The organism is Kitasatospora gansuensis (genome assembly GCF_014203705.1).
Lineage (GTDB): Bacteria > Actinomycetota > Actinomycetes > Streptomycetales > Streptomycetaceae > Kitasatospora > Kitasatospora gansuensis.
The window spans coordinates 1,994,416-2,108,453 of sequence record NZ_JACHJR010000001.1; the positions used below are offsets into that span (position 1 = coordinate 1,994,416).

The 114,038-nt window shown below is 72.3% G+C and carries 97 protein-coding genes and 1 riboswitch (2 of these 98 only partly in view); of the genes, 48 read left to right on the top strand and 49 right to left on the bottom strand.

Going from position 1 to position 114,038, the window contains the following annotated elements; all coding sequences use genetic code 11:
• The 8 genes from F4556_RS08805 to F4556_RS08840 all read right to left on the bottom strand — a co-directional run.
• Positions 1–240, bottom strand: partial view of a GNAT family N-acetyltransferase gene (locus tag F4556_RS08805; RefSeq protein ID WP_184913142.1) — the start only. Its footprint begins 918 nt before the window's first position; only the first 240 of its 1,158 coding nucleotides appear in the window; its start codon is at positions 238–240; the stop codon falls past the left edge of the window.
• Complete coding sequence (locus F4556_RS08810) at positions 237–920, bottom strand: YveK family protein (RefSeq protein ID WP_184913144.1); 684 nt, start codon at positions 918–920, stop codon at positions 237–239. The genes F4556_RS08805 and F4556_RS08810 overlap by 4 nt, the downstream gene beginning before the upstream one ends.
• A 44-nt stretch (positions 921–964) precedes the next feature.
• Positions 965–2,146 carry a glycosyltransferase gene (locus tag F4556_RS08815; RefSeq protein ID WP_184913145.1) on the bottom strand — a complete coding sequence of 394 codons (1,182 nt, stop codon included), beginning with the start codon at positions 2,144–2,146 and terminating at the stop codon, positions 965–967.
• Positions 2,143–4,713, bottom strand: a complete 2,571-nt coding sequence (locus F4556_RS08820; RefSeq protein ID WP_184913148.1) for a lipid II flippase MurJ — start codon at positions 4,711–4,713, stop codon at positions 2,143–2,145. Before F4556_RS08820 ends, F4556_RS08815 begins: the two co-directional genes overlap by 4 nt.
• Positions 4,710–6,083: an O-antigen ligase family protein gene (locus F4556_RS08825; RefSeq protein ID WP_313068215.1), complete on the bottom strand. Its 1,374-nt coding sequence runs from the start codon at positions 6,081–6,083 to the stop codon at positions 4,710–4,712. Before F4556_RS08825 ends, F4556_RS08820 begins: the two co-directional genes overlap by 4 nt.
• A 4-nt stretch (positions 6,084–6,087) precedes the next feature.
• Entirely contained in the window at positions 6,088–7,593 is a 1,506-nt protein-coding gene (locus tag F4556_RS08830) for a sugar transferase (RefSeq protein ID WP_184913150.1), read from the bottom strand.
• A gap of 334 nt (positions 7,594–7,927) precedes the next feature.
• Positions 7,928–9,103, bottom strand: a complete 1,176-nt coding sequence (locus F4556_RS08835) for a glycosyltransferase (RefSeq protein WP_184913151.1) — start codon at positions 9,101–9,103, stop codon at positions 7,928–7,930.
• 104 nt (positions 9,104–9,207) lie between these two features.
• Positions 9,208–9,645: an SRPBCC family protein gene (locus F4556_RS08840; RefSeq protein WP_184913153.1), complete on the bottom strand. Its 438-nt coding sequence runs from the start codon at positions 9,643–9,645 to the stop codon at positions 9,208–9,210.
• Positions 9,646–9,741: 96 nt separating this feature from the next.
• Here F4556_RS08840 and F4556_RS08845 point away from each other — a divergent pair, with 96 nt between their 5' ends.
• A complete protein-coding gene (locus F4556_RS08845; protein WP_184913155.1) occupies positions 9,742–10,611 on the top strand; it encodes a HipA family kinase in 870 nt (289 codons plus the stop codon).
• 66 nt (positions 10,612–10,677) lie between these two features.
• On the opposite strand, the gene F4556_RS08850 is transcribed toward F4556_RS08845, so the two are convergent.
• Positions 10,678–12,150, bottom strand: coding sequence for a S8 family peptidase (locus tag F4556_RS08850; RefSeq protein WP_246510987.1), 1,473 nt, complete (start codon positions 12,148–12,150; stop codon positions 10,678–10,680).
• A 218-nt stretch (positions 12,151–12,368) separates the two neighbouring features.
• Positions 12,369–15,284 (bottom strand): glycoside hydrolase family 48 protein, encoded by a 2,916-nt coding sequence (locus tag F4556_RS08855; RefSeq protein ID WP_184913159.1) that lies wholly within the window; start codon positions 15,282–15,284, stop codon positions 12,369–12,371.
• 236 nt (positions 15,285–15,520) lie between these two features.
• Between F4556_RS08855 and F4556_RS08860 the strand changes: the two genes are divergently transcribed.
• The gene (locus F4556_RS08860; protein WP_184913161.1) at positions 15,521–17,035 is read left to right on the top strand and encodes a cellulose binding domain-containing protein; all 1,515 of its coding nucleotides are present in this window, start codon (positions 15,521–15,523) and stop codon (positions 17,033–17,035) included.
• Positions 17,036–17,109: 74 nt separating this feature from the next.
• On the opposite strand, the gene F4556_RS08865 is transcribed toward F4556_RS08860, so the two are convergent.
• The gene (locus F4556_RS08865) at positions 17,110–17,553 is read right to left on the bottom strand and encodes an SCO4402 family protein (RefSeq protein WP_184913163.1); all 444 of its coding nucleotides are present in this window, start codon (positions 17,551–17,553) and stop codon (positions 17,110–17,112) included.
• Positions 17,554–17,615: 62 nt separating this feature from the next.
• Complete coding sequence (locus F4556_RS08870) at positions 17,616–18,470, bottom strand: putative type II toxin-antitoxin system PemK/MazF family toxin (protein WP_313068216.1); 855 nt, start codon at positions 18,468–18,470, stop codon at positions 17,616–17,618.
• Between the two features lie 211 nt (positions 18,471–18,681).
• Here F4556_RS08870 and F4556_RS08875 point away from each other — a divergent pair, with 211 nt between their 5' ends.
• Complete coding sequence (locus tag F4556_RS08875; RefSeq protein WP_184913165.1) at positions 18,682–19,083, top strand: hypothetical protein; 402 nt, start codon at positions 18,682–18,684, stop codon at positions 19,081–19,083.
• Between the two features lie 48 nt (positions 19,084–19,131).
• On the opposite strand, the gene F4556_RS08880 is transcribed toward F4556_RS08875, so the two are convergent.
• From F4556_RS08880 to F4556_RS08890, 3 genes are all read right to left on the bottom strand, one after another.
• The gene (locus tag F4556_RS08880; RefSeq protein WP_184913167.1) at positions 19,132–20,208 is read right to left on the bottom strand and encodes an amidohydrolase family protein; all 1,077 of its coding nucleotides are present in this window, start codon (positions 20,206–20,208) and stop codon (positions 19,132–19,134) included.
• 4 nt (positions 20,209–20,212) lie between these two features.
• The gene (locus tag F4556_RS08885) at positions 20,213–21,553 is read right to left on the bottom strand and encodes a type I glutamate--ammonia ligase (protein WP_184913169.1); all 1,341 of its coding nucleotides are present in this window, start codon (positions 21,551–21,553) and stop codon (positions 20,213–20,215) included.
• A 143-nt stretch (positions 21,554–21,696) separates the two neighbouring features.
• Positions 21,697–24,285: an MXAN_6230/SCO0854 family RING domain-containing protein gene (locus tag F4556_RS08890; protein WP_184913170.1), complete on the bottom strand. Its 2,589-nt coding sequence runs from the start codon at positions 24,283–24,285 to the stop codon at positions 21,697–21,699.
• Between the two features lie 304 nt (positions 24,286–24,589).
• On the opposite strand from F4556_RS08890, the gene F4556_RS08895 reads away from it, so the two are divergent.
• From F4556_RS08895 to F4556_RS08945, 11 genes are all read left to right on the top strand, one after another.
• On the top strand, positions 24,590–25,237 hold the full coding sequence (locus F4556_RS08895) for a TetR/AcrR family transcriptional regulator (RefSeq protein WP_184913172.1): 648 nt from the start codon (positions 24,590–24,592) through the stop codon (positions 25,235–25,237).
• Positions 25,238–25,394: 157 nt separating this feature from the next.
• A complete protein-coding gene (locus tag F4556_RS08900; protein WP_184913174.1) occupies positions 25,395–26,891 on the top strand; it encodes an MFS transporter in 1,497 nt (498 codons plus the stop codon).
• A gap of 415 nt (positions 26,892–27,306) precedes the next feature.
• A complete protein-coding gene (locus F4556_RS08905; protein WP_184913176.1) occupies positions 27,307–29,082 on the top strand; it encodes a 3-hydroxyacyl-CoA dehydrogenase family protein in 1,776 nt (591 codons plus the stop codon).
• Positions 29,083–29,273: 191 nt separating this feature from the next.
• Complete coding sequence (locus tag F4556_RS08910) at positions 29,274–30,176, top strand: TetR family transcriptional regulator (protein WP_184913178.1); 903 nt, start codon at positions 29,274–29,276, stop codon at positions 30,174–30,176.
• 340 nt (positions 30,177–30,516) lie between these two features.
• Positions 30,517–31,854, top strand: coding sequence for a crotonyl-CoA carboxylase/reductase (ccrA, locus tag F4556_RS08915; RefSeq protein WP_184913180.1), 1,338 nt, complete (start codon positions 30,517–30,519; stop codon positions 31,852–31,854).
• Complete coding sequence (locus F4556_RS08920) at positions 31,854–33,878, top strand: ethylmalonyl-CoA mutase (RefSeq protein ID WP_184913182.1); 2,025 nt, start codon at positions 31,854–31,856, stop codon at positions 33,876–33,878. Before ccrA ends, F4556_RS08920 begins: the two co-directional genes overlap by 1 nt.
• A gap of 23 nt (positions 33,879–33,901) precedes the next feature.
• Complete coding sequence (locus F4556_RS08925; RefSeq protein WP_184913184.1) at positions 33,902–34,861, top strand: HpcH/HpaI aldolase/citrate lyase family protein; 960 nt, start codon at positions 33,902–33,904, stop codon at positions 34,859–34,861.
• A 3-nt stretch (positions 34,862–34,864) separates the two neighbouring features.
• On the top strand, positions 34,865–35,362 hold the full coding sequence (locus F4556_RS08930; protein WP_184913186.1) for a MaoC family dehydratase: 498 nt from the start codon (positions 34,865–34,867) through the stop codon (positions 35,360–35,362).
• A 117-nt stretch (positions 35,363–35,479) separates the two neighbouring features.
• Positions 35,480–36,682 (top strand): acyl-CoA dehydrogenase family protein, encoded by a 1,203-nt coding sequence (locus F4556_RS08935; RefSeq protein ID WP_184913188.1) that lies wholly within the window; start codon positions 35,480–35,482, stop codon positions 36,680–36,682.
• A 427-nt stretch (positions 36,683–37,109) separates the two neighbouring features.
• Complete coding sequence (locus F4556_RS08940) at positions 37,110–37,799, top strand: phosphatidylserine decarboxylase (RefSeq protein WP_221503563.1); 690 nt, start codon at positions 37,110–37,112, stop codon at positions 37,797–37,799.
• Positions 37,786–38,670 carry a CDP-alcohol phosphatidyltransferase family protein gene (locus tag F4556_RS08945; protein WP_057240193.1) on the top strand — a complete coding sequence of 295 codons (885 nt, stop codon included), beginning with the start codon at positions 37,786–37,788 and terminating at the stop codon, positions 38,668–38,670. Before F4556_RS08940 ends, F4556_RS08945 begins: the two co-directional genes overlap by 14 nt.
• Positions 38,671–38,881: 211 nt before the next feature.
• On the opposite strand, the gene F4556_RS08950 is transcribed toward F4556_RS08945, so the two are convergent.
• The 4 genes from F4556_RS08950 to F4556_RS08965 all read right to left on the bottom strand — a co-directional run bounded on the left by F4556_RS08950 (position 38,882) and on the right by F4556_RS08965 (position 43,132).
• Positions 38,882–40,315 carry an amino acid adenylation domain-containing protein gene (locus tag F4556_RS08950; RefSeq protein ID WP_313068217.1) on the bottom strand — a complete coding sequence of 478 codons (1,434 nt, stop codon included), beginning with the start codon at positions 40,313–40,315 and terminating at the stop codon, positions 38,882–38,884.
• A 183-nt stretch (positions 40,316–40,498) separates the two neighbouring features.
• Positions 40,499–41,617: an alpha/beta hydrolase family protein gene (locus F4556_RS08955; protein ID WP_184913190.1), complete on the bottom strand. Its 1,119-nt coding sequence runs from the start codon at positions 41,615–41,617 to the stop codon at positions 40,499–40,501.
• Between the two features lie 127 nt (positions 41,618–41,744).
• Positions 41,745–42,434 carry a helix-turn-helix domain-containing protein gene (locus F4556_RS08960; RefSeq protein WP_184913191.1) on the bottom strand — a complete coding sequence of 230 codons (690 nt, stop codon included), beginning with the start codon at positions 42,432–42,434 and terminating at the stop codon, positions 41,745–41,747.
• A 284-nt stretch (positions 42,435–42,718) separates the two neighbouring features.
• Positions 42,719–43,132 carry a YidB family protein gene (locus tag F4556_RS08965; RefSeq protein WP_184913193.1) on the bottom strand — a complete coding sequence of 138 codons (414 nt, stop codon included), beginning with the start codon at positions 43,130–43,132 and terminating at the stop codon, positions 42,719–42,721.
• A 171-nt stretch (positions 43,133–43,303) separates the two neighbouring features.
• A riboswitch (cobalamin riboswitch) is annotated at positions 43,304–43,437 on the top strand.
• A gap of 101 nt (positions 43,438–43,538) precedes the next feature.
• Between F4556_RS08965 and F4556_RS08970 the strand changes: the two genes are divergently transcribed.
• Genes F4556_RS08970 through F4556_RS08990 form a run of 5 tightly spaced genes read left to right on the top strand, consistent with a single transcriptional unit; the run spans position 43,539 to position 50,001 of the window.
• The gene (locus F4556_RS08970) at positions 43,539–44,489 is read left to right on the top strand and encodes a cobalamin biosynthesis protein (protein ID WP_184924433.1); all 951 of its coding nucleotides are present in this window, start codon (positions 43,539–43,541) and stop codon (positions 44,487–44,489) included.
• Positions 44,486–46,003: a cobyric acid synthase gene (locus F4556_RS08975; RefSeq protein ID WP_184913195.1), complete on the top strand. Its 1,518-nt coding sequence runs from the start codon at positions 44,486–44,488 to the stop codon at positions 46,001–46,003. The genes F4556_RS08970 and F4556_RS08975 overlap by 4 nt, the downstream gene beginning before the upstream one ends.
• Positions 46,000–48,012 (top strand): putative cobaltochelatase, encoded by a 2,013-nt coding sequence (locus F4556_RS08980; protein WP_184913197.1) that lies wholly within the window; start codon positions 46,000–46,002, stop codon positions 48,010–48,012. Before F4556_RS08975 ends, F4556_RS08980 begins: the two co-directional genes overlap by 4 nt.
• 2 nt (positions 48,013–48,014) lie before the next feature.
• On the top strand, positions 48,015–48,620 hold the full coding sequence (cobO, locus tag F4556_RS08985) for a cob(I)yrinic acid a,c-diamide adenosyltransferase (RefSeq protein WP_184913199.1): 606 nt from the start codon (positions 48,015–48,017) through the stop codon (positions 48,618–48,620).
• Positions 48,621–48,624: 4 nt separating this feature from the next.
• A complete protein-coding gene (locus tag F4556_RS08990) occupies positions 48,625–50,001 on the top strand; it encodes a cobyrinic acid a,c-diamide synthase CobB (RefSeq protein ID WP_184913201.1) in 1,377 nt (458 codons plus the stop codon).
• Here F4556_RS08990 and F4556_RS08995 read toward each other — a convergent pair.
• Positions 49,974–50,525 carry a GNAT family N-acetyltransferase gene (locus tag F4556_RS08995; protein ID WP_313068218.1) on the bottom strand — a complete coding sequence of 184 codons (552 nt, stop codon included), beginning with the start codon at positions 50,523–50,525 and terminating at the stop codon, positions 49,974–49,976. The two genes, F4556_RS08990 and F4556_RS08995, sit on opposite strands and share 28 nt — an antisense overlap.
• 136 nt (positions 50,526–50,661) lie before the next feature.
• On the opposite strand from F4556_RS08995, the gene cobC reads away from it, so the two are divergent.
• Positions 50,662–52,065, top strand: coding sequence for an Rv2231c family histidinol phosphate aminotransferase CobC (gene cobC, locus F4556_RS09000; RefSeq protein ID WP_184913203.1), 1,404 nt, complete (start codon positions 50,662–50,664; stop codon positions 52,063–52,065).
• An 88-nt stretch (positions 52,066–52,153) separates the two neighbouring features.
• The gene (locus tag F4556_RS09005) at positions 52,154–53,050 is read left to right on the top strand and encodes an intradiol ring-cleavage dioxygenase (RefSeq protein ID WP_184913205.1); all 897 of its coding nucleotides are present in this window, start codon (positions 52,154–52,156) and stop codon (positions 53,048–53,050) included.
• Positions 53,051–53,068: 18 nt separating this feature from the next.
• On the opposite strand, the gene F4556_RS09010 is transcribed toward F4556_RS09005, so the two are convergent.
• Positions 53,069–53,557, bottom strand: a complete 489-nt coding sequence (locus F4556_RS09010) for a YcxB family protein (protein ID WP_184913207.1) — start codon at positions 53,555–53,557, stop codon at positions 53,069–53,071.
• A gap of 84 nt (positions 53,558–53,641) precedes the next feature.
• Positions 53,642–54,196, bottom strand: a complete 555-nt coding sequence (locus F4556_RS09015) for a hypothetical protein (RefSeq protein ID WP_184913209.1) — start codon at positions 54,194–54,196, stop codon at positions 53,642–53,644.
• A gap of 147 nt (positions 54,197–54,343) precedes the next feature.
• Here F4556_RS09015 and F4556_RS09020 point away from each other — a divergent pair, with 147 nt between their 5' ends.
• The gene (locus F4556_RS09020) at positions 54,344–55,273 is read left to right on the top strand and encodes a phosphatidylinositol-specific phospholipase C (protein WP_184913211.1); all 930 of its coding nucleotides are present in this window, start codon (positions 54,344–54,346) and stop codon (positions 55,271–55,273) included.
• A 31-nt stretch (positions 55,274–55,304) separates the two neighbouring features.
• Here the strand turns inward: F4556_RS09020 and F4556_RS09025 are convergent, their stop codons facing one another.
• Entirely contained in the window at positions 55,305–56,651 is a 1,347-nt protein-coding gene (locus tag F4556_RS09025; protein ID WP_313068219.1) for an RNA-guided endonuclease InsQ/TnpB family protein, read from the bottom strand.
• Between the two features lie 149 nt (positions 56,652–56,800).
• Here F4556_RS09025 and F4556_RS09030 point away from each other — a divergent pair, with 149 nt between their 5' ends.
• Entirely contained in the window at positions 56,801–57,103 is a 303-nt protein-coding gene (locus F4556_RS09030) for a hypothetical protein (protein ID WP_184913213.1), read from the top strand.
• 34 nt (positions 57,104–57,137) lie between these two features.
• Here F4556_RS09030 and F4556_RS09035 read toward each other — a convergent pair whose 3' ends face one another.
• The 6 genes from F4556_RS09035 to F4556_RS09060 form a co-directional block, all read right to left on the bottom strand.
• Positions 57,138–57,512, bottom strand: a complete 375-nt coding sequence (locus tag F4556_RS09035) for a glyoxalase superfamily protein (protein ID WP_184913215.1) — start codon at positions 57,510–57,512, stop codon at positions 57,138–57,140.
• 34 nt (positions 57,513–57,546) lie between these two features.
• Entirely contained in the window at positions 57,547–58,698 is a 1,152-nt protein-coding gene (locus tag F4556_RS09040; protein WP_184913217.1) for a M48 family metalloprotease, read from the bottom strand.
• An 87-nt stretch (positions 58,699–58,785) separates the two neighbouring features.
• A complete protein-coding gene (gene glnII / locus F4556_RS09045) occupies positions 58,786–59,808 on the bottom strand; it encodes a glutamine synthetase (protein WP_184913219.1) in 1,023 nt (340 codons plus the stop codon).
• A 191-nt stretch (positions 59,809–59,999) separates the two neighbouring features.
• Entirely contained in the window at positions 60,000–60,911 is a 912-nt protein-coding gene (locus tag F4556_RS09050) for an SCO1860 family LAETG-anchored protein (RefSeq protein WP_184913221.1), read from the bottom strand.
• Positions 60,912–61,097: 186 nt separating this feature from the next.
• Positions 61,098–61,775 carry a uracil-DNA glycosylase gene (locus F4556_RS09055; protein ID WP_184913223.1) on the bottom strand — a complete coding sequence of 226 codons (678 nt, stop codon included), beginning with the start codon at positions 61,773–61,775 and terminating at the stop codon, positions 61,098–61,100.
• A 72-nt stretch (positions 61,776–61,847) separates the two neighbouring features.
• The gene (locus F4556_RS09060; RefSeq protein ID WP_184913225.1) at positions 61,848–62,930 is read right to left on the bottom strand and encodes an amidohydrolase family protein; all 1,083 of its coding nucleotides are present in this window, start codon (positions 62,928–62,930) and stop codon (positions 61,848–61,850) included.
• A gap of 89 nt (positions 62,931–63,019) precedes the next feature.
• On the opposite strand from F4556_RS09060, the gene F4556_RS09065 reads away from it, so the two are divergent.
• Positions 63,020–64,102 (top strand): pyridoxal-phosphate-dependent aminotransferase family protein, encoded by a 1,083-nt coding sequence (locus tag F4556_RS09065; protein ID WP_184913227.1) that lies wholly within the window; start codon positions 63,020–63,022, stop codon positions 64,100–64,102.
• Here F4556_RS09065 and F4556_RS09070 read toward each other — a convergent pair.
• From F4556_RS09070 to F4556_RS09080, 3 genes are all read right to left on the bottom strand, one after another.
• Positions 64,039–65,298, bottom strand: a complete 1,260-nt coding sequence (locus tag F4556_RS09070) for an MFS transporter (RefSeq protein WP_184913229.1) — start codon at positions 65,296–65,298, stop codon at positions 64,039–64,041. The two genes, F4556_RS09065 and F4556_RS09070, sit on opposite strands and share 64 nt — an antisense overlap.
• Positions 65,299–65,371: 73 nt before the next feature.
• Complete coding sequence (locus F4556_RS09075; RefSeq protein WP_184913231.1) at positions 65,372–66,946, bottom strand: glycoside hydrolase family 53 protein; 1,575 nt, start codon at positions 66,944–66,946, stop codon at positions 65,372–65,374.
• Between the two features lie 175 nt (positions 66,947–67,121).
• Positions 67,122–69,137 (bottom strand): beta-galactosidase, encoded by a 2,016-nt coding sequence (locus F4556_RS09080; RefSeq protein ID WP_184913233.1) that lies wholly within the window; start codon positions 69,135–69,137, stop codon positions 67,122–67,124.
• 205 nt (positions 69,138–69,342) lie between these two features.
• On the opposite strand from F4556_RS09080, the gene F4556_RS09085 reads away from it, so the two are divergent.
• From F4556_RS09085 to tmpA, 6 genes are all read left to right on the top strand, one after another.
• Positions 69,343–70,656, top strand: coding sequence for an ABC transporter substrate-binding protein (locus F4556_RS09085; protein ID WP_184913235.1), 1,314 nt, complete (start codon positions 69,343–69,345; stop codon positions 70,654–70,656).
• Positions 70,657–70,727: 71 nt separating this feature from the next.
• Positions 70,728–71,642: a carbohydrate ABC transporter permease gene (locus F4556_RS09090; protein WP_184913237.1), complete on the top strand. Its 915-nt coding sequence runs from the start codon at positions 70,728–70,730 to the stop codon at positions 71,640–71,642.
• Complete coding sequence (locus tag F4556_RS09095) at positions 71,642–72,478, top strand: carbohydrate ABC transporter permease (protein ID WP_184913238.1); 837 nt, start codon at positions 71,642–71,644, stop codon at positions 72,476–72,478. The genes F4556_RS09090 and F4556_RS09095 overlap by 1 nt, the downstream gene beginning before the upstream one ends.
• A 34-nt stretch (positions 72,479–72,512) precedes the next feature.
• The gene (locus F4556_RS09100) at positions 72,513–73,556 is read left to right on the top strand and encodes a LacI family DNA-binding transcriptional regulator (protein ID WP_184913240.1); all 1,044 of its coding nucleotides are present in this window, start codon (positions 72,513–72,515) and stop codon (positions 73,554–73,556) included.
• 230 nt (positions 73,557–73,786) lie between these two features.
• Complete coding sequence (locus F4556_RS09105; RefSeq protein ID WP_184913242.1) at positions 73,787–74,785, top strand: zinc metalloprotease; 999 nt, start codon at positions 73,787–73,789, stop codon at positions 74,783–74,785.
• A 134-nt stretch (positions 74,786–74,919) separates the two neighbouring features.
• Positions 74,920–76,488, top strand: a complete 1,569-nt coding sequence (gene tmpA, locus F4556_RS09110; protein WP_184913244.1) for a 2-trimethylaminoethylphosphonate dioxygenase — start codon at positions 74,920–74,922, stop codon at positions 76,486–76,488.
• A 155-nt stretch (positions 76,489–76,643) separates the two neighbouring features.
• Here the strand turns inward: tmpA and F4556_RS09115 are convergent, their stop codons facing one another.
• On the bottom strand, positions 76,644–77,411 hold the full coding sequence (locus F4556_RS09115; protein WP_184913246.1) for a GntR family transcriptional regulator: 768 nt from the start codon (positions 77,409–77,411) through the stop codon (positions 76,644–76,646).
• A gap of 259 nt (positions 77,412–77,670) precedes the next feature.
• Between F4556_RS09115 and F4556_RS09120 the strand changes: the two genes are divergently transcribed.
• The 10 genes from F4556_RS09120 to F4556_RS09165 all read left to right on the top strand — a co-directional run bounded on the left by F4556_RS09120 (position 77,671) and on the right by F4556_RS09165 (position 87,321).
• Positions 77,671–78,843: an ABC transporter substrate-binding protein gene (locus F4556_RS09120; RefSeq protein WP_184913248.1), complete on the top strand. Its 1,173-nt coding sequence runs from the start codon at positions 77,671–77,673 to the stop codon at positions 78,841–78,843.
• Positions 78,844–78,851: 8 nt separating this feature from the next.
• The gene (locus tag F4556_RS09125) at positions 78,852–79,805 is read left to right on the top strand and encodes an ABC transporter permease (protein WP_184913250.1); all 954 of its coding nucleotides are present in this window, start codon (positions 78,852–78,854) and stop codon (positions 79,803–79,805) included.
• Positions 79,793–80,617 carry an ABC transporter permease subunit gene (locus F4556_RS09130; RefSeq protein ID WP_184913251.1) on the top strand — a complete coding sequence of 275 codons (825 nt, stop codon included), beginning with the start codon at positions 79,793–79,795 and terminating at the stop codon, positions 80,615–80,617. Before F4556_RS09125 ends, F4556_RS09130 begins: the two co-directional genes overlap by 13 nt.
• 20 nt (positions 80,618–80,637) lie before the next feature.
• A complete protein-coding gene (locus F4556_RS09135) occupies positions 80,638–81,711 on the top strand; it encodes an ABC transporter ATP-binding protein (protein ID WP_184913253.1) in 1,074 nt (357 codons plus the stop codon).
• Between the two features lie 21 nt (positions 81,712–81,732).
• Positions 81,733–82,425 (top strand): HAD family hydrolase, encoded by a 693-nt coding sequence (locus F4556_RS09140; RefSeq protein ID WP_184913255.1) that lies wholly within the window; start codon positions 81,733–81,735, stop codon positions 82,423–82,425.
• Entirely contained in the window at positions 82,425–82,745 is a 321-nt protein-coding gene (locus F4556_RS09145; protein WP_184913257.1) for a DMT family transporter, read from the top strand. The genes F4556_RS09140 and F4556_RS09145 overlap by 1 nt, the downstream gene beginning before the upstream one ends.
• 130 nt (positions 82,746–82,875) lie before the next feature.
• Positions 82,876–84,276 carry an endonuclease/exonuclease/phosphatase family protein gene (locus F4556_RS09150; protein WP_184913259.1) on the top strand — a complete coding sequence of 467 codons (1,401 nt, stop codon included), beginning with the start codon at positions 82,876–82,878 and terminating at the stop codon, positions 84,274–84,276.
• A gap of 13 nt (positions 84,277–84,289) precedes the next feature.
• Entirely contained in the window at positions 84,290–86,254 is a 1,965-nt protein-coding gene (locus tag F4556_RS09155; RefSeq protein WP_184913260.1) for a phosphocholine-specific phospholipase C, read from the top strand.
• A gap of 46 nt (positions 86,255–86,300) precedes the next feature.
• On the top strand, positions 86,301–86,876 hold the full coding sequence (locus tag F4556_RS09160; RefSeq protein ID WP_184913262.1) for a 3'-5' exonuclease: 576 nt from the start codon (positions 86,301–86,303) through the stop codon (positions 86,874–86,876).
• A 40-nt stretch (positions 86,877–86,916) separates the two neighbouring features.
• Complete coding sequence (locus tag F4556_RS09165) at positions 86,917–87,321, top strand: DUF3224 domain-containing protein (RefSeq protein WP_184913264.1); 405 nt, start codon at positions 86,917–86,919, stop codon at positions 87,319–87,321.
• Here the strand turns inward: F4556_RS09165 and F4556_RS09170 are convergent.
• Complete coding sequence (locus F4556_RS09170; RefSeq protein ID WP_184913266.1) at positions 87,309–87,722, bottom strand: RidA family protein; 414 nt, start codon at positions 87,720–87,722, stop codon at positions 87,309–87,311. The two genes, F4556_RS09165 and F4556_RS09170, sit on opposite strands and share 13 nt — an antisense overlap.
• Before the next feature lie 275 nt (positions 87,723–87,997).
• Here F4556_RS09170 and F4556_RS39020 point away from each other — a divergent pair, with 275 nt between their 5' ends.
• On the top strand, positions 87,998–90,448 hold the full coding sequence (locus F4556_RS39020; RefSeq protein ID WP_184913268.1) for a DUF1565 domain-containing protein: 2,451 nt from the start codon (positions 87,998–88,000) through the stop codon (positions 90,446–90,448).
• 88 nt (positions 90,449–90,536) lie between these two features.
• Here the strand turns inward: F4556_RS39020 and F4556_RS09180 are convergent, their stop codons facing one another.
• The 6 genes from F4556_RS09180 to F4556_RS09205 form a co-directional block, all read right to left on the bottom strand.
• Positions 90,537–90,680, bottom strand: coding sequence for a hypothetical protein (locus tag F4556_RS09180; protein ID WP_184913269.1), 144 nt, complete (start codon positions 90,678–90,680; stop codon positions 90,537–90,539).
• Positions 90,681–90,733: 53 nt separating this feature from the next.
• Positions 90,734–91,087 carry a DUF6247 family protein gene (locus F4556_RS09185; protein WP_184913270.1) on the bottom strand — a complete coding sequence of 118 codons (354 nt, stop codon included), beginning with the start codon at positions 91,085–91,087 and terminating at the stop codon, positions 90,734–90,736.
• Between the two features lie 99 nt (positions 91,088–91,186).
• Positions 91,187–92,251, bottom strand: a complete 1,065-nt coding sequence (locus F4556_RS09190) for a caspase family protein (RefSeq protein ID WP_184913272.1) — start codon at positions 92,249–92,251, stop codon at positions 91,187–91,189.
• Positions 92,248–92,601, bottom strand: coding sequence for an effector-associated constant component EACC1 (locus F4556_RS09195; protein ID WP_184913274.1), 354 nt, complete (start codon positions 92,599–92,601; stop codon positions 92,248–92,250). Before F4556_RS09195 ends, F4556_RS09190 begins: the two co-directional genes overlap by 4 nt.
• A gap of 13 nt (positions 92,602–92,614) precedes the next feature.
• Entirely contained in the window at positions 92,615–93,745 is a 1,131-nt protein-coding gene (locus F4556_RS09200; protein ID WP_184913275.1) for a hypothetical protein, read from the bottom strand.
• Between the two features lie 2 nt (positions 93,746–93,747).
• On the bottom strand, positions 93,748–94,773 hold the full coding sequence (locus tag F4556_RS09205; protein WP_184913277.1) for a hypothetical protein: 1,026 nt from the start codon (positions 94,771–94,773) through the stop codon (positions 93,748–93,750).
• 215 nt (positions 94,774–94,988) lie between these two features.
• Here F4556_RS09205 and F4556_RS09210 point away from each other — a divergent pair, with 215 nt between their 5' ends.
• Together F4556_RS09210 and F4556_RS09215 are read left to right on the top strand one after the other, a co-directional pair.
• Positions 94,989–95,789: a cupin domain-containing protein gene (locus F4556_RS09210; RefSeq protein WP_184913279.1), complete on the top strand. Its 801-nt coding sequence runs from the start codon at positions 94,989–94,991 to the stop codon at positions 95,787–95,789.
• Entirely contained in the window at positions 95,786–96,169 is a 384-nt protein-coding gene (locus F4556_RS09215) for a cupin domain-containing protein (protein ID WP_184913280.1), read from the top strand. The genes F4556_RS09210 and F4556_RS09215 overlap by 4 nt, the downstream gene beginning before the upstream one ends.
• A 77-nt stretch (positions 96,170–96,246) precedes the next feature.
• On the opposite strand, the gene F4556_RS09220 is transcribed toward F4556_RS09215, so the two are convergent.
• The 3 genes from F4556_RS09220 to F4556_RS09230 all read right to left on the bottom strand — a co-directional run bounded on the left by F4556_RS09220 (position 96,247) and on the right by F4556_RS09230 (position 98,794).
• Positions 96,247–96,924 (bottom strand): phosphonatase-like hydrolase, encoded by a 678-nt coding sequence (locus F4556_RS09220; protein ID WP_184913282.1) that lies wholly within the window; start codon positions 96,922–96,924, stop codon positions 96,247–96,249.
• A gap of 13 nt (positions 96,925–96,937) precedes the next feature.
• Positions 96,938–98,059, bottom strand: a complete 1,122-nt coding sequence (locus F4556_RS09225; RefSeq protein WP_184913284.1) for a TIGR03364 family FAD-dependent oxidoreductase — start codon at positions 98,057–98,059, stop codon at positions 96,938–96,940.
• A 105-nt stretch (positions 98,060–98,164) separates the two neighbouring features.
• Positions 98,165–98,794 (bottom strand): phosphatase PAP2 family protein, encoded by a 630-nt coding sequence (locus tag F4556_RS09230; protein WP_313068220.1) that lies wholly within the window; start codon positions 98,792–98,794, stop codon positions 98,165–98,167.
• A 194-nt stretch (positions 98,795–98,988) separates the two neighbouring features.
• On the opposite strand from F4556_RS09230, the gene F4556_RS09235 reads away from it, so the two are divergent.
• Positions 98,989–100,356 (top strand): helix-turn-helix domain-containing protein, encoded by a 1,368-nt coding sequence (locus F4556_RS09235; protein ID WP_246510988.1) that lies wholly within the window; start codon positions 98,989–98,991, stop codon positions 100,354–100,356.
• Positions 100,357–100,363: 7 nt separating this feature from the next.
• Here F4556_RS09235 and F4556_RS09240 read toward each other — a convergent pair whose 3' ends face one another.
• Positions 100,364–100,864 (bottom strand): SsgA family sporulation/cell division regulator, encoded by a 501-nt coding sequence (locus F4556_RS09240; protein WP_184913290.1) that lies wholly within the window; start codon positions 100,862–100,864, stop codon positions 100,364–100,366.
• A 170-nt stretch (positions 100,865–101,034) separates the two neighbouring features.
• Between F4556_RS09240 and F4556_RS09245 the strand changes: the two genes are divergently transcribed.
• On the top strand, positions 101,035–102,078 hold the full coding sequence (locus F4556_RS09245) for a hypothetical protein (protein ID WP_184913292.1): 1,044 nt from the start codon (positions 101,035–101,037) through the stop codon (positions 102,076–102,078).
• Between the two features lie 51 nt (positions 102,079–102,129).
• Here F4556_RS09245 and pepN read toward each other — a convergent pair whose 3' ends face one another.
• On the bottom strand, positions 102,130–104,619 hold the full coding sequence (gene pepN, locus F4556_RS09250) for an aminopeptidase N (RefSeq protein WP_184913294.1): 2,490 nt from the start codon (positions 104,617–104,619) through the stop codon (positions 102,130–102,132).
• 163 nt (positions 104,620–104,782) lie between these two features.
• Here pepN and F4556_RS09255 point away from each other — a divergent pair, with 163 nt between their 5' ends.
• Complete coding sequence (locus F4556_RS09255) at positions 104,783–105,970, top strand: TerD family protein (RefSeq protein WP_184924437.1); 1,188 nt, start codon at positions 104,783–104,785, stop codon at positions 105,968–105,970.
• 58 nt (positions 105,971–106,028) lie between these two features.
• Here F4556_RS09255 and F4556_RS09260 read toward each other — a convergent pair whose 3' ends face one another.
• Both F4556_RS09260 and pruA read right to left on the bottom strand, forming a co-directional pair.
• Complete coding sequence (locus F4556_RS09260; protein WP_184913296.1) at positions 106,029–106,958, bottom strand: proline dehydrogenase family protein; 930 nt, start codon at positions 106,956–106,958, stop codon at positions 106,029–106,031.
• Positions 106,959–107,047: 89 nt separating this feature from the next.
• Positions 107,048–108,676 (bottom strand): L-glutamate gamma-semialdehyde dehydrogenase, encoded by a 1,629-nt coding sequence (pruA, locus tag F4556_RS09265; RefSeq protein ID WP_184913298.1) that lies wholly within the window; start codon positions 108,674–108,676, stop codon positions 107,048–107,050.
• A gap of 209 nt (positions 108,677–108,885) precedes the next feature.
• On the opposite strand from pruA, the gene F4556_RS09270 reads away from it, so the two are divergent.
• Positions 108,886–110,496, top strand: a complete 1,611-nt coding sequence (locus tag F4556_RS09270; protein WP_313068221.1) for a PucR family transcriptional regulator — start codon at positions 108,886–108,888, stop codon at positions 110,494–110,496.
• Between the two features lie 57 nt (positions 110,497–110,553).
• Here F4556_RS09270 and F4556_RS09275 read toward each other — a convergent pair whose 3' ends face one another.
• Both F4556_RS09275 and F4556_RS09280 read right to left on the bottom strand, forming a co-directional pair.
• Positions 110,554–112,035 (bottom strand): alkaline phosphatase PhoX, encoded by a 1,482-nt coding sequence (locus tag F4556_RS09275; protein WP_184913300.1) that lies wholly within the window; start codon positions 112,033–112,035, stop codon positions 110,554–110,556.
• 208 nt (positions 112,036–112,243) lie between these two features.
• Positions 112,244–113,437: a hypothetical protein gene (locus F4556_RS09280; RefSeq protein WP_184913301.1), complete on the bottom strand. Its 1,194-nt coding sequence runs from the start codon at positions 113,435–113,437 to the stop codon at positions 112,244–112,246.
• Between the two features lie 202 nt (positions 113,438–113,639).
• Between F4556_RS09280 and F4556_RS09285 the strand changes: the two genes are divergently transcribed.
• Positions 113,640–114,038, top strand: partial view of a VOC family protein gene (locus tag F4556_RS09285; RefSeq protein ID WP_184913303.1) — the 5' portion only. The gene runs 48 nt beyond the window's last position; the window shows 399 of its 447 coding nt (coding positions 1–399); its start codon is at positions 113,640–113,642; its stop codon lies beyond the right edge, outside the window.

Below are 114,038 nucleotides of genomic sequence, written 5' to 3' on the forward strand. Positions count from 1 at the left end.
CAGCCGGTCGTCCCGGTAGACCAGCACCAGCACCAGGGCGCCGGGGCGGCCGTAGTGGCGCCACCAGGAGGCCAGCCAGGCGGCCGACTGGAAGGAGGTGGCGGCACCGCAGCGGGCCGCGAGCTCGTCCCACTCGGCGGCGATCCGGTCGAGGGCGTCGTCCTCCCGGCGGACCTCGGCGCGCCAGCGCGGGGCGCCGGTCTGGGTGGGCAGCGAGCTGACGGAGAGTTCGGTGGTCATCCTCGACTCCCGGTCTGCTGCGGCTCCTTGGCGGCCTCGGCGCGGCGCTTGGGGACCTCCAGCGAGAGGGTGACGGTCTGTTCGGACGGGGTCTCGACCGGGGCACCGGGGTCGGCTTCGGCCTTCTTCGGGCGGCGGGTCATCAGCACCAGCGCGCCGAGCAGCAGCCCGCCGGCCGCGCCGACCGCGACGTCCAGCTGGGCGGACGGGGTGGCCGGGCGGTCCGGTACGGCGGCGCCGGCCAGCGGGACCAGCTTGACGCCGGTCTCCTTGGTGCTGGTGTTGGCGAAGGCGATCAGCGACTTGGCCACCGCGTCGGCGGCCCGCGCGGCGTCCGTGCCCTTGCCGCCGGAGCCGGTGATCTCGATCACCGGGGCGTCCGGCGAGGTGGTGCCCCGGACCAGCTCGGCCAGCTCGTTGATGGTCCGGCCGGTCTCGGCCGCCGCGCCCGCGAGCACCTGCGGCTGGCCGGCCAGCCGGCCGTACGCCTGGGCGAAGTTGACCGCGGTGGCGCCCTCCCCCGGGCCCTGCGGGACCACCACCACATAGGAGTTGGCGGCGTAGCTGGGGTGCGAGACGACGGCGTATCCGGCGCCGGCCATGGCACCCAGCGGCACGGCGAGCGCGACCGGCCACCAACGGCGGGTCAGGGTGCGCGCGCGGCTGCGCAGTTCGGACATGGGAAGCTCCTTGGCTAGAACGTTCGATTCAGGACTGGGCCGGGTCAGCGGGACCCGGCGGCCACCGGTGCGCGCTCGCCCGGGCCCCGGCCGGGCGCTCCGCCGAGGCGGTCGTAGAGCAGCGCCAGCCGGTCCGCGATCCGGGCGATGTCGTAGTGGGCGACCGCGGGGGGCTGCGGCAGCACGGCGCTGCGGCTGCTCCAGAGTTCGCACAGCGAGGCGGTGTAGGCGGCGGCCGTGCCGGGCAGCCGGACCGCCCCGGGGGCGGCCTCGGGGGGCAGCTCGTCGAGGGCCGGGCAGGCGCTGTGCCGGACCGGCAGACCGGCGGCCAGGCCCTCCAGCACGGTCAGACCGAAGGTCTCCTCGGCCGAGGGTGCGGCCAACACGTCCATCGCGGTGAGCAGTTCGGGCACGTCGGAGCGCTCACCGGTGAGCAGCAGCCGGTGCAGCACCCCGAGCTCGCCGGCCTGCCGGAGCAGCGCCGCCCGCTCGGGCCCGGCGCCGACCACCAGCAGCCAGGGCTCCCGCAGCGCCGGGTGCTGGGCTGCCAGCCTGGTCAGCTCGGCCAGCACCGGGACCAGCAGCCCGAACTGCTTGCCGGGGACCAGCCGGCCGACCGCGCCGATCACCCAGGCGGACTGCGGCAGGCCGAGCTCGGCCCGGACGCCCTGCCGCAGCGCCGCCCGGGAGGCGGTCGGCAGGCAGTACCTGGCGGTCTCGATCCCGTTCGGCAGCAGCTCCACCCGCTGGGCCGGCACCCCCCAGTCGTCCAGGGTGGCGGCGACCTGCCGGGAGACCGCGACGGTGGTCGAGCCGAGCCGTTCGGCGGCCAGGTAGAGCGCCTTGACGCCGGGGGTGACCGGACGGCCCTCGATCACCGTGGCGTGCAGCGAGTGCTCGGTGGCCAGCACCGGGCGCACCCCGGCCAGCCGGGCGGCCAGCCGGCCGTACAGCCCGGCCCGGTAGAGGTGGGTGTGCACCAGGTCGTACCGGCCCTGCCGGATCAGGCCGGTGAGCCGGGGCAGCACCCCGAGGTCGCGGTTGCCGCGCATCGCGAGGTCGTGCACCGGGACGCCGGCGGCGGTCAGCGCGGCGGCCACCGTGCCGGGGTTGGTCAGGGTGGCCACCTCGCACCGGTGCCGCCCCGGCAGGTGACGGAGGATCAGCTCGAGCTGGCGCTCGGCTCCGCCGGAGGCCAGCCCGGTGATCACGTGCAGGACCTTCACCGGCCGGCCCTCCGCGGGCGGCGGGCGCGCAGCGCGGTGAGCACGTCGCGGACCCGGTGCCGACCGCGCTTGGCCCGCAGCCGCAAGGCGCCGTCCCGGTCGCCGACATAGCTCCGGGGCAGGGCGTAACGGCCGGTGAGCCCGCCGTGCGCGATCGCGCAGGCGTAGTCGTACCCGGCGTCCCGGACCGCGTGGGTGGCGGCCAGGTCGACCGCGCCGTACGGGTAGCAGAAACCGGTGACCGGTCCGCCGATCAGCTCCTCCAGGGCCCGGCGGCTCTCCCTGGTCTGCACCGCGAGGTCGGCGGCGGGCAGCCCGGGCAGGGCCTGGTGGCCGAGGCCGTGCGAGCCGATCTCCCAGCCCGCGCGGGCCAGTTCGGTCACCTGATCGAGGGTCAGCAGCTGCTTGCGCGGGCCCTTGACGTCCCAGCCGTTCTCGGTGCCGAGCAGGTCGGGCACCACGTACGCGGTCGCGGTGAAGCCGTACTCGTGCAGCACCGGGACGGCGTACCGGGCGAAGTCGGCGTAGCCGTCGTCGAAGGTCAGGCCGACCAGGTGGCCGGCGGTGCCCTCGGCTCTCGCCCGGAGCAGTTCGCGGACGCTGACGCCGCGTCGGCCGGTGCGGTGCAGCCAGGCCATCTGGGCGGCGAAGCGTTCGGGGCTGACGGTGAGCAGGTACGGGTCCTCCTCCTCGTCGGCCACCGAGTGGTACATCAGGATCCACGGGGCGCTCCGGCCGGACCCGGCCTGACGTTTGGCGCGACCGGCGGTTGCCTGCGCCGGGAGGCGCAACTGCTGGGCGGAGTCGACGTCCATGGGGCAGCTTCCCTTCAGCGGCCGAAGGTGGTGGGTGGGCCCGGGGGCGGGCGGGGTGGTGGCGACCGTCCCGCCCGGCTCGGCCCGGGGGCGCGGGCCGGGGCCGAACCTGGCCAGGCCCCCCAGCAGCGGTTCGCGGACCTCGGCCGCGCCGAAGGCGGTGCCGAGACCGGCGAAGACGAGCAGCACGGTCACCCCGCCGACCAGGGTGGCCAGCAGCGGCGAGGGAGTCAGGCCGTCGGCCAGGTACCCGACGGCCGCGGCGCCCACCGCGGCCGCCAGCAGGCGGGACTGGCCGGTGAGCACCTTCGGCACCCGGAGCGCGATGCCGCGCAGCAGCAGCCCGCGGAGCAGCAGCCCGGCGGTGGTGGTGATCCCGGCGGCGTTCCCGGCGGCCAGGCCCAGGCCGCCGTAGTGCGGGGTGGCGGCCAGGCCGACCGCGACGGTGACCAGCAGGCCGACCGCCATCGCGGCGACCGGGTACCAGTCCAGCCGGGTCACCCGGAAGCTGCTCGGGTCCTCGTCGGCCCGGCGGACCACCGGGCGGACCGAGAAGTACGGCCGGACCATCACGCCGATCAGCGCCTGGGCCGGCAGCCCGAAGCTGTAGACCCGGATCACGGCGGCGGTGGCGGCGGTGTCGTGGGCGGTGAAGGCGCCGCGCTCGAACAGCAGGGCCACCACCGAGGGCGCGCAGGCCATCAGGAACGCGGTGCCGACCAGCACCAGCGCGGTGGCCTGGCCGATGTCCTTCTCCACCCGGTCCCGGGCGGTCCGCAGGTCGCCCGCGGCGAGTGCGCGGGCGACCAGCGGGAAGGTGACGGTGCAGATCAGGATGGCGGCGGTCATCGCCAGCTGGGAGACCTTGGCCGCGTAGTTCAGGTGCGAGATGGTGCCCGGCGGCAGGCCCGAGCCGAGGTGGCGCTCGATGAAGACCTGGGACTGCCGGGTCAGCGTGAAGCCCGCGACCGGCAGTATCGCCAGCGGGATCAGCACCAGCCCGGCCGGGCCGCCCCGGCGGGACTTCCGGGGCCTGCGCCGGCTCACCTTCAGCCGGCGCAGGAACGGGCCGATCAGCACCCCGGTCATCAGCAGGCTGCCGAACGCGACACCGATCGCGGCCGACCTGACCCCCCAGGCGGTGTGGCCGACCAGCAGGAAGCCGAGGATCGCCAGGTTGTACGCGACGTAGATGCCGGCCGGTGCGGTGAAGCTGTGGTGGGCCCGGAGCGCGCTGCCCAGGTAGCCCGCGACGCCGAACGGCAGGATGGTGAGCGCGGTGATCCGGGTGCAGGTGACGGCCAGCCCCGGGTCGACCAGGCCGGGGGCCAGGAACCGGACCAGCTGCGGGGCGCCGACGGCGGTCAGCAGCGAGAGGCCGCACAGCGTCAGCAGCAGCCAGGGCAGGGTGGCCCGGACCAGCTGCCGGACCGGATCCGGGCCCTTGGGGCGCTCCTCGCGCAGCACCAGGGCCAGGCTGAACGCCGGGACCATCAGGAACGCCATCGCGTCCTCGATCAGCAGCGGTGCGGCGGTCTCCGGGACCGTCCAGGCCACCAGGAAGGCGTCGGTGCCCTGGTTGGCCCCGAAGTACCTGGCCAGCAGCAGGTCGCGGAGCAGGCCGAAGGCGGAGCCGGCGGCGGTGAGCAGCGCGGTGACCCCGAAGGCCTTGGCGAGGAAGTCGCGCCGGGGCGCCGGGGGGCCCGGCGGGGCAGCTGCCCCGACCACGGCGACGTGCTGATCCGTACTCATGTCTGCTTTGCCTCACCGGCGTTCGGGCCAGGCAGCGCCGTACGGGCGGCAAGGCCGAGGATCACCGAGGTGAGCACCGTGGTGGTCCCCCCGATATCGGCGTACAGGAAGTCCACCAGCACCCAGACCAGCAGCCCGAGGGCCGCCAGCCGGGGGCCGTCGACCGTCGGGCTCCGGGCGGTGCCGCCGACCGGCGACAGCCCCTTGGTGGCCGAATCACCCACCCTGAGAAGGCAGTTGACCAGCAGGGTGAGGAACAGGGCCAGGTAGGCCAGCACCCCGATCAGGCCCTGCTCGCTCAGCACCAGGAAGTACATGTTGTGCGGCGAGAGCAGCGGCTCGCGGGTGAAGCCGATCTGCGAGTCGGCCGCGTCGCTGCCCGAGGAGAGCCGCAACGGGGCGTGGCTGTCCCGGAGTTGCTGGAAGGCCTTGGGGCCGGCGCCGGTCACCGGGTGGTCCTGCCAGATCCGGCCCGCGGTGCCCCAGAGGTCGTAGCGGTCGGTCACCGACTGGTCGGGGGTGTCGGAGACCGCGCCGATGCTGGAGAGCCGGTTGGTCACCCCCGAGCCGCCGAGGCCGAGCCCCCCGACCAGCACCAGCCCGAGGGCGGCGGCCAGCACCGCGCCGCGGAGCGCCAGCCGGGCGTCGGCCCGCAGCAGCACCACGGCGGCGGCGGCCGCGCAGGCGATCCAGCTGCCCCGGCTGAAGGAGACCGCGAGTGGGAAGACCAGGAAGCCCGCGGCGGCCCAACAGCCGATCCGCAGACGGCGGTTGCCGCCGGGGCCGCGCTCCCCCAGGGCCAGCGCGAGGGCGGCCAGCAACCCGAAGCAGACCACCGTGGACATCGCCATGATGTCGAGCGCCCCGAAGGTGCCGATCGCCCGGATCGGCTGCCCGGTGTACGAGGCGCCCGTCCCGGTCAGGAACTGCTTGGCCCCGACCACGCCCTGCACCAGGGCGGCCAGTACCAGGGAGCCGAGCACCAGTTGCTGGTCCCGCCGGTCGCGCAGCGAGCAGAGCACGGCGGCCGGCACCAGCACGAAGACCTGCACCAGCCGAACGAAGCCGGTGACACTGGCCATCGGGTCGATCGAGTGCACGGTGGCCACGCCCGCCGAGCAGACCACCGCGCCGAACAGCACGCAGACGGTCCGGTTGAGGGCCGGCAGCCGACCGCGCAGCAGGCCCAGCGCCATGGTGCCGACCAGCGCCAGCGAGGCCAGATCGGCCGCGGTGACGTGCACGGCGGCGGTGACGTCCTTGTCACCGGTCGGCACGCAGACCAGCAGGACGGTGGCGGCGGCCAGCAGACTCGGGCGAGCGGTCAGCCGGCCGGGTAAGGCGATGTTCTGAGGCAGGGTCAGCGCCACCGGCTCAGCTCCCGTCCGGGTGCAGCATCAGGGCGGCGGTGCGGAACAGCAGCTTGACGTCGAGCCAGAGGTTCCAGCTCTCGATGTAGCGGTTGTCGAACCGGGCCCTGGCCTCGATCGAGGTGTCCCCGCGCAGGCCGTTGGCCTGGGCGAGTCCGGTCAGGCCGACCGGGACGCGGTGCCGGTCGGCGTACTCGGGGTACGCCTGGCTGAACCGCATGACGAAGTACGGGCGTTCGGGCCGAGGGCCGACCAGGCTCATGTCGCCGCGCAGCACGTTCCACAGCTGCGGCAGCTCGTCCAGCGAGCTGTGCCGGAGGAAGTGGCCGACCCGGCTCATCCGGTGGTCCTGGGCGATGTTCCAGTGGGTGGCCGACTCGTGCTCGTTGGCCGGGCGCAGGGTGCGGAACTTCAGCAGGGTGAAGACCTTGCCGTCCAGACCGGTGCGCTGCTGGCGGAACAGCACGCCGGGGCCGGTGTCCACCCGGACCGCGAGGGCGCAGACGGCCAGCACCGGGGAGACCAGCAGCAGGCCGAACAGGGCGGCGGTGATGTCCAGCGCCCGCTTGGCGGCCCAGCCGTGCCGGCGCATCGCGGGGCGGTCGAGCTGCAGACAGGGGAAGCCCCAGAGGTGGTCCCCCCGGCTCCGGTCGGCCACCGCGCCGTACTCGCGCAGGGCGGGCACCAGCCAGACCCGGCAGCCGAGCCGGGCGGCCTCGCGCAGCGCGGCGGCGGTCTCGGCCTCGTCGGCGGCACCCTCGGTGGCCACCACGTGGTGCACCCGGTGGCGGCGGATCTCCCGCTCCAGCACCTCGCGGCCGCCGAGCACCGGGAGCGTCGCGTCCTCGGCGAGCAGCACCGGGTCGGGGTCGAGGAAGCCGACCGGGCGCAGCCCGTACTCCCGACGCTCCGTCAGAGCGGCGGCCACCTGCTGGCCGAGCTGCCCGGCGCCGAGCACCAGGACGGGGCTGGGACGGCGGCGGCGGGCCTTGCGGATCAGGTGGTAGACGAAGGCCCGGCCGACCGAGGCGAGCAGCAGGAAGGCGGCCACCAGGGAGAGCAGGCGGAGCGGGGTGGCCGGGCCGCTGTCCGGCCAGCCGTCCAGGCAGGCGGAGAGCGTGACGGCGAAGGCCGTCGCGACCGTGGCCCTGGCGGCCAGGGCGGGGAGCTCGTCCAGTGCGGAGAGGGTGAGCCGGTTCCGGTACAGCCCGCCGGTCAGGTTGAGCGGCAGCAGCAGCGGCAGCACGGCGGCGGCGCCGAGCAGTGGCCGCTGCGGGTCGGTGGCGGTCAGCACGGTGGCGGCGCAGACCGCGAGTCCGTCGGCGGTCAGTAGCCCGAGCGGGTGGGCCAGTCGGGAGCGGAACGGGCGGCGGTGCCGCCCGACCGGTGGAGCGGATCTGGCCTGCACCGGGCGCCGGGGCGGGCGCCGGTCGAGGAGCTCGGTGGTGACCCGGCGGGAGGGCGGCAGGGGTCGGCCCGGCCGTGGCACACTCTCGTGGTCAATGGTCATCAGCGCACGAACTCCCCTGCTGTGTACCCGCCTTGACGGGACACCCGGACCCGGAGTCGGACCGACGAGTTAATCCCGGCCGACGGATGCGGTCCAGGTAGCACCTGCTGCCAAGGGCGGCATTCGGGTCACTCCGAGAACCGCGCTCAGAAATGACAACGAAGCAGGCAAAATCAGACAATACCGAACGCTGGCTTGATTGCAGGAAGTTGACTTGCCATTTCATTCCACCCGCCCATTAATCAGACTTTCGGACTTTGAATCCTCGGGTCACCCGGTCGAGATGCGAACACGGCAGCACCTTCGCGGCGAGCATTCACGGTCTGAGAAACGATCAGGACCGCTCTGGGACACGGGTGTCACGGCGCCCCGCCGCGCGAGGGCCGGGAACGCCGTCTCGAAGAAGGTTTCGATAGAGCAGCTCCACCTGGCGCACCACCCCTCGGACATCGTGATAATCGGACATTCGTTCACGGGCCAGCAGGCCGAGCCGTTCGCACTCGATCGGATCTTTCAGCGCCTGTGCGATCAAGTGTGCGAGTGCGGCCGGATTCTCCGGCTCGACCAGGCCGGTACGGAGCAGCTCCGGGGGCAGGCATTCCCGGGCACCCGGCACGTCCGAGAGCAGCACCGGACGGGCGGTGGCCATCGCCTCCAGCGGCGCCAGCGCCATCCCCTCCCAGCGCGAGGGCAGCACCACCAGGTCGGCGGCGGCCAGCCAGGGCCTGGGGTCGGTGACGTCGCCCGCCATCCTGACCCGGGCCGGGTCGGGGAGTTCACGCACCCGGTCGGCCAGCGCGGTGGCCTCGGGCCCGCCGCCGACCAGCGCCAGCCTGGCTCCCGGCAGCTGTTCGGTGACGGTCGGCCAGGCGTCCAGCAGGATGTCCTGGCCCTTCTGCCGGCAGAGCCGCCCGACACAGACCGCGAGTGGGTCCTCCAGGTCCAGGCCCAGCGACATCCGGGCGGCCCGGCGGGCCGCCGAGTCGGCGGGCGCGTGGTGCCGCAGGTCCACGCCGTTCGGGATCACCTGCCAACGGGCCGTCAGCCCGGCCTGCTCGCCGTCCCGCCGCTCCTGCGCGCTGACGCAGAGCACCGCGCGGGCCCACCGGGTGGCGAACCGCTCCCAGCGCAGACTGGCCGCCGCCACCGGACCCTGCACGGCGGCGAACGACCAGGCGTGCGGCTGGAACACGGTGGGGACGGCCCCCCGGACGGCCAGCCGGCCCGCCAGGCCCGCCTTGGCGCTGTGCAGGTGCAGCACGTCGGGGTTGGCCCCCCGGACGATCCGGCGCAGCCGCCACGCCTCCGCCAGCGTCCCGGGCCCGGGCGAGCGGCCCGCCTGCCAGTCCAGTACCAGGGCGCCGGCCGCGGCCGCCTCGGCCGCCAGCCGACCGTCGGCCGGGCAGGCCACCAGCACCCGGCAGCCCGCCTCGCGCTGACCCCGGACCAGATCGACCACCACCCGGGCGACGCCGCCGTCCACGGGCTGGGAAACATGAAGGATCGTCATATGCACGGCCGTGAGCCTAGGTTGGCGCGTACGCTACGTGACCCCGCTGTCACCCGGACCGGGGATCAGAACCACTCGTTCGAGAAATTCAGGGCCGATCGGTCTCAGGCGACCTCGGTCGCCAGCGCGACCAGGATCTGGTCGTGGATCCGGTTCAGACCCTTGGGGGCGAAGGTCCGCTCGAAGAACCCGCCGATCCCGGTGGCGCCGGTCCAGCTCGCCTGCACGGTGACCTTGCTGCCCGACCCGTGCCCGGCCACCTTCCAGGTGATCACCATCGAGGAGTTGGCGTCGGTCTCCATCAGCGTGCGGGTGCCCGGCTCGGTCACGCTGAACAGGCAGTCCCTGACCCGCTTCTCGGTCGCCTGCAGCCGCCAGTGCACCTCGGTGCCCGCGCCCGTACCGCCGGCCCGCACCTCGTACTCGCTGTACTGCGCGGGCAGCAGCTTCGGCCGCGTCACCGCGTAGTCGGCCAGCGCCTCGAACACCCGCTCGGGGCTCGCCGGGTAGCTGCGCTCGGTGGTGGCGTACACCTGTCCCATGATCCGTACTCTCCTCTGACTGCTGCCGACTGCTGCTCCGGCACTGCTGCGTTTATCCAAGCCAACCACAGCGGAACCCGGGTTACGCTGGCCGGTGTGCTGACCGAGGTGACCGCTCTCCGTTATCTGGACCCGCTGCGTGCCGGGGGGTCCGTGCCCGGCATCGTGGAGACCGACGACCTGGGCACCTATGTGGTGAAGTTCAGCGGCGCCGCCCAGGGGCACAAGGCGCTGATCGCCGAGGTGGTGGTCGGCGAACTGGCCCGGCGGCTCGGTCTGCGGGTGCCCGAGCTGGTCCTGGTGGACTTCGACCCCGAAGTGGCGGCGCACGAGCCGGACCCGGAGATCCAGGACATCCTGCGCGGCAGCGCCGGGCGCAACCTCGGGATGGACTACCTGCCGGGTGCGCGGGACTTTGAGCCCGGCATGATCGAGGTCGACCCGGTCGAGGCGGGCCGGGTGGTCTGGCTGGACGCGCTGACCGGCAACGTGGACCGCAGCTGCCGCAACCCCAATCTGATGGTCTGGCACGGCCGGCTCTGGCTGATCGACAACGGCGCCGGGCTGATCTTCCACCACCGCTGGTCCGGCGCGGCCGGTTCGGTGCTCAAGCGGTACGACCTCAGCGACCACGCGCTCGGCGCCCACCACCCCGACGTCGCGGCCGCCGACGCCGCACTGGCCCACCTGGTGACCCCGGAGCTGCTGCGCGAGGTGGTCGCCCTGGTGCCCGAGGAGTGGCTGACGGACGAGCCGGGCTTCGACTCGGTCGAGCACCTCAGGGACGCGTACGTGACCCAACTCGCCACCCGCGCCGCCCAGTCGGCCGCCTGGCTGCCCGACGGCTTCGCCACCGCAGAGCAGCTCAGGCAGACCGCCGCCGAGCGGGCCGCCGCCACCCGGGCGGGCCGCCCGAGCTGGCTCCAGGAGGTCCCCGACCTCTCCGGCCGGCCCCGGACGCGCTGAGCGCACCGGCCCGCCCGGGTACGCGGGCGGGCCGGTGCGCTCATGGTGCGCTCACGCCGTGTCAGCTCAGCCGCGCCACCACTGCACCGCGGTGGCCGCGTTGACGATGCCCGCGCCGTAGAAGCCGTTCTGCGCGGTGCCGCCCTCGCAGGTCGCCGCCCAGGCGCCGTCGCCGCTCGGGTCGAAGACCGCCGGGCAGGCGTGCTCGGTGGCCTGGCCGGTCAGCATCCGCCGGAGCTGCTCGGGGCCGGCCCACGGGTGGCTGGAGGCGAGCAGCGCGGCGACGCCCGCCGCGTGCGGGGAAGCCATCGAAGTGCCCTGCATGTAGCCGTACTTGTTGCCCCGGACGGTCGAGAGGATCCGGCCGTTCTTCGCCGGGGTGTTCGGGATCTGGTAGCGGGAGTCGCCACCGGGGGCCGCGACCGTGATCTTGCCCTGGCCGTAGCTGGAGAAGAAGGACTTGTTGCCGTTCACCCCGACCGAGGCCACGTTCACCACGCCGGGGAGCTCGGCCGGCAGGCTCAGGCAGCCGGTGTCGACCGGACGGGGCACCGGCACGGTGTCGTCCGGGCTGGTGTCGTCGGTGGTCTTGTGCGCCAGGTCGATGTTCTCGTTGCCCGCCGCCGCGACGCTCAGCACACCGTTGCGCTCGGCGAAGGCGGTGGCCCGCCGGACCGAGGTCAGGATGGCCGCCTGATCCGGGTCATTGGAGCAGTTGAACATCCAAGGGTCCACGTAGTAGCTGTTGTTGGTGACCTGGAAGTGGTGCTCACCGGCCCAGACGAAACCGCAGACCGCGTACTCCGGGAAGATGTAGCCGCCGTCGTCCACCACCTTCACCGCCGCCAGCCGGACGTTCGGGGCCACCCCGAGCACGCCCTTGCCGTTCTTGGCGGCGGCGATGGTGCCCGCGACGTGGGTTCCGTGGTCGCTGGTGGTGGGCTGCCAGGCCTGGAAGTCGGTGTTCGGCCTGCCGTTGTCGATGCAGGACACCGACTGCGCGGCGTCCACGTTGGCGGCCAGGTCCTCGTGGGTGGCGTCGATGCCGGAGTCGAGCACGCCGACCGTCACCCGGCGGCTGCCGAGGCTGGTCCGGTGCGCCTCGGGGACGCCGATGGTGCCCAGCGACCACTGGTCGGCCTGCAACGGCTCGTCGGCTCCCGCCCCCGCGGCCAGCAACGCGGCCGGTGGGGTGGCGAGTTCGACGGTGTCGTCGCCGATGCCCGCGGTGACGGCCTTCGTCCGGCTGGCGCCGACCGAGTCGACCACGTGGGAGGCGCGCAGCCCGGCCGCGAAGCCGGTGGAGTCCGAGCGGGCGATGATCACGCCGATCTGCTCGTAGGACTGCACCACCGTGCCGCCGAGCCGGATGATCGCCCGTTCGGCCAGCTTGACCTGACCGTGGTTGGCTTTGGTGTTCACCAGATAGTTGAACAGCGGGCCGGTCTCCGCCGCGCCACTGCCCGCCGCGTCGGCCGCGACCGCGGTGCCGGTCGGCAGGGTCAGCGTCCCCGCGGCCACCAGGGCCAGCCCGGCCATCCCGCGTCCGAACCGGCCTGTCCGAGGAACTCTCATAGGGGTTGGCCCTCCCGAGTTGTCCGCCCGCGCCCGCGGATGGCGGGTGCGTGAGCTGCCCGGGACGCTAGTGACCCCGGGCCGCCCTCCGCAAGAGGTACGCACGACGGCCACCTGGAACGCACACGACCGGGCGTACGGCCTTCCGGCCGTACGCCCGGCGGTAACTGACGGAGGGTCAGTTACCCGAACAGCTCACCGTAGGTGGCCATCGCGGTCGCGATGTCCGCCTGGGCCCAGAACCGGTGGTAGGTGAAGACCGGTGCGGGACCGCCGTCCAGGTAGGCCTGGACCTTGGCGAAGGCGGGGTCGTTCTTGTAGAAGGAACGCATCGAGAGGAAGGTGGAGCTGGAGTTGACCGGGTCGCCGTTCGGCATCGTCCCGGTCCAGCCCGAGGGCACCGAGACCGAGTCCTTGAACCGGATGTAGTCCGTCCGGGTCTCCGGCACCGCGATGCCCAGCGCGTCCTGGTGGTTGCCCCACATCCCGTCCAGCAGCTTCTGCGCCGCCGTCTTGGCGGCCGCGTTGCCGGACTTCGCCGCGTAGTACGAGAGCAGCTTGGCGTACGAGCCGGCCACCCCGACGTCCTTGGTGTAGTCGACCACGCTCACGTGCAGACCGGTGTTGGCGCCGGGTGCGGTGGCGTTCCAGCTGTCCGGCTTGCCGCTCCAGGCCAGCGTGGACGGGATCTGGTAGGTGCCGTCGGCGTTGAAGGTGGTCTTGCTCAGCGCCCAGGTGACCCACTTGTCGAGGACGGCCTTGGCCTTGGCGTCACCGCTGGCGTAGTAGTACTCGGCGACCCGCTCCAGACCCCAGGTCTGGAAGCCGAACCACTGGTTGCTCGGCGGGTCGTGGTAGACCGGCGCCTCGTCGTAGTACATCCCGTAGAAGGTCGGGGTGTTGGCGGGCGGGGTGGCGTAGCTGCCCTCCCAGCTGTTGGTCGCCCCACCGGAGATGGCGCCCTCGCTGGACTGCAGCCACTGGATGAACTCGACCTGGCGGGTCAGGCTGGTGGCCCAGTCCGCCTTGCCGGTGGCCGACTTGGGGGCCAGCGCCGGGTCGTTCACCAGCGCGTACGCGGCCATCGGGTTCTGGTAGCCGCCGTGCGCGGCCCCGTCGCCGATCCGCCAGGCCCAGCCGGAGTTGGTGTCGGTCGCGCCGCCCCAGGCGTAGTACCAGGAGAGCAGGTAGTGCGAGGAGTCCTTGCCGCTGCCCGCCGGGCAGGTGGAGGCGCCGACGCAGTTGCCGATCTTCTTGAAGTACTTGTCGAAGAACGAGTACCGCAGGTAGTCGCCCATCTTGCCGGCCTTGGCGACGGTGGCCGAGACCTGGCCGCCGTTGCCCTGGGCCTTGGCCCAGGTGTCCGCCCAGTAGGCGGCCTGGACGGCACGCGCGTCGGCGTCCGGGGCGTCGGTGAACTTCCACTGCTTGGCGTAGGAGTTGTCCTTGACGAACAGGTCCAGGAAGCCGTTCTTGCCGCCGTAGGCGAACTTGTCGCAGGTCGGCTGCGGGATGGTCTCCCAGACCGACTCCTGCGAACCGCGCTGGTAGGTGTTGATGTACGACGGCCCGGTGTCGGCCGGCCCGGCCTCGCACTTGCCGGGCGCGTTGCCGAAGCCGTAGACGTTGTCGACGTCCTGCAGCCAGTGCATGCCGTAGATGTCACTGGTGCCGTACGCGCTGGACAGCTCGGCCGCGATCGGGTCCTGACCCGCCGTCACCGAGGTGTTCAGCGGCGCCGGGTAGTCGCCCGGCAGCGGCATCTCGGGAGCGTAGGTGGCGGGCTTGGCCGCGTTGTAGAAGCTGTTGGTCGGCTGGTCCGCGTGGGTGGGGATCATGTACGTCTCCATGAGCGTCCACGCCGCGTTGAACTTGGACCAGTCCTTGCTGACCCGGCCGTACTGGGCCTCCAGCCAGAGCAGGTAGCTGTAGGCCTCCGAAGTGGTCTGGTGCCCGTGGTCGGGCGCCTCCACCAGCAGGGTCTCCACCGAGTGGTACGGGATGCCCTCGGGTGAGAAGTAGCCGTTCGCCGGGTCCTTCAGCTTGGTGTAGAGCTGCAGGAAGCGGTCGTTGTACACGCCGGTGCCGGCGGCCAGCTCGGTCACCGTGACGGCGGCGGCGGTGTGGCCGGTGGCGGCGGCGGTGAAGGTCGCCGAGCCGGTGCCGGTCGCGTCGGCGGTGAGCGTGACGGTCTGCGCGGTGGCCCAGTTGGCGGGCGTGAAGGTCAGGCTCGCGCCGCCGCTGACGGTCAGTCCGGTGTTGCCCGAGGTACGGGTGGTGGTCACCGTGACATTGGCGGTGGGCTGGGCGGAGAGCTTCACCGTGAAGGTACCGGTCTTGCCCTGGGTGACCGAGAGGCTGACCGGGGTGGCGGTGATGGCCGGCCCGGACGCCACCGTGATGCCCGACGGGGCGGACTCGCCGGTCGCACCGGTGCTGTCGTACGCCTTGGCGTAGACCGAGTGGCTGCCGGAGGCGGCACCGGCCCAACTGAAGGAGTACGGCGCACTGGTGTCGGTGGCCAGCAGGGTGGCGTTGTCGTAGAACTCCACCTTGCTGATGCTCGCGCCGTCGCTCGCGGTCGCCGTGGCGGCCAGCGGGATGGCGGCCCCGGCGGCGTAACTCGCCCCGGGCGCCGGGCTGGTGAGCGTGGTGACCGGCGGCTGGTGGGCGCCGGCGCAGGTGGTGCCGTTGACCGCGAAGGAGGTGGGCGCCGCGTTGCTGCCGGAGTAGCTGAAGTTGGCGCCCGGGGTGGCGTTGCCGCCGGGGGCGATGGTGGCGTTCCAGGACAGGCTGCTGACGGTGACGTTCTTGCCGCTCTGGGTCCAGTCGCCGTTCCAGCCGCTGCCGGAGAGGGCCTGGTTGCCGGTGTAGGCGTAGGTCAGGGTCCAGCCGTTGAGAGCAGCGGTCCCGACGTTGTTGATCTTCACGTTGGCGGTGAAACCGCTACCCCAGTCGTTCGTGGAGTAGTCGACGGCGCACTGGATCACGGCCGCCGAGGCCGGGGTACCGACCATCGTGCTGAGTCCGGCGGCCAGCAGCGTGAGGGCTGCGCCGAGTGCGGACAAGCGGGAACTGCGAGAGGTGGGCGGTGACATCTGACGGCTCCTGCGGGTGGGGGCTGCGGGTGGGGGCTACGAGAACGGGGAACTGTTCGCTGAGCGCGAGGCATGGCACTCGCACCTGTGGGAGCGCTCCCAAATATCGGGAGGGACTGAGTGGCTGTCAAGAGATTGCGCAGCCGGGGCAGTTGGCAACTACGGTTCGGCTGACTATCTTTCTGGTCGGGCCTGTGGGAGCGCGCCCATATGTCGTCAGTTGCTAGGAGCGGGACATGTCCCTGCGCCACACCGCGCTCGCCCTCGGGGCCGCGCTGGCCGCCACGGCCGCACTGGTCGGACCGATCGCCGGCTCGTCCTCGGCCGCCGCCGTCGCCTGTACCGTCGACTACTCCACGAACGACTGGGGCAGCGGCTTCACCGCCAACGTGAAGATCAACAACGTCGGGACCGCCGCCCTCAACGGCTGGACCCTCAGCTACGCGTACAGCGGGAACCAGACCCTCTCCGGCAGTGGCTGGAACGGCACCTGGACCCAGAGCGGCAAGAACGTCACCGTCAGCGCTCTGTCCTGGAACGCGAACATCGCTCCCGGTGGCAGCGCCACACCCGGAGCCAACTTCAGCTACAGCGGGGCGAATTCGGCTCCCACGTCCTTCGCGGTCAACGGGGTGACGTGCAACGGGCTGCCTTCGCCGTCGCCTTCCTCGTCGCCGTCGCCGTCGTCCTCGCCTTCGCCTTCGCCCTCGCCGTCACCTTCGCCGACCACGCCCGCTGGAGCTGCCCCCGACCTCCGGGTCTCCGGTAACTCCCTGGTCAACGCGGCCGGTTCGCCGGTCGTGCTGCACGGCGTCAACCGCTCCGGCACCGAGTACATGTGCGTCCAGGGGTACGGCTTCTTCGACGGCCCGGTGGACGCCGCCTCGATCGCCGCGATCAAGAGCTGGAAGGTGAACGCCGTCCGGGTCCCGCTCAACGAGGACTGCTGGCTCGGTCAGTCGAACGTCAACCCGGCCTACGGCGGCGCCAACTACCGGGCCACGATCAAGGGTTGGGTCGACTCGCTGCGCACCGCCGGACTGACCCCGATCGTCGAGATGCACTGGAGCCGGGGGCAGTACACCGGCAACTCCTCCGGCTGCTCCGACACCAACGCCACCTGCCAGAAGCCGATGCCGGGCGCCAACGCGGCCCCGTTCTGGAGCTCGGTCGCCGAGACCTTCAAGGGCACCGGCTCGGTGGTGTTCGACCTGTTCAACGAGCCGTACCCGGACCGCTCCGAGTCCTCGCTCGCCCAGGGCTGGCTCTGCTGGCGGGACGGCGGCAGCGCCTGCCCCGGCATCGGCTACCAGGTGAGCGGCATGCAGACCCTGGTGAACACCGTCCGGGCCACCGGCGCCACCAACGTCATCCTGCTCGGCGGCCTGGCCTACTCCAACGACCTCGGCCAGTGGCTCGCCCACAAGCCGACCGACCCGACCGGCAATCTCGGCGCGGCCTGGCACGTCTACAACTTCAACACCTGCTCCACGGCCGCCTGTTGGAACTCCACCCTGGCCCCGGTCGCGGCCCAGGTCCCGCTGATCGCCGGTGAGATCGGCGAGAACACCTGCGGCCACGCCTTCATCGACCAGGTGATGTCCTGGCTCGACAGCAAGAAGCTCTCCTACCTCGGCTGGACCTGGAACACCTGGAACTGCAGCTCCGGCCCGGCTCTGATCACCAGCTACGACGGCACCCCGACCGCCTTCGGCAGCGGCCTCCGCGACCACCTCCTCGGCCTCGGCTAGCACCACCTGCGGGCTCCGCCCCACCTGGGCGGGGCCCGCACCGGACGCTCAGCCCGCGGGCACAGGTGGCAGCCTCAGCTGCCGTGGGACGCCGTGTCCCGGCCCGGCGGCCAGCGATGGCCTTCCTCGTGAAGCAGCGCAAGGGCGTTCAGGTCGTTGACCACCATCACCTGGGCCAACCTGCCGGCCGCCGTGACCACTGCCGGCCAACCCGCATGCGCGAGGTAGACCGCGTCGGCGGCGTCTGCCCCGACCGCCTCCTGCACCGCTGAGTACGCGGCCCCGAGCTGCTGCATCAGGACCACCTCCTCGCGCGTGCGCAGGCTCTTGCCCAGCCACGGTTCCGGGCGGTTCGCATCGCAGAAGTCGTCGAACAGGACATGCACCACGTAGTCCAGGTCCTCGAACTCCTCGCCCCGCAGCCATACATCCCGCTGCCAGGGCGGATTCGCGAGGGAGAGCACGGCCGGCACCACGTGCAGGCGGTATGCGGGGAACTCAATGCCGTGATCTGTCACGGAGCGACCCTATCGACACCGCAATCACGATCGAATGCCCAGTAAGTTCGGCTGCTGGGCTGCTACGAGTCGGTCCAGCGGATCGGGTGGCCGGACGGATCGGTGGTGAGCCAGGAGCCGTCTCCGAGGGGCTGGATGTCGTAGGGGTTGCCCGCGTGCGCGTCGAACTCGGCGCGGACCTGACCGGAGCGCACATCCGCGCGATAGTGGCGGAACCACTCCTCCTCGTCCTCGTCTTCGCCGATGAGGGTCACGATGACGGTGTCCGAGTTCAGATAGCCGCCGCCCCATTCGACGAAGATCTCGTCCGGGTCGTGTCCGAAGGCGTCGACGGAGAGGGCGAGCGTCACCTCGCCATCGGGGTAGCTGTGGATGGCGATGTCGGTCTGCGCATGGTCAACGGTCGTGAACCGGTGCCCGTCGGGCGACAGGTCGATGAGGCACCGGTCGCCCCAGGGATAACGGACGAGATCCATCCGGGCTCCGGAGAGCGATGCGCGGTAGATGACCGAGCCGTCCTGCCCTTCACCGACATCGAGGAGGACCTGATCGCTCGCCGGGTGCAGCAGTTGCTGCCCGCCGTGCCCCACGGTGTCCAGATTCGCCTGCGCGATGACCGCTCCGGTCTCGGTGTCCAGGGCGACCCACTGGTCGGGTCGGTCACGGTCCGCCATGGCGTCAGGCCGGTAGACCCACAGCACGAGTTCGTCCAGCGACAGCACGCAGCTGGGCCGGTGTCCGTATTGCTCGTCCGCCTGTGGCTCGAACTGCGACCGCCAGACCTCGTCCCCCGCTGCCGTCACACAGACGACTGCGTCGAGAGTCGTGTAATAGGTCCGCTGAAGGCCTGCGGCGACGGCATGGTCCACAACGGCGTCTTCGGGAGACGGCCGACAGACCATGACCGGTGACAGCACGCCCCTGGCATCGGCAGCCAGGTCATAGGCACAGATGCATCCGTCGATAAGCCGCTGATGACCTGTGGGGGACGAGGGGATTGAGCCATACCCGGAGATTAGCGTCTCAGCGGATCTTCAACACGGGGCTGACCAGACGTCGGGTGGTTGAGCAGGAGGAGACCGCGCGCCGAGCCGATCCGACGGCTGGTCGGCGATAGGTTCGGGCGGCATGGAGGAACCCATGTACTACGTCGACCGCTCGGACATCCACGAGGGCAGGATCGCGGAGGTCCGGGACGGGATGAGCGACCTGGCCGCGTTCGCCGAGGCGCGCGAGCCGCAGCTGATCGCCTATCACTTCTACATCGACGAATCCGAGTCGACGATGACCACGGTGGCCGTCCATCCGGATTCGGCGTCGCTGGAGCTCCACATGGAGCTCGGCGGGCCGAAGTTCCGCGCGTTCGGTGCGCTCATCCGGATGAGATCCATCGACGTGTACGGGCGGCCGAGCCCAGCGGTCGTGGAGCAGCTCCGCCAGAAGGCCGAGATGCTCGGCGGGGGCACCGTCACCGTCCACACCCGGCAGGCGGGCTTCAGCCGGGCGCATCCGCCCCGGGACGCCACCTGAGGGGCCGAGCCCAGCCTCGACTCGCCCCCCCCCCGCGCGCAGCTGCCGTCAGAGGCCGTACAAGCGCCGGGAGTTCTCCGTCGAGACGAGGCCGGCGATCCGGGTGGCATCCGCCGCCGTGCAGGCGCCGTCGGACTGCCAGGTGGTGAGGGTGCGGTGCAGGGCGTGGCGGTACTGGGCGGCGCCGACGGTGTAGAGCTCGGGGAGGCCGTAGGCGTCGGTGGAGAACAGCAGTTTGGCGAACGGGGTGAGTTCGAGCATTTCGCCGAGGACGGTGGCGGCGCGGGGGCCGGTGTAGGAGAGGGTCAGGCCGAGGTCGGCGTAGACGTGGGGGAAGGACTGGGCGAGCCAGGCGGCCTGGCGGTGGTACGGGTAGGTGTGCAGCAGGACGAGCGGGGTGGCGGTCGGTTCGACGGCTCGGATGAAGTCGGTGAGCAGGGACGGGTCGGCGCGGTGGAGAGTCAGGTCGGGGTCGCCGAAGCCGGTGTGGAGTTGGATCGGCAGGCCCAAGTCGACGGCGGTCCAGAGGAGTTGGCGGAGCAGGACCGGGTCGGTCAGGCGGCGGCCCGGGCGGTGGGTGGCGGCGGCGTGGGCGACCTCCGGCGGGGAGGGGCGTTCGGCCGGGATGGCGAGGCCGTGGCGGTAGGCGAGGACGGACTTGACCGCGACGGCGGAGGCGGTGGCCGTGCGGAGGGCCGACTCGACGGCGTGCGCCCAGTCGGCGGGCGAGGTGTCGACCGGTTCGGCGATGCTCTCCAGCCGTACCACTTCCCGGACTTGGGCGCCGGAGAGCGAGGCGAGGTCCGGCAACGGCAGCAGCGGGTGACCGGCCGCGATGGTGAGGCCGGTGTCGACCAGGCAGTGGCTGATGCCGGTTGCGGCGAGCAGGCGGCGGGCGGCTTCGGCGGGGCCGAGTTCGCGGCGGCGGGCGAGGTAGTCGGCCATCGGGGCGTGCGCGGGGAGGCCGAGGGCCGGTGGGCACCAGCGGCGGACCGCCAGGCCGAGCGAGCTGTCGAAAGGTGAGATCCCGGGCGCGGGTGGGCGGTCGGACTCGGTGAGCAGGCTCGCGAAGGCGCTGTCGTCGAGGTCGGCGAGGGTGATGCTGTGACAGTGCTGGTCGATCACGGGCTCAGTACCTGTCGACCGTCGCCGCGATGATCTGTTCGGGGGTGCGGTCGGCGAGGAGTTCGACCTCGCCCTGGCGGACGGCGAGGACGGCGGCGTGGAGTTGGGCGCCGAGGGCTTCACGGAGCAGCACAGACGGTTCGAAGGCGGCCAGCGTCTCGGCGAGGGCCGCGGGCAGCCGTTCGACGGTGCCGAGGGCGGCCGGATCGCCGTTCACCTCGCCGGGGAGGGGCTTTCCGGTGTCCAGGCCGTCGAGTCCGGCGGCGAGCACTCCGCCGATCATCAGGTAGGGGTTGGCGGTGGCGTCGAAGCACTTGACCTCGGCGTTGGCCTGCCCGGCGGTGGAGCCCTTGATCAGCCGGAGGGCGGCCTCCCGGTTCTCCAGGCCCCAGCAGCGGAACGGGCCCGACCAGCGGCCGGGTTGCAGCCGCAGGTAGCTGGCGACGCTCGGTGCGCCGAGGGCGAGCAGCGCGGGCAGGTGCTCCAGTACGCCGGCCAGGAAGTGCTCGGCCTCCGGGTGCAGGCCGTGCGGGCCGGGGCCGCCGTGGCCGAGGTTCTGGCCGTCGCGCCAGAGGCTGAAGTGCAGGTGGCCGCCGTTGCCGACCCCGTCGGGGGTGAGCGCGGGGGCGAAGGTGGCCCGCAGGCCGTGCCGGGCCGACACCGCCCGGATGGTGTGGCGGACCAGCACGGTGGTGTCGGCCGCGCCGACCGGGCCCTCCGGCGCGACCGAGACCTCGAACTGGCCCGGTGCGTACTCGGGGTGCAGCTGAAGCACCGTCAACTGCTGCTCCGTCAGCGCGCGGAGCACGTCCCGCAGATAGTCGGAGAGGTCGGCGAACCGGTGCAGCCCGTACGCGGGCGCGGTGGTGGCCGGGGCCCCGGTGGCGTCGGTGAGCACCCACTCGACCTCGATCCCGGCCTGCACGGTGAGGCCGCGCCGCCCGGCCGCCGCCACCATCCGCCGGGCGAACCGGCGTTGGCAGCCCGGGTGCGGCGTGCCGTCCTGCGCGTACCGGTCCGCCGGGGCCCACGCCCAGCCGGGCTGGGCGGCCAGCGGGACCAGCCGGTCCAGGTCCGGGATCAGCCGGAGGTCCCCGTCCGGGCCCTGGCTGAACGCGCTGCTGGTCATCGAGTCGTCCAGCAGGAACACGTCGAAGCACGGCGCCGCACCCACGCCCCACTCGGCCGCGTGCTCCAACTGCCGTACCGGGAAGGTCTTCACCCGGCTGATCCCGGCATTGTCGACCCAACTGGTCGCCACCCCGTCGACACCTTCACCGGTCAGCCGGGCAGCGGCCAGCCTGGCCTGGGCAGCCCGCTCGGCGCGGGACGGGGCGCTGTTCATACCGCCATGCTCACCCATCCCGGGTCCGCGGGGGAACGCCCTGTCACCCGTCCGGCGGCAGCCGGCCACCCGTGCGTGTGGCTACGCGTACGGAACCAGCCGAGTGGTGGCGGGAGTTCGGCACCGGTCGGCCCGGGGTCCTCCTACGCCTCCGGCCCGAAGCGGCTGACCAGGTCGGCGGCGGTGAGGCGGTCGAGACCAAGGGTGGCGTCGAGGGTGCCCGGGTAGAGGCGGTAGAGGGTGCCGGTGAGGGAGGGAGTGGTGGGGAGGTCGGCGTTCAGGAGGGCCAGGAAGGCGTGGCGGTCGGTGAGGGTGGTGGGGTCGAACGGGCCGGTGTGGTTGGGGTGGTGGCGGTCGCGGATGCGGGTGGCGAAGGCGGCGACGGGCTCGTCCGGGGCGCGGTGGTAGGTGGCTACGGTGGCGCCGGAGCGGATCAGGACCTGGTCGGTGGTGGCGGCCGCGGTGGCGAGGGCCAGGTCGGCGAGGGTGGCCCGGCTGCCGGGGGTGAAGTGGTGCAGGACGTCGGAGGCGAGCACGCCGAGGCGGCCGGAGTGGCGGCGGACGTCGTGGACGCCGCCGGTGCCGCCGAGGTTGAGGTCGGTCCAGGTCCACTGGCGTTCGGCCAGGTCGATGATCATCGGGACGGCCACCTTGGCGGCGCCCGCCAGGTCGAGCCGCTGGGTGACGTGCTTGGGGTCGAGCGGGCCCGCCGACCGGCCGGGCTCGCCCAGGCTCATGAAACCGGTGTAGGCGTCCGGGAGTTCATCGAAGGCGATGTCGTTGAAGCTGAACACCACGACCACGGCGTACCGGGCGCCGGCGCCGGCCAGCCCGGCCAGGTCGAGGTCGACGAACTCGGTCGCGCCGTTCGGCGCCGAGGTGAAGTCGCCGGAGTGGACCGCCGTCCGGGCGCCGTGCACCAGCTTGGTGTAGTCACACAGGCCGGTGAGCGCCCAGTCCGCGTCGTAGAACGCCACCGAGAGGTCGAGGTCGACCCGGACGCCCTTGGGCTGGAGCCAGTACAGGAAGAGCCGCAGCCGACCACCGTCCGGCAGCGGCAGCACGCTGCCGCGCGGCATCGCGACCAGCGAACGGGCGCTGGCCCGCTCCGCGGCCGGAGCGGTCAGACCGGTCAACTCCTCGTCCAGCACGGCGAGATCGAACCGCCCGTGACCGGCCGCCCGGCGCAGCAGCTCGGCCTCGATCAGCGCGCAGACCGGCGAGCTGAGCCGCGCGGGCAGCGCGGCGCCCCAGTCGGTACGGGCGTGCGAGTGCGCGGTGTGGCCGCGCGGGAAGTACAGCCGGCGCTCGTTGTCCGGGCGGGGCGCGCGCAGCCGGCCGTACGCGCCGAGCAGCGGCCCGGGGGCGACCTTGCGCAGGACCTCCGGGAGGGTGGCGAGCAGCTCGGGCGGGCAGGGCGCGTCGGGGGCCCAGCGGTGGTGGGTGCGGAGCAGGTGGTGCAGTCGCCGGGCCAGTTCGCCGGGGCGGTGGCTCAGCAGGGCGAGGGCGCCGGGTACGTCGCCGGTGGCGAGCGCGGCCTCGACCCGGGAGGCGAAGGTGGTGACGGTCAGTCGGTTCCGCCCGCCGGCGGTGCCCGCGGTGGGCAGCGAGGCGGTCAACAGGGCGTCACCCAGCGGGTGTTGGAGCAGGTCGGTGCCCCGGACCACCGCGAAGGCGGCGGCCGCGTTCGGGAACCGGCGGTGGTACTCGTACGGGTGCAGCGCCTCGCCCGCGCGCTGCCAGGCGGCGCGGTGGCGCAGCATGTCCTCGGCCGCTCCGGCGAGCGGCAGTGCGTCCAGGGCGGCGAGCAGGGCCCGACGGAGCGGGCGCGGGACGCCCCGCAGCCGCGGCGGCTTGTCGGCCAGCAGGTCGGGCTCGGCGCCGGACCAGGCCCAGAGCAGCCGCAGCACGTCGGTGGCGGTGCCGAGGCGGGCGGCCAGCTCGGGCAGGGTGCCGGGCAGGTCGCGGTGCAGGAGTTCGGCCAGCACGGTGGCCTTGGTCTCCCGGACCGGGATCGCCTCGGGCAGCCAACTACCGGGATCGGCAGGCGCGTTGTCGAGCAGGACGGCGAGGTCCTCACGATCCTGCGGGCTGAGCGGGAGCTGCCGGGCGAGCAGCCGGCCCAGCTCCACCGAGGCGGCTTCGGCCGGATCGACGGCCAGCCGAAGGAAGCGCAGCACCGCACCGGCCGGGATGTCGCGAGTGGCCTGCGGGGCACGGGCGGTGAAGGGCAGCCGGACTGCGAGCCGCGCCCGGGCGGCGGTCAGCTTCGTGCCGCAGAGCGGGCAGTACGTGCCGTCCTGGCAGTCCCCGCAGACCAGGTGCCCGCACGGCGCGAGCACCTCCACCGAGGACTCGAGCTCGCACCAACTGCAGGCCAGATCGGCCTGGTTGTGCAGGTAGGCGCGCATCCGGGCCGAGAGGAGCCCGTGCGCGTCGTCCGACACGTGGTCGGGGAAACCCCGGAACAGCGGCCGGTGCGGGCGCTCGTTGCCGGTCAGCAGGTCGATCCGGCGGAGCAGGTCGGTGCCGGTCTGCTTGAGCGAGACCGGGCTCTGCCGGGCGAGTGCGGCGTACAGCGGGGCGGTGAGCCGGTAGCCGCGGAGGGCGAGGTCGGACTCCAGCACGGCCAGCCCGTCCCGGCTGCGCCGGTCCGGTTCGGCGCCGGGGCGGGTCGGGACGGCGACCAGGCCCTGGCGGTGCAGCAGGAGTGTGTCGAGATCGCGGCTCATCGCGGTGGCTTCTTCCCCCTCGGGACGCCTCACGGGGCGTTGCCCCGGGCGGAGATGTCAGTGCAGGGGCGGAGAATGGGCGCACTCGGGTTCATTGAGAGTGAGTGAGAAGGAAGCACGCCGCGGAGCCGCCCCCGCGGCGCTCACCCTAACCGGTGGCGGTCCTGTCAACCCAGAGGTTTTCCGATGTGACACAGGTCACACTCTCCGCCGAAATATCCGGGGGCAGTCTCCCCGTTTGACGCTATGTTCGAGTTATCCGGGGAACCAGTCCCCGGTACGGGGGCCCGAGGGGAGTTGGACCATGACTGTCACCGCCGCCGAGAAGGCGACCGCGCCACGCCTACGGGCCGACGCCTCGCGCAATCGGGCGCGCATCATCGAGGCCGCCCGGGAGGCCTTCGTCGAGCAGGGGCCGGACGTCCCGCTCGACGAGATCGCCCGCCGGGCCGGCGTCGGCAACGCGACGGTCTACCGCAACTTCGCCGACCGGCGCGACCTGATCCACCACGTCGCCCTCTCGGTGATGCACAAGATGACCGGTCACGCCCGGGCCGCGATGGCCGAGGAGCCGGACGCGTTCGCGGCGGTCACCCGCTTCACGCACGCGGCCGCCGACGAGCGGATCAGCGCGCTCTGCCCGTTGATCTCGCAGCACGGCGACCCAGGCGACCCCGAGCTGGAGCAGGCGGGTGAGCAGCTGAAGGACACCGTGGTCGAGCTGGTCACCCGGGCCCAGCAGGCCGGGCTGTTCCGCGCCGACGTCGGCCCCGGCGACTACCTCGCCACCGTCGCGCAGATCACCCGGCCGCTGCCCGGCAGCGACTGCATGTCGGTGGACGGCTTCGTCCACCGCCACCTCCAGATCCTGCTCGACGGGATGCGGGCCCCGGCCCGCTCCGAGCTGCCAGGTCGCGCCGTGACCATGGAGGACCTCCGCCGATCCACCTGACGCGTTCCCGACGCCTCGCCGGGCAGCGCACCTGACGCCGCACCAGCTCCGCACCTGACACCTCATCGACTTCCGCGCCGCCCCAGCCGTCCGGCGCGTCCCAGCACGCACAGCTTGTACAGCTCGCACAGAACCTCGCACCTAAGTGGGTACCTCCATGTCCGGAACCGTCGCACCGCCCGATCCACGCCGCTGGAAGGCGCTCGGCTTCATCGGCCTCGCGCAGCTGATGGTCGTCCTCGACGCCACCATCGTGAACATCGCCCTGCCCTCCGCCCAGGCCGACCTGGGCATCTCCGACGGCAACCGCCAGTGGGTCATCACGGCCTACGCGCTCGCCTTCGGCAGCCTGCTCCTGTTCGGCGGCCGGATCGCCGACCTCTGGGGCCGTCGTCGCACCTTCATCGTCGGCCTGGTCGGCTTCGCGCTGGCCTCCGCCCTGGGCGGCGCGGCCGCCAACACCGGCATGCTGCTCGGCGCCCGCGCCCTGCAGGGTGTGTTCGGCGCGCTGCTCGCCCCGGCCGCCCTCTCGCTGCTCGCGGTGATGTTCACCACCGGCCAGGAGCGGGCCAAGGCGTTCGGCATCTACGGTGCGATCGCCGGTGGCGGTGGCGCCATCGGTCTGATTCTCGGCGGCCTGCTCACCGAGTACCTGAACTGGCGCTGGACCTTCTTCGTCAACATCCCGTTCGCGGTGGTCGCCGCGATCGGCGCCGTCATGGTGATCCGTGAGCCCGCCGAGGGCCGCAACCGCAACAAGCTGGACATCCCCGGCGTGCTGCTGGTCACCACCGGTCTGGTCGCGCTGGTCTACGGCTTCACCCGGGCCAACGAGGACGGCTGGGCCTCGGGCGTCACCATCAGCCTGTTCGTCGCCTCCGCCGTGCTGCTGGCGCTCTTCGTCCTGGTCGAGTCGAAGGTGAAGGCCCCGCTGCTGCCGCTGCGCGTCCTGCTGGAGCGCAACCGCGGTGGCGTGTACCTCTCGCTCGGTGTCGCGATCATCGGGATGTTCGGGCTGTTCCTCTTCCTCACCTACTACCTGCAGGTGGTGCTGGGCTACAGCCCGGTGAAAACCGGCGTCGCCTTCCTGCCGATGGTGGCGGGCATGATCATCGGCTCCACCCAGATCGGCACCCGGCTGATGACCCGGGTCGCCCCGCGCAAGCTGATGGCTCCCGGCTTCGTGACCGCGGCCCTGGGCCTGCTGATCTTCACCCAGATCGGCACCGACACCTCCTACCCGGCGGTGATCCTGCCCGGTCTGATCCTGATGGGCCTCGGCATGGGCACCGCGTTCATGCCCGCGATGAGCCTGGCCACCTACGGCGTCGAGCCGCGGGACGCGGGCGTCGCCTCGGCCATGGTGAACACCTCGCAGCAGGTCGGCGGCGCGATCGGCACCGCGCTGCTGAACACCATCGCGGCCAGTGCCGGCACCGCGTACGTCGCCTCGCACGCGGCCGGCGCCACCAGCCCGCAGCTGCTCCACCTGAACGCCATGGTGCACAGCACCCAGGTCGCCATCTGGTGGTCCTTCGGCATCATGCTGCTGGCCGCCGCGATCGCGGCGGTCCTGATCAACACCGGTCGCCCGGACGCCCACCAGGGTGCGGTCGCCGGCTCCGAGGACGCCGTCCCGGTGCTGGTGCACTGATCCCTCCGTACGGCCCGACGGCCCCCGCTCCCCTCCAGGAGCGGGGGCCGTCGGCTTTCCCCGGGACTCTTCCTACCTCGAAGTAACTTCGCTACAGTGACCGCACGCACCACCGCCGGGCTTCGGGAGCCGCACTGGCGGGGCCGCCGTCCGACGTGCGATCGCACGCCTTCCGGACGCGGTACGGGACTTCAGCGCGATGCACAGCGACATCTCTCAGTGCGCCTGAGTACCACGGCACAGCCGCAGCAGAGCCGGAGCGGACCGGCCTGCCGCGTGCCCGCCGCAACCGTCATCACCCTCTCCCCGCTCCGCCGTACCCTCCTCCCCGCCCTGACGGCCGCCGCTCGACGACGAGCGGGTGCGCCCGGCCGTGGACGGGCGGCGCGGGGCCCCATGACAAGGAGTCAGGACCATGGAGCGTCCCTTCCCCACCGTCGCGGTCGTCGGACTCGGCACCATGGGCGCCGGCATCGCCGTCGCCGTCGCGCACAGCGGGCGCCGGGTGATCGGCATCGAGGCCAACCCCGACAGCGCGGCCCGCTCGCTGGCCCGGATCGAGGAGAGCACCGCCGCCGCGGTCCGCCGGGAGCGGCTGACCGCCGAGGAGCGCACCGCGCTGCTGGGCCTGATCTCGGTCGGCGACCAGCTGGACGCGGCCGCGATCGCCGACCTGGTGATCGAGGAGGTCCCCGAGCAGCTGGAGCTCAAGCGGGAGATCTTCGCCGAGCTGGACCGGATCTGCCCGCCCGACACGGTGCTGGCGACCGGTACCACCGCGCTCTCGGTGACCCGGATCGCCGCCGCCACCGCCCGCCCGGAGCGGGTGCTCGGCCTGCACTTCTTCAACCCGGTGCACACCATGAAGCTGGTCGAGGTGGTGCGCACCGTGCTGACCACCCCTCAGGTCGCCGAGCAGGCCGCCGACTTCGCCCGCGAGCTCGGCAAGGAGCCGGTCGCGGCCGGTGACCGGGCCGGGTTCGTGGTGAACGGGCTGCTGTTCGCCTACCTCAACCAGGCCGCCGCGATGTTCGAGTCCAAGTACGCCACCCGGGAGGACATCGACGCCGCGATGCGGCTCGGCTGCGGTCTACCGATGGGCCCGCTGGCGCTGCTCGACCTGATCGGCGTGGACACCGCGCGGACGGTGCTGGAGGCGATGTACGAGCAGTCCAAGGACCGGCTGCACGCCCCCGCCCCGATCCTCGGTCAGCTGGTCGCGGCCGGGCTGCTCGGGCGGAAGAGCGGGCGCGGCTTCTACACCTACCAGGCACCGGGCTCGTCCCGGGTGGTCGCCGAGCCGGGTGCCGAGACGGTCGGCCGGGTGGCCGGGCGCGAGGTGCGCAGCATCGGCGTCTGCGGCTCGGGCACGATGGCCACCGGCATCGTCGAGGTGTTCGCCAAGGCCGGGTACCAGGTGATCCTGACCGCCCGCAGCCAGGAGAAGGCCGACAAGGCCAAGGCCCAGCTGGCCCGTTCGCTGGAGCGCTCGGTGGCCAAGGGCCGGCTGACCGCCGAGCAGCGCGACGCCGCGCTGGCCCTGGTCACCCCGAGCGGCCGGTACGCCGAGCTGGCCGAGGTCGACCTGGTGGTCGAGGCGGTGGCCGAGGACCTGGCGGTCAAGCGCGAGCTGTTCGCCACCCTGGACAAGATCTGCAAGCCCGGCGCGGTGCTCGCCACCACCACCTCCAGCCTGCCGGTGATCAGCTGCGCGACCGCCACCTCGCGGCCGCAGGACGTGATCGGCATGCACTTCTTCAACCCGGCCCCGGCGATGAAGCTGGTCGAGGTGGTCTCCACCGTGCTGACCGCGCCGGACGTCACCAGCACCGTGCTGGCGCTCTGCGGCACGGTGAAGAAGCACGCCGTGGAGTGCGGCGACCGGGCCGGCTTCATCGTGAACGCCCTGCTCTTCCCGTACCTGAACGACGCGGTCCGGATGCTCCAGGAGCACTACGCGACGGTGGACGACATCGACACCGCGATGAAGCTCGGCTGCGGCTACCCGATGGGTCCGTTCGAGCTGCTGGACGTGGTCGGCCTGGACGTCTCGCTGACCATCGAGAAGGTGCTGCACCAGGAGTTCCGCGAGCCGGGCCTGGCCGCCGCACCGCTGCTGGAGCACCTCGTCGCGGCCGGCTGCCTGGGCCGCAAGACGGGTCGCGGATTCCGCGACCACGCCCGCCGATGACCGGCCAGGCGCCACCTCCCGGCGGACTGCCGGGCAGTCAGCACCCGGTCGGCGGACGGGCGGTGCGGCCCGCCTGGGGGCCGGGTTCGGTGGCCGGACGCTGGCCCCGCCCGGTGGTGGCCGCCCCGGTGCCGCCGCTGCGCCGGACAAAGCCCGTTGGCCCGCCACCCGGTACGTGTAGCGTTCCGGCCATGGACCGGGAACAGTCATCCGAACAGTCAGCCCCGGAGCGTCCGGAGGGCGTCCGGCCGGCCACCGAGGCCGGGGCCGGCAACCGCAGGGCGGCCGCCCAGCGACAGCAGATGCGGCAGGATCTCGCCTCGGCCGCGATGGAGCTGTTCGCCACCCAGGGGTACGAGGAGACCACGGTCGACCAGATCGCGGCCGCCGCCGGGGTGGCCCGGCGGACCTTCTTCCGGTACTTCAGGTCCAAGGAGGAGGCGATCTTCCCGGACCACGACGACACCCTGGTCCGGGTGGCCGACCTGCTGGCCAGCGCCGACACCGAGGAGCACCCGCTCGACGTGGTCTGCCGCGGCATCAAGGAGGTGCTCCGGATGTACGCCTCCACCCCGGGCGTCTCGGTGGCCAGGTACCAGTTGATCCGTCAGGTCGGCGCGCTGCGCGAGCGGGAGATCGCGGTGGTCTCCCGGTACGAGCGGTTGTTCACCCGCTACCTGCTGGGCCGCTTCGACGCGGCCGAGGAGATCCCGCCGGGCTGGCAGCGCGGCGGGGACGACGACTCGATGCTGGCCGAGGTCTCGGCGGCGGCGGTGGTGGCGGCCCACAACCACGTGCTGCGACGCTGGCTGCGGGCCGGCGGCCTGGGCGACGTGGAGGCGCAGCTGGATCACTCCTTCGACGTCATCCGCGGGACGTTCTGGGCCACTGCTCCGAACGGGGTGCGACGGCGCGGTACGGCAGTGGCACCCGGTGCCACTGTGACACCCGACTCCTCGATGGAGGCCGCCGCGGTGAGCGCACTGAGTGCCAGCCCCGGGGGTGAGGTACTCATCACAGTGACCCGGACGGACGCTCCGCTGGAGCAGGTGGTGGACCGGATCAGGGCCGCGCTGACTTCCGCCGCAGGCTGAGGTTTACGCAGGTCAGAGCAGTTTTCGAGGGCCCGTTCCGGTTTTCCGGAGCGGGCCCTCCTTGCGTCGCCCGGGCTCCGGTCGAACGGTGGTCGGGTTCACTCGAATTGATGGCACCCGGTGTCTTTACGAGTGGCACAGGGTGCCACTACCTTGTTCCTCACCAGTCGCGGCGCCGCGGCTCCCCACCTCGGCGCGCCGTGTCCGGATGCGACACCACCACCCGTCGCAGCCATCCTTGACTTCCCATCCCCAGACCGATCCAGCGAAGCCGGTGTCCGCTCCCGGCTCCCCCAGACGCCCTGTGCGCCCTCACACAGGTACGCCTTCGGAGGCAGCCATGAAGGAAATCCTCGACGCGATCCTCAGCACCGACAGCACCCCGGCGGACTTCGCCGGGCTCAAGCTGCCGGAGTCCTACCGGGCGGTGACGCTCCACAAGGACGAGGAGCAGATGTTCGCCGGCCTGGACAGCCGCGACAAGGACCCGCGCCAGTCCCTGCACCTCGACGACGTCGCCCTGCCCGAGCTCGGCCCGGGCGAGGCCCTGGTCGCGGTGATGGCCAGCTCGGTCAACTACAACACCGTGTGGAGCTCGCTCTTCGAGCCGGTCTCCACCTTCGGCTTCCTGGAGCGGTACGGCCGACTCTCGCCGCTGACGAAGCGTCACGACCTGCCGTACCACGTCCTCGGCTCCGACCTGGCGGGCGTGGTGCTGCGCACCGGCGCCGGAGTCAACGCCTGGAAGCCGGGCGACGAGGTCGTCGCGCACTGCCTCTCGGTCGAGCTGGAGTCCCCGGACGGCCACAACGACACGATGATGGACCCGGAGCAGCGCATCTGGGGCTTCGAGACCAACTTCGGCGGCCTGGCCCAGCTGGCCCTGGTGAAGACCAACCAGCTGCTGCCCAAGCCGAAGCACCTCACCTGGGAGGAGGCCGCCTCCCCCGGCCTGGTCAACTCCACCGCCTACCGCCAGCTCGTCTCGCGGAACGGCGCGGGCATGAAGCAGGGCGACAACGTGCTGATCTGGGGCGCCAGCGGCGGCCTCGGCTCGTACGCCACCCAGTACGCGCTGGCCGGCGGCGCCACCCCGATCTGCGTGGTCTCCAACGACGCCAAGGCCGAGATCTGCCGTGCCATGGGCGCCGAGGCGATCATCGACCGGTCCGCCGAGGGCTACAAGTTCTGGAAGGACGAGCACAACCAGGACCCGCGTGAGTGGAAGCGCCTGGGCTCGAAGATCCGCGAGTTCACCGGCGGCGAGGACGTGGACATCGTCTTCGAGCACCCCGGCCGGGAGACCTTCGGTGCCTCGGTCTACGTCACCCGCAAGGGCGGCACGATCGTCACCTGCGCCTCCACCTCGGGCTTCATGCACCAGTACGACAACCGCTACCTGTGGATGTCGCTGAAGCGGATCGTCGGCTCGCACTTCGCCAACTACCGCGAGGCGTTCGAGGCCAACCGGCTGGTCGCCAAGGGCAAGATCCACCCGACCCTGTCCAAGGTCTACACCCTGGAGCAGACCGGGCAGGCCGCCCTCGACGTGCACCACAACAAGCACCAGGGCAAGGTCGGCGTGCTCTGCCTGGCCCCGCAGGAGGGCCTCGGCGTCCGCAACCAGGAGCTCCGCGAGCAGCACCTGCCCGCCATTAACCGCTTCCGGAACATCTGATGGCCGCCGACCGGGACCGTCCGTGGCTGATGCGGACGTACGCGGGCCACTCGACCGCGAGTGACTCCAACGCGCTCTACCGGAAGAACCTGGCGAAGGGTCAGACCGGTCTCTCGGTCGCCTTCGACCTGCCCACCCAGACCGGCTACGACTCGGACCACATCCTGGCCCGCGGCGAGGTCGGCCGGGTCGGGGTGCCGGTCGGCCACGTCGGCGACATGCGGACGCTGTTCGATGGCATCCCGGTCGAGCGCACCAACACCTCGATGACCATCAACGCCACCGCGATGTGGCTGCTGGCGCTCTACCAGGTGGTCGCCGAGGAGCAGGGCGCCGACGTCGCCAAGCTCACCGGCACCACCCAGAACGACATCGTCAAGGAGTACCTCTCGCGCGGGACGCACGTCTTCCCGCCCGGCCCCTCGGTGCGCCTGATCACCGACATGATCGCCTACACGGTCGGCAACATCCCCAAGTGGAACCCGATCAACATCTGCAGCTACCACCTCCAGGAGGCCGGGGCCACCCCGGTCCAGGAGATCGCGTACGCGATGTGCACGGCGATCTCGGTGCTGGACGCGGTCCGCGACTCCGGGCAGGTCCCGGCCGAGCGGATGGGCGAGGTGGTGGCCCGGATCAGCTTCTTCGTGAACGCGGGCGTCCGCTTCGTCGAGGAGATGTGCAAGATGCGCGCCTTCGCCCGGCTCTGGGAGCAGGTCACGCTGGAGCGCTACGGCATCCAGGACCCCAAGCAGCGCCGGTTCCGCTACGGCGTCCAGGTCAACTCGCTCGGCCTGACGGAGGCTCAGCCGGAGAACAACGTCCAGCGGATCGTGCTGGAGATGCTCGCCGTCACGCTCTCCAAGGACGCCCGCGCCCGCGCCGTCCAGCTGCCCGCGTGGAACGAAGCCCTCGGCCTGCCCCGGCCGTGGGACCAGCAGTGGTCGCTGCGGATCCAGCAGGTGCTGGCCTACGAGTCCGACCTGCTGGAGTACGGCGACATCTTCAACGGCTCCGAGGTGATCGAGACCAAGACCGCCGAGCTGCTGGCCGGCGCCCAGGCCGAGATCGCCAAGGTGCTGGAGATGGGCGGGGTGATCCCGGCCGTCGAGTCCGGCTACCTCAAGTCCAACCTGGTCGCCTCGCACGCCGCCCGACGGGCCAGGATCGAGTCCGGCGAGGACAAGATCGTCGGGGTGAACTGCTTCGACACCACCGAGGAGAGCCCGCTCACCGCCGATCTGGACACCGCCATCATGGTGGTCGACCCGGCCTCCGAGCAGTCCGTCCTGACGGCGCTTCAGCAGTGGCGTGCCGAGCGGGACGAGCCGGCCGCCCAGGCCGCCCTGGCGGCCCTCAAGGCCACCGCCGCGACCACCGACAACCTGATGCCGGCCACCCTCGCCTGCGCCCGGGCGGGCGTGACCACCGGCGAGTGGTCCTTCGCCCTGCGGGACGTCTTCGGCGAGTACCGCGCGCCCACCGGCGTCGGCGGTGCCCCGGTCGCGGTCGCGGCCGAGCCCGGCGGCGAGCTGGCGGCCGTCCGGGAGGCGGTCGCGGCCACCGCGGCCGAGCTGGGCACCGGCAAGCTCCGGCTGCTGGTCGGCAAGCCCGGCCTGGACGGGCACTCGAACGGCGCCGAGCAGATCGCCGTCCGGGCCCGCGACGCCGGCTTCGAGGTGGTCTACCAGGGCATCCGTCTGACGCCCGAACAGATCGTCTCCGCCGCCGTCGCCGAGGACGTGCACTGCGTCGGCCTGTCGATCCTCTCCGGCGCCCACCCCGAGCTGGTGCCGGACGTCCTGCACCGACTCCGCCGGGCCGGGGTGGAGGATGTGCCCGTGATCGTCGGTGGCATCATCCCCGCAGCGGACGGCGAGGCCCTCAAGGCCGCCGGCGTCGCCGCCGTGTTCACCCCGAAGGACTTCGGCATCACCACCATCATCGGCCGGATCGTCGACGAGATCCGGCTCGCCAACAGGCTTCAGCCCTGGGCCGCGACCACCACCGCCGCGACCAGCTGACCCGGAAGGACCGACCCACCCTCATGACTGTCAACCGCCTGCGCCCCCGCCGCTCTTGCCTCGCCGTCCCGGGCAGCAACCCGCGCTTCCTGGAGAAGGCCCAGGGCCTCCCGGCCGACCAGGTCTTCCTGGACCTCGAGGACGCCTGCGCCCCGCTGGTCAAGGAGAGCGCCCGCCACAACATCGTGGACGCCCTCAACAACGGCGACTGGGGCAACAAGACCAAGGTCGTCCGGGTCAACGACTGGACCACCCACTGGACGTACCGCGACGTGATCACGGTCGTCGAGGGCGCCGGTCCGAACCTCGACTGCATCATGCTGCCGAAGGTCCAGGACGCCACCCAGGTCAAGGCGCTCGACCTGCTGCTCACCCAGATCGAGAAGACCATGGGCTTCGAGGTCGGCAAGATCGGCATCGAGGCGCAGATCGAGAACGCCAAGGGCCTGGTGAACGTCGACGAGATCGCCGCCGCCTCCCCCCGGCTGGAGACCATCATCTTCGGCCCGGCCGACTTCATGGCCTCGATCAACATGAAGACCCTGGTGGTCGGCCAGCAGCCCCCCGGCTACCCGGCCGACGCCTACCACTACATCCTGATGCGGATCCTGATGGCCGCCCGGATGCACGACCTGCAGGCCATCGACGGTCCCTACCTGCAGATCCGCAACCCCGACGGCTACCGCGAGGTGGCCGGCCGCGCCGCCGCCCTCGGCTTCGACGGCAAGTGGGTGCTGCACCCGGACCAGGTCGGTGCGGCGAACGAGATCTTCTCCCCCTCCCAGGAGGACTACGACCACGCCGAGCTGATCCTCGACGCGTACGACTGGTGCACCTCCGAGGCGGGCGGCGCCAAGGGCTCCGCGATGCTCGGCGACGAGATGATCGACGAGGCCAGCCGCAAGATGGCCCTGGTCATCGCGGGCAAGGGCCGGGCGGCCGGCATGGAGCGCACCAGCAAGTTCGAGATCCCGGGAGCCTGAGCCATGCAGTTCGGACGCACCTACGAGGAGTTCGAGGTCGGCGCGGTCTACAAGCACTGGCCCGGAAAGACCGTCACCGAGTACGACGATCACCTGTTCTGTCTGCTCACCATGAACCACCACCCGCTGCACATGGACGCCAACTACGCGACCACCACCGTGCAGGGCCAGAACGTCGTGGTCGGCAACTACATCTACTCGCTGCTGCTCGGCATGAGCGTCGAGGACGTCTCCGGCAAGGCGCTCGCCAACCTGGAGATCGAGTCGCTGCGGCACATCGCGCCGACCTTCCACGGCGACACCCTCTACGGCGAGACCGTGGTGCTCGGCAAGAACATGACCTCGAAGCCCGACCGCGGCATCGTCCACGTCGAGACCAAGGGCTACAAGCAGGACGGCACGGTCGTCTGCATCTTCCGCCGCAAGGTGATGGTGCCGACCGAGCAGTACCTCAAGGAGCGCGGCGGCGACCAGCCCGGCCGCCCCGAGCCCCTCTCCTAAAAGCCCCGGCCGAGGAGCCGCCGTCATCGGCTCCTCTCCGGTCATGGGGCCCCACCGAGTCACGCCGGTGGGGCCCCGCAATCACCGCCCACCCTCTTAGACATTCGGAGCCGCACGATGGGACGCCTCGCACAGACCGACGGCCTCACCGAGATCCAGCGGGACATCCTCGCCACCGTGCGGGACTTTGTCGACAAGGAGATCATTCCGGTCGCCAACGAGCTGGAGCACAAGGACGAGTACCCCACCGCGATCGTGGAGGGGATGAAGCAGCTCGGCCTCTTCGGCCTCACCATCCCCGAGGAGTTCGGCGGGCTCGGCGAGTCGCTGCTCACCTACGCGCTGGTGGTCGAGGAGATCGCCCGTGGCTGGATGTCGGTCTCCGGCATCGTCAACACCCACTTCATCGTGGCCCACATGATCAACGCGCACGGCACCCAGGAGCAGAAGGAGTACTTCCTGCCCCGGATGGCCGCCGGTGAGATCCGTGGCGCGTTCTCGATGTCCGAGCCGGGCCTCGGCTCCGACGTCGCCGCCATCTCCACCAAGGGCGTCAAGGACGGCGACGAGTACGTCCTGAACGGCCAGAAGATGTGGCTGACCAACGGCGGCACCTCCACCCTGGTCGCGGTGCTCTGCAAGACCGACGAGGGCGGCTCCAGCCCGTACAAGAACATGACCACCTTCCTGATCGAGAAGACGCCGGGCTTCGGACCGAACCCGACCGTCCCGGGCCTGACCGTGCCCGGCAAGATCGAGAAGATGGGCTACAAGGGCGTCGACACCACCGAGTTGGTGCTCCAGGACGTACGCATTCCGGCCAACCGGGTGCTCGGCGGCGTCCCGGGCAAGGGCTTCTACCAGATGATGGACGGCGTCGAGGTCGGCCGGGTCAACGTGGCCGCCCGCGGCTGCGGGGTGGCCCGCCGCGCCTTCGAGCTGGGCATCTCGTACGCCCAGCAGCGCTCCACCTTCGGCAAGAAGATCTGCGAGCACCAGGCGATCCAGTTCAAGCTGGCCGAGATGGCCACCAAGGTCGAGGCCGCGCACCAGATGATGGTGATGGCCGCCCGCAAGAAGGACAGCGGCGAGCGGAACGACCTCGAGGCCGGCATGGCCAAGTACCTGGCCTCCGAGTACTGCAAGGAGGTCGTCGAGGACTCCTTCCGGATCCACGGCGGCTACGGCTTCTCCAAGGAGTACGAGATCGAGCGCCTCTACCGGGAGGCCCCGATGCTGCTGATCGGTGAAGGCACTGCGGAGATCCAGAAGATGATCGTCGGGCGCCGGCTCCTGGAGGAGTACCGCCTGGCGGAGTGAGACCACCGCGGGAGGCGGGGGTCGGGCGTGCGGTCCCGACCTCTGCCCGGCCGTAGGGCGTGTACCAGCCGGTATGCGCCCTACGGCTGCATCCGCACGCCTCTCGCACGCCTCCCGCATGGCTCCTGGTGGCCCTCCGGTGAACTCCCGAGGGCGTTCCGAGGACGTCCCGAGGGCTGAGACATGAGTCACGCGGCACGTCGGACCCCTTGGGGAACCGGTACCGGCCGAGCTACGGTCGTACACATAGCAGGCACGGATCGGCACCGCACAGGACACCTCAAGCAGCAGGCGGCTTGCCCACCTACCGCCTGGTCCCGATAGCATCCTCCGGGACAGCACGCCGTCCCTTTATCACTCGATCCCGCGGTTGGCCCCCGTCCAGGTGCCAAGCTCCGCCAGTCGGGGCCCGCGACTAAGGTATTCGATGCCCATCAGCCCGTCCCCTCACTCCTCCGCTCCGGTCGGCGATGCCCTCGCCCCGGCGAACGGTCGGCGCCCCCGCGTCACCATCGCGCGCGGAGCCACCCCCTGGTTCGTCCCCACCCTCGCCACCGCCGCACTCACCACCGCCCTCACCCGGCGGAGCGGCAAGTGGGCCGTGGCGGCGGTACCGGCCTGTGCGCTCAGCGCGGGCATGTTGTGGTTCTTCCGCGACCCCGAGCGTGAGATCGGGACCGGCAGGGTCATCTCGCCCGCCGACGGTGTCGTCCAGTCGATCGACGCCTGGCCGGACGGCCGCACCCGCGTGGCGATCTTCATGAGCCCGCTCAACGTGCACGTCAACCGCGCGCCGCTGCCCGGCACCGTGACGTCCGTCGAGCACGTCGCCGGGGGCTTCGTCCCGGCGTTCAACAAGGACAGCGACCAGAACGAGCGGGTCGTGTGGCACTTCGACACCGAGCTCGGCGACATCGAGATGGTGCAGATCGCGGGGGCCGTGGCCCGTCGCATCGTGCCGTACGTCGACGCCGGTACCAAGGTCGAGCAGGGTGACCGGATCGGTCTGATCCGTTTCGGTTCCCGGGTCGACACCTACCTGCCGGCCGGCGTCGAGGTCGGCGTCGAGGTCGGCCAGAAGACCACTGCCGGGGTGACGCGCCTTGACCGTGACTGATCCTGAGACGCTAGTCGGCCTCAACGAGGACGAGGAGACGGACCTGCGCCGCCGCCGCTGGGCGCGCGACCGCGAGCTCCGCGCGCCGCGCTCGCCGCAGCACCTCTCCACCGCCGACTTCCTGACCCTGGGGAACGCCGTCTGCGGCTTCCTGGCGATCTACTCGATCACCACCGGGGTCCTGATGCCGCACATCACCGGGGCGTCCGCCGCCGGTCCCGACAAGCACAGTGCCGCCACCGCGGTGACGCTGCTGCTGATCGGTTCGATGTGCGACCTGTTCGACGGCCTGGTGGCCCGCAAGCTGCGCTCCTCGGCGCTGGGCGCGGAGCTCGACAACCTGGCCGACCTGATCAGCTTCGGCATCGCCCCGGCCTACTTCGTGGCGGTCTGGGGCATCGTCAGCCCGGGTCAGGACCAGCGCTTCTCGGCGCTGATCGCGCTCACCGTGCTGCTGGCGGTGGTGCTCCGGCTGGCCCGGTTCTCGGCCGTGAAGATGCAGCCGGGGATCTTCCAGGGCATGCCCTGCCCGATGGGCGCCATGACGGTGATCGCGATCGTCCTGCTGGACCCGCCGTTCGTGCCGGGCCTGCTGATGATCTTCGGGGTGGCGTACCTGATGGTCAGCCGGATCGAGTACCCGAAGCCGCAGGGCCTGCTGGCCACCGCCACGCTCTGCTGGATCGTGGTCTCGATCGGCTGCCTGGCGGCCTGGGCGGCCGGTCTGCCCGGTGGCGACACCCTGATGCACGTCGGTGCGATCGCCCAGATCACGCTGGCCGCGATGGCGCCGCTGCTGGTCATCCGCCGCAAGGTGGGCCAGAAGGTCGGGGACGTCCGCGCCCGCCGCGCGGAGTCGCGCGGCTGCTGACGCCGTACCAGTACGCGAAGGGCCCCTCTCCCGCTCGGGAGAGGGGCCCTTCTGCATGCCCTGGCACAGGTAGGGGCTCGGGGAACAGCGACGCCGGCTTCGCAGAACGGCGCACCCGTTCAGGAGGCCGCGCGCGGTCACGGGCCGGTCCGCACTCGACATGCCCGCCGCCTCTCCCCGAGCCCCTGGAACGCAGGCTAGGCAGAACGGCTTAAGCGCCGCCCTTGTGCACGCTAAAGGCGGACCTGCGGGCCGCCCTGGCCACCGCCGGGTCGGGGTGCACCCCGGCGACCGCGGTGAGGACGGAGGCGGCACGCGGGTGGCCGGACTGGCGGGCCCGGTTGAAGAGCCGGACCGGCTCCCCGGCCGAGGCGCCCTCGACGTGACCGACCAGCAAACCGGTCTCGCCGTGGTCCAGTACGGCGGCGGCGGTGTCGACCCAGAGCCAGGCGGCGTCCTCGGCCGTCAGAACGTCCGAGGGCAGCACGCCGACCTCGTCCGACTGCTCGGCCAGCCAGAGCAGCGCGTAGGGGCGCAGGACGCCCTCGTCCACGGCCGCCCGGACCGCCTGCTCGGCGGTGCCGCCCGCGACCCGGAGCGCCTCGAAGGCGAGGCCGCGCAGCAGCGCGTCGTCGCCCCGGGCGGCGTCCAGCAGCTCGGCCACCGCGCGGTCCACCGGACGGGCCGCGACCCAGGCCCGGTACTCGGCCCTGGCGGGACCCGGCGAGTAGCTGGCGCAGGCGTCCAGCAGCTCCAGCGCGCTCTGCTCGATGTGGCCGGCGGCGGTCTGCGCGACGGTGCAGATCTCCTCCAGCTTGGCCCGGACCGCCCAGTGGCCGAGCGGCGAGAGCTCGGCCGCCTCGTCCTGCCGGGTGAGCGCGCCGACGGCGGCCAGGCCGTCCAGCATCCAGTCCAGGACGGCCGCCACGTCGGCGGGCGAGTGCGGGGTGTCGATCTGCGGCTCGCGGCAGGTGCCGCGGACGGCGGAGACGGCGGAGGCGGCGTGCGGGACGGGCGACAGCGGGGTCGCCCCAGCGGCCACCCGGCGCTCGTCCAGGCCCCGGCGGAGCAGCTCCAGCAGCTCGCTGTCGGCCACCGGGCCGTCCACCAGGTGCAGGAAGGAGAGCAGCTGGGGTGCCTGGTCCACGGCCTGCCCGGCCAGTACGGCGAACACGCCGCGCATCGCGGCGGGCGGCATCGGGGCGACCAGGGTCCAGGCGTCGAAGAGCGCGGACCAGCCGCGGACCACGGCCTCGTCGTCGTGCTCCCAGGCGTGCAGCCGCCACCCGGGGGTGGCACCGCCGTCCCGGGCCTCGACCAGGCCGACCAGCAGCGCCTGGCCCCAGGCGTTGGCGGCCGCGCCGACGGTCATGGCGAGCGCCCGGCCGGCCGCGCGGGCGTCCTCGGGGAGCAGTTCGCCGCGCTTGTCGACCTCGTCGAGCTCACCGGCCCAGCGGGCGATCCGCACCGCGTCGGCGAGCATCCGGCGGGCCAGTGGGGCCAGCTCGGCGGGTGCGGGGAAGCCCTCCGGGACCGGGGTCCGGCCGCGGCCGGGCTTGGGTGCGGGGGTACGGCGGCGGGGGGTGGGGGTGCTGCCCGGCTGTGCGGTGTCACCGCGGCGGGCCGTGCCGGGGAGACGGGTCACCGTCGCCCCGGTACCGATCGTCGGCGGGAGCGGGGCATCACGGTCGCGCGAATTCCGAGACGTCACGCCGTGCAGTCTTCCCCGTGCGTGGGCCTTCTGTCACATCGCCTTTTTCCCGGCAAGGGGCAAACCAGACGCCAGTGGTCATTTCACGAGCTCCTTCCCTGTTTCGGGGCCCTCGTCCTAGAGGAGCGGGGTGAGCCAGCGGCGGAGGGTCTCGGCGTAGCCGTCCGGGTCGGCGTTCCAGAGGGCGGCGTGCTCGGCGTGCGGCACGGGGTGCAGGCTGACCAGGTCGCCGCGCAGGTCGGCCAGCCTGGCGGCGGCGTCCCAGGGGGCGATCGAGTCGGCGGGGCTGTGCAGCAGCAGGGTCGGCACGTGCAGGTCGGTGCCGGCGGCGAGCCGGGCGAAGCCGGCCAGGTCGACCTTGCTGCGGCCCTCGGCGGCCAGTGCGCCGAGTTCGGCCAGTGCGGCGGGCACTCCGGCCTTGGCGCGTTCCCGGCGGACGGTCTGCGACCAGTCCAGCACCGGCGAGTCGAGCACCAGCCCGGCCACCGCCTCCGGCCAGGCCGTCCGGGCGGCGGCCTGCAGCACCATGGTGGCGCCGACCGACCAGCCGTACAGGATCACCCGGCCCGCGCCGCTGTCCAGGGCCAGCCGGATCGCCGCGTCGACGTCCTGCCACTCGGTCTCGCCGAAGTGGCCGAGCCGGTCCGGGGAGGGCGGTGCGCCCCGGTCGCCCCGGTAGGTGACGGTCAGGGTGGGCAGCTGGAGCCGGTGCAGCACCGGGAGGACCGGCAGCGCCTGCGAGCGGTCCGCGCCCGGGCCGTGCACCAGGATGACCCAGGTGCCGCGTTTGCCGTCGACGTACCAGGCCGGGAGGTCGCCGAGGTCGCCCGTGGCGACGGTGTCGGTGAAGGCGAGGCCGAGGGCCGAGCGCGGGTCGCCGGTGTGGACCCGGGGCGTCAGTTCGACCTTGTCGCCGATCTGCAGGGAGCCGCCGTTCACCTGTTCCAGGCGGCGGGTGACGGTCTGCGGGCCGGTGCCGAGCACCTCGCCGACCACCGCGTGGCCGCCGTCCGGCCACTCCAGCGCGTACCGTCCCGGCCGGGCGGTGGCGGTGCTGCGGGTGATCACCACCCCGCCGGGGGCCAGGTCGTGCACCCGCAGGTCGGCGACGGCCCCGGGCTCGGCTCGCCCGGGCCTGACCACCCCGTCGGACGCCTTGCGGCCGAGCAGCAGGACGGCCGCGGTACCGGCTCCGACTGCGGCGGCGGCCACCATGGCCGCGGTTCCCCAACGCATTGCGCTCCCGGTGTGCTGTGGCGGACGGGACGATGCGGTCCATTCCACCGGCGCCGGTGGCGGGGTGCCACCGGGAGGGGGCCGTCCGGGAGCGGCGGCGGACGGTGCGTCAGACCCGTCAGACCCGTCAGACCGGGATGTCGGTGCGGTGGCGGGCGAGCAGCTCCCAGAACCGTTGCGCGTGCGGCTTCACCGGCTGCTGCTCGGCCGGGCTACGCGAGGAGCCCCAGTGCATCGGCACCAGGTACTCGCCCTGCAGCTCCGCGAGGGTCTGCTCCAGCACCGGCCGGGGCACCGGCACCAGCCGGGACATCGGCTTCACCTGCGACTGCCAGCGGCCGTCCACGCACTGGCGCAGACAGCGGTCGAGCTCGTCCTGACGGTCGGTCACGTGCACCAGCATCCGCAGCCCGATGCCCAGCACATGGGCCAGCGCGTACGTCTGTCCGGCGTCGCCGCCCCACTTGCCGGTCAGCTCGGCCTGCTCGTACGCGCGGGGGGTCACGCCGATCCGCTGGGCGGCCTGGTCCTGGGACAGCTCGCGGGCCACCCGGAAGTCCCGCAGGGTGGCCGGTGCGGTGCCCATCAGCTGGGCAGGCGGGCACCAGAGGGCCCGGGCCAGCGCGACGAACTCCTCCTCGGACGGCCGGAACTCACCGGTCTCCCAGCCGATCACGTGGCTCGGCAGCAGGCGGACGCCGTGCGCGGCCATGCCTTCGGCGACCTGATCGGGGGTCAGGCCGAGACCGGCCCGGTGGGACCGCGCCGCAGTCGGCGAGAAGGGCACGGGGGTGGGGGCGGGCGGTCTTCGTCGCATGCCACCAGACGCTAGGCCCGGGTCCGGGCGTTCGAGCACCCGCTGAACGCACGAAGCCCCTGCGGGCGGGTTGGCGGGGCGTTGGTGGTTCCTACGAGCGCTGACGCCTGATCAGGGGTCGTACTCGGAGGTAGCCACGGCTGCACCACCAGGGGCTCGGGGAACGGCGACGGTTCGTGGCTGGCGGGGCAAAATGCGAAAGTGCCTGACCGCCTATGTACGGATCACCTTGCAAGGGTCGGCGTCGCAGTTCCCCGAGCCCCTGTCTGCCGAACCATGTGCCTTTAGTGCTGCTTCCCGAAGAGCTCGTCGAGGGTGGCCGGGGTGGGGACTTCGCCGGTCGGGGTGAGCTGGTCGACGGCGGTGGGGAGCTGGGCGGCGAGTTGTTGGGTGATCTGGTCGCGGGAGAGGCCGGACTGCTGGGCCAGGGCGTCCAGCTCGCGGTCGGGGAGGGCGGCGGCGAGTTCGGCTCCGGTGACGGGGTGGTTGTCGCCGGTGCCGACCCAGGACTGGGCCTGGGAGCCGAGGCCGCCTTGGGTCAGTTGCTGGAGCAGTGCGCCGAGACCGCCCGCCGCTCCCTGGCCGCCGCCGAGTGTGCCGAGCAGCATGGCGAGCAGGTTTCCCCCGCCGCCGCCTCCGCCGGCGTGGCCGCCCGTGCCGCCGAGCAGTCCCCCGAGAAGCTTGCCGAGATCGGTCATGACCGTCCTCCAGTTCGGGCGCGGACCGATGCCGCGCCAGGGCCAGCTTCACCCGGCCGGGAGCACCCCGCACGGTGGGTGCGAACAGACGTGTGACCAACCCCTCCGCGCCCTTTGTTGACTGCCTGTCCGGCCGCGTGATGGGATCCTTCAGCCAAACGGAGGCAAGTAGAGGAAGCCGGTGCGAGTCCGGCGCGGTCCCGCCACTGTCACCGGGGAGCACTCTCGACACATGGTCACGACGGCCCGCTGAGGCGGCTGTTGGAAGGCCCGGGAGTGTGTCCGACCCGGAAGCCAGGAGACTCTCGCCCCCGGTACGTCGATCCAGGGCGCGGACCCTGAGTGAGGACACCCACGCCATGCCGGCAGCCCAGGACCGAGCCGACACCTCCCCGTCGTGCGCCGACTGACCCCCGCGCTCCCGTTCCTGCTCGGCTCCGTCGCCGGCTACCTGGCCGACGCGAGGTTCGCCGACCCCCGGCGGGGTCATCCCGTCGCCGTCTTCGGTTCGGCCGCCACCCGGCTGGAGCGCCGGCTCTGGCGTGACCACCGACCGGCCGGTGCCGCGTACACGGCCGCCTGTGTGGGCACCGTCGCGGCCGGGGCGGTGCTCGCCGACCGTGCCCTGCGCCGGGCGCCGCTGGCCCGGGCCGGGCTGGCCGCCGCCGCGACCTGGACGGTGCTGGGCGGCACCTCGCTGACCCGGGAGGCCAGGACCATCGGCCGCTCGCTGGCCGCGGACGACCTGGTGGCCGCCCGGGAGCGGCTGCCGCACCTGTGCGGCCGGGACCCGAGTGCGCTGGACGGGCCGCAGATCGCCCGCGCGGTGGTGGAGTCGGTCGCCGAGAACACCGCCGACGCCGTGGTGAACGCCCTCACCTGGGGCGCGCTGGCCGGTACCCCCGGGCTGCTCGCGTTCCGGGCCGTCAACACCCTGGACGCGATGGTCGGTCACCGTTCCCCGCGCCACCTGCGGTTCGGCTGGGCCTCGGCCCGGCTGGACGACCTGGCCGGCTGGCCGGGTGCCCGGCTGACGGCGCTGCTGACGGTGGCGGCCGCGCCCGAGCCCCGTACCGCCTGGCGGGTCTGGCGCCGTGACGGTTCGTCACACCCGAGCCCGAACGCGGGCCAGGCCGAGTCGGCCTTCGCCGGGGCGCTCGGGGTCCGGCTGGGTGGCACCCTGCGGTACGGGGAGCGCGTGGAGCACCGGCCGGTGCTCGGCGGCGAGCTGCGGCCGGTGACGGTCGACGACATCGAACGGGCCTGCGCGCTGTCCCGGCGGGTCGGGGCCCTGGCGCTGGCGGTCACCGTGACCGGCCGGGCCCTGTACTCGTGCTACTCGTGGAGGAAGTCGTGAGCGGTTCACTGCTGGTCGCCGGAACGACCTCGGACGCGGGCAAGAGCGTGGTCACCGCGGGCATCTGCCGCTGGCTGGCCCGACAGGGCGTCAGGGTGGCCCCGTTCAAGGCGCAGAACATGTCGCTGAACTCCTTCGTCACCGCCGACGGCGCCGAGATCGGCCGTGCCCAGGCGATGCAGGCGCAGGCCGCCCGGGTGGAGCCGGAGGCGGCGATGAACCCGGTGCTGCTCAAGCCCGGGGCGGACGGCCGCAGCCAGGTGGTGCTGCTCGGCAAGGCGGTCGCCGAGGTCGGCGCGCTGGACTACCGCGAGCGCAAGCCCGTCCTGCTGGAGCGCGCGCTGGAGTGCCTGGCCGACCTGCGCAGCCGGTACGAGGTGGTGGTCTGCGAGGGTGCGGGCTCCCCCGCCGAGATCAACCTGCGGGACCGGGACATCGCCAACATGGGCCTGGCCACCGCGGCGAAGCTGCCCGTGGTGGTGGTCGGCGACATCGACCGGGGCGGGGTGTTCGCCGCGATGTACGGCACCCTGGCGCTGCTCTCGGCCGAGGACCAGGCGCTGGTGGCGGGCTGGTTCGTGAACAAGTTCCGCGGCGACGCCCGGCTGCTGGCGCCGGGTCTGGAGATGCTGCGCGAGCTGACGGGCCGTCCGGTGCTCGGCACCCTGCCGATGCTCTCCGGCCTGTGGTTGGACGCCGAGGACTCGCTCGACCTGACCACCGTGGTGGACCGGGGCTCGGTGCGCGGCCCGGTCGGGGCGGACGTGCTGCGGGTCGCGGTGGTCCGCTTCCCGAGGCTGTCGAACTTCACCGACCTGGACGCGCTGGCCCAGGAGCCGGGGGTGCTGGTCCGCTGGGCCACCCGGGCCGAGGAGCTGGCCGACGCGGACCTGGTGGTGCTGCCCGGCACCCGGGCCACCGTGGCCGACCTGGCCTGGCTGCGCGAACGTGGCCTGGAGCCGGTGCTGAAGGCCCGGGCGGCGGCGGGCCGGCCGGTGCTCGGGGTGTGCGGCGGGTACCAGATGCTCGGTCAGGTGATCGAGGATCAGGTGGAGTCGAAGGCCGGTACGGTCGAAGGGCTCGGCCTGCTGCCGACCCGGGTGCTGTTCGGCCGGGAGAAGGTGCTGGCCCGGCCGGTCGGCGAGGCTTTCGGCGAGCGGGTCGAAGGGTACGAGATCCACCACGGCGTGGTGACGGTCGAGGGGGGCGAGCCCTTCTTGGACGGCTGCCGGGTCGGCTCCGTCCGGGGCACCACCTGGCACGGCGCGCTGGAGAACGACGGCTTCCGCCGGGCGCTGCTGCGCGAGGTGGCCGAGCAGGCGGGGCGGGCCTTCGTCCCCGCGCCGGACACCTCGTTCGCCGCCGCCCGGGAGGAACGCCTCGACCGCCTGGGCGACCTGATCGAGGAGCACGCCGACACCGACGCACTGTGGAAGCTGATCGAGGGCGGCGCACCCGCCCACCTGCCGTTCGTCCCACCCGGGGCACCCCGAGCTACGGAGACCGACCGATGACCGACGTGCGTTACCCCTTCACCGCGATCGTCGGCATGGCCGACCTGCGGCTCGGGCTGCTGCTGAACGCCGTCTCGCCGGCCGTCGGCGGGGTGCTGGTGCGCGGCGAGAAGGGCACCGCCAAGTCGACCATGGTGCGAGCCCTGGCCGGGCTGCTGCCCTCGATCGACACCGTGCCCGGCTGCCGGTTCTCCTGCGACCCGGCCTCGCCCGACCAAGGCTGCCCGGACGGCCCGCACGCCTCCGTCGCCGGCCACGAACGCCCGGCGTACCTGGTCGAGCTGCCGGTCGGCGTCTCCGAGGACCGGATCGTCGGCTCGCTCGACCTGGAGCGCGCGCTCGCCGAGGGCGTCAAGGCGTACGAGCCGGGCCTGCTGGCCAAGGCGCACCGGGGCGTGCTCTACATCGACGAGGTGAACCTGCTCCAGGACCACGTGGTGGACCTGCTGCTGGACGCCGCCGCGATGGGCCGCTCGTACGTCGAGCGCGAGGGCGTGTCGGTCCGGCACGCGGCCCGCTTCCTGCTGGTCGGCACGATGAACCCGGAGGAGGGCGAGCTGCGGCCGCAGCTGCTCGACCGGTTCGGCCTGACGGTGGAGATCGCCGCCACCCGGGAGCCGGACGAGCGGGCCGAGGTGGTCCGCCGCCGGCTGGCGTACGACGCCGACCCGGACGGCTTCGCGGCCCGGTTCGCGGCCGAGGAGCGGGAGCTGGCCGAACGGATCACCGCCGCCCGGGAGTTGCTGCCTTCGGTGGAGCTCACCGATGTGGCGCTCCGTCAGATCACCGCCGTCTGCGCGGCGTTCGAGGTGGACGGGCTGCGCGCGGACATCGTGATGGCCCGCACCGCCGTCGCGCTGGCCGCCTGGGAGGGCCGGACCGAGGTGAACGAGCAGGACGTCCGCAAGGCCGCCCAGCTCGCCCTGCCGCACCGCCGTCGGCGGAATCCGTTCGACGCCCCGGGGTTGGACGAGGAGCAGCTCGACCGCACTCTGGACGAGCACTCCGACGGGCCCGACGATGATCCCGAGGGCGGTGGCCCCGACGGTGACGGTGGCGGCTCCCCCGAGCCGCAGGGCGATGCCCCCGACGGCTCGGCGACCGCCGAAGAGCCCGCCGGGGAGCCCGAGTTGCCCTCGCAGGCGCAGGGCGGCGGCACCAAGGCGCCGGTGGCCTCGGCCGGGGAGCCGTACCGGACCCGGCTGTTCAAGGTGCCCGGCACCGGCAAGGGCGCCCAGGGGCGCCGCTCCCCCGCCGAGACCGACGGCGGGCACACCATCAGGGCCCGCCGCCCGCAGGGGCAGCTCAGCCGGCTGCACCTGAGCGCCACCCTGCAGGCCGCCGCGCCGCACCAGGCCGCGCGCGGGCGGGACTCGCGGGCGCTGGTGCTGCGCAAGGACGACTTCCGCGAACAGGTGCGCCAGGGGCGGGAGTCCAACCTGGTGCTGTTCGTGGTGGACGCCTCGGGGTCGATGGCGGCCCGGCAGCGGATGGCCGCCGTCAAGGGCGCGGTGCTCTCGCTGCTGATGGACGCCTACCAGCGGCGGGACAAGATCGGCATGATCACCTTCCGGGGCAGCGGCGCCGAGCTGGCGCTGCCGCCGACCTCCTCGGTCGAGGTCGGCGCGGCCCGGCTGGAGCAACTCCCCACCGGGGGACGGACTCCGCTGGCCGCCGGGCTGCTCCGGGCGCACGAGACCCTGCGGGTGGAGCGGATGCGCGACCCGCACCGCCGCCCGCTGCTGGTGGTGGTCACCGACGGCCGGGCCACCGGCGGCAAGGACGCCCTGCCGCAGGCCGGGCGGGCGGCCGGACTGCTGGCCGCCCAGGGCGTGGCGAGCGTGGTGCTGGACTGCGAGTCCGGCCACGTCCGGCTCGGCCTGGCGCACACGCTGGCGGCCCAACTGAACGCCTCCGCCGTCACCTTGGACGACCTCAGGGCCGAGGGCGTCGCCGCCCTGGTGCACGCGCACCGTCCCACCTCTTCTTCGATGCGAAAGGCAGCCTGACCATGCCGAAGGGCCAGCCCGAGACCGTCCCCGACGACGGTCTGACCACCCGTCAGCGCCGTACCCAGCCGATCACCGCCGTGCACACCGGCCCTGGCAAGGGCAAGTCCACCGCCGCCTTCGGGATGGCGCTGCGGGCCTGGAACCAGGGCTGGCCGGTCGGGGTGTTCCAGTTCGTCAAGTCGGCCAAGTGGAAGGTCGGCGAGGAGAACGCGCTCAAGGTGCTCGGCGCCTCCGGCGAGGGCGGCACCGTCGCCTGGCACAAGATGGGCGAGGGCTGGTCCTGGGTCCAGCGCTCCGCCGACATGGTCGAGTCCAGCGAGGAGGCGGCCAAGGAGGGCTGGGAGCAGGTCAAGCGCGACCTGGCCGCCGAGACCTACCGCTTCTACGTGCTGGACGAGTTCACCTACCCCATGCACTGGGGCTGGGTCGACGTGGCCGAGGTGGTCGAGGTGCTGCGCAACCGCCCGGGCAACCAGCACGTGGTGATCACCGGCCGGTACGCCAAGGACGAGCTCCTCGAACTCGCCGACCTGGTCACCGAGATGACCAAGGTGAAGCACCCCATGGACGCCGGCCGCAAGGGCCAGCGCGGTATCGAGTGGTAGTCCGTTGAACATCCCCCGTCTCGTCGTCGCCGCGCCCTCCTCGGGCGCGGGCAAGACCACCGTCGCCACCGGCCTGATGGCCGCCCTGGCCGCCCGCGGCCTGGCGGTCTCCCCGCACAAGGTCGGCCCCGACTACATCGACCCCGGTTACCACGCGCTCGCCGCCGGGCGTCCTGGCCGCAACCTGGACGCCTTCATGTGCGGGCCCGAGCGGGTCGCCCCGCTCTTCCTGCACGGCGCCGCCGGGGCCGACGTGGCCGTGGTGGAGGGCGTGATGGGGCTGTACGACGGCGCCGCCGGGCGGGGCGAGCTGGCCTCCACCGCCCATGTCGCCAAGCTGCTGCGGGCGCCCGTGGTGCTGGTGGTGGACGCCTCCTCGCAGTCCCGCTCGGTGGCCGCGCTGGTGCACGGCTTCGCCTCCTGGGACCCGGAGGTCAGGCTCGCCGGGGTGATCCTGAACCGGGTCGCCTCGGACCGGCACGAGCAGTTGCTCCGGGAAGCCCTGGAGGAGGGCGGCGGGGTGCAGGTGCTCGGCTGCGTCCGGCGTTCGGCCGCCGTCGCCACGCCGTCCCGGCACCTGGGCCTGATCCCGGCCGTCGAGCGCTCGGCGGACGCCCTGCGCGCGGTCCGGGACATGGGCGAGCTGGTCGGCGCCTCGGTCGACCTGGACGCACTGCTCGAACTGGCCCGCAGCGCACCGCCGTTGGACGCCGAACCGTGGTCGGCCGCCGAGGAGGTCGAGGCGGTGCCCGGGCGGCCCCGGGTCGCGCTGGCGGCCGGGGCGGCGTTCTCGTTCTCGTACGCGGAGAACGCCGAACTGCTGGCGGCGGCGGGTGCCGAGGTGGTCCCGTTCGACCCGCTGCACGCGTCCGAACTCCCGGTCGGTTCGGCCGGGTTGGTGATCGGCGGTGGCTTCCCGGAGATGTACGTCGCGGAGCTCAGCGCGAACGCCGGACTGCGCGCCTCCATCGCCGCGCTGGCCGCCAGTGGCGCGCCGGTCAGCGCCGAGTGCGCCGGACTGCTCTACCTGGGCCAGGAGTTGGACGGCGCGCCGATGTGCGGCGTGCTGAAGACCACGGCCCGGATGACCGAGCGGCTCACCCTGGGCTACCGGGAGGCGGTCGCGCTCTCCGACAGCGTGCTGGCGCCGACCGGGTCGCGGCTGCGCGGCCACGAGTTCCACCGGACGGTCTGCGAGCCGGGCGCCGGTGAGCCGCCGGCCTGGGGCTGGCGGGGCCCGACCGGGTCGTACACCGAGGGCTTCGTGAGCGGCTCGGTGCACGCCTCGTACCTGCACCTGCACTGGGCCGGGGCGCCCGAACTCGCCTCACGGTTCGTCCGGGCGGCCGCCGACTACTCGGCCGGGGTGGGGAGTTCGTAGATCAGCTCCAGGCCGTCCTCGTCGTCCCACTGCTCGCCCAGGTGGACCAGGCCGAAGGCCGCCACCGTGGCGAGCGAGGCGGCGTTGTCCGGGCTGATGGTGGCCCGGAGCACGGTCACGGTCGGCTCTTCCACGGCTCGCCGGAGCAGCGCCGCCAGGATCGCCTTGGCGTACCCCTGGCGGCGGTGCCCCTCGGCCACGCCGTAGCCGACCTCCACCATGCCGCGCTCGTCCGGCGGGCCGTGGAACCCGGCCGCGCCGATCACCACGCCGTCGGCCAGCACCGCCCGGGTCACCCACTCGGCACTCGACGGGTCGTCACCGGTCTGGTGGTAGCGGCGGGCCCAGACGCCCAGCATCCGGCCGTCGGCCAGGTCGGCGGGGAAATCGAGGCCGCTGGCGGCCGCCGCGCCGTCGAGGTCGCCCACCATCAGGGCGGCCATCGCGGCGCGGGGCACCTGCACCAGGCTGACCTGGGTGGTGGCGGCGGGAGCAGAGGTCCAGGGTGCTGATCGTTCGGTCACAGGCGGATGCTCGTTCAGCGGACGGCCGGTGTCCACCGCTTTTACGGCGCGTCGCAGCTCACAACCCGCACGATTGACCAGTTCAGCGGCACCGTGGTGGGATTTCCCGAGCACCGGCCTTCGAGAGGAACCAGCAGTGACCCACCCCTCTCTCACGATCGGTGTCGGCGCCCGCAGCGGCGTCCCCGCCGCCGAGCTGCTCGACCTGATCGACGCCACCCTGACCGCGCTCGGCCGGAGCCGGAGCGAGGTCGCCCGGCTGGCCACGCTCGCCAGCAGGACCACCGAACCCGGGCTGCTGGCCGCCGCACGGGCGCTCGCCGTCCCGCTGATCGGCCACGCCGCCGAGGAGTTGGCGGCCGTCCCGGTGCCGAACCCGTCCGCTGCGGTACTCGCGGTCGCCGGCACCCCCGGGGTGGCCGAGGCCGCCGCCCTGCTCTCCACCGACCCCGGCGGCCAACTCCTGGCCGCCAAGCGGAAGTCCGCGAGCGCGACGGTGGCCGTGGCCGGGCCAGGACCCGACCTTCGGCACCACGGCGACGCCGAGGTCCGCAGCGGCGGCCTGGTCGACCTGGCCGTCAACGTCCGCACCGGCACCCCGCCGGACTGGCTCCGCGAGCACCTCGCCGCCACCCTCGCCGACCTCGCCGCCTACCCCGAGGGCAGCACCGCCCGGGCGGCCGTCGCCGCCCGGCACGGGCGGCCGGCCGAGGAGGTGCTGCTGACCGCCGGGGCGGCCGAGGCCTTCGTGCTGCTCGCCCGGGTGCTGACGCCCCGTCACGCGGTGGTGGTGCACCCGCAGTTCACCGAGCCGGAGGCGGCCCTGCGGGACGCCGGGCACCGGGTGCACCGGGTGCTGCTCTCCGCCGCCGACGGCTTCCGGCTCACGCCGGGCGCGGTGCCGGACGCCGCCGACCTGGTGGTGATCGGCAACCCGACCAACCCCACCTCGGTCCTGCACCCCGACCTCGCCCAACTCGCCCGCCCCGGGCGGACGCTGGTGGTGGACGAGGCGTTCATCGACACCGTCCCCGGAGAGCGGGAGAGCCTGGCCGGCCTGCGGGACCTGCCCGGTGAGGTGGTGGTGCTGCGCAGCCTGACCAAGACCTGGGGCCTGGCGGGCCTGCGGATCGGCTACGTCCTCGGGCCCGCCGGGCTGATCGCCCGGCTCGGCGCGGCCCAGCCGCTCTGGCCGGTCTCCACTCCGGCGCTGGCCGCCGCCGAGGCGTGCAGCGCGCCTGCCGCGCTGGCCGAGGCGGAGGCCGCCTCGCACACCCTGGCCGGTCAACGTGCCCACCTGCTGCGGGGGTTGGCGTCCGTACCGGGGATCACCGTGCACGGCACGCCGGCCGCCTCGTTCGTGCTGATCCACGTGCCCGGCGCTGCTGAACTGCGGACTCGGCTGCGCGCCGAGGGCTTCGCGCTCCGCCGGGGCGACACCTTCCCCGGCCTCGGTCCGGACTGGCTGCGGATCGCGGTCCGGGACGAGGGCACCACCGACCGCTTCCTCAGCGTGCTCTCAGCCCTCGTCCAGAACTGACCCGGCCCTCATCCGGCGCACAGCCCGCTCTCACCCGCCGTTCCTAGGCTCCCCGGCAGTTGACCGAGGAGACCGAGGAGCGACAGCCATGGGACACGACCACCACGATCACCACGAGGGCCAACGGGTCAGCCGCCGGGCCGCCCTGGCCGGGATCAGCAGCATCGGGCTCGGCGCCCTGCTCGCCGCCTGCGGCAGCCCGAAGTCCAGCACCAGTGCCACCACGACGACCGGCGCTACCGCCAGCATCTCCCCGCAGGCCACCACCGGGGACCTCACCGCCCTGTTCGCGGGCGCGGGTACCTGCACGCTCTCCCCCGGGACCACCCAGGGCCCGTACTACTTCGACGCCGACAAGATCCGCAGCGACATCCGCGAGGACCGGGAGGGCGTCAAGCTCCGCATCGCCATCCGGGTCCAGGACAGCGAGGCCTGCGGGCCGCTGGCCAACGCCGTGGTCGAGATCTGGCACTGCGACGCGGCCGGGCTCTACTCCGGCGCCGAATCCCTCTCCTCCGGCGGTGGTGGCGGTGGCGGGCCCGGTGGTGGCACCCCGCCGACCGGCGCACCCCCGTCCGGCGGGCCGGGCGGCGGCTCCGGTGGTGGTGGGGGTGGCGGTGGCGGTGGCGATCTCACGCCGACGGACGACAAGCGCTACCTGCGCGGCGCCCAGGTCACCAACGCCGACGGCATCGTCCAGTTCACCACCATCTGGCCCGGCTGGTACGTCAGCCGCACCGTGCACATCCACGCGATGGTGCACATCGACAACGAACGCACCCTCACCACCCAGCTGATGATGGACGAGTCGCTCAACTCCAAGGTCTTCGCGCAGCAGCCCTACGCCAAGCACACCAACCGCGACACCTTCAACGACGGCGACAGCATCTACAAGGAGTCCATGCTCCTCAAGATCACCGAGGACGCCGACGGCTACCTCGGCGTCATCACCTTCGGCGTCGACCCGGACCACGACGGGAAGTAGCAAGCATCTGCCGGACCGTCAGAACAGGCGGTACCAGGGACGCTTGACCGGCGGCAGCGTGCGGGCGAAGAACTCCGCCAGCTCCGCGCGCTGCCCCTCGTCGAAGGCGTCCTGCGGCACGAACGCCACCGCCTTGTTGGTCTGCTGGAGGTACCAGAACCCCGCCCGCCCGGTCACCTCCCGGTACAGCCGCCACTCCACCGTCGCCTCACTCGCGGCGGTCTTGAGCGAGTACGTCTGCTCGGTGACCCGCACCGTCCACGGCTCCGTGATCAACTCGGCACTCTTCTTCGCGCCGCCCCGGACCACTATCCCCTCGGTCACCACCAGCACCACCGGCCCCATCCCCAGCAGCCCCATGTTTGGCTCCCCGGTCAGCGCCCAGACCAGCAGCCCGGCCACCATGGCGATCCCCCCGAGAAGGGTCATCCGCCGCAGCGCCGGAACGTTCCGGAGCGCCCTCCGGAGATCCTGCTCGGTCAGCCGGAAGGTGGCGGTGATGTCCATACGAAGGCACTGCTCTCTGCTCGAAACGTCACCCGCACATCCGTACGGAGATCGCCGCATGGTGACCGCCCCACCTGCACCGAGTCAAACGGACACCTGCCCAAGCGAGGCCGCCCACTCGGTCAGGGTGGTGAAGTGCGCGGGCTGGAGACCGAAGCGGTGGTCCACGTGGACGGTGAGGGCCGGGGCCGGGTGGTGGGTGGCGATCCAGGTGGTGTCGCGGGGGGTCAGTTCGTCGTCGACCCAGGCGAAGGGGCGGCCGGCGGCCCAGGTGGTCAGGTGGCGGGTCTTCCAGTGCAGGTCGTCGGGGTCGCCGTGGTGCATGGACGGCCAGTCGACGTACGGGAGTTGGGGCAGGCCGAGCAGGGGGGAGATCCAGGTGTTGGCCTCGTCGGCCCAGGTGGTGCACCAGACCAGGTCGTACGGGAGTGCGAGCAGGGCCGGGCCGTGGTCCGGGTTGAGCCAGAGGCGGAGCGGGCGGACGTGCTCGGCGGGGCGGTGCTGCCACTGCATCTGCCGGGCGATCCAGGAGGCGGGGCGGACCCGATGGGTCAGGTAGCCCTCCGGGCGGCGGTGCGGTTTGCCGTTGTAGGGGCTCAACGGGCCGTCGACGTCGAGCAGGAGCAGCGGTCTGGTCATCGGAACTCCTCGGGGCGGCAGGTGGGGGAACCCTAGGCAACCAGGCCCCCGGGGCGCCTCCGGTTTTCGTCGGGGGGCTTGTGGTGCGGGCCCGGGGGCGGGACCTTGGTGGCCGTACGCCGTCAACTCCCCATGCCGGAGGCACCGATGCAGCTGACCCGCCGTACGCTCCTCAGTACCGCCGCCGCCACCCTGGTCACCGGTGCGCTCGGTGGCGGGCCGGCCGCGGCCGCCGTGAGAGCGGGGTCGTCCTGGATGGCCGGACTGCCGGACGGGCGGTCGCTGCTGCGGATGACCATCCCCGGTACGCACGACTCCTGCTGCACCGACCCGGCCAACGGCAGCGAGTGGTCGCACACCCAGAACTGGGGCGTACCAGAGCAGTTGGAGCGCGGCATCCGCTTCCTCGACATCCGGTGCAACGGTCTGGCGGGCGCGCCGGACGCGTTCGGGATCTACCACGGGAGCTGGTACCAGGACACCACCTTCGACCAGGTGCTGAACCAGTGCCGGAGCTTCCTGGCCGGCCACCCGGGCGAGGTGCTGCTGATGCGGGTGAAGAAGGAGAACGGCACCAACAACGACGTCGGCGCGGACTTCGCCCGGATCTTCAACGGCTATCTGGACACCAAGGGTTACCGGCCGCTGTTCTGGACCAACCCGTGGTTCCCCACCCTCGGCCAGGCCCGCGGGCGAATCGTGCTGCTGACCGACTTCGCCAACGACTGGTCGGTGCTGCACTGGCCGGGCGGGGACAACGGCTTCCTGTCCAACGACGTGATCAACCTGCAGGACCGGTACACCGGCATCAGCAGCGGCACCAAGTGGTCCTCGTACGTGCAGCGGCAGTTCGACAACGCCTTCAACGACCAGGGCTCGGCGAAGCTCTACATCAACTTCGCCAGCATCGGGAACGGCGAGTGGCCGAAGTACTCTTCCCAGACCGTCATGCAGAAGGTCTGGGAGTACCTGGAGGCCCGCAAGCAGCAGCGGGCCAACCTCGGCGTGGTGCCGATGGACTTCCCCGACTTCCACACCAACGCCCTGCAGCTGCTGATCGACAAGAACTTCATCTGACCGGCTCCGTCAGCCCGCTGACGCCCCGTCGTCACCCCTTCCGGGGAACCGGCGCGTGTCCGGCGGGGCGGCGGCGGTCCAGGGCGGGATGATTGCCGATGGTTCCGGAACTCCCTGGGAAAGAGACCTGTTGACATCCTCCCCGCGCTAAAGCACGGGGCTTGCGCCCGGTGCGGCCGGCGTTCCGGTGGGTTCCTGTTTCGACGGGCTGTACCTGGCGTGGGATTGCCACGCCAGGTCTTACCGGCCCTCCGCAGGCGTTTAGCCTGTCCGCCTGCCCGGCGGCCAGGATGTTCCGAGCAGCATTGAGGTCACGATCATGCAGGGTGCCGCAGGCGGTACAGGTCCACTCGCGGACCGCGAGGGGCTTGGGTCCGTCCAGGACCCCGCACGCGGAGCACACCTGCGAGGTGGGTTCAAACCGTCCGATCACGCCGACGTGCCTGCCGTACCGAGCGGCTTTCTCGGTGAGCAGACGGCGGAAGGTGGACCACCCTGCGTCGTGGACGGACTTGGCCAGCCAGGTCCGGGCGAGGCCGCGCACGTTCAGGTCTTCCAGGTACACCGCTTGGTTCTCACGGATCAACCGGGTCGTCTGCTTGTGCTGCCAGTCCAGTCGGGTGTCGGCCACCTTGGCATGAGCCCTGGCGACCTTCCTGCGGGCCTTCGCCCGGTTCTTCGACCCCTTGGCCTTACGGGACAGCGCCCGCTGCGCGGCCTTGAGCGTCTTCTCGGCCTTGCGCAGAAAGCGCGGGTTGTCGATCACCGTGCCGTCGGACAGGACGGCGTAGGTGGTCAGGCCGAGGTCGATCCCGATCTCGGTGTCCAGCTCGGGCAGATGGTCAGGTTCGACGTCCACGACGAAGCTGGCGTGGTACCTGCCGGACGGGTCCAGCACTATCGTCACCGACGACGAATCGGCGGGCAGCACCCGCGACCACTTGACCCGCACGTCACCGATCTTGGCAAGATTCAGCTTTCCGTTGGACCGCAGCCGGAACCCATTGCGGGAAAACCGAAGCGACTGCCGGTTGTCCTTCCGCGACTTGAACCGGGGCAGACCCGAACGGCGACCGGCACGTTTCCCGGACAGCGAGTCGAAGAAGTTCCGATACGCCGTGTCTAGATCACGAAGGGACGACTGCAACGCGTCGACCGACACCGATCCCAGCCACGACCTGGCCTCGGTCTTCTTCGCGTCGGTGATCACCGACTTGGCCAGAGCCCCCGTCGGAACCTTCGACCGATCCGCCTTCCACGCCCGCTTCCGCATGGTGAGCGCATCGTTGTAAACCACCCGCGCGCACCCGAACGTACGGGCCAACGCTTGCCGCTGACCCACCGTCGGACAGATCCGAAAGGAGTACCGAAGATGCACCAGAGCAACCTACCGACAGGCACTGACAACCGCCCGCGCGCACATGCACGGCGGTCCGCCCTGACAGCGAAACGCCGCCCCCTGACCTGCTCCGCAGGCAGTCCGTTTCCTACCCCGGCTAAAGCCGGGGGTATCCACGGAGGTACCCGATGATTCGCAAGACCGCCGCCTCCGTCTCCGCCGTCGCACTCGCCGTCCTGGGGGCGGCGCCCGCCGTCGCCTGGGCCGCCCCGGACCCGACCGGTGCGGCGCTGGACACCACCTGCTCGGAGGTCGGCAAGCTCGGCGCCCAGCAGGCCTTCGCGATGACCGCGATGGCGGCCCAGCCGCTCCCGGTGGCGGGGCTGGTGCAGCAGTGCACCGACAGTGCCCTCTCGGTGGAGGGCGACGCCGAGCTGTCCCACGCCCTCGGCGGGGCCCCCTCGCTGGCGGGCAGCGGTCCGCTGCTCTGAGTCCGGCGCCAAGGCAGGGCCGGCTGACCGAGTGTCAGCCGGCCCTGGCGGGGAGCTGCTGGACCGCCCAGCCGTTGCCGTCCGGATCGGCGAAGAAGACGAAGGAGCCCCACGGGAACTCCTGCACCTCGCTCACCGCCACACCCCGCGAGGAGAGCTCCGTGCGGGCCGCGTGGATGTCGGCGACCACCAGCTGCAGTCCCTGGGCCGAGCCCGGCGGGGTGTCCAGCAGCCCCTTCCCCAGGGCGATCGAGCAGGCCGAGCCCGGCGGAGTCAGCTGGACGAAGCGGATCGTGTCGCTGACGGTGTGGTCGTGGTCGGCGTGGAAGCCGACCTGATCGGTGTAGAACGCCTTGGCCCGGTCCACATCCGTGACCGGGACCGCCACCAGTTCGAGTTTCCAGTCCATACCGGCGACGCTACCGAACACCGGCCCCGCCCCCTCACCCCGACACGCGCGGTCCCGGAGTGCCCGCCGACCAGACGCGGGCGGCGGCGATCCGGGCGGCGGCGCTCGGGTGGGTGGCGAAGAGCAGGTGGAGCAGTCGGGGCGGGTCGACGTCGGCGATGTTGGTCACCGCCAGGCGGCGCTGCATCGCGATGAACTGCTCGGGGTCCGAGGTGAGTTCGAGGGCGTGGCGGTCGGCCCTGGCCTCGATCCGGCGGCTCGCGGCGCACTGGAGGGGCCCGGCCAGGGCGCCGAGTACGGCGGCGCAGGCCGCGAACAGGAAGAGCGAGCGCGGGTCGGCGGCCGAGGTGGCGGAGGCGGCGTCGAGCAGCGGCTGCCAGGAGGTGAGCAGCCCGAGCAGGGCCACCGCGACGGCCGCGCCCAGTGCGCCGAGCAGGGTGCCGGTGAGGACGTCCCGGTGCTTGACGTGGCCGAGTTCGTGGGCGACCACGAGTTCGACCTCGCGGGGGTCGGCGGTGCCGATCAGGGTGTCGTACGCGACGATCCGGCGGGTCGCGCCGAGGCCGGAGACGTAGGCGTTCAGCGCGGTGGTCCGGCGGGAGGCGTCGGCGACCAGCACCTCGCGGACCCGGATCGCGTCCCGGGCGGCCAAGTCCAGCAGGGCGGTGCGCAGTTCGCCTTCGGGCAGCGGGGTGAAGCGGTTGAACAGCGGCTCGACCAGCAGTGGGAAGAGGAAGGAGAGCAGTGGCACCAGCAGGGCGGCGAGCAGCGCGGCGGGCAGCCACCAGTGCTCCGGCGACCGGTCGGTGAGCGCGTACAGCCCGTACCCGACCGGCAGCGCCAGCACCAGGCCGAGGGCAAGACCGCGCAGCAGGTCCACCGCCCAGCCGGCCCAGCCCTGGGTGATCAGGCCGTACTCCCGGCGGATCACCCGCAGCCGTGCGCCGAAAGGGAGTTGGGCCAGCTCGCCGAGCAGCAGCAGGAGCGCCACCCCGGCCAGCACCTGCGCCGTCCGGGAGCCGCCGAACAGGTCGCCGGCCCAGCCGACCAGGCCGGCCCCGGCCGGGGTGAGGCCGAGCAGCAGCAGGGGCAGCAGTCCGGCGGCGCGGGCGCCGAGCGCCCAGGGCAGTTGGGCCCGGCGCAGCGCCCGGCCCCGGGCCACCTGCTCGGGGGTGAAGTCGTCCATGGGAGTCAAGGGTGGCAGAACGACGGCGGCCCGTCCGCCCCGTGAAGGGGTGGACGGGCCGCGCGAGGTGACTGGTGTTCAGCCGGATCAGATCTGGCCGGCCTTCTCGAGGGCCGAGCAGCAGGTGTTGACGATCAGGCGGGTGACCACGTACGGGTCGACGTTCGCGTTCGGGCGACGGTCCTCGATGTAGCCCTTGCGGTCGACCTCGACCTGCCAGGGGATGCGGACCGAGGCGCCACGGTCGGACGCGCCGTAGGAGTAGACGTTCCACGGGGCGGTCTCGTGCTTGCCGGTCAGGCGGGACTGGATGTCGTCACCGTACTGGTTGACGTGCTCGAGGACCTTCTCCTGCGAGGCGCCGAGCGACTCACAGGCGGTGATGATGGCGTCGTAGCCCTCACGCATCGCCTTGGTGGAGAAGTTGGTGTGCGCGCCCGCGCCGTTCCAGTCGCCGCGCACCGGCTTGGCGTCCAGGGTGGCGTCGATGCCGAACTCCTCGGCGGTGCGGTAGAGCAGGTAGCGGGCGATCCACAGGTCGTCCGAGACGGTCAGCGCGTCGACCGGGCCGATCTGGAACTCCCACTGGCCGGGCATGACCTCGGCGTTGATGCCGCAGATCGCCAGGCCGGCGTCGATGCAGCGGTCGAGGTGCAGCTCGACGATCTCGCGGCCGAAGACCTCCTCGGCGCCGATGCCGCAGTAGTAACCACCCTGCGGGGCCGGGTAACCGCCCTCCGGGAAGCCGAGCGGGCGGGAGCCCTTGAAGAAGGTGTACTCCTGCTCGATGCCGAAGATCGCCTCCTGGGCGGAGAACTGCTCGGCGACCGGACGCAGCAGCGCACGGGTGTTGGACTCGTGCGGGGTGCCGTCCGTCTCCAGGACCTCGCAGAGGACCAGGATGTGGTCGCCGCCGCGGATCGGGTCCTTCACGACCTTGACCGGGTCGAGCACACGGTCCGAGGCGTGACCCTCGGCCTGGTTGGTCGAGGAACCGTCGAAGCCCCAGGTGGGGATCTTGTCCGCGTTGGCCAGCACCCGAGTCTTGGAACGGAGCTTGGCGGTCGGCTTGGTGCCGTCGATCCAGATGTACTCGGCCTTGATTGCCATTGCGGTGAACCTCACTGCTTGGGTGGTGGGTGCCCGCGTAGCGTCGCAAGCCGCCGTTTCCCAGTTGTTCCTCCTATGTAACGCCCATGTGAACCAACCGTCCGCAGCGGCACGAGTACGGTCGGAAAGTGTCAGGTCCACATCCTGGACGTTTCGCTTCCACCCCTCGGTCAGCCGTTCGGAGCGGGCGTTCAGTGCTTGCGGACGTGCGCCCGGCGGCGCCGGGTCATCCGCAGGGCCACCGCCCCGACCGCCAGCAGGGTGCCCGAAGCGGCCAGTACGGTGCCCGTGCCGCTGCTGCCGGTGGCGGCCAACACCCGGCCCTCGGGGCTCTCGCTCGCCACCGCGGGGACGGCCCGGTTGGCCCGGGTCGGGGTGCTGCCGGCCGACGGGACGGTGGCCGGGACGGGCTTCTCGCAGCTGACCGAGGCCACCGTGATCCTGCCGGTGACCTTGGCGACGTTCAGCTTCAGCGGATTGACGTCCAGGGTGACCTCCAGGGCGGAGGCGGCGGCCGTACTGGAGGTGGTGCTCCGCCGGGAGAACTGGACGTCGACCACCCCGACCCCCGGGACGTCCACGTGGGTCGGCCCGTTCAGGCCGAGCGTGACCGGCTTGCCGAGCACGGTGATCCGGGCCGGCGAGTTCACCTTGGCGGTGGGCGGCCCGTCCACCGGGCAGCTGACCTCGGCGCTCAGCGCCTCCAGTTCGAGCAGGGCCGCACCGAGCAGGCCGGGGGCCCGGACGTCGGCGTCCAGCAGCTCGACCTTGGCGGCGGCGCCGGTGGCGTCCGCCTTGGTGCTGGACTTGCCGACCTCCGCCCGGACCAGGGTGACCGGCCGCCCCTGGTCCACGCCGTCCACCTTGGCGGTCAGGACCGAACCGTTCAGGGTGGCCGGGGACTCCACCTTGTTCAGCGAGATCCGGACCGGGACGGCGGCGGTGCCGCCCACCAGGGCGACCTGCAGGTCGAGTTCGGCCGTGACGGCGGCCGCTTTGCCGGTCGACGACTCGGCCGCGTGGGCGGTGGCGCCCGGCAGGACCAGCGCGGCGGTCAGGGCGGTGGCGGCCGAGGTACGGAGGACGGATTGGCGCACGGGCATGACGGAGGAACCCCCTGGGAGGAAACGTTGGCAGAGCCGGCCACGGACGCTCCTCGGCGCAGGCACGGGGAGGGGGCGGTGCTCTCGACTGCCGACAGTCTCTTCGAACAATCCGTCACATGAGTAACACTGAGCGTCAGTTCACTCTTTCGGGTTGCGTTGACGCGGAGTGCTGACGGGGCAGGGTTACGGCAGGCGCCAGTCCACCGGCTGGGCGCCCTGGCCAACCAGCATCTGGTTGGCCCGGCTGAACGGGCGGGAGCCGAAGAAACCGCCGCTCGCCGACATCGGGCTCGGGTGGGCCGACTCGACGGCCGGCACCTGGCCGAGCAAGGGGCGCAGGTTACGGGCGTCGCGCCCCCAGAGGATCGCGACCAGTGGCCCGCCCCGGTCCACCAGGGCCCGGATCGCCTGCTCGGTGACCTCTTCCCAGCCCTTGCCCCGGTGCGCGGCCGGCTTGCCGGGGGCGGTGGTCAGCGCCCGGTTGAGCAGCAGCACGCCCTGTTCGGTCCAGGGAGTGAGGTCGCCGTTGGCGGGCGGCGGGAAGCTGAGGTCGCGGCCGTACTCCTGGAAGATGTTGATCAGGCTGCCCGGGATCGGGCGTACCTCGGGGGCCACCGAGAAGCTCAGGCCGACCGCGTGACCCGGCGTCGGGTAGGGGTCCTGACCCACGATCAGCACCCGGACGCGGTCGAAGGGCTGCTGGAACGCCCGCAGCACGTTCGGGCCCGACGGCAGGTAGGTCCGGCCCGCGGCCAGCTCCCCGCGCAGGAAGTCGCCCATCGCGGCGACCCGTCCGGCCACCGGCTCCAGGGCCTTGGCCCAGCCGGGCTCGACAATCTCGTTCAACGGACGTGCAGCCATACGGGTCAGCCTAACGGGCACAGAGCTCCGCCATTTACGGCCCGGGGGCTCCCCTGCGGGTGCACGTTGTGCCTAGATGATCCGGCCGCGGAGGACGATGAGTTGGGGGTCGGCCAGTACCCGGGGGTCCGCGCGGGGGTCCGAGGCGTAGACGACCAGGTCGGCCGGGGCGCCCTCGGTGAGGCCCGGGCGGCCCAGCCACTCGCGGGCGGACCAGGTGGCGGCGCCGAGTGCGGTGAGGGGCGAGAGACCGGCCTTGACGAGTTCGGCCACCTCGTCGGCGACCAGGCCGTGGGCGAGGGAGCCGCCCGCGTCGGTGCCGACGTAGATCGGTACGCCCGCGTCGTGGGCGGCGCCGACCGTGTCGTAGCGGCGTTCGTGCAGCCGCCGCATGTGGGCCGACCAGGCCGGGAAGCGCTGTTCGCCGCCGGCCGCCAGCTTCGGGAAGGTCGCGATGTTGACCAGGGTGGGCACGATCGCGACGCCGCGCTCGGCGAACTGCGGGATCAGTTCCTCGGTCAGACCGGTCGCGTGCTCCACGCAGTCGATCCCGGCGGCCAGCAGGTCGGGCAGCGACTCGGCGGCGAAGCAGTGCGCGGTGACCCGGGCCCCCTCCTGGTGGGCGGCCGCGATGGCGTCGCGCAGGGCGTCGCCCGGCCAGCAGGCGGCCAGGTCGCCGCGGTCGCGGTCGATCCAGTCGCCGACCAGCTTGACCCAGCCGTCGCCGCGCCGGGCCTCGGCCCGGACGTACGCGGGCAGGTCGCCGGGCTCGATCTCGTGCGCGTAGTTGCGGATGTAGCGCCTGGTGCGGGCGATGTGACGGCCCGCCCGGATGATCCGGGGCAGGTCCTCGCGGTCGTCGATCCAGCGGGTGTCGGCGGCCGAACCGGCGTCCCGGATCAGCAGGGTGCCCGCGTCCCGGTCGGTGATCGCCTGCTTCTCGCTGGTCTCGGCGTCCACCGCGCCGTGCGCGTCCAGGCCGACGTGGCAGTGCGCGTCGACCAGCCCCGGGACCGCCCAGCCGTGCACCGTACGGGTCTCGCCGGCCGGCCGCTCGTACGTCACCCGGCCGTCCAGCACCCAGAGTTCGTCCCGGACGTCCTCGGGCCCGACCAGCACCCGGCCCTTGACGTGCAGCACCGCAGCATCGCTCATGCCCGCACTCTACCGAGGCCCGAACGCCCTGCCGAGGGACGGACTGGGGCAAACTGTCCCCGTCAGCCCTCCTCCCGAAAGGCCCTTCCGTGAGCCCCTTCCTCGATCTCCCGCCGCTCGGCGCCGCCCGGTTCGCCGCGATCGAGGACCAGGTCGCCGGGCTGCTGCGGACCCGGGCCGACGTGATCGTCACCCAGGGCGAGGCGCTGCTCCCGCTGGAGGCGGCGATCCGGAGTGCCGCGCACCCGGGCTCCACCGCGCTCAACATCGTCACCGGCCCGTACGGGCAGACCTTCGGCAACTGGCTGCGCGACTGCGGCACCAAGGTGGTCGACCTGGTGGTCCCGTTCAGCACCGCCGTGACGGCCGATCAGGTCGCCGAGGCGCTGGCCGCCGAACCGGCGGTCGACTTCGTCTCGCTGGTGCACGCCGAGGCGGCCACCGGCAACACCAACCCGGTGGCCGCCATCGGCGAGGTGGTCCGGGCGCACGGGGCGCTGCTGATGCTGGACGCGGTCGCCTCGGTGGCGGCCGAGCCGCTGCTCACCGACGCCTGGGGCGTCGACCTCTGCGTGATCGGCGGCCAGAAGGCGATGGGCGGCCCGGCCGGGGTCTCCGCCGTCTCGGTCAGCGACCGGGCCTGGGAGCGGATCCTCGCCAACCCGGCCGCCCCGCGCCGCTCGTACCTCTCGCTGCTGGACTGGAAGGAGCGCTGGACGGACGCCGGGCGCACCGTACTGCCGCACGCCCCGGCCCAGTTGGAGATGCTCGCGCTGGGCGCCTGCCTGGACCGGATCGAGGCCGAGACGCTGGACGCCACCATCGCCCGGCACCGCGCGGCGGCCGCCGCGACCCGGGCGGGCGTCCGGGCGCTCGGGACGTTCTCGCTCTTCGTCCCGGACGACTCCGCCGCCGCCCCGGTCGCCACCACGCTCCGTACGCCGCCCGGCCTGGACGCCGCCGGGCTCGCCGAGGCGCTGGACCCGGCGCTGCCGATCCAGGCCGGTGGCGGTGCGCTGGCCGGCGAGCTGCTGCGGGTCAACCACTACGGCCGCGCGGCGTCCCTGGACACCGTGCTGGCCTGCCTGACCGCGCTGGCCGCTCGGGTTCAGGGGGCGGACGGGGTCATCGAGGCGGCCGAGGCGGCTTGGTCGGTCGCGATCGCGGGCTGATCCTTCAGCAGGGGCAGCACCGCGAGCGCGCTGAGCCCGTAACAGCCGGCCACCGCGCCGAACAGCAACTGCGGCTCGTGGTCGTAGAGGACGGCCGCCAGGTAGCCGGAGGGGATGGCGACCAGGGCGGTGGCGGTCTGGATGGCGGAGGAGAGTTCCGCCCGGTCGAGGGCGGGGATCGCGCTGACCACCAGGGCGTCGCGGTAGGACTCCAGCAGGAAGGGACCGGCGGCGGTCAGCACGGTGCTGAGCAGCAGCACCGTCAGCCCGCCGCGCGGCACCGTGAGGAAGGCGAGCCAGCCGGCCGTGCTCAGCAGCAGGCCGGTCAGGATCGAGCGGGCCAGCGGACGGTGCTGCCAGCGGGGCATCGGGCCCAGGTAGCAGGCGAAGGCGGTAACGGCGGCCACGGCGGGGAGGGCGGCGATCGCGGTGGTGCCGTAGTGCAGGTTGTCGGCCAGGTGGACGACCTGGAAGAGGTTGATCTGCACGGCCAGGTTGGTGAGCAGGCAGAGCGCGACCACCGGCCACAACTGCCGGGAGCGGCAGGCCAGTCCGAGCATCCGCAGGCCGCGGGCGACGCCGCCGAGCAGCGGGCCGCGCGGGGCGGCCGCGGACTGGTGCCCGGCGGCGGTCTCGGTGGTGAGGTGGTTCCGGATCAGGAACAGCGCGGTCATGCTGACCCCGCCGAGCAGGTAGACCCAGCGCAGCGTGGGCAGGGTGCCGTACCGGGCCATCGCGATGCCCGCCAGCGGGGTGAGCAGTCCGGCGGCCATCACCACCAGCTTGATGGCGGCGAAGATCCGGGGGCGCTGCCGCTCGGTGGCGTCCTCAGTGACCAGCAGGAAGAACGAGAGGTTGACCACCCGGCTGAGCGAGCTGCAGAGCGCGGCCAGCAGGAAGAGCCAGAAGCTGTCGGCGAAGGCCCAGATGAACATCGGGACCGACCAGGAGAGCAGGTCGAAGATCAGCGTGGTCTGCTTCCGCCCGAGCCGGTCGGTGATGGTGCCCGCCAACAGCTGGGCGCAGCAGGCGAGATAGAGCCCGAGCGAGGCGATCAGGCCGATCTCGAGCGTGCTCAGCCCGGCGGTCTTCTGGTAGAGCGTCGCGTAGTAGATCGAGATGGTGCCGGGGACGGCCCAGAGCGGCTCCCAGAGGATGGAGTGCCGGGCGTTCGGGGGAAGGTCGGCGATCAGCATCGGTACTCCTGCCACAGAAGGAGCGCGCCCTCACCCATGGGGGGAGGTGAGGGCGCGCCCGAGGGAGGGGCGGTCAGCGGTGCTTGAACCAACTCGCGGCGCTGGTCACCTTGTTGGAGTAGTCGAACAGTGCCTGGTTCTCCCAGGCGTTGCCGGAGCTCGCGTCGGCCGGGTCCCAGCCGTTGCCCGCGACGGCGGTCCAGGCCGGCTCCCAGTAGAAGACGCCCAGGCCGCGGCCGTTCGGGACGGCCTCGACCACGTTCAGCACGTCGCGCAGGTTGGCGGCCTGGCCTGCCTGGGTGGCGGGGTAGCCGCTCTGCACGTTCGCCGCGAGGAAGTTGTTCTCCAGCGCGTCGTTGTTGGCGGTGGTGAAGGCGTAGGCGGTCTCGGCGACGAAGACCTGCTTGCCGTAGCGGGCGGCCGCGTCGTCGAGGGTGGTCTGCAGGTCGTTCAGCGGGCCGTGCCAGTAGGCGTAGTAGGAGAGCCCGATCAGGTCGAAGGGCACGCCGTTGGCCACCGCGTTGTCGAAGAAGGTCCGGGTGCCCGCCAGGTCGCCGCCCTTGGCCAGGTGCAGCGCGACCTTGGTCGAACTGCTCACCGCCTTGGCCGCGTTGGCGCCCTGCTTGAGCAGGTCAGCCAGGGCGGACCAGTTCGAGGTGGAGCCGGTCGGCAGCAGCATCCCGTCGTTGATCTCGTTGCCGATCTGCACCATGTCCGCCGTGGTGCCCTGCGCCTTGAGGGCGTTCAGCACGTCGAAGGTGTGGTTGTAGACGGCGGTGTTGAGCTGGGCCGTGCTGTACGAGGCCCAGGCGGCGGGCTTGTCCTGCTGGCCGGGGTGGGCCCAGTGGTCGGAGTAGTGGAAGTCCACCAGGACGCCCATGCCGAGCGCCTTGGCCCGCTTGGCCATCGCCAGCACCTGGGCCTTGGTGTTGTAGCCGTCGGCCGGGTTCACCCAGACCTTGAGGCGGACGTAGTTCATCCCGTTGGAGTTCAGGACGGTCATCGCGTCACCGGTGCTGCCGGACGCGTACTTGTAGACGCCGCCCTTGTCCTCGCTCTTCTTCAGGGAGGAGAGGTCGCCGCCCTTGACCGCCACGGAGGTCGAGCCCGCGGTGAAGGTGAGGTCGTCGACGTTGAGCCAGTTACCGGCGTTGGCATCGGAGTTGATGCTGATGGTGCACTGGCCGCCGGTGACGGCGATCGAGGTGACCAGCCGGATCCAGCCGCCGTTCGCGGTGGGCGGCAGGTCGGTGCGCTGCTCGGTGGAGCCGCAGTTGCGCAGCGCGAGGTAGGCGGCGTTCTGCCCGCCGCTGGAGCGGACCCAGGCGGTGAGCGTGTAGGTCCCGTTGGCGAGTCCGGAGAGGTACTGGTACGTCTCGACCTTGTAGGCGGCGGCGTTCCAGTGGGCGAGCCGGTACGAACCGGCGTGGCCGCCCGCCTCGGTGTAGGAGGAGGCGTTCTGCCCGGCGGCGGAGTAGGTCGACCAGCCGGTGGGGGTGGCGGTGGCCGAACCGTCCGACTCGAAGCCGGGGTTGGTGAGGCTGGTGGCGGCGTTGGCGCTCGTGGTGGGGAGCGCGACCGCACCGGCGGTGGCGAGCAGGAGTGTGGCGGCGCCGCTGCTCAGCAGGCGCTTGAGTCCCTGGTGCATCGTCATCCTTGGCGATGAGTTGGGGTGGGGGAGGTACTGCCACGAGGGTGCGACGGTGGGGCACCACGCCTGGGGGATGCGGGGCGCCCCACCTGTGCCGGTCCGGGGGAGCCGGACCGGCGGGGACCTGTCGGAGCCGACCCTCAGCGGATCCGGCAGGTGGTCTGTGCAGGGGTCAGATGCTGACCACGCGGGTGGAGTTGGCGGGCAGGTCGAGCCGGTCACCGACCGGCTGGCCGGTGATCAGTTCGACGCCCGCCCCCGGCAGCGGGATCTGCACCCCGGCCGAGCCGTGGTTGATCGCGAACAGGTAGCGACCTCGCTCGCCCACCCGCTCCACCAGCTCGACGTCGCGCGGGAGTTCACGCTCGGCCAGGCCCGCGTCGGCGCAGGCCCGGGCCAGCACGGTGTCCAGGTCGGCGCCGTGCAGCCGGCTGGAGACGTACCAGGCGGTGCCGTCCCCGAGCGTGTGCCGGGTGACCGCAGGGTGCCCGGCGGCGGGGCCGTCGGCGTACGTCCAGACCGGTTCGGCGCCGCGCGGGACGACGAACTCGGACCACACGTCGCCGGTCAACTCCGCGCCGCCGCCGGTCAGTCGGACGGTCTCGCCGGCCCGCAGCGGTGCGAACTCCTCGACCGTGAGGCCGAGTACGTCGCGCAGCGCGCCCGGGTGCGGGCCCGGCTGGACGGTGTCGTGCTCGTCCACGATGCCGGAGAAGTAGGAGACCGCCAGCGTGCCGCCCTGGGCCACGTACTCCTGCAGGTTGAGCGAGGCGGCCTCGGTCATCAGGTACAGCGCCGGGACCAGCACCAGCGGGTAGCCGCTGAGGTCGGCCTCGGGGTGCGCGAAGTCGACCGTCAGGTGCCGGTCGAAAGCGGCGGCGTACCAGGCGTCGGCCCGCTCGCGGGCGTCCAGGTCCTCGCTGGGCCGCCACTCCAGCTTCTGCGCCCACCAGGACTGCCAGTCCCAGAGGATCGCCGCGTCGGCCTTGACCCGGCTGCCCCGGACGGCGCTCAGCGAGCCCAGGTCGGCGCCGAGTGCGACCACCTCGCGCCAGATCCGGCTGTCGGTGCCGGCGTGCGGCAGCATCGCGGAGTGGAACTTCTCGGCGCCGAAGCGGGAGGCCCGCCACTGGAAGAACATCGCGCCGTCCGAGCCGCGGGCGACGTGCGCCAGGCTGTTCCTGGCCAGCTCGCCGGGCTGCTTGATCAGGTTGCGGGGCTGCCAGTTGACCGCGCCGGTGGAGTGCTCGAGCAGCAGCCAGGGCTTGCCCCCGGCCACCGAGCGGGTGAGGTCGGCCGACATCGCCAGGTTGATGTGGTTGCGGGGCGCTTCGGCGACCAGGTAGTGGTCGTTCGAGACGATGTCCACCTCGCGGCCCCAGGCCCAGTAGTCCAGTGACTCGCACTGGGACAGCGCGGTCATGAAGTTGGTGGTGACCGGGACGCCGGGCGAGAGGCGGTGCAGCACGTCCCGCTCGCGCTTGAAGTTGGCAAGGATGGCGTCGTTGGTGAACCTGGCCCAGTCCAGCTGCTGCGCCGGGTTGCCCGCCGTGGGGGTGGTGCGGGGCGGCCTGATGTCGTCCCAGCGGTTGTACTGCTGACCCCAGAAGGTGGTGCCCCAGGCCGAGTTGAGCTCGGCCAGGGTCTGGTAGCGGTCGGCCAGCCAGCGCCGGAAGTGGGCGGCGGAGGTCTCGCAGTAGCAGGCGCTGACCGGGACGCCGTACTCGTTGTGCACGTGCCAGAGCGCGACCGCGGGGTGGCTGCCGTAGCGCAGGCCGAGCTGCTCGGTGATGCCCGCGGCGGCCTCCTGGTAGGCCGGTGAGCTGTGGCAGATCGCGCCGCGCCCGCCGAACTCGTACCGCAGGCCGTCCTTGCTGACCGGCAGTGCTTCGGGGTGCTCGCGGTAGAACCAGGCGGGCGGGACCACGGTGGGGGTGCCGAGGTCGACCCGGATGCCGTTCTCGTGCAGCAGGTCGAGCAGCCGGTCCAGCCAGCCGAACTCGTAGCTGCCGCGCTCGGTCTCCAGCAGGGCCCAGGAGAAGATCCCGACGCTGACCATGGTGACCCCGGCCTCGCGCATCAGCCTGACGTCCTGCTGCCAGACCTCCTCGGGCCACTGCTCCGGGTTGTAGTCCCCGCCGAAGGCGAGCGCGTCCAACCCGACGGGCCAGGTCAGCGGGTGTTCCATGTGAGGCTCCATCAGGAAGTTCTGTGAACGTGCACAGCATGTGCTCCGCTGTGTCTCGCCTAGATAACCGTACGACTCCAGGCATTGACAAGTGTCTGGCTGGTTTCCGTACTGTGAACGTGCACAGCCGATGATCGCGGTCCCCCCACCCGCTCCGGCTGCCTCCGCTTCTCCCCCAGCAGCAGTGATCCTCGGGAGGATCCCCATGAACCGTCGCGTCCTCGCCCCGGCCGCCCTCGCCCTGACCGGCGTGCTCGCGCTCGCCGCCTGCTCCAGCTCGGCCGGCTCCGAGGAGCCGAAGGCCGCCACCGGCCCGGTGAACCTGACCTTCTGGTCCTGGACCCCGAACATGGACAAGGTCGCGGCGCTCTGGAACCAGGGCCACCCCGACATCCAGGTGAGCGTGCAGAAGCAGGCCAGCGGCGACGACCTGGTCACCAAGACCATCACCGCCGCCAAGGCCGGCAACGCCCCCGACCTGGTGCAGGCCGAGTTCCAGGCGCTGCCCACGCTGGTCTCCAACGACGTGCTGGCCGACATCTCCAAGCAGGCCGGATCGGCGAAGAGCCAGTTCGCCGCCGGGGTCTGGCAGCAGGTCTCGCTCGGCACCGACGCGGTGTACGCCATCCCGCAGGACACCGCCCCCCTCGCGCTCTACTACCGCACCGACCTGTTCCAGCAGTACGGCCTCAAGGTGCCCACCACCTGGACCGAGTTCGCCGACGCGGCCCGCCAGCTGAAGCAGAAGGACCCGGCCAAGGCGCTCACCACCTTCTCCGCCAACGACTCCGGCCTGTTCGCCGGCCTGGCCCAGCAGGCCGGGGCCAAGTGGTGGACCGCGGCCGGCGAGACCTGGAAGGTCGGCATCGACGACGCCGCCACCAAGAAGGTGGCCGACTTCTGGGGCGGCCTGGTCAAGGAGGGCGCCATCGACAACCAGCCGATGTACACCCCGGCCTGGAGCAAGGCGCTGAACGACGGCAGCCAGATCGCCTGGGTCAGCGCGGTCTGGGCACCCGGCGTCTTCAGCAGCTCCGCCCCCGACACCAAGGGCAAGTGGGCGATGGCCCCGCTGCCGCAGTGGAACGCCGGCGAGGCCGTCACCGGCAGCTGGGGCGGCTCCACCACCGGCGTCACCACCGGCGCGAAGAAGGCCGGACACGCCGACGCCGCCGCCAAGTTCGCCACCTGGCTGAACACCGACCCGACCGCCGTCACCGCCCTGGTCAAGGAGGCGGGCATCTACCCGGCCGCCACCTCCGCGCAGACCGGCGGCGCGCTGGCCGCCGCCCCGGAGTTCTTCGCCAACCAGGCCGACTTCTACCCGAAGGCCGCCGAGATCGCCAAGGGCACCGCGGCCGCCGCCTGGGGCCCGAACGTCAACGTCGCCTACTCCACCTTCAAGGACGCCTTCGGCAAGGCCGCCCAGGACAAGGGCGACTTCGCCGCCGCGCTGACCGCGATGCAGCAGGCCACCGTCGCGGACCTGAAGAAGAACGGCTTCAAGACCGAAGGCTGACCGGCAAGTTGACCAGGCCCGGGGCTGACCGAGCGTCAGCCCCGGGCGTCCTCCCCACCCCAAGGACCGCCATGGCGCCCCCGCAGCCCAGGCCGACCAGGCGACTCGCCCCGTACGCCTTCCTGGCCCCCGCCACCCTGCTGTTCTCGCTGTTCTTCGCCCTGCCGATCGGCTACGCGATCTACCTGAGCTTCCGCGCGGTGCGGGTCAAGGGCCTCGGCCTCGGCTCCGGCGCCCGCACCGAGGTGTGGGCCGGGCTCGGCAACTACACCTCCGCGCTGAGCGACCCCGAGCTGCTCGGCGGCGCCGGCCGGACCTTGGTCTACGGGGCGCTGCTGGTGCCCGCGATGCTCGGCGCCGCGCTGTTCTTCGCGCTGCTGCTCGACACCCCGGCGATCCGGTTCGGCGCGTTCTCGCGGCTGGCGATCTTCCTGCCGTACGCGGTGCCCGGCATCGTGGCCTCGCTGCTCTGGGGCTTCCTCTACCTGCCGACCGTCAGCCCCGGCTACTTCCTGCTCACCAAGGCCGGGATGGCCGGGCCCGACCTGCTCTCCGGCAACGGCCTGTACGTGGCGCTGGCCAACATCGCGGTCTGGGGCGGCACCGGCTTCAACATGATCGTCATCTACACCTCGCTCCGGTCCATCCCGGTCGAGCTGTACGAGGCGGCCCGGCTGGACGGCTGCTCGGAGCTGCAGATCGCCCTGAAGATCAAGATCCCGATGGTGCTGCCCTCGCTGGTGCTGACCTTCTTCTTCTCGATGATCGCCACCCTGCAGGTGTTCAGCGAGCCGATGACGCTCAAGCCGATGACCAACGCGCTCAGCTCCACCTGGAGCCCGCTGATGAAGGTCTACCGGGACGCCTTCGTCCAGGGCGACATCTACTCGGCGGCCGCCACCTCGGTGGTCATCGCGGTCGCCACCCTGATCCTCTCCTTCGGCTTCCTCAAGCTGGTCAACAAGCGCACCGACGGGGGCAGCTGATGCGTACCAAGTCGACCCGGTGGATCCCCACCCTGATCCTGCTGCTCGGCGCGGTCTACTGCCTGGTGCCGATCATCTGGGTGGTGATGGCCTCCACCAAGAGCGGCCAGGAGCTGTTCACCACCTTCACCTTCGCCCCGGGCTCCGGCTTCCTGGACAACCTGGCCGAGCTGTCCTCCTACCGGGACGGCGTCTACTGGCGCTGGATGCTCAACTCCGCGCTGTACGCGGGCTTCGGCGCCCTGCTCTCGGCCGCGCTCTCCGGCGTGACCGGCTACGCGCTGGCCAAGTACCGCTTCCGGGGCCGGAACGCGCTGTTCAGCATCCTGCTCGCCGGGGTGCTGATGCCGCCGATCACGCTGGCCATCCCGCAGTACCTGCTGATGGCCGAGGCCGGTCTGGCCGACAGCTACTGGTCGGTGCTGCTGCCCAGCATCCTCAGCCCGTACGGCATCTACCTGGCCCGGATCTACGCCGCGGCGGCGATCCCGGACGAGGTGGTGGAGGCCGCCCGGGTGGACGGCGCACGGGAGTTCCGGCTGTTCCGCAGTGTGGCGCTGCCGATGATGGTGCCCGGTCTGGTGACCGTCTTCCTGTTCCAGTTCGTGGCGATCTGGAACAACTTCCTGCTGCCGTACATCATGCTCGGCGACGACTCGAAGTTCCCGGTCACCGTGGGTCTGTACTCGCTGCTCCAGCAGGGCGCCAACGCCCCCGCGCTGTACACCCTGGTGATCACCGGTGCGCTGCTCTCGATCGTCCCGCTGATCGCGCTCTTCCTGGGACTCCAGCGTTACTGGCGCATCGACCTGCTCTCCGGCGCCGTAAAGTCCTGACTGTCCGCCAGCTCCATCTGTTGAGGAACCACCCATGACGGAACCCGCGCCCCGCGGCAGGACCGGCAAGACCCGGCGTCCGCCGACCATCCACGACGTCGCCGCCGAGGCGGGCGTCTCGCGCGGCACCGTCTCCCGCGTCCTCCAGGGCGGACACAACGTCAGCCCCGCTGCCCTGGAGGCCGTGAACGCGGCGATAAGGAAGCTCGGCTACGTGGTCAACCGGGCCGCCCGGAGCCTGGTGACCCAGCGCTCGGGGTCGGTCGCCTTCCTGCTCACCGAGCCGCAGGAGCGCTTCTTCGAGGACCCCAACTTCGTCACCCTGCTGCGGGGTTGCACGGCCGCGCTGGCCGACCACGACATCCCGCTGATCCTGATGACGGCGGGCAACGAGGCCGAACGCCGCCGGGTCACCCGCTACCTGGCGGCCGGTCACGCCGACGGCGTCCTGCTGGTCTCCTCGCACGCGGGCAACCCGATCCTGGCCGAGCTCCGGCAGGCCGAACTCCCGGTGGTCTCCTGCGGAAAGCCGCTCGGCCACCGCGGCCGGCTCGCGTACGTCGCGGCCGACGACCGGGAGGGCGCCAAGGAGATGGTCCGGCACCTGCTGGACACCGGCCGCCGCCGGGTGGCCACCGTGACCGGCCCGCAGGACACTCCGGGTGGCGTCGAGCGGTTGGCGGGCTACCGCGAGGTGCTGGCCGAGTACGGCATCCCGTACGACGACCGCCTGGTTGCCGAGGGCGACTACAGCCGCACCAGCGGCGAGACCGCCACCGACCACCTGCTGGCGCAATCCCCCGACCTGGACGCCCTGTTCGTCGCCTCCGACCTGATGGCCGAGGGCGCCCTCACCGCCCTCACCCGGGCCGGCCGCACCGTCCCCGGTGACGTGGCCGTCGGCGGCTTCGACGACTCCCCCGCCGCGCTCGCCGCCCGTCCCCCGCTCACGACGATAAGGCAGCCCTGGGACCGGATCAGCGAGGAGATGGTCCGCCTGCTGCTGGCCCAGATCGCCGGCGACGACCCGTCCACGGTGATCCTCCCGACCGAGCTGGTGGTCCGCGACTCCACCTGATCCGGCCAAACCTCGGATTCAGGGGCGATTTTCGGACAGCACGCCGTGTTGCGTGGCAGTAACACCTGTGTGCGGCAGGGGGTTCACCAGGGAGGATCTGCGGCCCGAGGGCCGCTGGGCCGAATATTTTACGGCCGGTTCAGGTATGACGCGTGCACGTCGATGCTGCGTAGCCTCTCTGCTCGGCGGCCCCTCACCGCCCCACCCCCACGGTTTCACCAGGAGAGCAGATGCGTCGTCCTGTCCTTTCCCTCGCCCATGCCTCCAGCCGGCTGCTCAGTGTCGCCGCCCTCGCCGGGGTGCTGACCGCAGGTCAGTTCGCCGTGCCGTCCGCGATCGGTGCGCTCGGTGCGCCGGGTGCCGCCGCGTGTACCGCCGACCAGGCCGAGGAGAACGCCGCGGCCCGGCAGATCAAGGGCGGCCACACCGCCGAGCCGAACGCGCTGACCGACGCCCAGGCCAAGGCGATGGACGCCGACCTGAGCGCGAAGGTCACCCAGCTGCGCAAGTCGGCCCAGGGCCAGCAGCTGCTGGCGGGCGGCTCGCTGGCGGCCACCACCATCCCGGTCTACTTCCACGTGGTGCACAGCGGCACCACCGGCAAGCTCACCTCGACCGACATCAGCAAGCAGATAGCGGTGCTGAACGCGGCGTACGGCGGACAGGGCACCGGCAACACCGCGACGCCGTTCTCGTTCTCACTGGCCGCCACCGACTACACCGACAACTCGACCTGGTACAACGGCATCACGCCGGGCTCCACCGCCGAGAAGAGCATGAAGACCACCCTGCGCAAGGGCGGCGCCAACGCGCTGAACATCTACACCGCCAAGCTCGGCCAGGACCTGCTGGGCTGGGCCACCTTCCCGAGCTCGTACAACTCGAACCCGTCGGACGACGGCGTGGTCATGCTGGACGCCTCGCTGCCCGGCGGCTCGGCGACCAACTACAACGAGGGCGACACCGCCACCCACGAGGTCGGCCACTGGATGGGGCTCTACCACACCTTCCAGGGCGGCTGTAACGGCAACGGCGACTACGTCAGCGACACCCCCGCCGAGAAGAGCGCGGCCTTCGAGTGCCCGACCGGCCGGGACACCTGCACCAGCAAGCCGGGCCTCGACCCGATCAAGAACTTCATGGACTACACCTACGACTCCTGCATGACCCAGTTCACCCCGGGCCAGGTCACCCGGATGACCAACTCCTGGGCCTCGTACCGCGCCTGACCCCGCGGACGGCCGACGGGCGCTCCTCCTGCCGGAGGGGCGCCCGTCGGCCGTTGTTCGTGTCGCGGCCTTCTGGAGGCCACTTCGGGTGGTCAGAGTTGTATGTACAACTTCTGCTCCTGGAGGACCCAGCGATGACTCTCTCGCCGTACTGGCTGCGCGACAACTGCCCCTGCGCCGACTGCCGCGACCCGCGCACGGGGCAGAAGCTGTTCCAGATCACCGACCTGCCCGGCGATCTGACGATCGGTGACTCGACGGAGGCCGACGGGGTGCTGGTGGTGGAGTGGTCGGACGGGCACTCCACGCGGTATCCGGTCGACTTCCTGGTGGGTGCGTCCGACGACGACGGGCGGACGGAGCTGGGCAAGCCGCTCTGGGCCGCGGCGGACTTCGCGGCCGGGCTGCCGGAGGCGGACTGGGCCGCGTACGTCGCCGAACCGGCCGAGCGGGTGGCCGTGTTGAGGGCGGTGCGGCGGTTCGGCTTCGCGCTGCTGCGGGAGGTGCCGGCGGTCGAGCGGCAGGTGCTGGCGGTGGCCCGGACCTTCGGGTACGTCCGGGAGACCAACTACGGCGAGCTGTTCGACGTCCGGGTCGAGGCCGACGCCAACAACCTGGCCTTCACCAACGTGGCGATCGCCCCGCACACCGACAACCCCTACCGCGACCCGGTGCCCACCCTGCAACTGCTGCACTGCCTGCGCAACGAGGCCGAGGGCGGCGACTCCGGCCTGGTGGACGGCTTCCGCGCGGCTGCCCTGCTGCGGGCCGAACACCCGGCGGACTTCGCGGTGCTCACCGGTACGCCGGTGCCGTTCGTGTTCCGCGACCGGGGCACCGAACTGCGGGCCGACCGGCCGCTGATCGAGGTGGACACGCTGGGGCGGATCCGCGAGGTGCGGTTCAACAACCGTTCGATCGGCACCCTGCGGGGCGGTGACGTCGAGGCGTTCTACCGCGCGTACCGGCGGTTCGCGGAGATCACCCTGCGACCCGAGCTCCAGCTGGAGTTCCGGCTCGGCCCCGGCGACTGCCTGATCTTCGACAACACCCGCCTGCTGCACGCCAGGACCGCCTTCGAACAGGACGGCGCCCGGCACCTGCAGGGCTGCTACGCCGACCTGGACTCGCTGGCCTCCACGCTCGCAGTGTTGGAGCGGCGGGCCGCCGCCCTCGACACTCTCGCCGGGCTTTTCGAAGGCGAGGGCGCCGGGGAGTACCTCGGTGAGGCCGTCACGATGGCGGAGCACATGCTCCAGTGCGGCGCACTGGCGGAGGCGGCCGGCGCACCCGACCACCTGGTGGCCGCCGCCCTGCTGCACGACGTCGGCCACTTCGGCGGCTCCGGGCTGGAGTTGATGGCGGGGCAGGACAACCGGCACAGCCACACCGGCGCGGACTGGCTCGCGCGGTGGTTCGGCCCCGAGGTGACCGAACCGATCCGGCTGCACGTGGCCGCCAAGCGGTACCTCTGCGCGGTCGAGCCCTCCTACCTGGCGCTGCTCTCCGAGGCCTCGGTCTTCACCCTCCAGGTGCAGGGCGGACCGATGAGCGATGCGGAGGCCGCGGCGTTCGCTGCGCTGCCGGGGGCGGCCGACGCGGTTGCCGTCCGGCGGTGGGACGACCTCGCGAAGGACGCCGACGCGGTCACGCCGGGCTTCGAGCACTTCCGGGCGCTGCTGGGGCGACTGATGGGCAACTGAGCAAGCACCTACGGTCCAGGGGCTCGGGGAACTGCGAGGAGATCTGGCGTGCGGGTCACAGGCGAAAGTGCCTGACCACCTACGCCGCGATCACCTTTTTTGAGGTCGGCGTCGCAGTTCCCCGAGCCCCTGACCGTAGATGCCTGAGCATCTGCCTAGTCGCTTTCGCGTGCGTGCCGCGAAAGGGCGGAGGAGGCCAGGGAGTTGTGGATGGAGAACGCCACCGTGCCGGGGAGGTAGCGGTCCTGGGACCACTCGACGGGGGTGCCGGTGGGGTCGGTGGTGCGGCGCTTCTCGCGGAGGAGGGGGCTGCCGCGGCGGCAGGTGAGGAGGCGGGCGTCGTCGGCGTTGGCGGCGACCACGTCGATGGTGTGGTCGGCGTCGGTGAAGAGGATGCCGTGTTCGCGCAGGGGCTCGGTGTGGGAGACCACGTCCGGGGGGAGCTGGGCGACCAACTCGCCTACCAGGGGCGGGTAGACGGTTCGTTCGACCATCACGGGGGTGCCGGAGAGGGTGCGCAGGCGGAGGGTCACGTAGACCTCGGTGCCGGGCTCCAGGCGGAGCTGTTCGCGTTCGGCGGCGTCGGCGGGGCGGCGGATCAGGGACTCCAGCCGGCCGCCGGGCTCCTCGCCCATCGAGCGGGCCCAGTGGGTGAAGGAGAGCAGCTCGGAGAAGCTCTGCACCCGGGCGGTGCCGAGCACCACCCGGCGGGTGCCGCGACGGGAGGTGACCAGGCCGTCGGCACGCAGCACGGCGAGGGCCTGGCGGACGGTGCCCCGGGAGACGCCGTACTGCTCGGCCAGCGCACCCTCGGCAGGCAACCGTCCGGCGTCGCCGAACGAACCCGAGGTGATCGCTTCCCGCAGGTCGGCGGCCACCTTGCGGTAGAGCGAGCCGGTGCCACGGTCCTGGTCGAGTGCCACGTGCGTCAACGTCCTTCCTGGCGCGGTGTCCTGTCGCACCCAGACGGTGCGGATGCCACCGACTGTAGCCGCTGACGATCTACCCGCGTCGCCTCGTCGACACCGTTCCCGCAGCCGCCCCCTGTACTGGGGCATCCGTTCACCTTCCCGTCACCGGACTCCGGCGTACTTACCTCCGGCAGCCAAGTTGGCTGGCCAACTTGGCACAGCGTCAGCTGGCCCTCCCCTCGCGAACTCCCCTTCCTCAGGAGATCCACCCGTGATCACGCACCGTTCCCGTGCCGCCGCCCTCGCGGCCGTGCTGACCGCCGCCGCGCTCTCCCTGTCGGCCTGCGGCTCGGCCGGCTCGACCGCCAAGTCCGGTGACACCGCCCCGAAGGCGGGCACCAAGGAGGCCAAGGACGCCACCTCCGCAGCCGATCTCGGTGGCATGGACGCCCTGATCGCCGCCGCCAAGAAGGAGGGCAAGCTGCACGTCATCACGCTGCCCCGGGACTGGGCGAACTACGGCAAGATCATCGACGGCTTCAAGGCCAAGTACGGCCTCGAGGTCGAGGAGGAGAACCCGGACGGCTCCAGCCAGGACGAGATCAACGCGATCACCTCCCGCAAGGGCCAGGACCGCGCCCCCGACGTGGTCGACCTGGGCAGCGCCTTCGCCATCCAGGCGGTCAAGGACGGCCTGCTGGCCCCGTACAAGGTGGCCAACTTCGCCAAGGTCGCCGACACCATGAAGGACCCGGCCGGCGCCCGCGTGAACGACTACGGCGGCTACATCTCGATCGGCTGCGACGCCAAGAAGATCCCGAACTGCCCGAAGACCTTCGCCGACCTGCTCAAGCCCGAGTACAAGGGCAAGGTCGCGCTGAACGGCAACCCGACCAAGTCCGGCTCGGCCTTCGGTGGCGTCATGGCGGCCGCGCTGGCCAACGGCGGTGCGCTGGACAACATCCAGCCCGGCATCGACTTCTTCGGCAAGCTGAAGCAGTCCGGCAACTTCAACCCGGTCGAGTCCACCCCGGCCACCATCGAGAAGGGTGAGACCCCGATCTCGATCGACTGGTCCTACCTGAACGCCGGTTACACCGACCAGTTCAAGCCGAAGGGCATCGACTGGCAGGTCTCGATCCCGGTCGACGGCAGCTACGCCCAGTACTACAACCAGGGTGTCAACAAGTTCGCCCCGCACCCGGCGGCCGCCCGCCTGTGGCAGGAGTACCTGTTCAGCACCGAGGGCCAGAACCTCTTCCTGGGCGGCTACGCCAACCCGTCGCTGTTCGAGGCGATGAAGAAGGACGGCACCCTGGACACCGCCGCCGCGGCGAAGCTGCCCGTGATCGAGAAGCCGTTCACCGTCTTCCCGACCCCGGAGCAGATCACGGCCGCGAAGAAGGTCGTGACCGAGAACTGGACCAAGGCGATCGCGGGCTGATCACCGAAATGACCACGGCTCCCACCCCGGTGCCGACCCCCGCCGCCACTGACCTCAGTGGCGGCGCGGGGGTCCTCACCGCAACTCCCGTCCCCCGCAAGCGTGTCCGGTCGCTGCGCCGCCTCGGCGGCTCGTGGCTGGCCACCGTCCCGCTGCTGCTGTTCTTCCTGGTCGGCTTCGGCCTGCCGGCCGTCGCGATCGTGATCGGCGCGTTCACCGCCTCCAGCGACGCCGAGACCGGCGCCGGCGAGTTCACCACGGCGAACCTCACCGACTCGGTCCAGGGCGCGTACCAGACCGCACTGTGGAGCAGCGTCAAGCTCTCCGCGCTGACCGCGCTGATCGCCACCCTGATCGGCCTGCCGATCGCCCAGGCGGTCGTCACTTCCCGGTTCCGCGCGCTGCGCGAGGCGGTGCTCACCGCCTCCGGCGTGCTGGCCAACTTCGGCGGTCTGCCGCTGGCCTTCGCCTTCGTCGCCACCCTCGGCAACGCCGGTGAGATCACCGAGATGTTCGACCTGACCGACCACGGCTGGTCGCTCTACTCGTTCACCGGCCTGACCGTGGTGTACCTGTACTTCCTGGTCCCGCTGATGGTGCTCACCGTCACCCCGGCGCTCGACGGCCTCCGGGTGCAGTGGCGCGAGGCCGCGCAGAACAACCGGGCCACCGGCTTCCAGTACTGGCGGCACGTCGCGCTGCCGATCCTCTTCCCCTCGCTGCTCGGCGGCTTCGTGCTGCTGTTCGGCAGCGCCTTCGCCGCGTACGCCACGGCGGCCGCGATGGTCGGCGCCACCGTGCCGCTGATCAGCCGTTCGATCGCGGACGCGCTCTCCGGCAACGTGCTGGTCGGGCAGGGCAACCTGGCGCTCGCGCTCAGCCTGGACATGATCCTGGTCGCCGTCCTGGTGATGGCCGTCTACCTCCCCCTCCAGCGCCGGAGCGCCCGATGGCTCAGCTGATCTCTCGCCTGCGCGTCTGGCGCGGCCTCGTCCTGCTGCTGGCCGGGGTGTACTTCCTGGTGCCGATGGGGGCCTCGGTCTGGTTCTCCGTCGACACCAACCACGGCATCGACTTCGCCGCGTACACCGGCCTGTTGAGCGCGCCCGGCTTCCTCGACAGCCTGGTGCTCACGCTGGAGCTGGCCGCGGTCACGGTCGCGGTGCTGCTGCTCCTGCTGGTGCCCGCGCTGATCGCGGCCCGGCTCGGCTCGGCCCGGCTGCGCGCGGTGCTCGAAGTGGTCTGCACGCTCCCGCTGGTGGTGCCCCCGGTGGCGCTCACCGCCGGGCTGATCGGGGTGCTGCGCTGGGGCCCGGACTACCTGATGGACACGCCGCTGTTCCAGACCTTCGTGTTCGTCCAGGACCCCAAGTTCCCGCTGGTGCTGGTGATCGCGTACGTGCTGATGTCGCTGCCGCTGGCCTACCGGGCGCTGGACGCCGGGCTGCGCGCGGTGGACGTCCGCACCCTGGTCGAGGCCGCCCGCAACTGCGGTGCGAGCTGGCCGCGCGCGGTGCTCACGGTCGTGCTGCCGAACCTGCGCGGCGCGCTGCTGAACGCCTCCTTCCTCACCCTGGCGCTGGTGCTCGGCGAGTTCACCGCCTCCTCGATCCTGGGCTACCAGCCCTTCGCTGTCTGGATCTACACCGTCGGCAACAGCCAGGGCCAGATGTCCGTCGCGGTCTCCGTGCTGAGCCTGCTGATCACCTGGGTGCTGCTGCTCCTGCTGTCCACGGCCGGCCGTGAGCGGCGCCGGAACACCACCACCCACTGACTCCTGCGGAGACAACCCCCATGAGCACCACCACTGTTGACAAGAAGACGGCCGTCGGCGCCACCGTCGAGTTCCGGTCGCTGCGCCGGGCCTTCGGGGCCACCACCGCGCTGGACGGCCTGGACCTGACCATCAACCCGGGCGAGCTGGTGGCCCTGCTCGGTCCGTCCGGCTGCGGCAAGACCACCGCGCTGCGCATCCTGGCCGGCTTCGAGTCGCACGACTCGGGCCAGGTGCTGGTGGACGGCGAGGACATCACCGGGGTGCCCGCGCACCGCCGGGACGCCGGCATGGTGTTCCAGTCCTACAGCCTCTTCCCGCACCTGAGCGCCGCCGACAACGTCGCCTTCGGCCTGCGGATGCGCGGCACCGGCAAGGCCGAACGCCGCAGCCGGGCACAGGAGTTGCTGGAGCTGGTCGGCCTGCCGCAGCACGCCGACCGCTACCCGCACCAGCTCTCCGGCGGCCAGCAGCAGCGGATCGCGCTGGCCCGCGCGCTGGCCCTGCAGCCGCGCGTGCTGCTGCTGGACGAGCCGCTCTCCGCGCTGGACGCCAAGGTCCGGCTGAACCTGCGGGACGAGATCCGGCGCCTGCAGCAGGAGTTGGGCATCACCACCCTGTTCGTGACGCACGATCAGGAGGAGGCGCTGTCGATGGCCGACCGGGTCGCCGTGCTGCGGGCCGGACGGCTCGAGCAGTGCGCCACCCCGTCCGAGCTGTACGCCCGCCCGGCCACCGCGTTCGTCGCGGAGTTCGTCGGCACCATGAGCCGGATCCCGTGTGTCCGCTCCGGCGACTCCGTGGTGCTGTTCGGCCGCCCCTTCGCGGTGGACGGCACCCTGCCCTACGACGGCGAACTCGACGTCCTGGTACGCCCGGAGAACGTCGGCCTGACCGCCTCGGCGACCGGCCCGGCGCTGGTGGTGTCCGCCTCGTTCCTGGGCAGCGTCACCCGGCTCACCGTACGGTTGGCCGACGGCACCGAGGTCAAGGCCGACCTGCCGACCGAGGCCGCCGCCGCGCTGCCGATCGGCAGCAACGCCGAACTCACCCTGCCCGACCGCCCGGTGCTGGTCGACCGCCGCACCGCCTGATCCACCACCGAAGGTACCGCCATGCCTGAAGCCACGTCAGAAGCCGCTAAGCCCGCCGCCCGCAAGCCCGCCGCCGTCCTGTTCGACATGGACGGCACCCTGGTCGACACCGAGCACCTCTGGTGGCAGGCCGCCGTCGAGTGCGCGGCCGAGCTCGACTTCGTCCTGACCGACGCCGACCTGCCCGAGGTGCTCGGGCAGGCCGTCGAGCACACCGCCGCGCACCTGCACCGCGCCAGCCGCACCACGCTCAGCGAGCTCGAACTCGCGGTGCGGCTGAACGACTCGTTCACCGACAAGGTGGCCGCCGAGGTGGTCCCCCGTCCCGGCGCGCTGGCCCTGCTGGCCGAGCTGCGGGACGCCGCCGTGCCGACCGCGCTGGTCTCCGCCTCGCCCCGCCGGGTGGTCGACCTGGTGCTCGGCACGCTGGGCCGGGACTGGTTCGCCGTCACGCTGGCCGCCGAGGACACCCCGCGTACCAAGCCCGAGCCCGACCCCTACCTGGCCGCCGCCGCCCGGCTCGGCCTGGACCCGGCGGACTGCGTGGCGGTCGAGGACACCCCGACCGGGGTCGCCTCGGCGCACGCGGCGGGCTGCGCGGTGCTGGCCGTACCGTCCGCCGTGCCGATCGCCGCCGCCGCGCGGATCACCCTGCTGGACAGCCTGGAGCAGGCCGACCTGGCCCTGCTGGCCGGCCTCACGGGGCCGCGCTGATGCCGTACCTGCTGCTGGCGCTGGCCATCGTCAGCGAGGTCTGCGCCACCAGCTGCCTCAAACTCACCGAGGGTTTCAGCAAGTTGTGGCCGAGCATCGGGGTGGGCCTGGGCTACGCGCTCTCCTTCGTGCTGCTCGGCCGGGCGCTGAAGCACATCCCGGTCTCGGTGGCGTACGCCGTCTGGTCCGGCGCGGGCACCGCCGCCGTCGCGGCGATCGGCGTGGTGGCCTTCGGGGAGCAGCTCGGCAAGGCGCAGTGGATCGGCATCGCGCTGGTGATCGTCGGCGTAGTGGTGCTCAACCTCCGGAGCAGTCACTGAGTTCGGGACCTTCACGTCGCTTCGTCATGTCCTGTTCACATGAAGTCCGCTGGGACTAGAGTGAATTGGGTCAGTTGTACAGCCAACTCGACCCAGCCGCACCAGCGTTGGTGCGGCGGACAGGAGCTCCGTGGCGACCGGCAGCACGCTTGCGCTCAGCACTCCGACCAGCCCCACCGAGGGCGACCGGCTCACCTTCCACTGGGCCACCGATGCCCCCGACAGCAAGAACTGGGTCGGCATCTACGACGGCACCCGGCTGCCGGGCACCGGCTCCTCGCTGCTCTGGAAGTACACCCCGGGCGCCTCGGGTGACGTGCAGCTGGACACCTCGGCGCTGACCGGCGGCCCGTACACCGCCTACCTGCTGGCCAAGGACGGCTACGGCATCCTGGCGCAGAGCGCACCGTTCAGCTTCCGGCCCAAGCCCGCGCCGGTCCGCCCGCACCTGGCGGTGGACGCGCTGACCGCCACGCCGGTCGCCCCCGGCGCGGCGGTCGGCGTGAAGCTCGGCGGCCTGTGGGTCAGGGCGGCGGGCGCGGTCACCTTCCGCCGTACCGGCGGGGTCTCCTGGCTGACCGTCAGCTCCGCCGGGCAGGTCACCGGCACCGCCCCGGCGACCGCGCTCGCGGACCCCGCGGTACTCACCGTCGAGGCCAAGGACACGGCGGGCAACACCGACACCCTCACCCTGCTGGTGCCGGTGCAGGCCGCCACCGCACCGCTCCGGCTGAAGGTCGCGGCCTGGAACCTGGCCAACGCGGGCGCCGCCTTCACCGACCCGGTGGAGAAGCAGCTCCGGGTGGTGCTCACCCAGGGCCTGGACGTGGTCGCCCTGCAGGAGACCGCGGGCACCGCCGCGCAGACCCTGGCCACCGCGCTCGGCTGGTACGCCCAGCAGACGGCCGGCAGCGTGGGCATCCTCAGCCGCTACCCGCTGACCGCCGCGAGCACCCCCGCGCTGCCCGCCGTCGGCGTCACCGTCCAGCTGCCGGGCGGCCGTTCGGTCCGCTGCTGGGGCGCGCACCTGGACGAGACCGGGTACGGCCCGTACGCGATCCAGGACGGCCAGACCCCGGCCCAGGTGACGGCGGCCGAGACCGCGTCCACCCGGGGCCAGCAGGCCACCGCGCTGGCCGCCGCCGTCAAGGCCGACATCGCCACCGGCACCCCGGTGCTGCTGGCCGCCGGACTGGCCTCCCCCTCGCACCTGGACTGGACGGCCGCCACCGGCCACGTCCTCAACTGGCCGGTGACGGTGGCCCTGCAGAACGCCGGGCTGACCGACGCCTACCGCGCCGCACACCCCGACCCGGTGGCCTCGCCCGGCGCGACCTGGTCGCCGACCCGCAAGGTGCGCGGCAGCAAGCCCGAGCCGCAGGACCGGATCGACCAGGTCCAGTACGCGGGCCCGCTCACCCTGGTCGAGGCGCACACCCTGACCACCGGCCGCCCGCAGCCCGACCCGGCCGTCACCGGCAACGAATGGCCCTCCGACACCGCCGCCGCCGTCGCGACCTTCGCCCTCTGAAAGGCCGTATCCGATGACCGAGTTCAGCCGTCGCACCTTCGTCGGGGCCACCGCGGCCGCCGGCGCCGCCGCCCTGGTCGGCCTGCCCGCCGAGACCGCCTCCGCCGCCACCCCCGGCTCCGTCGGGCTCACCGGCACGGTCGCCGACATCCGGCACGTGGTGATCCTGATGCAGGAGAACCGCAGCTTCGACCACTACTTCGGCACCCTGAACGGCGTCCGGGGCTTCGACGACAAGCAGGCGCTCCAGTTCCCGGACGGCGGCAACGTGTTCCGCCAGCCCGACGCGGGCCGCAGCGACGGCGGCGTGATGCTGCCGTACCGGATGGACACCAGCAAGTACAACGCGCAGAACGCCGGCGGCCTCCCGCACGACTGGGCCACCGGCCACCAGGCGATCAACAACGGCGCGATGAACAAGTGGATCCCGGCCAAGGGCGAGCGCGCGATGGGCTACTTCACCCGCGCCGACGTGCCCTACCAGTACGCGCTGGCCGACGCGTTCACGCTCTGCGACGCCTACTTCACCTCGCTGGCCGGGCCGACCGACCCGAACCGGCTCTACCTGTGGACCGGCACCTCGGGCCCCGGCGTGGACGGCACCACCGGCCCGTGGATCGACAACACCCCGGTCACCGACAACCCGGTGGCCGACTGGACCACCTACGCCGAGCGGCTGCAGGACGCCGGGGTGAGCTGGCGGGTCTACCACAACCCGAGCAAGGACGAGCGGACCGGCGACTACGACGACAACGCGCTCTCCTACTTCAAGCAGTTCCACAACTTCCCGGCCACCGACCCGCGTTACATCAACGCGATGACCAAGTGGGACCTGACCGCCTTCGACCAGCACTGCAAGGCGGGCACCCTGCCCACGGTCTCCTGGCTGGTCGCCCCGTACCTGTTCAGCGAGCACCCGGCGGCCAACCCCAACTACGGGGCGCACTGGGTGAACACCGCGCTCCAGTCGCTGATGGCCAACCCCGAGGTGTGGAAGCACACGGCCTACGTGGTGATGTACGACGAGAACGACGGCTACTTCGACCACATGGTGCCGCCCACCCCCGAGGCGGGCACCGCGAACGAGTTCACCCAGGGCCGGGCGATCGGTTTCGGCAACCGGGTGCCGTGCTGGGTCGCCTCGCCGTGGTCGCGCGGCGGCTGGGTCAACTCCCAGGTGTTCGACCACACTTCGGTACTCCGGCTGCTCGAGGTGGTGACCGGCGTGCAGGAGCCGAACATCTCCGCCTGGCGACGGGCCGTCAGCGGCGACCTGACCAGCTGCTTCGACTTCAGCGCCCCCGACCTCTCGCTGCCCACCCTGCCGGACACCGCCGCGCTGATGGCCAAGGCGGACGCCGCCGCTTCCCTGCCGGCCGTCAAGCTCCCCGCGATCGGCGCCCAGGCGATGCCCGTCCAGGAGCCCGGCGCCCGCCCGCACCGCCGCCTGCCGTACCGGCCGTGGGCCGACGTCACGGTCGACCGGGCCACCGGCAAGGTCACCTGCACGCTGGCCAACTCCGGTTCGGTGGCCTTCCCCTACACGGTCTACCCGAACATCGCGTACGCCTTCGCGGGCACCCCGTACACCGTCGCCGCCGGTGCCTCCGCGAGCTACGTCTGGGACACCGCCGCCACCGACGGCCGGTACGACTTCACCGTGCACGGGCCGGACGGCTTCGTCCGCCGGTTCGCGGGGTCGGTGGTGCCGGCCGGGCAGGACGACGTGGCCGTCCCGGTGGTGACCGCCGCCGTGGCCGGTTCCGCGCTGACCCTGACCCTCACCAACGCGGGGCAGACGGCCGCCTACTTCGCCGCCACCCCGAACGACTTCGGCACCCCGGCGCAGTCCGTCTGGGTCCCGGCCCAGTCCACCCGCACCCTGAACTGGGCGCTGGACCAAGGCCGTTACGACGTCATCGTGACCGCCGCCACCGGCACCCGGTTCACCCAGCGCTACGCGGGCACCCTGCACTGAGGTTAATCCGGGTGACCCAGCGACCGTGCCCACCTACCCTCGGCGGATGGACAGGACGGCCGGACTGCTGAACGTGGTGGACATCGAGGCGACCTGCTGGGAGGGCATGCCCCCGGTGGGCGCGGTGAGCGAGATCATCGAGATCGGCCTCACCGTGGTCGACCTCGACAGCGGGCAGCGGGTGGGGCGGCACCGGATCGTGGTGCGCCCCGCCCGCTCCTCGGTCAGCGCCTTCTGCACCCGGCTGACCGGCCTGACCCAGGCCGAGGTGGACGCCGGGGTGAGCTTCACCGAGGCGTGCCGGCAGCTGGCCGCCGCACACGACACCGGCCGCCTCCCGTGGGCAAGTTGGGGCGACTACGACCGCAACCAGTTCACCCGCCAGTGCCGGTCCACCCGGGTCGAGTACCCCTTCGGACAGCACCACGTGAACGCCAAGGCCGTCTTCACCGAGGTGTACGGGCTGCGCAAACGCCCCGGCATGGCCCAGGCCCTGGAGATCGCCGGCCTCCCCTTGGAAGGCCGGCACCACCGGGGCGAGGACGACGCCTGGAACATCGGCGCGCTGGTCCTCGACCTGGCGGCCCGGGGCGGCTGGCCCGACCCGCCGTCGGCGCGCTGATCCGCCGCCGCTGTCAGTGCCCCGCCGTACGATCCGCCGCATGAGAGCTTCCAGCACCTTCACCGTGAAGAGCTTCGTCCCGGCCGAGCTGACGATCGATCCGGTCGTGGAGACCGCGCTGCCGGTCGGCGTCGCGATCATGGAGAAGCAGTACGAGGGCGAGGCGGCGGGCCGTTCGGCCACCGTCTTCACCGGCGCGTACGACCAGGCGGCCGGGGTCGGCACCTACCTGGCGATGGAGTCCTTCGAGGGCACCCTGAACGGCCGCTCCGGCGCGTTCAACTTCGTCCACTCGATGACCACCGCGGGCGCCGAGCCGACCGACCGCTTCTTCCTGATCGTCCCCTCCAGCGGCACCGGCGACCTGACGGGCATCACCGGCGCCGGCGGCCTCCAGGTGGACGCCGACGGCACCCACCGGATCTGGTTCGACTACGAGCTCTGACCCGCCTCCGGGACGACGGCGTACGCCTCGATCTCCACCAGCAGCCCCGGCTGGAACAGCCCGGCCACCTGAACGGCCGAACTGGCCGGGGCATGCGCGCTCCCCAGCGCCTCGTCCCACGCCGTCCGGACGGCCGGCAGGTACCCGATGTCGGTGACGAAAACGGTCAGCTTCGCCAGATGCTCGAACCCGGCCCCGGCCGCCGCCAGACACCGCCCGATGTTCCCGAACACCTGCCGCGCCTGCGCCAGCGCATCCCCCTCCCCCACCAGCTTCCCCTGCTCGTCGAAGGCCACCTGCCCGGACACGAACACCTGCCGACCACTGCCGACCACCACGTGGCTGTACCGGCCACTGGGAGCGACCCCGGCCGGGTCACCGATACGGACGAGCTGAGACATGACGGTCCTTTCGACGGGTTGCTGACGCACCGCCATCCTCACTGCCCGCACCGCCCTTCCGACAGCGAATAATCCGGCGGACCGGCCGGACCGGGGTGCGGTTTGACAGCACCTCGGTGATCCGGGGGAGACTCCACCGTGATCGACTCTGGGGGCGTTCCTAAAACACGGGGGTTCAGGTGCGAATAGTCCGTATTGCCATAGGCATTGCGGTCCTGGGGGCGAGTTTGATGCTGCCTGCCGTCGCGCGTGCCACCTCCGGGGCGGAGCTCTTCGTGGACGGCTCCCGTGTGTCCTGTTCCGACTCCGGCCCCGGTAGCGAGACCGCTCCGTTCTGCTCGGTCCAGCGGGCGGTGGACCTGGCCGGTCCGGGACAGACCGTCAGTGTGGCAGCCGGTACGTACCGGGAGTCGGTTCGGGTCACCCGCTCGGGTACTGCCGAGGCGCCGATCACGATCCGCTTGAAGGACGAAGGCGAGCTGGACGTCCGGTACCGTCCCTACTTCGGCGTGGACGGTCTGACGGTGTCGGGGGTGTCGCACGTGGTCATCCGTGGCGTGTCCGCCTCCGGTGGCAACGCCGTCGTCTCCGACGCCCACAACGTGACGTTGGAACGCTCCGCCTTCGACACCCCGGATTCGGGGACCGCCCTCCGGATCACCGACGGCTCCAGCAGGGTCGTCCTGGCCCGGGACACGATCGCCGCTCGGGTCTTCGCTGCTGGTCTGGTCGTGGAGCAGGGATCCACCGAAACGGTCCTGACCACCAGTGTGCTGTCGACCTCCGTGATCGGCCGGACATCTCCGCCGGTGCCGCCGCTCGTTGCGGTGAACGGCGCCCCGGGCACCGTGATCACCGGAAACACGCTCCACGCCGACTGCGGCATCGTGATCGGGCTCGATGCCGGTTCGACGGGCAGTTCGGTGCGGAACAACGTGATCGCCACCGTGATGAAGGGGAGCACCTGTGGCGGATCGCAGGGGGTGCGGGTCTCGGCCGACTCGACGGAGCGGACCGTCAGCGACTACAACCTCTTCGACGTCGGCGAAGGCAGCCCGTACATCTGGGCCGGCACCGCGTACGCCTCGCTGGACACGTTCCGCACGGCCACCGGCCAGGGCTCTCACGACCTGACCGGCTCGGCGACGACCTCCTACGACGAGTGCCGCCAGCACGATGTGCCCGACGCCGGCTCTGGCACGGTGGACTCCGCGGATGCCGCCGTGCCGGGTCAGCTCGCCCTCGACTTCTACGGCCGGGAGCGTTCCGACGACCCCGCCGTGCCCAACCGGGGCACCGGGGTCGGCTATCACGACCGCGGCGCGGTCGAGCGCACCGACTGCATGAAATTGCACGTGAACGGCACGTGGAAGGGCTCGCGCGCCGTGGCCCTCGACGGCCAGCTGCTCCACTCCTGGACCGGACCCACCACCGTGACCGTCGACTGGGGGGACGGCAGCTCGGCCCAACTCCCCGTCGGCCAATCGCCCTTCACCCTGGTCCTCGACCACAGTTACGTCCGGCTGGGCACCTACCAGGTCACCGTGACGGCCCTGAGCTCCACCGCCTCGGCCTCCACCACCGTCACCGCCTACACCAGCGGCAACGGCTACACCCCCGTCCCGCCGACCCGGGTGCTCGACACCAGGACCGACCCGGACCCCGACGCCGGCGGCCGAACGGGCCCGATCCCCGCCCGGGCAACCAGGGCCGTGAAGGTACCGGACAGCATCCCCGCCGACGTGACCGCCCTGGTCCTGAACGTCACGGCGGTCAACCCGAAGGAGCCAGGCTTCCTGACGGTCTACCGTTGGGCGCTGCCCGAGACCTCGTCACTGAATTTCGAGGCCGGTGAGGTGGTGGCCAACCTGGTGACCGTCGACACCAGGAGTGCCCTGATCTACAACGGCTCGGCCGGCACCACCGACGTCGTGGTCGACATCGCGGGCTACTACCGGCAGTCCGGCTCGCCCGGGTACGGATACACGCCGCTCTCCCCGGTCCGGCTGCTGGACACCCGCCCCGAGTCCCCGACCGGAACAGCCCGGACGGTGCCGGCGAACGGCCAACTCACCATTGCTGTCGCGGGCACGGCCGGTCTCCCCGCTCAAGGCGTCGAGGCAGTGACCCTGAACGTCACCGCCGTCAACGCCAAGGCATCCGGGCACGTCACCGTCCACCCGGGCGGCACCCCGCGTCCCAACGCCTCGAACCTCAACTTCGCCAGCGGCCGGATCGTCCCCAACGCCGTCATCGTCAAGACTGGCGGGGACGGGACCGTGACCCTCTACAACGGCTCGTCCGCCCCAGTCGACCTGCTGGTCGACCTCCAGGGCTACTACACCGCCTCTGGTGGTCTCGCTTTCGTCCCCACACTGCCGAAGCGGCTCACCGACACCCGGGAAACCGGAGGCGGCGGCAGCATCAGCCCCCTCACCACCAGGCCGGTAGACGTCCACGACCTGGGCATAATGCATGAAGGCTGGTTCCCGGCCCGGGCGGTGGTCCTGAACACGACCGTGGTCACACCCACCGCACCCGGCTATCTCACCGTCTTCCCCGACGACACCGGCCGACCGACGGCCTCGAACCTCAACTTCACCGCCGGCCGGACCGTAGCCAACCTCACCACCTCCAAGATCTCCGCCGACGGCCACGTGTCCTTCTTCAATGGCTCGGGCGGCTACACCCACCTGCTCGTCGACCGGGTCGGCTTCTTCTACTGAGCCACCCCGTTCACGTACTTCCGACAGCCGGGCGCACTCCTGCCCGGTGCTCTTGTCCACCACCAGGTGAACGCCGCCTGAGGCGGCTCTAGAAGTCGAGGCAGGTGATCTGGAGAACGTAGACCCGTTCCTTGCGGATGATGATCGTGTAGCTGAACATGCCGCCCGGAACGCGCATGTCGGCGGACTTCGGGTTGGGGCCCTGCCAGGCGGTGCCGTCCAGGTACTGCACTTCGGCTGCCCGAACGATCTCTTCCTTGCTGGTCCAGTACTCCTACGACCAACTCACCCCTGCACCGCCGCCCGCGCCTCGCGGAGGGTGGTGGTGATGAGCGTCATGTGCTCGCGGAATCTCGCGTCGTCGTCCTCGATCTGCACCAGGTACTCGGCGCGGTGGAACTCCCGCGCGCGTTCGGGGTGACGCTCGATCTCCACGACGGTCGCCCACTGGATCAGGAATGCCTTCACCGGGGTGATGCTGTCCTCCCGGCTGGCCTCGGCGAACGCCTTGTTGAGGTCTGCCTGCATCTCGTCAAGGCGGTCCGGTGCCACGACGGCCAGGGCCGCACGGAGAGCGTCCGGGGTCTCCTCGGGCCGGGGAATCAGCTCCCCATCATGCTGCTGTGGCGCTGTACTCACGGGCGCCTCCTAGGGTGCCCGGCCAGCGTAGGCCAAGCCGGCCTCGAGCACCGGGGAGACGAGGCTGATGTCCCCGTCTGGATGAACAAGGCCCCGGTGTCAGGCTCGGTGCTCCGCGAGCGAAGCCAGGATCACCGCGAGCACCGGGGAGCCGGCAGGGAGGGCGGCAAGGGCTTCCACAGCGAGGGGTTCCAGCAGGGCCAGGGCGGCGGCAGGGCCCTCGGTGGCGCCGACCGCCCGGGCGTGGGCGTTGCGGAGTTGCAGGGTGAGCGGGTGGGCCGGGCCCAGGGATGCGGCCGCGTCGGTGGCGATGGTGTGCAGCAGCCGGGTGGCCTGGGGCTGGTGCCAGGGCTGGCGGTGGTGCCGGACGGCGAACTGGCGGTAGGCGAAGGCGGCTCTGGCCCGCAGGCCCGGCTCGGTGCGGGCGGTGCCGTGGGCCCGGTTGCGGGCCAAGGCGAGGCTGCCGCTGGCGTCGATGGTGCGCTGCAGCGGGATCGGGGCCTGATAGGTGCGGGGCAGCGGGGAGGGCAACTGAGCCAGGGTGATCGCCAGTTGATGGTGCAGCAGGTCGAGGGTGAGGTGGTCGGCGGCGTCCGGCACCCCGTCCGCGAACAGCCGCAGCAGCTCCTCGGCGAAGCGGGTGAGTCCGAGCTCCTGGTTGAGCAGCGCCTTGCGGCCCCGGTCCACGGCGGTGAACAGGTGCAGGTCCGCGGCGGCCGGCTCGTCCAGGGCCCGGCCCGCGAAGCAGCAGTCCAGCACCGCCACCCGGTGCGCGGCCCGTCGGCCCATCGCAGCGAACGCGGCGTCGGCGGACAGCGCGGTCCGGCCCACCTGGTCGGGGGCGTCGGCGGTGCCGGGCAGCGCGAAGTGCAGCCGCCCGGCACCGCCGGTCACACCGTGGCCCGCGTAGTAGACGAGCAGCGTGCCGTCGGCCCGGCCGGCCGCCCAGGCGATCCGGTCGAGCACCTCCCGGGTGCTCTGCGGATCGAAGACCCGGAGCACCCGATCGGGTGCGAACACCCCGTCGGGGCCGCCGAGATGATCGGCCAGCAGCTCGGCCGAACGGACCGCCTCCGGCATCGCGGGCAGCTCCGCGTACGCCCCGACCGCGATCAGCACCGCCCAGGAGGAGGACCGGTCGGGCAGCAGTGGCCAGGAGCTCACTCCGCCAGGAACTCCGCGACCTGGTCGAGCAGTTCGGCACTGTCCCGGGTGGAGTCGGCGGAGATCCGCAGCTCGGTGCCGTCCGGGCGGCGCAGCTCCAGCGAGACGCCGCTCTTCCGCAGCCGGGCCTCCAGCCAGACGCAGAACGGGCCGATCACCAGCGGGCCGAGCTCGGCCGCGTACTGGACCGCGTCGGCGATGCCGCCCTGCTCGCCCGGCCGGGGCGGGCGGATCCGACCGGTGGTCAGGCCGCGCAGCTCGCCGTCCTGGTCGAGGTGCTGCTGAAGGGCTTCGGCGTCCTCCCGGACGTCGTCGTCGGTGCCGTCGAAGGCGATGGTGAACTGGGGCACAGCTGAGGGCCTTTCAGATCAGGGGTGGGAGAGCGGTCGGCGCGGCGACCGGGGCGGACGGGGGCACGGCGGCGGGAGCCGGCCGGTCGAACAGCCGGACGGCGCGCCCGGTGAACTCGTACGGGAGCCGGAACGCGGCCGCCGCCTCGTGCCGGTCGACCAGCCCGGACAGCTCCTGCTCGACGTCGCCCCAGTCGCCCTGGTCCACCGGCGGACGGTGCGTAAGGGGCAGCGGATCCAGCGCGAGGGTGGTGAAGTTGTGCCAGGCCAGGCCACGTTCGGACGGCTCCGGAGCGAGCACCGCCCCACCGACCTGGTCGGCGGCCAGCTGGGCCAGCCCGGGCGGCAGCGGACCGGCGGCTGCCAGGGTGATCCGCAGCCGGTAGACCGGGCCGAGGTAGCGGCGGATCGCGTCGTCGAAGAAGTCGCGGCCCGCCTCGGCCGCCGGATCGCCCCGGCGGGCGCCCTGCCAGAGCGGGTTCCCGTCCACCGGGGCGGCCAGCCGGGCGTAGAGCTCGGCGAACTGGTGGAACAACAGCCCGGCCTCGGGCAGCAGTTGGACCGGTTCCAGGGCGACCGAGAGGGCGGTGGGCACCGGCTGCCTGGCCAGCTCGGTCCAGAGCAGCTCCCAGGATCGGCCGCTCGGGGCGAGCGGCGCGGCGGTGGCGGCCTGCCGGCGGGGCGAACTCGCCCGGGCGATGGGCCGGACGTCGATCCGCTTGCGGATCTCCCGCAGGTCCACCGTGGCGGGCAGGCTGCCGTCCGCCGTCAGCGCGTTCAACTCGACTGCCACATCGGCCGGTTCGGCGATCACATGGGCGGGCAGGCCGCAGATCGCGGCCCGGGCGGCGGCGACCGCCGCGGCCGGGGTCGGCGCGTCCGCCCGGGCCAGCAGGGCGACCCGGAGCGGGCCGCCCGTACCGCCGGTGCAGCGCAGTTCGAACCGGCCGCCGGGGCGGCAGAGCCCGGACAGCCAGGCCAGTTCGGCGGCCTCGGCCTCGGCCCGGCGGTGCTCCTCGCCGAGCGCCAGGTAGCCCCGGTGCTCGGCCAGGCCCGGGGCCGGAGCGATCCGCAGGGCGAGCCGGGCGGTGTGCCCGCCGGCGCCGTCGGCGCCGACCAGGACACCGGGCTCCCGCTGATCCACCGTCACCCCTGGCCGGTCGGGCCACCGGACCACTGGCCGGGCGGCGCCACCGGCGGGGCGGGCGGCGTGACCGGGCCCAGCGACGGAGCAGGCGGCACGGGAGGAGCAACGGGACCCACCGGCGCAGCGGGCGGCTGGTAGCCGGGGAACGTCCCGGTACCACCCGAAACCGGCACCGTCGCACCCGCCTGCTTGACCAGCGGGATCCGCCCGTCCGGGAAGCCCGCGCTGAGCGGCACCTGACGGCCCTCGATCGCCACCACCAGGCCCTCCCGGCAGGCGGCGTGCACGGCCTCGCGCATGGCGCGGACCTGCTCGGTCCTGGCCATCGCCCACTGCAGGTCGGCCTTGCCGGTGAAGCCGCCGATGATGTCGCGGAAGTACTGGCCGATCAGCCGGCTGGACCGGCGCGAGCGCCACATCTGCCAGCCCAGGTAGAGGCCGTTGCCGTAGGTGAAGACCGCGACGTGCGCGGTGCAGTCGCCCTGGCTCAGCACCAGCCGCTTGACCAGGTCACGGCCGCCGGGGCCGGCCGCCGTCCACTCGTCCTGGGTGGCCAGCGGGTAGCCGCGCTGCAGCACCACCATCCGGATCTGCGCGTACGCCGAGTCGCTGTCGGCCCGCTCGTGCAGCAGCACCCGCCACTCGGCGATCGGTTCGATCACCCGCTGGAACAGCAGCACCAGCAGGAAGGCGATCCAGGAGGCGGGGACGGCGGCCATCAGCAGGAAGACCCCGAAACCGCTGCCGCCCTCACTCTCGCCGTACCGGCTGCCGTAGCTGCTGACGGCGGACTCGAACTCGCCCCCGGCCATAGCGATCAGCAGGCCCGTCACCAGGAGGGTCACCGCGACCACGGTGCCGATGATGAAGGCCGGCGCCAGCAGGCCGAGCAGGGTGCGCAGGGCGACCCGGTCGTCCAGCGCCGTCTCGACCGGCGCGTGCCGCAGCGTCTTGTCCAGGTACGCGCCGTTCATCTCGCTGCTGTCCCACCCGGGTACGGGCTGCGGCGTGCCGGTTCTGATCATGCAAGTCCCCCTGGCTGATCATCAATTGTCTTTGGCGGTGGACATGTTCGCACATGGACGAGCCGCTGTCAGACGAAGTCCGGCCGCCGATCGGGACCGGTTGGTGACGCCTGCCCCAGGCATCCGGGACCACGGGCTCCGCACGATGGGTGGCAGAACGACACCCGCCCGAGCACGCCCGCCCGAGCACCCGAGGATCCGAGGAGGAGAGCGGCATGCGGCCGACCCCCACCATCACGGCAGTCGAGTACGCCGACGAGCTGATCGTCGCGGCGCCCGGCGGCGCCTCCGACGTGTACGCGATGCACGGCGGCCTGGCCGTCGCGCGCTGGAAGTGCCTGGCCCGCAGGCTCGGCCTGGAGGGCAGCTGGGAGGCGATCGAGATCTCCACCCTGCCGCCCGGCGCCGAGTGCGGTGTGCACCACCACAGCCGGACCGAGGAGCTGTACTTCGTGGTCTCCGGCCAGGGGGAGCTGCTGCTGAACGGCACGCTGCACCCGGTCGGGCCCGGCACCCTGATCACCAACCCGGTCGGGACCCGGCACCGGCTGAACAACCCGGGCACCGAGGACCTCGACTGGATCGTCATCGAAGTCATCAGCCCGCCCGTCGCCGCGACGCTGACGGGCGATCCGAGTCACTCCGGAAGGCACCTCATGAGCACCGCCACCGTCATCGACCTCGAAGCACACGGCCCGGCCGACCTCACCACGCTGCTGAGCGGCCCGCTCCGCGAGGCCCGGCTGGTCACGCTGGGCCCGGGCGAGCAGGAGACCTTCCGGTCGGACGACCGCGAGCACACCCTGTTCGTCCTGAACGGCACCGGCAAGGCCGTGACCGGGAAGACCGAGGTGGTCCTGGCCCCGGGCACCGGCGTCACCCTGCCGCTCGGCAGCCAGGTCACCCTGCGGGCCGACGGACTGCCGCTGCGGTTCTTCACCGCCAGCCTTGGCGTGCCGAACGCCAAGGACGGCCGCCGGCTGGACACCGGCTCGACCGACGGGAGCGCGGCATGATCATCTCGCGGACGGGACAGGCCCCGCTCACCCTGCGCGACAGCGCCGTACACGGCACCGGGCAGTCGCTGGCCCGGCGCGGCTTCTTCCACAGCGAGACGGAGGCGGTGGACCACCTGGTGCTGACCCCCGGCAGCCGGATCGACGCCCGCGGGCGGGCCGGCACCGAGGAGGTCTGGTTCGTGGTCAGCGGCGGCGGCCGGCTGGTCACCCCCGACGGCCGCACCCTGCCGCTGCGCCGGAACGCGCTGGCGGTGTGCCCGCTGGACAGCGGCGCGGTGCTGCACGCCGGTCCGCACGGTCTGAGCGCCGTACTGATCGCGGTGGTGCCGCCGCAGCTGACCGACGCGATGCCGATCAGGTTCCCGGCCGGCGGCTGACCCGTCATCAGCTGACCCGCCATCGGAAACAGCAAGGTCCGGCCCGGGGCTCCCACCGCCCCGGGCCGGACCGGCCGTCAGCCCGCGAGCAGCAGCGCGGGCAGCTCCGCGATCGAGCCGAGCACATGGGTGGCACCGTCCGCGAGCAGCCGCTCCCGGTCGTGCGCCCCGGTCAGCACGCCGGCCACCACCGAGGCGCCGGACCGGACGCCGGTGAGCATGTCGTAGCCGGTGTCGCCGACCACCGCGAGCTCGCGGACCGAGTCGGTGCCGGTGCGCAGCAGCGCGGTCAGCGCCAGGTCCGGGTACGGGCGGCCGCGGCCCGCCTCGGCCGGACAGAGCGTCAGATCGGCCACCGACTGCCAGCCGAGCGCGTCCAGGATCCGGTCCTGGGTGGCCCGGGAGAAGCCGGTGGTGAGCACCACCTTGCGACCGGAGGCGCGCAGTTCGGCGATCGCCTCGGCCGCGCCGGGCAGCGCCGCGCAGTGGCCCTCGTCGACCAGCCGGTGGTAGGCGGCCTCGAAGTCCAGGTTGGCCTGCTGGGCATTCTCCTCCGCGCCGAACAGGTGGCGGAAGACCGAGATCTTCGACTCGCCCATGGTGGCCCGGACGTGCGCCAGCATCCGCTGGTGCTCGGGGCTGCCCGCCTCGACGCCCTGCCCGTCGGCGGCGGCCTGGAAGGCCCGCTCGACCAGACCGTCGTCGGCCACGGTGGTTCCGGCCATGTCGAGCACGACCAGAGAGATGTCAGTCATTGCAGAACTACCCTTACAGGTTGGCGAGTTGGGCGGTGGTCTCGGCGATCGCGGGCGAGCAGGTCATCCCGCGCCCACCGGGCCCGGTGACCAGCCAGACGCCGCTGCGCAGCTGCTCGCGGTGCACCACCCGGGTGGTGTCGACGCACTGCGCGTACACCCCGGCCCAGCGGTGCCTGATCCGGGGCAGCGGGCGGCCGAGCAACTCCTCGGCCACGGCGGCCAGGTGCTCGTACGGCTCCTCGACCACGTCGAAGTTGAACGGCTGGTCGTACTCGTGGGTGTCACCGATGGTCAGGCCGCCGTCCTGGCGCTGGACCATCAGCAGCTGCATCTTGTGCTCGTCCGCCACCGGGCCCTGCGGCTGGGCGGCGCGCAGCTCCTCCAGCGCGGGGCCGGCGAACGCGGGGTAGTAGCGGAAGCTGTCGCCGTCGGCCACCGAGGTGGGCAGCGGCTCGCCCAGCGGGTCGGTCTGCATCATCTGCAACCGGACCTTGCGGACCGGCAGTTCGGGGGCCAGCTCGCGGATCAGGCCGCCGAGCCAGGCGCCGGTGCAGAGGATCACCAGGTCGCCCTGGTGGGTCTGGCCGTGGTCGTCCCGGACGGCGTTCTCGCCGACCACCTCGCGGACCTCCCGCCCGGGCAGGAAGGTGTACCGGCCGGTGGCCTCCAGCGCGGCGCGCAGCGCGGGCTGGGCGATCCGGGGCTCGACGGCGGCGTCCCGGTCGCAGTGCAGCGCGCCGAGCAGCTTGCCGCGCAGGGCCGGGTTGGCCGCCCGGGTCTGCTCGGCGTCCAGCAGCCGGTAGCCCCGAGCCTCGGCGTCGTCCCGCCGCAACGCCTGTTCGGCCACCGCGAGTTCGGCCTCGGTACGGACCACGGTGAGCGAGCCGTTGCCCCGGAAGTGCAGCCCGGGCACCTTGGCGCCGATGCCCTCCCAGAGCTCGCGGGCCCGGAGCGCGACCGCCAGCTCCTCCCCCGCGGCCCGGCCGCTGACCCAGACCAGGCCGAAGTTGCGCACCGAGGCGCCGCGCGCCTCGCTCTCGCGCTCCAGGTGGACGACTTCGTGGCCGCGCTCGACGGCCTGCCAGGCGTGCATGGTGCCCAGCACGCCCGCTCCTACGACGATGACTCTCATGGCGGCCAGACTGGAGCGTCCAGGTGTCCTACGGACGTCCGACCGGCGGCGCGGAGATTAACCGCCCCTCAAGAGTTGTACAGACAACATCGAGCCGACGGCCCGTCAGTGCGCCCGCCCCGCCACCGCTGGGCCAGTACCCAGGAACGGGCCGAGCGGGCCGCTGCGGGCCCGGTCCACCAGCGGGGCGGCCCGGCCCGCCGCCAGGGCGAGCGGGATCGCCACCAGGATGCCGACCAGCGCGCCGGCCAGGACGTCGTGCGGGTAGTGCACCCCGACCCAGACCCGGGAGGCGGCCATCAGCAGCGCGGCCACCCCGCACACCCAGCCGAGCGTCCGCCAGGCGAACCAGAGCCCGGTCGCGGTGGCGAAGGCGATCACCGAGTGGTTGCTCGGGAAGGACCAGTCCCCCGGCGGCGGGCAGGACTCCAGCGTGACGCTGCCGGCGATCTGCCGACAGGGCCGCACCTCCTCCACCAGGCTCTTCAGCGCCACGTTCACCAGGTAGGCGGCGACCACGATCAACGGCGTCGCCAGCACCCGGGCCATCACCACCGGCCCGGCAGCCCTGGCCCGCCACCAGCCGTAGAGCATGAAGAGCGCGAACACCACCAGACCGACGTCCGACCAGACCTCGACCAGCCGGTCGAACCAGTGCGGGGCGTCCTGCGCCCAGCCGGTCACCGTGGTGTAGAGGCCGCCGTCGATCCCGCTGCCGTCGTAGGCGAGGGGCACGGAGCTGAACGTCGCTTGAACAAAAGGGATCACGGGGACAACTACTATCAGACACTCCGTAATATCCCGGTATGCGGCCAGAGCCTGACAGATCGTCTCCATACCGAACGGTCGAAAGATTTGCCAAGCCCCCCATTCGGAGCGCCGACGGTCGTAACCTGTCTCGGGACACCACGGGACGGGGAGGCACCGGTTTGCTGGAGAGTCATCGCGCGGTCCCGCAGCCTCGCCGGACCCCGGAGGCCCTCGACCTGGCCCGACTGCACGACCGGACGATGTCGGGGGACCCCGACATCCCCGAGCCCAGGCCGGAGATCGGGGACTCCTGGGAGCGGCTGCGCCGGCTCGGGCTCGACCCGGAGCGGGGCCGCAACGCCTACCGGCTGAGCCTGGCCGAGGTCGAACACCGCCGCCGGGAGACCCACCTCTCGGAGATCCTCCCGGTGCTCCGCTCCACCCTGCTGCTCCCCACCACGGGGATCCCGCTGATCCTGGCGATCAGCGACGGCGAGGGGCACGTGCTCTGGCACGAGGGCGAACGCCCGCTGCTGCGCACCGCCGACGGCATCGGCTTCGAGACCGGCGCCCGCTGGGTCGAGGACGAGGTGGGCACCAACGGCATCGGCATGGCCCTGCGGGTCCGCCGCCCGATGCAGGTGCACTCCGCCGAGCACTACCTGCGCAGCCACCACGACTGGACCTGCGTGGCCGCCCCGATCCACGACCCGCGCACCGGGCAGCTGCTCGGCGCGGTCAACCTCAGCGGCCCGGCCCGCACCATGGCGCCCTACCTGCTGCCGCTCGCCGCCACCGCCGCCCGGCTGGCCGAGGCCGAGCTGAAGGCCCGTCAGCTGGAGGCGCTGCACCGGCTGCGCACGGTGGCCACCCCGCTGCTGGCCCGGGTCGAACAGCCCGCCATGGTGGTGGACAGCGCGGGCTGGACGGCCGCCACGATCGGCCTGCCGCCGGTCCCCCGGCTCCGGCTGCCCGCCGAGGGGCTCGGCTCCTCGCCCACGCTCTGGCTGCCCACCTTCGGCGAGTGCGCGGTCGAACCGCTGGCCGACGGCTGGCTGATCCGCCCGCTCGGCGGCGGCACCGGGGCGGACGGGCTCGCCGAGCAGACCGAGGGCGCCAGAATCACCCTGGATCTGCGCCGGGGCACCCGGCCCGAGCTCGGCGTCCGCGGCGCGGTGGGCAGTTGGTCGCACGCGCTCAGCCCCCGGCACGCCGAACTCGTCCTGCTGCTCGCGGTGCACCGGGACGGGCTGAGCGCGGCCCAGCTCGCCGAGGCACTGTTCGGCGACAAGGCCAGGACGGTCACCGTCCGGGCCGAGATATCCCGGCTGCGGCGCTACCTGGGCGGGCTGCTGGACCACCGCCCGTACCGGCTCAGCCGGTCCGCCGAGGTCTCGGTGCTGCCTCCGGACGACCCGTACGACCTGCTGCCGACCTCCTCCGCCCCGGCCGTCCGGGAACTGCGGGCCGATCTGCTGCGCGGGGCGCTCCGGCTGCCGGGGGCGGGGTGCCTGGGCTCCTGGCCCGGCCGCTCCGCGGACGGCTGAGGGGCCCTCAGCCCTCGCTGAGCAGCGCGGCGAGCTGGTCGTCGGTCGGCCCGGCGGCCGCCTCGTCCTCGGCCGAGACGCAGGCGTAGGTGCGGTCCAGCCAGTCCTTCACCCTCGGCTTGGACGCCTCCAACAGGGCCTGGCCGTGCGGCGATTCGAGCGCCAGGTGCAGGGTCGAGCCGTGGCAGGGGCAGTACGCGGGCCAGAGCTTGACGTCGCCCTGGCCGCTCAGGCTCTGCAGGCCGTCCCGGAGCAGATCACGGGAGAACACCCAGTCCGCCTCGTCCGAGCGGCCCAGGTGGAAGGTGAGCAGCACCTCGTAAGGCCGGTCCGGGTCGTACCTGAACCGGGTGCGCACCTCGCCCACCGAGTCCTCGTCGAGTGCGATCCGCAGCATCAGGATCTCCTCCACCGGCCCGGGTTCGATGTCGGGTCGGACCGCCTCGTCGCCCGTGGGGGTGGCGGCGAACGGCGGGTTCGAGGCGGCTGACAGTGGGTCGCGCGGCATGACGATCTCTCCGAGGCGGCTGGGGTTCAGCCCAGCCTGCTGCAGTGCGCCCTCCCCTGCAACGGTTGCAAAGAGGTTGCAACGCCCTCTCAACAGCCCATGCAGCACTGGGAGCTGACGGAACAGAAGTGTCATCAAGCTGTTTCGCACCGGGCCTGGCGGACCGTCAGGTGACCGCTGGTAGTCTCTCCAGCACTCTGCCCGCTGCCCGGGCGGTGTCATGTCCGGACGGCGAGGAGGGGGGCGAGTTGACGCTCCGCGAGGAGAGCGGGACGGTGCGGTTCGCCGAGCCCGACGAACGGCAGGCCAGGCACGGTCGGCCGAAGCCGGTCGGGGCCCGCTTCCGGCTGCCCGGTTTCCGGTTCTCCGGCGCCGCGATGGCGATGTCCACCGTGGTCGGCATCAGCGTGGCCACCACCTGGCTGGTCAGCCAGCAGCAGAACGTCGGGCGCCCGCCCGGGGTCACCAACGTCGGCGCCAGCCCGCCGGCGCCGAGCCCCGACGCCGTCCCGCAGCCGGTCGCGAGCGGCTCGCCCGTCCCGAGTGCGACGGCGACCACGCCCGACACGCACTCCCGGACCACCCCGCCCCCGGCCCGCCCGGTCACCGCCGGGCCGACGCCGTCCCGGAGCCCCGCACCGACCTCGTCGGCCGCCGGGGCCGACGCCTCGCCGACGGTCTCCCCGAGCCCGTCCGGGTCCGGGTCGGCCGCGCCGTCCACCACTCCGGTCCTCGGCCCCACCCCGCCGCCGCTCGCCGCCGCGCCGCCCCCCGGTGGCAGCCCGACCCCCAGGCCACTCGAGGTGCTGACCGGACGGGCCGAACGGCGGCCGCTCGGCCTCACCGGCACCCGGCACACCCTGGAGCTGACGGTGACCGCACCGGTCACCGCACTGCAGGTCGAGTTCCGGCTCGACCGGCCGGCCGCGCTGCCCGGCACCCTGCCCTGGAGCAATCTGCCGGGCACGGTGGTGACGGTCCTTCAGGAGCGCGGCACGGTGATCTACCGCTTCACCCTCGCCGCCGGACTGGACGTCGAGCCCGGCGCGTACGTCTTCGCCGTGCACGGCACGACCTCGCCGACCGACCCGCCCGTCTCGCCCACCCCGCTCGCCCCGCGGCAGGGCCGGTCCCCCGAGGAGACCTGGACCGCCTCGGCGTTCGGCCTGCTGGACGAGCCGCGCGCGGTGGCCGTCCGCGGCGCCTTCGACTGACGCGGTAGCCCCCGCGATGGCCCGGGTCACCCCCGGGCCACCGCGTACGGCTCAGCCCCGGATCCGGGCGGCCCTGGCCAGGTCGTCCAGCTGGTCGGCCAGCACCCGGCGCAGCACCGGGCTCAACTCACCGTCCGCCAGCGTGCGTTCGGCCAGCGCGACGGTCTCCGGAGTGGAGCAGGAGGCCGGGAAGAGGCTGCCGGCCAGCGAGCGGGCGATGATGTCGCCACGCTTCCCGGCCGACGGGATCTCCGCGAAGTACCGCTCCACGTAGGCGCTCTGCAACTGCTCGGAGCCCGACTGCCAGAAGCCCTGGGCCGTCGCGTTCAGCTGCGCGTTGGAGAGCCCGCTCGCCGGGTCGAAGAGCAGCGCCCAGGCGCGCGCCTTCTCCTCGGCGCCGGACAGCGCGGCCCGGGCCCGGGCCGCGCCCTCGGCCGCGGTGAGGCCGGGGTCGGCGGCCAGCTCGACCGCGATCCGCTCCTCGCCGATCACGCCGTGCACCGCCAGCCGGAGCAGCGCGGCCCAGCGCAGCGAGGCGCTCAGCTCCGCCCCGGACACCCCGTCGGCCAGCCAGTGCTCCAGCTCGGCGAGCTGCTCCGGGCCGGTCGCGTTCTCGATCGCGGACTTCAGCGCGGCCAGCCGCAGCCCCTGGTCGGCCTCCGGACGGGCCATCAACTTCCGTGCCACAGCCGCGAGTCGGGCCTCGGCGGCCGGACGCTCGGCCGGCGCCAGGCAGGGCAGCAGGCGGAGCCGGGAGTAGGTCAGCACCGCCTCCACGATGGCGTCCACCGGCTCGCCCGGCAGGTGCGCGGCGACCAGGTCCAGGTAGGCGGCGGGCGGCAGTTCGCCGTCCCGGGTGAGGTCCCGGGCGTGCTCCCAGAGCACCGCGCGGGTCAGCGGGTCCTCGATCCGCGAGAGCGAGGAGGCGACGGTCCGCCAGGAGGCCTCGTCCAGCCGGATCTTGGCCCAGCTGAGGTCACCGAAGTTGGGCAGCAGCAGGGCCGGGCGCGGTGCGCCGGCCAGCTGCGGCAGGGCGGCCGGACGGCCCGGCTCGACCTCCACCGCGAAGGACTCGCGCAGCACCGGCCGCCCGTCGCCGTCCAGGTCGAAGACGCCCAGCCCGACCAGGTGCGGACGGCTGCCGTCCGGCACCAGCTCGGCCGAGGCGATCTTCTCGCCGTCCTCCTCGTACGAGACCGCCAGCCGCAGGGTGTCCACGCCGCTGGTGCGCAGCCAGCTCTCCGCCCAGCCGTGCACGTCCCGGCCGCTGCTCTGCGCCAACACCTCGAGGAACTCCGAGAGTTCGGCGTTGCCGAAGCGGTGCCGGGCGAAGTGCTCGTTGATGCCCGCGAAGAACGCCTCGTCGCCCAGCCAGGCGACCAGCTGGCGCAGCGCGGCGGCGCCCTTGGCGTAGGAGATGCCGTCGAAGTTGCTCATCGCCTCGGCGACGCTCTCCAGCCCGTTCGCGGCGATCGGGTGGGTGCTGGCGCGCTGGTCGGCGTCGTAGCCCCAGCCCTTGCGCTTGACCGCGAAGCCGCTCCAGGAGTTGGTGAAGCGGGTGGCCTCGGCCGCCACCCGGAAGCCCAGGTACTCGGCGAACGACTCGTTCAGCCAGATGTCGTCCCACCAGCGCAGGGTGACCAGGTCACCGAACCACATGTGGGCCATCTCGTGCGCCACCACCATGGCCCGGCCGGCCCGCTCGGCCTCGGTCGGCGCGGAGTGGAAGAGCATCTCCTCGGCGAACACCACGCAGCCCGGGTTCTCCATCGCGCCCCAGTTGAACTCGGGCACGAAAGCCTGGTCGTAGCGGCCGAACGGGTAACGCTCGTCGAAGAGTTCGTGCAGCCGGTCGAAGGACTGCCGGGTCACCTCGAACAGCTCCGCGGCCTCCCGGTCCAGGTCGGCGGCGAGCGCCCGGCGGCCGTGCAGGCCGAGCGGGATGCCGTCGTGCTCGGCGTACACCGAGTGCAGCGGGCCCGCCACCACGGTGAACAGGTAGGTGGAGATCGGCAGCGTCGGCTCGAACTCCCAGCGCCCCTCGGCGACCTGCTTGCCCGCGCCGTTGGCGAGCACCTTCCAGTCGGCCGGGGCGGTGGCCGCGATGGTGAGCGGCGCCTTGAGGTCGGGCTGGTCGAAGCAGGGGAAGACCAGCGGGGCCAGGTCGGGGCCGCAGGTCGCGTACAGGTAGACCGCGCCGTCGGCGGGGTCCACATAGCGGTGCAGGCCCTCGCCGGTGCTGGAGTAGTTCTGGTCGGTCTCCAGCAGCAGCTCGTTCTCGGCCAGCAGGCCGGTCAGCGGCAGCCGGTTGCCGTCCAGCGCGGCCGGGTCGAGCTCGGTGCCGTTCAGCACGGCCCGGTGCAGGAGCTGCGGGCGGAGGTCGAGGAAGGTCTCGGCACCGGCCTCGGCGCTGCCGAACCGGATCACGGTGGTGCAGCCGAACACCGTCTCGCCCCGGGTCAGGTCGAGGTCGATGGTGTAGCCGTGCACCTGGAGGAGTCGGGCACGGGTGCGTGCCTCGGTACGTTGAAGAGCTGGCATCCCTGCATGCTTCCCCAGCTCGGCACCCCGTTCAAGACCATTCCGCTCAGAGCGGCACGGCCCTCGGCCTGATCCGGCGCGAATTGTCGGACAGGCCCTAGGCTCGGGGGCAGGCACACCGGCCAGTTGAGCGCGTATCAGGAGGAGCACAGTGACGACGGTCCTGACTCAGGGCGGCAACGCACCGTTGACCGCGGCCCGGGTGACGGTCGAGGTGACCGCGCCCAAGGCGCTGGACGTCTCGGGGCTGCTGCTCACCGAGTCCGGCAAGGTCCGCTCGGACGCCGACTTCGTCTTCTTCAACGCGCCGAACGGCCCCGGGGTGACGCACCGTCCGGCCTCCGGCGGGGCGCCTGACGCGATCACCGTGGACACCGGCGCGGTCCCGGCCGGGATCGACAAGATCGTGGTGACGGCCAGTCTGGACGACGCGGGGGCCACCTTCGCGGGCACCGAGCCGACCGCCACCCTGCGGGACGCCGACACCGGCGCCGTGCTGCTCACCTTCACCCCGCCCCGGCTGACCCGGGAGACCGCCCTGGTGGTGGTCGAGGTCTACCGCAGGGCCGGGGCCTGGAAGGTCCGCGCGGTCGGCCAGGGGTACGCCAACGGGCTGGCCGGGATCGCCACCGACTTCGGCGTCTCGGTGGACGACTCCCCCGCGCCGCCGCCGATGCCGACCGCCGCCCCGGCCGCTGCCGCGCCCGCCGCCCCGGCCGCCGCCGGCACGCCCCCGAAGCCGGTCACCCCGCCCGCCGTCCCGGCCTCGCTCACCAAGGTCACCCTGGACAAGGGCCGGATCAGCCTGACCAAGGGCGGCTCGGTCTCGCTGGAGAAGAACGGCAAGCCCTTCCTCGCCGCGGTCCGGATGGGCCTGGGCTGGGAGCCGGCCGCGGGCGGCCGCAGCGTCGACCTGGACGCCTCCTGCATCGCCTTCGACGCCCAGCGGAACAAGATCGAGACCGCCTGGTTCATGAAGCTCTCGATCTTCAACGGCGCGATCGCCCACTCCGGCGACAACCTCACCGGCGAGGGCGCGGGCGACGACGAGTCGATCACCGTCCACCTGGAGGGCCTGCCGCCCGAGGTCTGCGGCCTGGTCTTCGTGGTCAACTCCTTCTCCGGCCAGAAGTTCACCGCCGTCAAGAACGCCTACTGCCGCCTGCTGGACGCCGGTTCGGGCCAGGAGCTGGTCCGCTTCGACCTCACCTCCTCCGAGCCGCAGACCGGCGTGGTGATGTGCAAGCTGGTCCGCCAGTACTCCGGCGAATGGGTGATGACCGCCATCGGCGAGTACGTCAGCGCCAAGACCGCCCGCGCCATGGTCAAGCCGGCCGGCGCGATGCTCTGACGGAACGCCGAAGGGGCCGGAGGCGATCGCCGCCTCCGGCCCCTTCGCTGTCGCACCGTCAGCCGCGGGTGGCCATCGCGCGCAGGAAGAAGGTCAGGTTGGCCGGGCGCTCGGCCAGCCGGCGCATGAAGTAGCCGTACCACTCCTGGCCGTACGGGAGGTAGACCCGCATGGTGTTGCCGGCCTCGGCGAGGCGCAGCTGCTCCTCGGGGCGGATGCCGAACAGCATCTGGTACTCGAAGCTGTCCCGGCCCCGGCCCTGCCACTCGGCCAGCTGGCCGGCGATCTTGATCATGTTCGGGTCGTGCGAGGCCACCATCGGGTAACCCTCGCCGTTCATCAGGACCTTGAGGGCCCGGACGTACGCCAGGTCGACGTCGCGCTTGCCCTGGAAGGCGACCGACTCGGGCTCCTTGTAGGCGCCCTTGCAGATCCGCACCCGGGACCCGGCACCGGCCAGGTCGCGGCAGTCCGCCTCGGTGCGGCGCAGGTACGCCTGGAGCACCACGCCGAGCCACGGGAAGTCGGCGCGCAGCTCGCGGGCGATCGACAGGGTGGAGTCGGTGGTGGTGTGGTCCTCCATGTCCAGGGTGACCGTGGTGCCCGCGTCGGCGGCCGCGGCGCAGATCCGCCGGGCGTTCTCCAGCGCGATCTTCTCGCCGTCCACCGGCAGGAACTGACCGACCGCCGAGAGCTTGACCGAGACCTCGGCGTCGGTGGCCAGGCCGGTGTCCTTGAGCGCGGCGAGCAGGTGCTCGTACGCCTCGGCGGTGCCGGCCGCCTGCTCGGCGTCCTTGGTGTCCTCGCCCAGGTGATCGAGCGTCACCTTGCGGCCGGTGGCGATCAGTTCGTCGGTCGCGGAGACCGCCTGGTCGAGCTGCTCACCGGCGACGAAGCGCTCGACTATCGCGTGGGTGGGCGGGAACTTCTCGACGACCGTACGCACCTGCGGGGAGCGGGAGGCGGCGAGGAGGGCGGAACGGAGCATCGGTACTCCTGGCGATGTTTCAGCAGGGGAGAGAGGGGGCGGGGCGGCGGCGAGGGTGTTGCCGCCGCCCCTGGGCACAACGGGCTCGGTCAGCCCATGTGCGGGTAGCGGTAGTCCGTCGGCGGGACGAACGTCTCCTTGATGGAGCGGGTGGAGGTCCAGCGCATCAGGTTCTGCTTGGCGCCGGCCTTGTCGTTGGTGCCGGAGGCCCGGGCACCGCCGAAGGGCTGCTGGCCGACCACGGCGCCGGTCGGCTTGTCGTTGATGTAGAAGTTGCCCGCCGCGTTGCGGAGCTTCAGCATCGCGTGCTGGACGGCCTCGCGGTCCTGGGCGATGATCGCGCCGGTCAGCGCGTAGCTGGAGACCGACTCCATCTGGGCCAGCATGGTGTCGTACTCGTCGTCCTGGTAGACGAGGACCGAGAGGATCGGGCCGAAGTACTCGTCCTTGAAGTACTCCGAGGCCGGGTCCGAACAGACCAGCACGGTCGGCCGGACGAAGTAGCCGACCGAGTCGTCGTACGTGCCGCCGGCCAGCACCTCGACGGCCGGGTCGGCCTGGGCGCGGTCGATCGCGGCCTTGTTCTTGGCGAACGAGCGGTCGTCGATGACGGCGCTCATGAAGTTCGACAGGTCGGTGACGTCACCCATGGTCAGGCCGTCCACCTCGTCCCGGAAGTCGTCCTTGATCTCGGCCCAGAGCGAGGCCGGGACGTAGGCGCGGGAGAGCGCCGAGCACTTCTGGCCCTGGAACTCGAAGGCGCCGCGGGTCATCGCGGTCTTCAGCACGGCCTTGTCGGCGGACGGGTGGGCGACCAGGAAGTCCTTGCCGCCGGTCTCGCCGACGATCCGCGGGTAGCTGCGGTAGTTGGCGATGTTCGCGCCGACCTCGCGCCACAGGTGCTGGAAGGTCGCGGTGGAGCCGGTGAAGTGGATGCCCGCCAGCTCGGGGCGCTTGAGCGCGACCTCGGAGACGTCCTTGCCGTCACCGGTGACCATGTTGATGACGCCCTTGGGCAGACCGGCGGCCTCCAGCAGCTGCATCAGCAGGTGCGCGGAGAACTGCTGGGTCGGGGAGGGCTTCCACAGCACCACGTTGCCCATCAGGGCCGGGGCGGTGGGCAGGTTCAGCGCGATGGCGGTGAAGTTGAAGGGCGTGATCGCGTAGACGAAGCCCTCCAGCGCACGGTGGTCGCTGCGGTTCCAGACGCCCTCGGAGGAGATCGGCTGCTCGGCGATGATCTGCCGGGCGAAGTGCACGTTGAAGCGCAGGAAGTCGACCAGCTCGCAGGGGGTGTCGATCTCCGCCTGCTGCGCGGTCTTGGACTGGCCGAGCATGGTGGCGGCGGCCAGCGTCTCGCGCCAGGGGCCGGCCAGCAGGTCGGCGGCCTTCAGGAAGATCGCGGCGCGGGAGTCGAAGGAGAGCGCCTGCCAGGCCGGGGCGGCGGCCAGGGCAGTGTCGATGGCCTCGCGCGCGTCGTCCTGGGTGGCGTTGCGCAGCGTGCCGAGCCGAGCCGCGTGGTTGTGCGGCTGGACGACGTGGAACTCGGAGCCGCCGCCCATGCGGCGCTCCCCGTTGATCGTCATGGTCAGCTGGACCGGCTCCTGGCCGCCCAGCTCCTTCAGCTTCGCCTCCAGCCGGGCCCGTTCGGGGCTCCCGGGGGCGTAGCTGTGGACCGGCTCGTTCACCGGCGCGGGGACCTGGGTCACAGCATCCATGGCGCGCGCACTCCTTCTCGTCACGGGAGGCCGGTGAGGGTCGCACACCGGCCATGAAGGAACGCTAGCCCGGCCGCCCCGGGCAGCAGATTGGCCGGGCGGCCAAAGTCATCCGTTCGGAGTTGTCGGACCGGATGAAGAGCTGTCCGGAACGCGACTAAAGTCGGTTCCGTGCCGAACGAGAGCAGCGAATCCGCGAGGGCAGACCGGTGACCGCCCCCGGGCTGCCGCTGCGTCAGCTGCTGATGGCGCTGGGCGAGCCGCTGGTCGAGCTGCAGGCGGCGCCGGCCGGTCTGGACGTGCCGGTGCGGGACGTGGCGATCCTCGACCCGGAGGACCCGGCCACCGCGCGGCCCGGGGAGCTGGTGCTGGCGATCGGCGCGCGCGGCCGGGCCGCACTGCCCGCACTGCGGGCGGCCGGGCGGGCGAAGGCCGCCGCCGTGGCGGTGAAGCTGGACGCCCCCGGGCAGGCCGACGCGCTGCGCGAGGCGGCCACCGAGGCGGGCGTGGCGCTGCTGAGCGTGCGCCGCGAGACCCGCTGGGAGCACCTGGACTCGCTGGCCCGGGCGATCATCGCCGGACCGGACGCCCCGGAGACCGCCGAGCACAACACCGGCGACCTGTTCTCGCTGGCCCAGACGGTGGCCGCGTTGACCGGCGGGATCGTCAGCATCGAGGACACCTCCAGCCGGGTGCTGGCGTACTCGCGCTCCTCGGACAGCGACGAGGTGGACGACCTCCGGCGGCTCTCCATCCTGGGCTGGCAGGGGCCCGAGCCGTACCTGTCCAAGCTCCGCGAGTGGGGCATCTTCCAGCACCTGCGCAGCTCCGACGCGGTGATCAAGATCGACCCGCACCCCGAGCTCGGCATCCGGCGCCGGCTGGCGATCGGCATCCGGGCCGGGGCACAGCCGCTGGGCACCATCTGGGTCCAGGAGGGCGCCCGGCCGCTGGCCCCGCTGGCGGACCAGGCGCTGGTCGGTGCGGCCCGGGTGGCGGCTGCCCAACTGGTGCGCAGACGCCGGGAGTTGTCGGCCGACGTCCGGCTCACCCAGACCCTGCTGACCGGCCTGCTTGAGGGCTCCACCGGTCCGCAGTCGCTGGCCACCCACCTCGGCCTGGAGCTCCGCCGCCCGGCCACCGTGCTGGCGTACGCGGCGAGTTCACCCTCCGAGGGGTCCGACCTGGAGCTCACCCGGGCCGAGGTGACCGGCCTGATCTCGGTGCACACCGCCGCCCGGCACCGCTCCGCCCTGCTCGCCCCGATCGAGTCCCGGGTGTACGTGCTGCTGCCCGAACTCCCCGCCGGGCTGCCGATGGCCACCGTCCGGGACTGGGCACAGGAGGTGGTGGTGGCGGCCCGCGAGCACCTCGGGGTGCGGCTGCGGGCAGCGATCGGCTCGACCGTGGACGGGCTGGCGGCGGTGCCGGAATCCCGGGCGCAGGCCGACCGGATCCTGGACGCGATGGGACGCGGCGGGGTGGCCACCGAGGTCGCCGCGCTGATCGACGTGCAGGCCGAGGTGCTGGTGAGCGAGGTGCTGGCACTGCTCCAGGAGCGCGGCGGCCTGCGCGACCCCCGGCTCACCGCGCTGAGCGAGTACGACCTGCGGCACGGCACCCGGCTGGCAGAGTCGGTGCTCGCCTGGCTGGACGCGCTCGGCGAGGTCCGGGTGGCGGCCGACGCCCTGCACATCCACCCCAACACCTTGCGCTACCGGGTGCGCCGGGCCGAGCAGCTGACCGGCATCGACCTGGCCCAGCCGCAGCAGCGGCTGCTGGCGATGCTTCAGCTCAGACTCCCCGCCGAAGGGCCCTAGCAACGACGGCTGCCCGCCGACCCGGAGGGGCCGACGGGCAGCCGGGGTGACGCTCGGTCAGTCGTTGTAGCCGTGGCCGCTGCGGTGGCGCAGGCGCCACCACGGGCCGGTGATGGCCACCATGATGCCCGGCTCCTGGATGTTGGCGAACAGCGTGTGGCCGTCCTCGGAGAAGGTCACGCCGGTGAACTCGCTGAACTCGGGCTTCTCGGCGGTGCCGATGTTCAGGTCGTTGCGGGCGATCGGGTAGGTGCGGCCGTCCTCGGTGGTGCCGAAGAGGTGCTGCACGCCCTCGCCGTCCTCGGCGATCACCAGGCCGCCGTACGGCGAGACGGTGATGTTGTCCGGGCCGTCGAAGTTGCCGTGGTCGCCGGCCACGTCGGTGTTGACGCCGAGCAGCACCTTGAGGGTGATGGTGCGTCGGTTCGGGTCGTAGAACCAGACCTGGCCGTCGTGCTGCACCGGGCTCTCGGTGCGGGCGAAGCTGGCGACGAAGTAGAAGCCGCCGTCACCCCACCACATGCCCTCCAGCTTGCGGGAGCGGGTGACCTCGCCGTCCTTGAACTGCTTGCGGACGGAGACCGTCTTGGCGTCGCGGTCCGGGACGTTGACCCAGTCGACGCCGTACGTGGTGCCGATCTTGACGGCCCGGGAGAGGTCGTCGACGAAGGTGCCGTGCGAGTCGAAGACCTTGAAGGCCTCCAGCTTGCCCGCGTCGTCGGCCAGGGTGCGCAGCTTGCCCTTGCCGTGCTTGAAGCCGGCCGGCGGGGTCCAGCGGTAGAGCAGGCCGTTCGGGCCGGCGGCGTCCTCGGTGAGGTAGGCGTGACCGCGCCGCGGGTCGATCACCACGGCCTCGTGCGGGTAGCGGCCGAAGGCCTTGACCGGCTTCGGGTCGCGGTTGGCCTCCTGGTCGTACGGGTCGACCTCGAAGATGTAGCCGTGGTCCTTGGTGAAGCCGTACTTGCCGGCCTTGTCCTCGGTCTCCTCGCCGCTCAGCCAGGTGCCCCAAGGAGTCGCGCCACCGGCGCAGTTGGTCGCGGTGCCGGCGATGCCGACCCACTCCCTGACCTCCTTGCCGTTCTTGCGGACCTCGACCACGGTGCAGCCGCCGGCCGCGCCCGGGTCGTAGACGTGACCCTCCAGCAGCGGAACGGGGTGCGGCCAGTCGGCGCGCGCGCCACGCAGCTCGTGGTTGTTCACCAGCAGGGTGCCGCCGCGCGGTCCCTGGAAGGCCGCGGTGCCGTCGTGGTTGCTGGGGGTGCTCTCACCGGTGACCAGCTTGGTCTTCCCGGTGTAGGTGATGACCTGGTACTTGAAGCCGCGGGGCAGCGCGAGGATGCCGTCCGGGTCCGGGAGCAGCTCGCCGTAACCGGTGGCGCAGCGGGCGGCCTCGGCGGACTCGGCGGCGGGGGCCTCGCCGCCGGACGGCGCGGCGATGGCACCGGGGGCGGTGGCCAGCACCTCGGCGCTGCCGGCGATCAGGACGCCGGCCCCGATGGCGGTGGAACGGTTGACGAAGTCCCGGCGGGACAGCGACATGTGTAACTCCTGGGAGGTGGGGCCGCTGTCCGGACGGTCCCGGCCGACGGCGCACTCGGTGACGGCGGGGTGGGCCGCCGCCGACCTGCAGACTCCGCGCCCGCGGTGAACCCAAGGTGAACCCGACACCGCTACCGGGTGGTGATTTGCGGACCGTATCCGAACAAGCGGACGGAGCACCGTCAGATCGGATACGGTCCGTCAGCACTCACGCCTGACCGTCCGTCAGCGCTCGACCCGCTCCACCCGCCACTGCTCCCAGGCGGTCAACCAGGCCTCCTCGGTCACCGGCGCGCTGCCGGGAGTTCCGCGGTGCGCCGCCCAACCAGAGGCGCTCCCAAGCCCGTTGGGCCGGGAGACTGGGCACCTCGCTGGCGAACGCGGTGAACCGGATGACCTCCTCGACGGCGGCCTGGCCCTCCGGCGTGCCGATCGCCCAGTCGGTGTTCTGGGCCAGCCTGGTCAGGTGGTTGACCATCGCGGTGACCGCCTCGCCCGCCTCGTCCCTGGTCTCCGAAGCCAGCCGCATCTGCTGCCGGACGGCCGCCTCCCAGCGCACCGCGCCGGCCTCGCCGCGCAGCCGCCGGGGCAGCCTCGGCACCCGCCGGGCCCGGGCCTGCGCGGCCAGCGCCACCGCCTCGTGCACCGCGTGCTCGACCACCGCCCGGTGCGCCTCGAGACCGGCCACCGGCGGGAGTTCGCGCTCCTCCAGGATGGCCCGCTGGGCCTGCTGGCGGGCCAGCTTGCGCATCAGGTCGGTGCGGCCGAGCACGTACTTCTCGAAGTCCTCGATCCGGCGCAGCTCGACCCCGCCCGGCGGGACACCGCGCCCGGTCACCTGGACGGTCACGCCGTCCACCCGCAGCCGGCCCGCCCAGACCGGGGCCGGGGTCTCGCCCTCGGGGCGGCGGTCCTCGTGGATCTGCACCGCCCGGGGCTCGCCCTCGACCGTGATCCACTCCCGCAAGGCCCGGACCGCGCCGGGGCCGTCGCCCTCGTCGATCTCCAACTGCTCGTAGACCCGATCGCGTTCGTCCTCGACCACGTCCTCCAGTTCCGGCAACGGCTGCTGCTCGGCGCCGGGGCGGTAGGTACGGACCGTCACATAGGGGCCCTCGGCGGAACTCCAGTCGCCCGAGCGGACCTCGACCCAGCCCAGCCGGCCGTTCCGCACCTCGTACTCGGCGAGCGCGTCGCTGTCCTCCGGCGGATCGGGGACCGGCAGGGGCGCACTCCCGCCGCCGCGCGCCGGGTCGGCCCGGTGCAGTCCCGTACCGCGCTCCGAACGGTCGACCCCGTAGACCGGGAAGTCCGCGTCCGCGAGCACCCGACGGCTGTGCTCCTCGTGGTCGGCGTAGTAGTCCTCGGGCTCCTGGGGCCTGGTCGCGTTCTGCCTCGTCATCCTCTGCCGCACCCCCGCGTGCTCGCCTGACCGTCGTTCACGACCGACCGCACCGGGCCTGGCCCGGCACCCCGCGCCGCGTCCGCCCCACGATACGGGGCCCGGACCTGCTGGGCCATCAGCTTCGCTCGTACGGTTGGCAGCCCGTCGTCCCGGCCCCGTCCGGCCCGGATTGTCAGTAGCCTTGCCTACTCTGGGAGGTATGACCGCAGCCACTCCGGCCTTCCCCGCCAGGATCAGCATCGTCACCCTCGGGGTGACCGACCTGGCCGCCAGCACCGCCTTCTACCAGGCACTCGGCTGGTCGCGCTCCGCCGCCTCCAACGACAACATCGTCTGGTTCCGCACCGCGGACTCGGCGCTCGGCCTCTTCCCCACCGAGGAGCTGGCCGCCGACGCGGGCGTCCCGGCGATCGGCGAGCCCTCCTTCCGCGGCGTCACCCTCGCGGTGAACCTCGAATCCCCCGAGCAGGTGGACGCCGCCCTGGCGGTCGCGGTCGAGGCCGGCGCCACCGTGGTCAAGCCCCCGGCCGCCACCGACTGGGGCGGCTACTCGGGCTACTTCGAGGACCTCGACGGCCACCTCTGGGAGCTGGCCCAC

Excerpts from the sequence above, each read along its gene's own strand:
- F4556_RS09010 (WP_184913207.1), bottom strand. The coding sequence starts at position 53,557 with ATGGACATCACCGCCACCTTCCGGCTGACCGAGCAGGATCTCCGGAGG.
- F4556_RS09005 (WP_184913205.1), top strand. The coding sequence starts at position 52,154 with ATGGGACACGACCACCACGATCACCACGAGGGCCAACGGGTCAGCCGC.
- F4556_RS08925 (WP_184913184.1), top strand. The coding sequence starts at position 33,902 with ATGACTGTCAACCGCCTGCGCCCCCGCCGCTCTTGCCTCGCCGTCCCG.
- F4556_RS08920 (WP_184913182.1), top strand. The coding sequence starts at position 31,854 with ATGGCCGCCGACCGGGACCGTCCGTGGCTGATGCGGACGTACGCGGGC.
- F4556_RS08935 (WP_184913188.1), top strand. The coding sequence starts at position 35,480 with ATGGGACGCCTCGCACAGACCGACGGCCTCACCGAGATCCAGCGGGAC.
- F4556_RS09060 (WP_184913225.1), bottom strand. The coding sequence starts at position 62,930 with ATGAGCGATGCTGCGGTGCTGCACGTCAAGGGCCGGGTGCTGGTCGGG.
- F4556_RS09160 (WP_184913262.1), top strand. The coding sequence starts at position 86,301 with ATGGACAGGACGGCCGGACTGCTGAACGTGGTGGACATCGAGGCGACC.
- F4556_RS08830 (WP_184913150.1), bottom strand. The coding sequence starts at position 7,593 with ATGACCATTGACCACGAGAGTGTGCCACGGCCGGGCCGACCCCTGCCG.
- F4556_RS09050 (WP_184913221.1), bottom strand. The coding sequence starts at position 60,911 with ATGCCCGTGCGCCAATCCGTCCTCCGTACCTCGGCCGCCACCGCCCTG.
- F4556_RS08895 (WP_184913172.1), top strand. The coding sequence starts at position 24,590 with ATGACTGTCACCGCCGCCGAGAAGGCGACCGCGCCACGCCTACGGGCC.
- F4556_RS09140 (WP_184913255.1), top strand. The coding sequence starts at position 81,733 with ATGCCTGAAGCCACGTCAGAAGCCGCTAAGCCCGCCGCCCGCAAGCCC.
- F4556_RS08885 (WP_184913169.1), bottom strand. The coding sequence starts at position 21,553 with ATGAACAGCGCCCCGTCCCGCGCCGAGCGGGCTGCCCAGGCCAGGCTG.
- F4556_RS08910 (WP_184913178.1), top strand. The coding sequence starts at position 29,274 with ATGGACCGGGAACAGTCATCCGAACAGTCAGCCCCGGAGCGTCCGGAG.
- F4556_RS08940 (WP_221503563.1), top strand. The coding sequence starts at position 37,110 with ATGCCCATCAGCCCGTCCCCTCACTCCTCCGCTCCGGTCGGCGATGCC.
- cobO (WP_184913199.1), top strand. The coding sequence starts at position 48,015 with ATGCCGAAGGGCCAGCCCGAGACCGTCCCCGACGACGGTCTGACCACC.
- F4556_RS09125 (WP_184913250.1), top strand. The coding sequence starts at position 78,852 with ATGACCACGGCTCCCACCCCGGTGCCGACCCCCGCCGCCACTGACCTC.
- F4556_RS09035 (WP_184913215.1), bottom strand. The coding sequence starts at position 57,512 with ATGGACTGGAAACTCGAACTGGTGGCGGTCCCGGTCACGGATGTGGAC.
- tmpA (WP_184913244.1), top strand. The coding sequence starts at position 74,920 with ATGACTCTCTCGCCGTACTGGCTGCGCGACAACTGCCCCTGCGCCGAC.
- F4556_RS09100 (WP_184913240.1), top strand. The coding sequence starts at position 72,513 with ATGACGGAACCCGCGCCCCGCGGCAGGACCGGCAAGACCCGGCGTCCG.
- F4556_RS08820 (WP_184913148.1), bottom strand. The coding sequence starts at position 4,713 with ATGAGTACGGATCAGCACGTCGCCGTGGTCGGGGCAGCTGCCCCGCCG.
- F4556_RS08810 (WP_184913144.1), bottom strand. The coding sequence starts at position 920 with ATGTCCGAACTGCGCAGCCGCGCGCGCACCCTGACCCGCCGTTGGTGG.
- F4556_RS09260 (WP_184913296.1), bottom strand. The coding sequence starts at position 106,958 with ATGCTCCGTTCCGCCCTCCTCGCCGCCTCCCGCTCCCCGCAGGTGCGT.
- F4556_RS08875 (WP_184913165.1), top strand. The coding sequence starts at position 18,682 with ATGGAGGAACCCATGTACTACGTCGACCGCTCGGACATCCACGAGGGC.
- F4556_RS09210 (WP_184913279.1), top strand. The coding sequence starts at position 94,989 with ATGCGGCCGACCCCCACCATCACGGCAGTCGAGTACGCCGACGAGCTG.
- F4556_RS09220 (WP_184913282.1), bottom strand. The coding sequence starts at position 96,924 with ATGACTGACATCTCTCTGGTCGTGCTCGACATGGCCGGAACCACCGTG.
- pruA (WP_184913298.1), bottom strand. The coding sequence starts at position 108,676 with ATGGATGCTGTGACCCAGGTCCCCGCGCCGGTGAACGAGCCGGTCCAC.
- F4556_RS08840 (WP_184913153.1), bottom strand. The coding sequence starts at position 9,645 with ATGGGACAGGTGTACGCCACCACCGAGCGCAGCTACCCGGCGAGCCCC.
- F4556_RS09170 (WP_184913266.1), bottom strand. The coding sequence starts at position 87,722 with ATGTCTCAGCTCGTCCGTATCGGTGACCCGGCCGGGGTCGCTCCCAGT.
- F4556_RS08860 (WP_184913161.1), top strand. The coding sequence starts at position 15,521 with ATGTCCCTGCGCCACACCGCGCTCGCCCTCGGGGCCGCGCTGGCCGCC.
- F4556_RS09085 (WP_184913235.1), top strand. The coding sequence starts at position 69,343 with ATGAACCGTCGCGTCCTCGCCCCGGCCGCCCTCGCCCTGACCGGCGTG.
- F4556_RS08850 (WP_246510987.1), bottom strand. The coding sequence starts at position 12,150 with ATGGCCGGGCTGGCCCTGGTGGCCGCGGGGACGCTGACCCTGCCGACC.
- F4556_RS09055 (WP_184913223.1), bottom strand. The coding sequence starts at position 61,775 with ATGGCTGCACGTCCGTTGAACGAGATTGTCGAGCCCGGCTGGGCCAAG.
- F4556_RS09090 (WP_184913237.1), top strand. The coding sequence starts at position 70,728 with ATGGCGCCCCCGCAGCCCAGGCCGACCAGGCGACTCGCCCCGTACGCC.
- pepN (WP_184913294.1), bottom strand. The coding sequence starts at position 104,619 with ATGCCAGCTCTTCAACGTACCGAGGCACGCACCCGTGCCCGACTCCTC.
- F4556_RS09145 (WP_184913257.1), top strand. The coding sequence starts at position 82,425 with ATGCCGTACCTGCTGCTGGCGCTGGCCATCGTCAGCGAGGTCTGCGCC.
- F4556_RS09225 (WP_184913284.1), bottom strand. The coding sequence starts at position 98,059 with ATGAGAGTCATCGTCGTAGGAGCGGGCGTGCTGGGCACCATGCACGCC.
- F4556_RS09105 (WP_184913242.1), top strand. The coding sequence starts at position 73,787 with ATGCGTCGTCCTGTCCTTTCCCTCGCCCATGCCTCCAGCCGGCTGCTC.
- F4556_RS08960 (WP_184913191.1), bottom strand. The coding sequence starts at position 42,434 with ATGCGACGAAGACCGCCCGCCCCCACCCCCGTGCCCTTCTCGCCGACT.
- glnII (WP_184913219.1), bottom strand. The coding sequence starts at position 59,808 with ATGGCAATCAAGGCCGAGTACATCTGGATCGACGGCACCAAGCCGACC.
- F4556_RS08905 (WP_184913176.1), top strand. The coding sequence starts at position 27,307 with ATGGAGCGTCCCTTCCCCACCGTCGCGGTCGTCGGACTCGGCACCATG.
- F4556_RS09280 (WP_184913301.1), bottom strand. The coding sequence starts at position 113,437 with ATGACGAGGCAGAACGCGACCAGGCCCCAGGAGCCCGAGGACTACTAC.
- F4556_RS09215 (WP_184913280.1), top strand. The coding sequence starts at position 95,786 with ATGATCATCTCGCGGACGGGACAGGCCCCGCTCACCCTGCGCGACAGC.
- F4556_RS09075 (WP_184913231.1), bottom strand. The coding sequence starts at position 66,946 with ATGCACCAGGGACTCAAGCGCCTGCTGAGCAGCGGCGCCGCCACACTC.
- ccrA (WP_184913180.1), top strand. The coding sequence starts at position 30,517 with ATGAAGGAAATCCTCGACGCGATCCTCAGCACCGACAGCACCCCGGCG.
- F4556_RS08930 (WP_184913186.1), top strand. The coding sequence starts at position 34,865 with ATGCAGTTCGGACGCACCTACGAGGAGTTCGAGGTCGGCGCGGTCTAC.
- F4556_RS09275 (WP_184913300.1), bottom strand. The coding sequence starts at position 112,035 with ATGTCGCTGTCCCGCCGGGACTTCGTCAACCGTTCCACCGCCATCGGG.
- F4556_RS08980 (WP_184913197.1), top strand. The coding sequence starts at position 46,000 with ATGACCGACGTGCGTTACCCCTTCACCGCGATCGTCGGCATGGCCGAC.
- F4556_RS09130 (WP_184913251.1), top strand. The coding sequence starts at position 79,793 with ATGGCTCAGCTGATCTCTCGCCTGCGCGTCTGGCGCGGCCTCGTCCTG.
- F4556_RS09070 (WP_184913229.1), bottom strand. The coding sequence starts at position 65,298 with ATGCTGATCGCCGACCTTCCCCCGAACGCCCGGCACTCCATCCTCTGG.
- F4556_RS09030 (WP_184913213.1), top strand. The coding sequence starts at position 56,801 with ATGATTCGCAAGACCGCCGCCTCCGTCTCCGCCGTCGCACTCGCCGTC.
- F4556_RS09135 (WP_184913253.1), top strand. The coding sequence starts at position 80,638 with ATGAGCACCACCACTGTTGACAAGAAGACGGCCGTCGGCGCCACCGTC.
- F4556_RS09205 (WP_184913277.1), bottom strand. The coding sequence starts at position 94,773 with ATGATCAGAACCGGCACGCCGCAGCCCGTACCCGGGTGGGACAGCAGC.
- F4556_RS09155 (WP_184913260.1), top strand. The coding sequence starts at position 84,290 with ATGACCGAGTTCAGCCGTCGCACCTTCGTCGGGGCCACCGCGGCCGCC.
- F4556_RS08965 (WP_184913193.1), bottom strand. The coding sequence starts at position 43,132 with ATGACCGATCTCGGCAAGCTTCTCGGGGGACTGCTCGGCGGCACGGGC.
- F4556_RS09040 (WP_184913217.1), bottom strand. The coding sequence starts at position 58,698 with ATGGACGACTTCACCCCCGAGCAGGTGGCCCGGGGCCGGGCGCTGCGC.
- F4556_RS09015 (WP_184913209.1), bottom strand. The coding sequence starts at position 54,196 with ATGACCAGACCGCTGCTCCTGCTCGACGTCGACGGCCCGTTGAGCCCC.
- F4556_RS09020 (WP_184913211.1), top strand. The coding sequence starts at position 54,344 with ATGCAGCTGACCCGCCGTACGCTCCTCAGTACCGCCGCCGCCACCCTG.
- F4556_RS09240 (WP_184913290.1), bottom strand. The coding sequence starts at position 100,864 with ATGCCGCGCGACCCACTGTCAGCCGCCTCGAACCCGCCGTTCGCCGCC.
- F4556_RS09080 (WP_184913233.1), bottom strand. The coding sequence starts at position 69,137 with ATGGAACACCCGCTGACCTGGCCCGTCGGGTTGGACGCGCTCGCCTTC.
- F4556_RS08890 (WP_184913170.1), bottom strand. The coding sequence starts at position 24,285 with ATGAGCCGCGATCTCGACACACTCCTGCTGCACCGCCAGGGCCTGGTC.
- F4556_RS08835 (WP_184913151.1), bottom strand. The coding sequence starts at position 9,103 with ATGACGATCCTTCATGTTTCCCAGCCCGTGGACGGCGGCGTCGCCCGG.
- F4556_RS08900 (WP_184913174.1), top strand. The coding sequence starts at position 25,395 with ATGTCCGGAACCGTCGCACCGCCCGATCCACGCCGCTGGAAGGCGCTC.
- F4556_RS08955 (WP_184913190.1), bottom strand. The coding sequence starts at position 41,617 with ATGCGTTGGGGAACCGCGGCCATGGTGGCCGCCGCCGCAGTCGGAGCC.
- F4556_RS09165 (WP_184913264.1), top strand. The coding sequence starts at position 86,917 with ATGAGAGCTTCCAGCACCTTCACCGTGAAGAGCTTCGTCCCGGCCGAG.
- F4556_RS08855 (WP_184913159.1), bottom strand. The coding sequence starts at position 15,284 with ATGTCACCGCCCACCTCTCGCAGTTCCCGCTTGTCCGCACTCGGCGCA.
- F4556_RS09095 (WP_184913238.1), top strand. The coding sequence starts at position 71,642 with ATGCGTACCAAGTCGACCCGGTGGATCCCCACCCTGATCCTGCTGCTC.